Below are 112,452 nucleotides of genomic sequence, written 5' to 3'. Positions count from 1 at the left end.
TTCACGTTGAAGCCGTCGGCCTTCTCGAGCTCGGCGTCGGAGGCGTTGAAGAGGCCGAGGAACGTCAGGATCACGCCGTAGATACCCAGGAGGGCACCGATGATCGTCCTGATGTCGAACGCCGACGCGACCTTGAAGCGACTCTTGCGCTCAGCCATGGCAGATCCTCTCACCAGAAGATGATGTTCAAGGCGATCACCAGGACCAGCGAGATCGAGGCGAGCACGGTCGGACGCTGGTACCACGGGAGCAGGTGGGCGAGCGGGTCGCGCAGCTGGTCCTTCGGTGTCAGCGAGTAGACGAAGCCGCGCAGCGCGGTCTCCGGCTTGGGCTGCGTCGCCAGGCTCACGACGTAGCTGACCACGATGTCGACGACGAACGCCGCGCTCGCCGCGACGAAGCTCGCCCCCTGGCCGGACAGCGGGATGACCCCGATGCTGGCCGTGCCGAAGGCGTCCTCGCTCAGGAAGGCGACGAGCACCGCCGCCGCCGTGCCGGAGACCAGGCCGACCCAGCCGGCCGTGGCCGTCATCCGCTTCCAGAACATGCCGAGGATGAACGTCGCGAAGAGCGGGGCGTTGAAGAACCCGAACAGCGTCTGGAGGTAGTCCATGAGGTTCGAGTAGCCCGACGCGATCAGGGCCGTGAAGATCGCGATGACCGTGGCGCCGACGGTCGCCCAGCGCCCGACCGTCGTGTAGTAGCCGTCCGGCCGGTCCTTGCGCACGTACTGCTGCCACAGGTCGACGCTGAAGACGGTGTTGAAGGCGGAGATGTTGGCGGCCATGCCGGCCATGAAGGACGCCAGCAGACCGGCGATGGCCAGGCCGAGCATGCCGTTGGGCAGGAGGTCACGCATCAGCAGCAGGATCGCGTCGTTGTACGCGACGCCGGACGAGTCGTCGCCGGCCTTGAGCTCGATCATCTCCGGGATGAGGACGGCACAGATCATGCCGGGCACCACGACGATGAAGGGCACGAACATCTTCGGGAAGGTGCCGATGATGGGGGCGCTGCGGGCGGCCGACATCGACTTCGACGCCATCGCGCGCTGGACCTCGACGAAGTTGGTCGTCCAGTACCCGAACGACAGCACGAAGCCGAGACCGAACACGATGCCCACGACCGACCAGAAGGGGTCCTCGATGCCGGTGAGCTCCGTACCGGGCCACGACGACAGCTGCTGCGAGCCCCCCGGGCCGTCGGCGACCTTGTCCGTCAGACCGCTGACACCGCCGACCTTGTGCAGCGCCACCAACGTCAGCGGGAGCAGGGCCGCCACGATCACGAAGAACTGGAGGACCTCGTTGTAGATCGCGGCCGAGAGCCCGCCGAGGGTCGTGTAGGTGAGCACCACGATCGCCGCGACGATCAGCGACACCCACAGGGGCCAGCCGAGGATGACGTTGACGATGCGGGCGAGCAGGTAGAGGTTGACGCCGGCGATCAACAGCTGGGCGACCGCGAAGCTCAGCGCGTTGACGAGGTGCGCACCCGTGCCGAACCGCATCCGCATGAACTCGGGGACGCTGCGCACCTTCGAGCCGTAGTAGAAGGGCATCATCACGATGCCGAGGAACAGCATCGCGGGGACGGCGCCGATCCAGAAGTAGTGCATCGTCGGCATGCCGTACTGGGCGCCGTTGGCCGACATGCCCATGATCTCGACCGCACCGAGGTTGGCGGAGATGAAGGCGAGGCCCGTCACCCAGGCGGGCAGCGACCGGCCCGAGAGGAAGAAGTCGATGCTCGAGGACACCTGGCGCTTCGCGAGGATCCCGATGCCGAGCACGAACGCGAAGTAGATCGCGATGATGAGGTAGTCCGAGAATCCGGCGTCCAACCGGAACGTCTCGTCGGCCGCCCAGACCACGTTGCCGTCCATCCGCCCTCCTGCGCCGGTCGTGTCGGGTCAGTGGCCTGGCCCCGCTCGGCACGTTACTCCCCCGTCGACAGGTCGGCAGCGCAAGACGCAGGGGCCCGTACCCGTGTCGCGCACGCCCTGTGCGCCGCTTCGGCCGTACGGAACACTTGGCCCATGACGCTGACTCGACGCGAGGTCCTCGTCGCGCTCGCCGCCGCCGGAGCGGGGTTGGCCACCGGCTGCAGCGGCGACGACGCCACCGACCCGGCACCGACGACCGAGCCGACGACCCCGCCGACCAGCCCGCCGACCAGCGCGACGGCGACGCGCCCGACGCCCGCCGACCCGACGCGGCTGCGCATCGACCGCGCCGTCGCCGAGGGCCTCACGGTCCCGTGGGGCCTGGCGTTCCTGCGCGGCGGGAGCGCGCTGGTCACCGAGCGCGACACCGCGCGCGTCGTCCGTGTCGCCGACGGCCGTACGACCACGGTCGGCGAGGTGCCCGGCGTCGACACCGACAGCGGCGAGGGCGGCCTGATGGGGATCGTCGTCCTGCCCGGCGAGGACGCAGTGATCGCGATGCTCACCTCGTCGGACGACAACCGGATCGTGCGCATGTCGTACGACGGCCGGCGCCTCGGGCGCCCGACGGTGCTCGTCGACGGCATCCCCCGCGCCTTCAACCACAACGGAGGTCGGCTCGCCCTCGGCCCCGACGGCCTGCTCTACGCCAGCACCGGCGACGCCGGCGAGCGGGACCGCGCCCAGGACGTCGACTCCCTCGCCGGGAAGATCCTGAGGATGACGCTCGAGGGCAAGGCCGCCGACGGCAACCCCTTCAAGAACCGTGTGTGGTCGTACGGTCACCGCAACGTGGAGGGTCTGGCGTTCGACGCGGACGGCCGGCTGTGGGCGACGGAGTTCGGCGACCAGCGGACCGACGAGCTCAACCTGATCGAGCGCGGCGCGAACTACGGCTGGCCGCAGACCGAGGGTCCGACCGACGCCGACGGCGTCACCGGCCCGAAGGCCTCATGGAGCACCGACGAGGCCTCCCCCGCCGGCGTCGGCATCGCGTACGGGACCGCCTTCGTCGCTGCCCTGCGTGGCCAGTGCGTCTGGGCGGTGCCGCTGTCGGGCAGCGACGCCGGTCGCCCGCGTCGGCGCCTGGCCGGTGAGGATCTCGGTCGCCTGCGCAGTGCGGTCGCGGCTCCCGACGGGTCGCTCTGGATCACGACGAGCAACACCGACGGGCGAGGCGAGCCCCGCGACGGTGACGACCAGATCCTGCGTGTCTCGCTCGGCTGACCTCGCCCCCGCCGAACGGTTAGGGTCGACGGCATGACCTGGCTCGTGACCGGCGGCGCCGGCTACATCGGCTCGCACGTCGTCCGCGCCTTCCTCGACGCCGGCATCGAGGTCGTCGTCCTCGACTCGCTGGAGTCGGGGTTCCGGGAGTTCGTCCCCGGCGGCGTGCCGTTCGTCGAGGCCAACGTGACCGACACCGACGCCGTCCGTACGACCCTGCGCACATACGACGTGAGCGGGGTCGTCCACGTCGCGGGCTACAAGTACGCCGGGGTCTCCGTGCAGCGGCCCCTCCACACGTACGAGCAGAACGTCACCGGCACCGTCCACCTGCTCGAGGCGATGGCCGACGTCGGGGTCGAGGCGGTCGTGTTCTCGTCGTCGGCCGCCGTGTACGGCACCCCGCGCACGGAGCTCGTCACGGAGGAGACGCCGACCTCACCGGAGTCCCCGTACGGGGAGAGCAAGCTGGTCGACGAGTGGGTGCTGCGGGCCCAGGCGGTCGCCACCGGCCTGCGGCAGACCTCGCTGCGCTACTTCAACGTCGTCGGCTCCGGATACGACGACCTCTACGACGCGAGCCCGCACAACCTCTTCCCGAAGGTGTTCAAGACGCTCACCGACGGCGGCGTCCCGCAGATCAACGGGGCCGACTACCCCACCCCCGACGGCACGTGCGTGCGCGACTACGTCCACGTCACCGACCTGGCGCACAGCCACGTCGTCGCGGCGCAGGCGCTCGCGCGCGAGGCCGCGCTCGAACCCGTCTACAACCTGGGCAGCGGTGATGGCGTGTCCGTACGCCAGATCATGGACACCATCGCCGCCGTGACCGGGATCGACTTCACCCCCGTCGTCGGCCCCCGTCGCCCCGGCGACCCGGCGCGGATCGTGGCGTCGGGTGACCTGGCGGCGCGTGACCTCGAGTGGGCCATGCGTCACGACCTCACCGACATGGTGCGCTCGGCGTGGGGTGCGTGGATGCACGTCGTGGGGCGCGAGCGCCTCCCGGAGTGAGACCGGAGCTCAGACGAGCCCGGAGAACCGCTCGACCTTCTTGGTCGCCCCCGAGACGATCAGCTCGTCGAACTCGCCGACCAGCGTCTCCGGGCGCGCGTACGTGAAGTCGGCGCCGGGGCGCTTCACCCCCACGACGGTGATGCCGTACTGGCTGCGCAGCGCGGACTCGGCGAGGGTGCGTCCGACCGCCGCCGAGGGTGCCGCCGTGCGGGCGATCGCGAACCCGTCGTCGAACTCGATGAAGTCGATCATCGTGCCGGTGACGGTGTGCGCGACGCGCTCGCCCATCGCCGACTCGGGGTACACGACGTGGCGCGCCCCGACCCGCTCGAGGATCTTGCCGTGCTTCTTGTTGATGGCCTTCGCCCACACCTCGCGGACGCCGAGCTCGTTCAGCGTGAGGACGGTGAGCACGCTCGCCTCGATGTCGGTGCCGATCCCCACCACCGCACGGTCGAACTGGTCGGCCCCGATCTGCCGCAACGCCTCCTCGTCGGTCGAGTCGGCCTGCACCACGTGTGTGAACTCGGCGGCCCACTTCTGCACGAGCTCCATGCTCTCGTCGATCGCGAGGACCTCGTGCCCGAGCCGGGTCAGCGACGCCGCGACCGCCGTGCCGAACCGGCCGAGGCCGATCACCAGGACCGGTGCGTCCGCCGGGACGTCCTGCTTCACCACTGCTCGTCTCCTTCGTAGGTCAACCGTGCGCGACATCGGGTCAGCGACCCTGAGCGCTCACCCGATGATCGGTCGTTCCTCGGGCAGGTGGAAGCGACGCGGCCGGGCGCGCAGCGCGAGAGCGGACGCCGTCGCGACCGTACCGACACGTCCGATCAGCATCAAGACCATCAGCACCACCTGCGCGCCGCCGGGCAGCGAGCCGGTGATCCCCATCGACAGACCGGTGGTACCGAAGGCCGACGTCGCCTCGAAGAGCGCCTCCTCGAGGCTCACCTCGGCCAGCGCCAGGAGGGCGAGCGTGCCGACGACGACGAGCATCACCGCGATCAGCGCCACCGTCAGCGCCTGGCGCAACGTGCTCGCGCCGATCCGCCTCGCGCCGATCGTGACGTCGGGGTCACCGCGGACCTCAGCCAGGATCACGTACCCGAGGAGGAAGAAGGTGGTGATCTTGATGCCGCCGGCGGTGCTCGCGGAGCCGCCGCCGATGAACATCATGATCGTGGAGATCAGCGTCGTCTCGGACGTGGCGTCGGCGTAGTCGATCGAGTTGAAGCCTCCCGAGCGCGGCATCACGCCACCCTCGACGGACGTCACCAGCTTTTCGCCGAGCGACATCGGCCCCAGCGTCGCCGGGTTCGTCCACTCGATCAGGCCGAAGAGGAGCGTGCCCGCACCGAGCAGGATGAACGACCCCCACACTGTGAGGCGGGTGTGGATCGACCAACGCTCGGGCCGGCGCCAGCGCTTCGAGAGCTCGGCGAGCACCGGGAACCCCATCGCCCCGACGAAGACCGCGAACGAGATCGGCAGGATCAGGGCAGCGTCGCCCGCGTACCCGACCAGGCTGTCGGGCGCGAGCGCGAACCCGGCGTTGTTGAACGCCATCACCGAGTAGAAGAGGCCGTGCCAGGCCGCCTCGCCCCACCCCTCGCCGTGCCGCGACTCGAAGCCGACCGTCAGCACGACAGCGACAGCCGCCTCGAAGGCGAGCATCGTGAACAGGATCCGCCGGACGAGCGGGATGACCTCCCCCAGGTTCACGAGGTGGAGGTCGGCCTGCGCGGCCAGGCGTGAGCGCAGCCCGATGCGACCGCCGACGACCACACCGAGGATCGTTGCCAGCGTGACGAAGCCGAAGCCGCCGATCTGGACGAGCACGAGGACGACGACCTGACCGAGCGGCGTCCAGTACGACGACACGTCTACGGTGCTCAGACCGGTCACCGTGACGGCAGAGACCGACGTGAACGACGCCTCGAGCAGCCCGCTGCCGCGGTGACCCTCGGACCGCATCCCCGGCAGCAGCAGGATCAGGGTGCCGACGATGCTGCCGACGACGAACGTCACCGGCAGGATGCGGACGGGGTGCGCCAGCGCCGTCAGCACGTTCGACCAGCGCGACCGCCGTGAGGAGAAGGCCACCTGCCAGACGCTACCGGCTGGGAGGTCTGTCCGGGTTCGGCACCATCGTGCTCCCCCGCACGACGAGGTCCACCTCCAGCTGCGACTGCACCGGCTCCCGGTCGCCGGGCTCGGCGTCGACCAGCTCCAGGAGCAGCGTCGCCGCCTGCGTCGCCTGCGCGCGTACGTGCTGGTCGACGGTGGTCAACCCGAAGACGGGACCGAGGTCGTGCCCGTCGATGCCCACGACCGAGACGTCCCGGGGCACGTCGAGACCGAGGTCGCGCGCAGCCATGATCGCACCGATCGCCATCTCGTCGGACGCCGCGAAGATCGCCGTGGGGCGCAGGCGCGGGTCGGAGAGCAGCCGCTTGGCCGAGGCGTACCCCTCGGCCATCGTGAAGTCGCCGAGGACGAGCAGCTCCGGAGCGAGGGCGATCCCGGCCTCGGCGAGCGCGTGCGCGTAGCCGCCCTGGCGGGTGTTCGCGAGGTCGAAGTCGCCCGAGCCCTCCCACCCCAGGTGGGCGATCCGCTCGTGCCCGAGGGCGATGAGGTGCTCGGTCGCCAGCCGGGCCGTCGCGAAGTCGTCGATGCTCACCGTCGAGACCCCCGGCAGGACGCCGCCGATGCCGACCAGAGGGGTCCCCACGCGAAGCAGGTCGGCACGCTCAGAGTCGTCGAGCTCGAGCGACACGGCCAGCAGACCGTCGACCCGCTTGCGGAGGAGGAAGTCGCTGAACACGAGGTCGCGCTCACGCCTGCCGCCGCCAAGGTAGTAGAGCGTGAGGTCGTACCCCTCGGCGGCCAGCACGGTCGACGCGGTCTCGATGATCGTGCTGAAGAACCAGCGGTTGACCCACGGGACGACGAGACCGATGTTCTTGCTGCGACCAGAGGCCAGGCCGGCGGCGTTGTACGACGCGACGTAACCGAGCTCGCGCGCCGCCTGCTCACTGAGGGTGCGCGCCGTCGTCGACACGTGGCCGCGCCCGCTCAGCGCACGGGAGACGGTGGCGACGGACAGACCCGCACGCTCGGCGACCTCCTTGATCGTCACCGCCTTGACGGACACCTCGTCACGCCCCCTCGGAGCCGTCGGCGCGCCGGGCACGCACCCAGACCGTGGCGTCGGCCGTCAGGCGGCCGTCCACCACCGCGTCGGGCGCGCTGGCGAGCAGCACCTCCTGGCCGTCGAGCGGGACCGGGGCTCCTGCGAAGCAGGTCAGCACGAGCACCTCCCCGTTGACGAGTCCGAGCACCGCGTCGTCGGTGCGGACCCACGCTAGCGAACCCGCGCCCAGGCCGAGCGACTTTCTCAGCTGCAGCGCGGCGGTGTAGAGGGACAACGTCGAGGCCGGGTCCTGGCGCTGCACGTCACGGGCGTACGAGGCCCACTGCGGCGGCTGCGGGAGCCAGCTCTGCCCGGTCGCGTTGAACCCGTACGCCGGCGCGTCGGCCTCCCACGGGAGCGGGACGCGGCAACCGTCACGACCGACGACCGCGCCCCCACTGCGCAGGAAGTAGGGGTCGCGACGCTGGTCGGCCGGGATGTCGAGCACCTCCGGCAGACCGAGCTCCTCACCCTGGTAGACGTACGCCGCCCCGGGCAGCGCGAGCATCAGCAGCGCCGCGGCCCGAGCACGGCGTTCCCCGAGCGCGGGGTCGAGTCCTGTCCCCTCGGCGATGCCGTGCCCCATCTCGACGGGACGGTCCAGCAGCGCGAAGCGGGTCGCGGGGCGGACCACGTCGTGGTTGGAGAGGACCCACGTGCTGGCCGCGCCGACACCTCCGAAGGCGGCGAGGGACTCGTCGATCACCGCGCGGAGCGCCGAGGCGTCCCACGGCGCGTGGAGGTAGGGGAAGTTGAACGCCTGGTGCATCTCGCGCGGCCGGACCCACTTCGCGGCACGGCTCAGCGGCGCGACGTTCGCCTCGGCGCACAGGATCCGGTCCGGACCCCACGACTCGAGCCGCTCCCGCCAGCGCTCGAAGATCCGGTGGACGCCCGGCTGGTCGAACATCGGCGCGTCCTCCCCAGGGAAGCCCGGGATGCTCGCCCCGTCGGCCCGCCCTCCCCAGTCCGGCAGGCCGGGAGCTTTGACGAGGGCGTGCGCGACGTCCACGCGGAAGCCGTCGACCCCGCGGCCGAGCCAGAAGTCGAGCACGTCGTCGAAGAGCGCCAGCACCTCCTCGTTGTCCCAGTCGAAGTCGGGCTGGGTCGGGTCGAAGAGGTGGAGGTACCACTGGCCGGGGCGTCCGTCGGACTCGGTGACCCGCGTCCAGGCCGGGCCGCCGAAGTGCGACTGCCAGTTGTTCGGTGGGAGCTCACCCGTCTCGCCCCTGCCGTCGCGGAAGACGAAGCGGGCACGCTCGGCGCTGCCCGGGCCCGCCGCAAGGGCGGCGGCGAACAACGGGTGCTCGCTCGAGGCGTGGTTCGGGACGAGGTCCACGATCACCCGGAGGCCGAGCCCGTGCGCCCGGGCGACGAGGCCGTCGAAGTCGTCGAGCGTCCCGAACATCGGGTCGACGTCGCAGTAGTCGCTGACGTCGTAGCCGCCGTCGCGCTGCGGCGAGGGGTAGAACGGCGAGAGCCAGACGGCGTCCACCCCCAGCTCGGCGAGCGCGGGCAGGCGCCCGGTGATGCCCCGCAGGTCGCCCGTCCCGTCACCGTCGGCGTCGGCGAACGCGCGCGGGTAGACCTGGTAGACGACCGCGTCGCGCCACCAGCGGGCCTGGTCGGTCGGGCGCTCGTCGGGCGCGGTCCCCTCGGTCCGAGGGGCGACCTCGATCGTCATGGCTCTCTCCTCCGTGGCTGAGTCCCTCAAAGTGGAAGCGATTACAGCACACGTCATCGGCACCGCTCCACTCGATATTGGCCACACAACCCCGGAATCCCGCGATCTCGGCGGCCGGAAGACGCGCCCGTTACGGAAACGTTGCGAGCCGGTTTCGCTGCGGCTCTTGCCGTAGGTCAGACTCGTCGCTTAGAAATGGAAGCGATTCCAGACCTTGAAGGGAGCATCATGCTGGTGAACTCGAGGGGCGCATTGACCGCGGGCGTGCTCGCCGCGGCCTCCGCCCTCCTGCTGAGCGCGTGCGGCGGCTCGGCAGAGGACGACGACACGTCCAAGGGCGACAAGGGCGCCTCCACGACCCTCTCCATGTGGGTCGACGCTGAGCGCGCCCCCGCACTCGAGGACGCCGTCGCGTCCTTCAAGAAGGACAAGGGTGTCGAGGTCAAGCTCGTCATCAAGGACTTCCAGGCCGCGCGCGACGACTTCATCACGCAGGTCTCCGCCGGCGAAGGCCCCGACCTGATCGTCGGGCCGCACGACTGGGTCGGCAAGTTCGTCCAGAACGGCGTCGTCGCTCCGCTCGAGCTCGGCGACAAGGCCTCGCAGTTCGAGGACGCGGCCGTCCAGGCCATGACGTTCGAGGGCAAGACGTACGGCCTGCCGTACGCCATCGAGAACGTCGCGCTGGTGCGCAACACCGCGCTGCTCCCCGAGCCGTCGGCGACGATGGACGAGGTCGTGGCTGCCGGCAAGAAGGTCGTGGACGCCGGAAAGGCGAAGTTCCCGTTCCTCGTCGGGCTGGACCCCAAGCAGGGCGACCCGTACCACCTCTACGGCATCCAGACGTCGTACGGCGTCCCGGTGTTCGAGCGCAACGCCGAGGGCGACTACGACCCGAGCAAGCTCGGTCTGGGCAACCCCGGCGGCGTGGAGTTCGCCAAGGACCTCGCCGCATGGGCGAAGGCCGGTGCGCTCAACCCCAACATCACCGGCGACATCGCCAAGGACTCCTTCAACAAGGGCGAGTCCCCCTACTTCCTGACCGGCCCGTGGAACATCCCGGACATGGAGAAGGCCGGTCTCAAGATCGCGATCGACCCGATCCCGACCGGCGGTGACCAGCCGGCGAGCCCGTTCATCGGCGTCAACGGCTTCTTCATCAGCGCCAAGGCGAAGAACGCGCTCGCGGCGAGCGAGTTCGTGCTCAACTACCTCAGCACCGAGGACGCGCAGGACGCGCTCTTCGCCCAGGGCGGTCGTCCGCCGGCCCTGAAGGCGTCGTTCGAGAAGGCCGCCTCCGACCCGGTCGTCGCCGCGTTCGGCGAGATCGGCAAGACCGGCTCCCCCATGCCCGCGATCCCGCAGATGGACGCGGTCTGGGCCGACTGGGGCGCGACCGAGCTCGACATCATCAAGGGCAAGGCCGATCCGGCGCAGGCCTGGCCGAAGATGGTCACCAGCGTCCAGGCGAAGGTCGCCGGCTGACGCGAGAACCCGTCCCGGCCGGGGAGCCTCACCCGCTCCCCGGCCGGCACTCCGTCACCGCCCTGCTGCCGAATCCGACCCTCTCGAGGAGGGCACCCCATGACGTTGACCGACGACACCCGGACCGAGGACGGCCCCGACGCGGCACCACGCCGCCGCGGGCTGCGCGCGCGTCTGACCCGCCCTGGTGAGACCGACAGCCTGGCTGGGATCCTCGTCAAGATCGTGGTCCTCGCGGTCGTCGACGCCTTCGCGCTCTACGCCGTCTTCCTGCTCGCCGCCCAGGAGGAGTGGCTCGTCCTGGCGCTCGGCGTGGTCCTCACCGTCGCCGTGAACGTGATCTACCTGCGTCGCGACGGGTTGCCGGCGAAGTACCTGGCGCCCGGCGTCCTCCTCCTCCTGGTCTTCCAGGTGTTCGTGATGGTCTACACCGGTTTCATCGCGTTCACCAACGCCGGCGACGGCCACCTCGGGAACAAGGACGACGCGATCACCGCGATCTCCACCAAGGGCCAGGAGCGCGTCCCCGACTCGCCGCAGTACCAGCTCTCCGTGCTCGAGCGGCGCGGCGAGCTCGCCTTCCTCCTCACCGCTCCCGACGGCGACGTCACGGTCGGGACCTCCGACCAGCCGCAGGAGCCGGCCGACGACGCCCAGACCGACGGGTCCGGCAAGGCCGTCGGCCTCGACGGCTACACCCCTCTGTCGTTCGAGGAGCTGCTCCAGCGCCAGGACGAGATCCTCGCCGTCGCCGTCCCGGTCTCCGACGACCCGGCCGACGGCAGCCTGCGCACCGCCGACGGCAGCAGCGCCTACGAGTACCGCTCGAACCTCGCGTACGACGCCGAGACCGACACCGTGACCGACAGCACGACCGGCACGGTCTACCGCGACGAGGGCAACGGTGAGTTCGTCTCCCCCGACGGCGACGCGCTCGTACCCGGCTGGCAGATCAACGTCGGGATCGACAACTTCCGCCGCGCGGTGGAGACGCCGCAGCTGCGCGACTCTCTCGTGTCCGTGATCGCGTGGACGTTCGCCTTCTCGACGCTCTCGGTGCTGCTCTGCTTCGGTCTCGGCCTCTTCCTGGCCACCGTCTTCAACGTGCCCCGCATGCGCGGCAAGAAGCTCTACCGCGTCATCCTGATCCTCCCGTACGCGTTCCCGGCGTTCCTCTCCGGACTCGTCTGGTCGGGCATGCTCAACGCGGAGTTCGGCTTCATCAACCAGGTGTTCTTCGGCGGTGCCCAGATCGAGTGGCTCACCGACCCCTGGCTGGCGCGCTTCAGCGTCCTTTTCGTGAACCTCTGGCTCGGGTTCCCGTACATGTTCCTCGTCTGCACCGGCGCGCTCCAGTCGATCCCCGACGAGATGAGCGAGGCCGCCCGCATGGACGGCGCGTCACCGTGGAAGGCGTTCCGCGCGGTCAAGCTGCCCCTGCTGCTGGTCTCGGTGGCGCCGCTGCTGATCACGACGTTCGCCTACAACTTCAACAACTTCAACGTGATCTACATGCTCACCCGTGGCGGCCCGCGCTTCGACGACACCGCCAACGACGTCGGAGCGACCGACCTGCTGATCACGATGGTCTACAAGGTGGCGTTCGGAACCGGGACCGGACGCGACTACGGGCTCGCGAGCGCGTTGGCGATCATCATCTTCGTCGTGATCGGCGTCATCTCGGCGGTGCTGTTCCGGCGCACGAAGGCACTGGAGGACATCCACTGATGAGCACCGCTCCCGCTCCCCGCCGTCGCAGCTTCCGTCGCTGGTTCACCACGCTCGGATGGCGCCACCTCGTCGGTCTGGTCGTCACCGTGTACGCCGCCTTCCCGCTGCTGTACGTGCTCTCGGCGTCGCTCGATCCCTCCGGCACGCTGGCCGGCAGCAGCCGCCTGTTCGGCACCTTCGACCTGACGAACTACCGCGAGCTGTTCGACGACCCGTCCCGGCCGTACGGCAAGTGGTTCCTCAACACGCTGGTCGTCGGTGGCGTCACGGCCGTCGGCACGGTGTTCCTCGGAGCGCTCGCCGCCTACGCGTTCTCCCGGATGCGCTTCACCGGCCGCCGCTTCGGTCTGCTCTCGCTGATGCTGATCCAGATGTTCCCGCAGATGCTGGCCGTCGTCGCGATCTTCATCCTCATGTCGACGATCGGGGACGTCTTCCCCGCGCTCGGCATCGGCACGCACGCCGGCCTGATCATGGTCTACCTCGGCGGCGCGCTCGGGGTGAACACGTACCTCATGTACGGGTTCTTCAACACCGTGCCGGTCTCGATCGACGAGGCGGCGCGCCTGGACGGGGCGAGCCATGTCCAGATCTTCTTCGGGATCATCCTGCGGCTCGTCACGCCGATCCTCGCGGTCGTGGGACTGCTCGCCTTCATCACCGCCACGAGCGAGTTCATGATCGCGAGCGTGTTCCTCACCGACCCGGACCAGCAGACGCTGGCGGTCGGTCTCTTCGGCTACGTCTCGGAGCAGACCTCGACGAACTGGACGATCTTCGCCGCCGGCGCCGTCCTCGCCGCGCTCCCTGTGATGGTCGTCTTCCTCGCGCTGCAGCGCTACATCGTCAACGGACTCGTCTCCGGCTCGGTGAAGTAGCCGCCCGCTCGGGGGCGGGGGTGCGGGGTGCCAGGACGAGGTGGGCCACCACCCCGGCGACGAGCGCCCAGAAGGCGGCGCCGATCCCCAGCACCGTGACCCCGCTGGCGGCGACGACGAACGTGACCACCGCGGGCTCGCGGCCGCCGGGTGCGGTGAGCGCCGCGTGCAGCGACGCGCCCAGCGTGCCGACGAGCGCGAGGCCGGCGACCGCCTCGACGACGCCGGACGGCGCCGCGGCCACGACGGTCGCGAGTGCGGTCGAGAGCAGGGCGATGACGAGGTACGCCCAGCCGGCGGTGTGCGCGGCGAGCCACCTCCGGCGCGGGTCCGGGCCTGCCTCCGGCCCGGCGGCGAGCGCCGCGGTGATCGCCGCCAGGTTGACCGCGTGGCCACCGGCCGCGGCACCTGCGAGCGTGCCGACCCCGGTCGTCGCCATCGTCGCGCGCCACGGGACGGCGTACCCGTACGACGCCATCACGGCCACGCCCGGGACGTTCTGCGCGGCCATCGTCACCACGTACAAGGGCAGCGCGATCCCCACGACGGCCTGCCACTCCAGCGCCGGCGTCGTCCAGGCCAGGTGCGGCAGGAGCGGCCCGTCGAGGGCGTCGCCGTACCGGGCGAGCCAGGTGCCGACCACCGCCATCGTGACGACGAACGCCGCCGGGACCGCCCAGCGCGGCGCGACGCGCAGCAGCACGAGCCAGGTGAGCACGACCGGCGCGACCATCCACGGGCTCGTGACCAGCCCGTGGACCGGTGCGAGGCAGAGCGGCAGCAGCACCCCGGCGAGCATCGCGTGCGCGACCGGGGCCGGGATGCGGGCGACCAGACGGCCGAGCACCGGCCAGGCCGCGGTCGCCACGATCAGCAGCCCGGTCACGGCGAACGCGCCGACGGCGGCCGGCCAGCCTCCGTCGGTCGTGGCGGCACCGGCGAGCATCGCCGCTCCCGGCGTCGACCACGCCAGCGTGAGCGGCATCCGGTAGCGCCACGAGAGCACGATCATGCCGACCGCCTGCGCGACGCACAGGACGAGGAGCCCGGACGCGGCCTCGGGCCCCGAGGCACCGACCGCGCGCAGGCCGGCGAGCACGACGGCGAACGAGCTGGTGAACCCGACCAGCGCCGCGACCACTCCCGCGAGGACCGCGCGGCGGCTCGCCTCGGACGTCCCCATGGGTCTCCCTCGATCTCGGCACAACCGTTCTGTATACGGAACGATAGACGCTAGGGTGGCGGCCATGTCCAGTCCCGACGCCTCTGCCCGGATCGGTGGACGGGTCCGCGACCTGCGGGTGGCGCGCGGGCTCAGCCAGTCGGCGCTCGCGCGTGCGGCAGGGGTCGGCAAGGGCTCCCTGTCCGAGCTGGAGTCGGGCCAGCGCAACCCGACGCTCGCCACCCTGTACGCCCTCGCCGGTCCGCTCCACGTCCCGCTGGCCGCGCTGCTCGACGACGCCGTCGGCGCCGAGGTCTCCGGAGGGGGCCTCACGGCCCACCTGGTCGACGTCCGCACGAGCGAGGGCACGACGGTCGAGACGTACGCGATGCGCTTCGCGCCCGGCAGCATCCGGCGCTCTCCGGCGCACGGGGACGGCGTCGTCGAGCACCTCGTCGTGACCCGCGGGAGGCTGCGCTTCGGCACACCCGGCGAGCTCCGGACGGCGGCCGGGGGCGAGCACGGCCGCTTCGGCGCCGATCGCCCCCACACGTACGAGGTCCTCGGCGACGAGCCCGCCGAGGCCGTCCTCGTGATCCTCACCCCGCACGAGAACTCCGTCGCCGCAGAGGGCGGGGCTCCCTAGACTGACCGGATGAGATCAGGCATCGACAGCAGCGGGATCGACCACGACGTCCGGGTCCAGGACGACCTGTTCCGACACGTGAACGGGGCGTGGCTCTCGACCGCCGAGATCCCGGCCGACCGCGCCGTCGCCGGCTCCTTCGTCACGCTCGTCGACGAGGCCGAGAAGCACGTCCGCGCGATCGTCGAGGAGTGCCAGCAGGCGTCGGGCGACCCCGCAGGATCCGCCGTGGAGGACGAGCCCGCCAAGATCGGCGCGCTCTACACCAGCTTCATGGACACCGACCGCGTCGAGGCCCTCGGCGCAGCACCGCTCGCGGACGACCTCGCCGCGATCGACGCGATCACCGACCTCCACGACGTCGTGGAGGCGCTCGGCGGGCTCGAGCGCAAGGCGGCGTCGAGCGTCTTCGGCATGTACGTCGGCCCGGACAGCGGCAACCCCGACCGTTACGTCGTGACGATGCTCCAGGGTGGCCTCGGCCTGCCCGACGAGGCCTACTACCGCGAGGACCAGTTCGAGGCCGTCCGCACGGCGTACCGCGAGCACGTGGCCACGATGCTCACCCTCGCCGGGTTCGACGGCGGCCAGGAACGCGCCACCCGGGTGTACGGGCTGGAGTCGAGGCTCGCCGCCGGGCACTGGGACCGCGTTGCGAGCCGCGACGCCGTCAAGACGTACAACCTCACGACGCTCGACGAGCTGCAGCTCCTCACCCCGTCGCTCGACTGGCGCGCGTGGGCACGGGCCGCGCGCTTCGACCTCGACGTGCTCGCCGAGGTCGTCGTGTCGCAGCCCTCGGCGTTCGAGACGCTCTCCGAGGCCCTGCGCGAAGAGGACGTCGACACGTGGAAGGACTGGCTGCGGTTCCGTCTCGTCAGCGCTGCCGCCCCCTACCTCTCCAGCGCCTTCGTCGACGAGAACTTCGCGTTCTACGGCCGGACGCTCTCCGGCACGACCGAGCTGCGCGCACGCTGGAAGCGCGCGGTCGCGTTCGTCGAGGGCGCCATCGGCGAGGGCGTCGGACGCCTGTACGTCGAGCGCCACTTCCCGCCGGTCGCGGCGGCGCGCATGGACGAGCTCGTCGCGAACCTCGTGCGGGCGTACGAGCAGAGCATCCGCGAGCTGCCGTGGATGAGCGAGGTCACCAAGGAGCGCGCGCTCGAGAAGCTTGCCGCGTTCACGCCGAAGGTCGGCTACCCGAAGAAGTGGCGTGACTACGGGGCCCTGGTCGCGGACCCGCGCGACCTCCTCGGCAACGTCCGTCGCGCCTCCGACGTGGCGACCGACCGCGAGCTGGCCAAGATCGGTCAGCCGATCGACCGCGACGAGTGGCTGATGACCCCCCAGACGGTCAACGCCTACTACAACCCGACGATGAACGAGATCGTCTTCCCGGCTGCCATCCTGCAGCCCCCGTTCTTCGACGCCGACGCCGACGACGCGGTCAACTACGGCGGGATCGGCGGCGTGATCGGCCACGAGATCGGGCACGGCTTCGACGACCAGGGCTCGCAGTACGACGGCACCGGCGCGCTGCGCAACTGGTGGAGCGACGACGACCGTGCTGCGTTCGACAAGCTGACCGGCACGCTGATCGCGCAGTACGACGCCCTCTCGCCGGACGGCGCCGACGGGCAGACGGTCAACGGGGCGCTCACGATCGGCGAGAACATCGGTGACCTCGGTGGGCTCGGGATCGCGCTCAAGGCGTACCTCCTCTCGCTCGACGGGGCCGAGCCGCCGGTCCTCGACGGCCTCACCGGGATCCAACGGTTCTTCGTGTCGTGGGCGCAGGTCTGGCGCGGCAAGGTCCGTCCGACCGAGGTCGTCCGTCGTCTCACGATCGACCCGCACTCGCCGCCGGAGTTCCGGTGCAACCAGGTCGTCCGCAACATCGACGCCTTCTACGACGCGTTCGGGCTCGCCGAGACCGACGACCTGTGGCTGGACGTCGACCAGCGCGTGACGATCTGGTGAGCACGTCCGTCCCCTCCCCCGAGGGCGTCGCCCACGTCCAGCGCCGTACGGTCGGCGTCCTGTCGGCCGTGCAGGTGGTGGGCGGCCTCGGGGCGGGGGCTGCGCTCTCGGTGGGCGCGCTCCTGGTCAAGGAGGTGTCGGGGTCGTCGGCCTGGGCCGGGCTCGCCACGACGATGCTCACGCTCGGCTCCGCCCTGATCGCGCTCCCGCTGGCGGCGCTGGCCTCGGCCCGGGGGCGGCGACCGGCGCTCACGGTCGGTTGGGTGCTGGCGGCCGTGGGGGCGCTCGTCGTGGTCGCCGGCGCCGAGCTCGACGCCGCGTGGCTGCTGCTCGCGGGCCTGTTCGTCGTCGGCGCCAGCACCGCGACCAACCTCCAGTCCCGCTACGCCGCGACCGACCTCGCCGAGCCGCAGCACGTCGGGCGAGCCCTCTCGCTGGTGGTCTGGGCCACGACGATCGGCTCCGTGATCGGTCCGAACCTCACCGCCCTCGGCGCGCGCACCGCCGAGGCCCTGGGCATCCCGGACCTCGCGGGGCCGTTCGCCCTCGCCGCCGTCGGGTTCGCGCTCACCGCGGTGCTCACCGGCGTCGCCCTCGTCCCCGACCCGCTGCGCGTCGCCGACAGCCTGCGACCGCGTGTGGACGAGGGTGCCGCGACCCGACCGCGGATGCGCGACGCCTGGCCGGTGCTGCGCACCAACGCGGCCGCGCGTACGGGCGTCGTCACGATCGTGGGGGCGCACGCGCTGATGGTCGCCGTGATGGCGATGACCCCCGTCCACATGGCCGACCACGGCTCGACGCTCACGATCATCGGCCTGACGATCAGCCTGCACATCGCCGGGATGTTCGCGCTGGCGCCGGTGATGGGCATCCTCGCCGACCGCTGGGGCCGTGGACGCACGATCGTCCTGGGGCAGGCGCTGCTCCTGCTCGCCGCGCTGGTCGCCGGCACGGCGGGCGAGTCCGAGACCCGCATGATCGTCGGCCTCACCTTGCTGGGGCTGGGGTGGTCGGCCTCGACCATCGCCGGGTCGTCGCTGGTCGCGCAGGCGGTCCCCGCCCCGGTACGCCCGACGGTGCAGGGCACGTCGGACTTCCTGATGAGCCTCGGCGGCGCCGTGGGAGGTCTCCTCGCGGGCGTGATCATCAACGCGTGGGGCTTCGGTCCCCTCAACCTCGTCGCGGCCTTCCTCACGGTCCCAGCGATCCGGATGGTCCTGGCCGGGAGACACCGGCTGGGCCGGCGGGGCAGACTGGTCACGTGACCTCGACCACCGAAGACCCGCACTCCACCAAGGGCGCCTACGTGCAGAGCGGCGAGGACTACAGCCGCGACATGCGCTACCTGACGACACGGATCACCCGCGACGGCCGTGACGGCTACCCCGTCGAGCCCGGCCGCTACCGCCTGATCGCGGCTCGAGCGTGCCCCTGGGCCAACCGCGCCGTGATCGTCCGTCGCCTCCTCGGCCTCGAGGACGTCCTCTCGATGGGCCTCTGCGGGCCGGTGCACGACGTCCGCAGCTGGACGTTCGACCTCGACCCCGGCGGCGTCGACCCCGTCCTCGGGTACGAGCGGCTCCAGCAGGCGTACTTCGCCCGCGACCCCGAGTACCCCCTCGGCATCACCGTCCCCGCGATGGTCGACGTCCCGACGAAGGCCGTGGCGACCAACGACTTCGACCAGATCACGCGCGACCTCTTCTTCGAGTGGCGCGACTACCACCGCGACGGCGCACCGGACCTCTGGCCCGAGCACCTGCGCGACGAGATGGAGACCGTGATGAAGCGGGTCTTCACCGAGGTCAACAACGGGGTCTACCGGTGCGGCTTCGCCGGCTCGCAGGAGGCGTACGACGCGGCGTACGACCGGCTCTGGACCGCGCTCGACTGGCTGGAGGAGCGTCTCGCGACCCGGCGCTACCTCATGGGCGACACCCTCACCGAGGCCGACGTGCGCCTGTTCACCACGCTCGCGCGCTTCGACGCCGTCTACCACGGGCACTTCAAGTGCAACCGCCAGAAGCTCACCGAGATGCCCGTGCTCTGGGCGTACGCGCGCGACCTCTTCCAGACGCCAGGCTTCGGCGACACCACGGACTTCGACCAGATCAAGGCGCACTACTACGTCGTGCACGCCGACATCAACCCCACGCAGATCGTGCCGAAGGGTCCGGACCTGTCGGGGTGGCACACCCCGCACGGACGCGAAGAGCTGGGCGGCTCGCCCTTCGGTGACGGCACCGCTCCCGCTGCGCTCCCCCCGGGCACGCTTGCCACCTGAGGGGTGAATTGCGGCTGCAACGTGGCCGCAACCCTTGTCAGGGCGGCCTCTCGGCGCCTACGGTCGTGCCTCAGGCCGCTGGGGGGCGGCCGCGAACGCGGGGGAGCGCGTATGAAGCACGACATGCCGTGGGGGCCATCGCCCGCACTCGGCCACTTCACGTACCGGCCACGCACGGAGGCGTGGGACTTCTCCGAGGAGCTTCGTGGGATCTTCGGTTTCCCGGAGACGTTGCCGATCACCACGGGGGTCGTCCTCGACCACCAGCACCCGGACGACGTCGGCCGCACGCGTGCACTGCTGGCGACGCGGGGGCGCGGTGACTGCCGTGGGTTCAGCTACCAGCACCGGATCGTCGACACCCGTGGCTTCGTCCACGAAGTCGTGGCCGTCGGCAGCGACCGCCAGGCGGCGGACGGTGAGGAACTGATCACCGAAGGCTTCCTCGTGGACCTCAGCCAGGCCGGCGGCCACCCGGAAGGCAGCAGCCCGATGGTCTCGGTGGAGTTCGACCCGGTCGACCTCGTGATCACCGACTGCCCGCACTGCCCGAAGTGGTGGGCCGAGGTCGTGCCGACCGCCGAGGGCACGGTGGTCCGTGAGTGGCACGAGCCGTTCTGCCCAGAGGTCCTGCGGTGGACGGCCCCGGACCCCGCTCTGCTCACCTCCAAGGGCGCGGGGGTCCGGCTGCTACGGTAGCCGCCGTGCCCGCCTCCGCAGCCTCACGTCCCAGCCGCCCGACCCTCGCGGAGTACCGGGCGATCGCCCAGCCTCCGGAGGTGCGGGCACGCCGCAGCGCGGAGCACTGGGTCGCAGACCTCTACCTCCGCGACATCTCGCCGTACGTGAGCCGCCCGCTGGTCAGGCTGGGCCTGAGCGCCAACGCGGTCACGGGTCTGATGATCCTGAGCGGGTGGCTGGCGGCGGGGTCGCTCCTGGTGCCGGGCCTGGTGGGGGTCCTCCTGGCCGTCTTCTTCGGGCAGCTGCAGATGCTGCTCGACTGTGCGGACGGCGAGGTCGCGCGCTGGCGCGGGACGCTGTCGCCTGCGGGGACGTTCCTCGACAAGATCGGTCACTACACGACCGAGTCGCTGATCCCGATCGCGCTCGGCGTCCGTGCTGCCGGCGGGCTCCCGGACATGTCCGACCACTACGGCTGGACGACGCTCGGCGCCCTGCTGGCCGTGGTGATCCTGCTCAACAAGTCCCTGAACGACTTCGTCCACGTCTCGCGCGCCTTCTCGGGCCTCCCCCGCGTCGCCGACAGCGCCGAGGCCGCCGCGCCCCGGCCCGGCCTGGTCGCGACCCTGCGACGGATGGCACGGTTCGTCCCCTTCCACCGGCTCTACCACTCCGTCGAGCTCACGCTGTTCGCGCTCGTCGCCGCCGTCATCGACCTCGTCGCCGGAGACGCCTGGGGTGGCCTCGCCGGCACGCGTACGCTCGTCGTCGCGCTGCTGCCGCTCGCCCTGCTGGCCGTCGTCGGCCACTTCCTGTCGATCATGGCGTCGTCGCGGCTGCGCGCGCCGACTCCCTGAGGAGAGCGCCGGCACGACGGAGGACGACGGTAGGCTGTCCGGCGTGCACCGGATCCGTCGCCTCGGCCAGGTCGCGCGCCGAGGAGGCGCCCTCGTCCGCAACCGGCTCGACCGCCGCTCGTTCGCCGCACGGTGCAACAGCAACCCGGCCGCGCTGGACGCTCCGCTGGCGCTCTACTTCGCCGACGGCCCTGAGAACCTCTACCAGCTCCACCAGTGGGACCGCGTCCTCGCCGCGCTCCCCTGGCCGGTGGTCGTGATCGTCTCGCGTCCGGACACCGGGCGCCGGGTGCTCGACGAGACGCCGCTGCCGGTCTTCTTCGCCCCCGGCTCGTCCTTCCTGGAGACGCTCGTGGGCCACGGCGCCCTCCGCGTCGTCACCTACGTCAACCACCTCCCCCTCAACTTCCGCATGCTGCGGTTCGCGAGCCCGGTCCACGTGCACCTCGGCCACGGGGAGAGCGACAAGGACTCCAGCGTCACCAACCAGAACAAGGCGTACGACCGGGTGCTCGTCGCAGGCCCCGCCGCGCGGCAGCGCATGGCCGGCGCGCTGCGCGAGTTCGACGACGCCGCGCACGTGCGCGAGATCGGGCGGCCCCAGCTCGACCTCGACTACCCCGGAGCGCCGGACTGGCCCGACGACGGGCGCACGCGCGTCCTCTACGCGCCGACGTGGGAGGGCGACCGGCGGAGCATGGCGTACGGCTCGGTCGCCTCGCACGGTCTGGCGCTGGTCCGGTCTCTCGTCGGCGACCCTCGCTACCGCGTCATCTACCGCCCGCACCCCCGTACGGGCGTCCAGGACCCGGCGTACGCGGCCGCGGACCGTCGGATCCGTGCGCTGCTGGCCGAGCACGGGCGCGACCACCTGGTCGACACCGGCCCGTACGGGTGGCAGTGGGCCTTCGCCGATGTGTGCGTCACCGATCTCTCGTCGGTGGCCTACGACTGGCTCGCGACCACCAAGCCGATGCTCGTGACGGTGCCCACCGAGCCCAGGGCGGCCCTGCCTCCGTCGCTCTTCCTCGACGAGGTGCCACGCCTCGAGGCGGCCGACGCACCGCGGGCCGCCGAGGTCCTCGACCGGCCGTGGCCGCGCGAGCGGATGCGCGAGCTGGCGGCCGCGTACTTCGGCGACACCACCCCGGGCTCGAGCACCGTGCGTCTCGTCGCGGCCCTCAAGGAGGCGGTCAGCCTCGCGTCCGTGCCCCTTGGACGAGCTTCTTCAGACGGCCCCGGAGCCGCCCGCTGACGCTACGGACGTGGACCGCAGATGCCTCGTCCGGTGCACCCACCAGGGGGGCGAAGGACTTGCGGGCGATCCGGCGGTCGAACTTGTCCGCAGACTCCCCCGGCTCGAACACGTGCTTCAACGCGTGCCGGCCCAGGAAGGCGGAGTAGCGCCGGAAGCGCTCGGCGTGGCCGTTGACCGTCGGAGTCCAGTCGGCCTCGGCGTAGAGCGCGAGGGCATCCACCCCGTCGACGTCACGGTCGATGCGGCGGTGCGGGATCTCGTGGTAGCGCGCGAGCTCGAGCGTGCGGGCGTCGTGCGCGAGCACGTACGCGGGGGTCCCCGCGAGCAGCGCTGCGATGTTGCCGTGGATGCGGGTGCCGAACGAGAACGGGAAGCGCGAGAGCGCCTCCATCCACGTCGTGGCGTCGAGCGGGAAGCGCGTGCGCCCCTCGGCGATCAGCGGGTGGTCGGGGTGCACCGGAAGGCGCCGGTCGCTCCCGGGGCGCGCGTCGGTGCCCTCGAGCAGGAGCGCGAGCGTCCGGATGTCCTGCGCGAAGTAGACCAGGCCGGGGTAGCGCGCCGCCTGCTCCTCGACGACGGGGGCCATCTGGTCGAGGTACGGCGAGAGGTTGAAGGCGATCGGCCCCTTGGGAGCGAGGCGACGCGCGGGCTCGCGCAGCGGGAGCGTGTCACCGTGCAGGAACATCGACGGGCACCCGATCACGTCGACGTGGTCCTCGCCGAAGCCGAGTCCGCGGAGGTACTCCGCCGTCCACTCCCCACGGACGCCGACCGACGGCGAGTGGTCGAGGACCGCACGCATGAAGCGCGTGACCGAGTCGCCGACCTGCCGCGGCGCGCGTACGCCCTCTCCGACCGCCGACTGCACCCCGACGCCGACGACGGTCACGGGGATCGAGAGCTTCTCGATCGTCTCGCTGATCGCGTCGAGGTTCGGGAGGAACCGCTTGCGGAACGCGTTGGCGAGCGGGATGACGACGTGGTCGAAGCGCTCGTCGATCTCCTCCGGCCGCAGGGTCCGGGCGTGGTTGAGCCGCGCGACCTGGATCGTCGTGTCGGCCGTCGCCAACGTCCGCTGCACCGCGTAGCTGAACACGAGGTTGCCGACGTTGTCGCCGATGAGGTTGCGTGCGAGCACCCTGTCGGCCGACGGCGTCGTGAACGGGTTGCGGTGGGCCCGGAGGAGGACCTGCGTCACAAAAGTCTCCTAGAACGATTGACTAACTCAGGAGAAAGCCTAGCCCCCACGCGAAGTGCATCGTCACCATGGCCACCGGGAGGCGGACACGCGCCGCTGCATCGAGGTCACGGCCCTCCCACAGCGAGGCGGCCGTCACCCCGACAAGGTACGCGACAGGAGCAAGGAGGCCCAGCAGCAGCCACGGCGTCGTGAAGAGACCGAGGATGCCGGCGACCAGCCCGAGGGCAGAGGCCACCACCACCGTGGGCGGAGCGAGGTAGCGCACGGACGCCGTCTCCGGGTGCCGCCGGATGACGCGTCTGCGCCACCCGCCCGTCCGGTACTGCTGGGTGGCGAACGCCTTCCACGTCTCCCGCGGGTGGTACGTGACGGCGAGGTCAGGGAGGAACCAGATGGTCTCCCCCGCCTCGCGCAGGCGGTGGTTCAGCTCCCAGTCCTGGGCCCGGACGAAGTGCTCGTCGTAGCCGCCGACCTTCTCCAGCGCGCTGCGCCGGAAGGCACCGAGGTAGACCGTCAGCTGCGGACCCGGGGCGCCGCCGGTGTGGAACGCGGCGCCGCCGATGCCGAACCGCGACGACATCGTCCGCGCCACAGCACGTCCGAAGGGCGTCGTCCCGTGAGGCGCCATGCACCCGCCGACGTTCGCGGCGCCCGTCTCCATCAGCGCCGTCACCACCGCGGTCAGGTAGTGCGACGGGAAGAGGGCGTGCCCGTCGGCACGGACGAGGAAGTCGTGGCGGGCGGCCGCGATCGCGGCGTTGAGCCCGTGCGGGGTGAGGCCCGTCGGGTTGTCGACCACCGTGACCGTCGGGTGCTCCGCCGCGAGCGCGTCGGCGATCTCGCGCGTGCGGTCCTCCGACGGACCGACAGCGACGACGACCTCGAGCTCGCCGGCGTAGTCCTGGTCCAGGATGCGCTCGACGCAGTCGGCGAGGTCGCGCTCCTCGTTGCGCACGGTCATGAAGACCGACACCGGCGGCATCCCAGTGACCGGCATCGTGCTCTCCTCGCTCATCAACGCAGCCCTTCGTCCAGCGGGCCGGCGTCGATGAGGCGACGTCCGGCGGTCAGGAACCCGTCGGCGTACGAACCGGCGGGGAAGTCACCCAGGTAGTACACACGCGTCTGCGCCCGCTCGTGGGCCAGCGGGTCCTCTCCGAGCATCGCGTCGAGCGCCGGCTCGAGGTCGCTCACCGCGCCGTCGACGACGTACGCCGCACGGGCGGCAGGCGCCTCCTCACGGAGTGCCTCCGGCGTGCGACCGACGGCGATCATCGCGAACGGCTTCTGCGACTGGAGGTAGTCGGACACGACCGCCGACACGTCCGCGACCATCGCGTCGGACGCGTTGAAGCAGTCGACCACCGACATGCGGACCTCGGCGGCGTCGCCCCACAGGTGCTGGCGCCCGGTCCGCGCACGGTCGGCATCGAGCAGGGCCCCGATCCGGGCGACCATCCGGGTCGCGTCCGGGAAGCGGTAGTTGAACGGGTGCGACCGGAAGATGACCCGCACCTCCCGCTTGAGCAGCGCCTTCACGATCTCCTCGCCGCGCGGCAGCGAGTACACCTCCGAGTCCGCGTACGGCCCTCGCCACGTCGGCGCGTACAGCACCGTGCGGTCGGTCAGGTCGCCGATCGGACCCCGTGCCGGCGTGATGTCCTCCACCTGCGGGCGGCCGACGACCTCGAACTTCTCCCGCGGGATCTCGACGCCGTGCCGTGCGTAGCGGTCGATGCCGGCCTGGCCGGCGGCGAAGATCCGGTCGTAGATCGCGTGGACGGGGTTGAAGCAGGCCGGCTTCTCGGAGTCGCCGTGGTTGAGCCAGACGTGGACCATCTGGCGACGCTCGATGAAGTGCGTGTTGTTCGGCGCGTTGTTGACGTAGAACGCCGCGCGCATGCTCGGCACCACGACCTCTTGGAGACTGCGGATCGACGGACGGTGGATCACCGGGGCCGACGTCATGCCCTCGATCGAGCGGAACATCGTGAGGTTGCGCGTCACCACGACGAACGGGCGTCCGAGCCGCTCGAAGTACGGCATCCACATGCCCAGCTGGTAGCGCGCACCGACGTTCGACCCGAAGTAGACGGTGAACTCCGGGGCGTGCTCCTCCAGCGTCGCGTAGAGCCGGTCCTCTGCGTCGACGCAGCGGTACACCCGTCGCAGCCCGTACGTGAGCGCCACCGCGCTCGCCACGAGGCACGCCGCCGCCACGAGGACGAGCACGGGCGTGAGCCCGGCCAGCGCCGCCAGCCACGCGGCGACGACCGCTCCCGCGTTGAGGACGCCGACCGTGCCGCGCGACACCACCTCGCGGACGTCGACGTTCAACGACGGCAGGTTGCGCGCCTCGAGACCGACCCGCTCCCAGCTGTCGAAGACCGTCGTCTCCGCAGCGGTCGAGGCAGCCAGCACCGCGAGGGCCGCAGCGACCACCCAGGAGCTCCCGTGCCAGTCGAACCACGCCACGACGAGCGCCAGCACCAGCAGCAGGCGCGCCATCTGGAGCGTCCCGGCGATCTGGTGGAACTTGCGGTTGCCCGGGCGCGCGCGCCGGTGGAGGACGGCGAACAGCGCCATCGTCAGCAGCGCGCCGCCCAGCGTCAGCCCGCGAGGGGCGCCGAGGAGCGCGGCCACGAACGTCAGCAGCGCAAGACCACCGGTCGTGACGTCGCGCGCGGCGACCGCCAGCTGGCGACGCACGGCGCCGAGGGTCAGCTTCACACCGCCGTCGTCGGTCTCCGCCGCAGCGGTCTCCTTCACGAGTGCCCCGGTGGGACGCTGGTCGATGATCTCGCGTGCACGGTCGACGAAGACGTCGGCGTACCCCTCGGCCGGGAAGTCGCCCAGGTAGTCGTTGCGGACCGCGCGCCGCTCGAGCGCGAGAGGGTCGCTGCCGAGCATCGAGTCGAGCGCGGCCGAGAGGTTGGAGGCGTCGCCCTCGATCACGTACGAGGCCGCCGCGATCGGGTAGTGCCCGACGAAGTCGCGCCCGTTCTCGGTCATCGCGGTCATCGCGAACGGCTTGCCGGAGAACAGCCAGTCGACGACGACGCTCGAGACGTCCGAAACCATCGCGTCCGCGGCGTTGATGCAGTCGAAGATCGACATCACGCGCTCGGCCTGCTCGCCGAAGACGTGCGCCCGTCCGGTCCGCGCGGCGTCCTCGCGCAGCATCTGGTGGATGGTGCGGATGGTGTCGGTGTCGGTCTCGAACTGGTAGCTGAACGGGTGCGGCCGGAAGACGACCGTCGCGCCCCGCTCGAGGAGCGCGCCGACGATCGCGGTGCCGATGGGCAGCGAGTGGTACGCCGTCTCGTCGACGTGGCCGCGCCACGTCGGCGCGTACAGCACCGTCGGCTCTGCGGGGACCGGGCCGTCGACGCGTGCGACGCCCTCGACCTGCGGGCGGCCGACGATGTCGAACTTCTCCCGCGGGATCGCGACGCCGTGGGCCGCGTAGCGCCGGACGGCCGCCTCCCCCGCCGCGAAGATCCGGTCGTACATCGCGTGCGTCGGGTTGTACGACGTCGGCTTGTCGGAGTCTCCGTGGCCCAAGAAGACGTGGGTCAGCTGGTTGTGGCGGACGAAGATGCTGTTGCCCGACGAGGCGTTGACGTAGAACGCGGTCGTCAACGACGGAGCGACCACGTCGTCGAGGTCGCGCGACCCGTGACGCATCACGATCGGGAGGTCCGTGCGCTCGGCGAGCAGCTCGGCCGGGTAGTTGTGGCGGGTGACGAGGAGGAGCTGGCGTCCGGTCCGCTCGAGGTACGGGAGCCACATCGTGACCTGGTGCGTGCCGTCCTCGGGCCACGCCGTGTAGACGAGGGCGTCGGGAGCGAGGGCCGCCACGGCGCCGGGGAGGTCGGCCTCGATCTTGCGGCCGGCACGCATCCGGGCGACGGCGTTGAGGCCCATCACGATGTCGGGCCCCGCGGCGACGACCGTGACGGCGGCCCACCACCACGGCGACAGCCCGACCCCTGCGGTGACGGCGCCGAAGGCGAGCGCCCCCAGGTGCGCGCCGGTCGCCGCAGCCTCGAGGTCGACCTGCTTCGGCGCCGGGGTCAGGCCGGGGACGTTGGACACGAAGGTCACGCGGTACTGGCGCGCCTGGCCGAGCACCGGCTCGAGCACCACCACACCGATGCTCATCAGCGCGGCCAGCGCCGCGACCCACGCGGACGCGTCGCTCCACGCGACGAAGCAGACGGTGACGGCCGCGCCGACCATGCCGCGCAGCGCCCCGCCGTGCCCGAGGAGCACACGGTCGACGCTCACCGGGAGGTCGTCACGGTGGACGAAGCGCCACCCGTCGTAGGCCAGCGCGGCGATGACGACGAGGAGGACGGTGACGACGACCGGCTCGACGACGCCCGCAAGCGCCGCGGCGGCCGCCAGGGCGACGGCTGCGGCGGCACCGAGGGCCGTCACCGCGTCGCCAGCACGGGCCGCCATCACGCGGGCGGCCTCCGGGGGTGCCAGGCCTGGATCAGCCATTCGTGATCGCAGCCGGGCCGTTCTCTCGCCGGATGTCGATGACGTGTCCCGTCTGCGAGGACAGGAGCACGTCGAGCGACTGGCGCGCGACCTCCTCCGAGGACAGCAGGGTACCCGCCGGCTCCTCACCGAACGCCTTGGTGCGCATCGGCGTACCGGTGCGCTCGGGGTTGACGCAGTTCACCCGGACGGAGCCGGCCCACTCGTCGGCGAGCGCCTGCGTGAGGTTGACGACGGCCGCCTTCGCCGAGGAGTACAGCGAGTAGCCCGAACGGCCGCGCGTGTACGACGACGAGGTGAAGAGCAGGAGCGAGCCGGAGGTCGCCGCGAGGTGCGGGTAGAACTCCTGGGCGATGAAGATCGGCCCGAGGTAGTTCACCTCGGTCGCGTTGTAGATCGTCTCTTCGCTGGTCTCCGACAGCGGCGCGATCGGGAGGACTCCCGCCGTGTTGACGACGTAGTCCACGCGGCCGGTCTTCGCGAGGACGGTCTCTGCCGCGGCACGGACGTCGGCACGCCGCTCGACGTGCGTCCCGGTGCTCGAGCGCGCGAACGTGAAGACGGTCGCCCCTGCACGCTCGGCGAGGGCCGCGATGTCGCCGCCGATCCCGTACGAGCCGCCGAAGACGACGACGGTCTTGCCCTCGAGCACGGCCGCGTGCTGCGTGTCGGACATCGCCTCGGGGCGCTCCGCGGAGGCCAGCTGGAAGAGCTTGTCGGCGATGTAGACGTCGATGGGCTCGGTGACCTTCATGTTGCGCTCGTGCCCGTCGACCACCGTGATGGGGACCTCGGGCGTGTAGCGCAGGACGACGGTGCAGTCGTCGGTCGCCACGAAGTCGGGGTCCTCGGCGGCCTTGGCGTACGCGGCGCGGATGACCGACAGCCGGAACGCCTGCGGGGTCTGCCCGCGGCGCAGCAGGTGGCGCGGGAGCACGTCCGCGATGGTCTCGGAGTCCTCGTGGACGGCGACGATCGTGTCGGCCGACGGGATGACCGTGTCCACGGCCTCGTACGTGCCGAGCGCGGCGACGACGTCCTCGATGATCGTCTGGGAGACCAGCGGGCGTACGGCGTCGTGGAGGAGGACGTTGCACTCCTCGTCACCGAGAGCGTCCAGCGCCCGCTGGGTGGTGGCGTTGCGGGTGTCGGCGCCCTCGAGGATCTGGGTGACCTTGTCGTAGCCGCCGTTGCGGACGATGCTGCGGACGGGGTCGAGGTGGCCCGGCGTCATCATCACGACGATCTCGTCGATGAGCGGTGAGGCCTGCATGACCGCGATCGTGTGCTCGATGATCGGCTTGCCTGCGATCTTGATCAGCTGCTTCGGGATCGACAGGCCGACCCGGGTGCCGGTGCCGCCGGCCAGCACCACGGCCACGTTTCTTATCGTAGTCACGACCTAGAGAGTAACTTGTGCCACGAGCCCCGAGCCGGAGGGTAGGCGTGGGTTCCAGGAGCGGCGCACGTAGAGTAGGCCTGCTGTGCCGGGGGTCGTCCCCGCGGGGACGCGACACCTGACGAGAGGGATCGATGGTCGACTCGAGCTACACCCGCTCGCCCTGGGCGCGTGTCCGCGCCATCTGGGGCGCGCGGCGGATCTTCCTCCTGCTGGTCCGCAGGGACCTGAAGGTCCGGTATGCCAACTCCGTCCTCGGCTATGTGTGGACGGTCCTCGACCCGCTCCTGATGAGCCTCGTCTACTGGGCCGTGTTCACGATGCTCTTCGCCAGGGACGTCCCCGGCGACGATCCGTACATCGTCTTCCTCCTGGCCGGCATGCTCCCCTGGCAGTGGTTCAACTCGACCGTCTCGCAGAGCGCGAAGGCGCTGCGCAGCTCGTCGCGGCTGATCCGCTCGACGAACCTGCCCCGAGAGATCTGGGTCCTCCGGGTGGTGGCCTCCAACGCCGTCGAGTACCTCTTCGCGCTGCCCGTGCTGGCCGGCTTCCTGATCGCGTTCCAGGTCCCGCTCCACTGGAACATGCTGTACACGCTGCCGCTGGCCTTCGTGATCATGGCCGTGCTGCTCTGCGGCATCGGCCTCGCGCTGAGCGTCCTCACCGTCCTGGTGCCCGACCTCAACAGGGTCGTCGCGATCTTCCTCCGACTCTTCTTCTACGCTTCGCCGGTGCTGTACTCGACGACGCGCCTGCCCGAGGAGATCCGCTGGGTGTACGTCGCGAACCCGGTCTCCGACATCCTCCAGCTGTTCCGTTCGGGGATCTTCCCGCACTACCTCAACTGGCTCCACGTCGGCTACGCCGCAGCCGTCTCCGTGGTCGTCCTCGCCCTCGGGTGGTGGATCTTCGCCCGCCTCGAGCGCACGGTCCTCAAGGAGCTCTAGACCCATGTCCGAACCCATCATCTCCGTCCAGGACGTCTCGGTCCGGTTCCACCGGTCACGACGCCACCGCAGCATCCGCGACCTCGTCTTCCGGGGTCAGGGCGGCGTCCGGGCGGGCGAGTTCTGGGGTCTGCGGCACATCTCCTTCGACGTCCAGCCGGGCGAGGCGATCGGCGTCGTGGGCCGCAACGGCCAGGGCAAATCGACGCTGCTGAAGACGATCGCCGGCGTGCTCATCCCCGACGAGGGCCGTGCCGTGGTGAACGGCGGGGTCGCCCCGCTCATCGAGATCACGGGCGGTTTCGTCGGGGACCTGACGGTGCGGGACAACATCTACCTCGCCGCCGGCCTCCACGGCATGTCCAAGAAGCAGATCGCGGCGTCGTTCGACGAGATCGTCGAGTTCGCCGAGATCGAGGACTTCGTCGACACCCCGTACAAGCACCTCTCGTCCGGGATGAAGGTCCGTGTCGCCTTCAGCGTCGTGTCGCGGCTCAACGAGCCGATCATGCTCGTCGACGAGGTGCTGGCCGTCGGCGACCGGGCGTTCCGCGACAAGTGCTTCGAGCGGATCGACGAGATGCTCAGCGAGGGCCGGACGCTGTTCATGGTCTCCCACAGCGAGGCGAACCTGACGCGCTTCTGCACCCGCGGCCTCTACCTGCGCGAGGGTCAGCTCGTCCACGACGGCCCGATCGCCGAGGTCGTCGAGAAGTACTTCAGCGAGTCGGGCGACGAGGCTGCGCTGCGTCGCCGTCACGAGCGCCGGATGCGGCGCATGCGCCGCCGTGGGCTCCTCGGTGACGAGGACGACGACGAGGACGACGAGGACGACGACACCGACGGCCTCCGCTCCGTCGTCTGACCCGGCGTCAGACGACGGGAGGGCGCCCTCGCCGCGTCATGGCGAGGACCGTGCGCCACTTCAGCGGACGCCGCTCCCCCGGGCCTGTACGCCAGCCCTCGCGCCATCCCGCGAACCACGGCCGCAGCGCGCGGCGTCCCGCCGACGAGCGCACTCCCCGCAGCAGGGCCACCAGCGTCCAGGTCGCCACGTACGCCCAGGAGAACGGCCAGCGGAGGTTGCGGCGAGCCAGCCACACCCGGTTCCGTGCGTTGAGCCGGTAGTAGAAGTCGTGCCGAGCGGGGTCGATCGCCGGGTGGAGGCACGCGAGGTCGCCGCGGTACCAGACCTCGTACCCCGCGTCCCACACCCGCCACGCCAGCTCGATGCCCTCGTGCGCGTAGAAGAACTCGTCACCCCAGCCGCCGGCCGCGTCGAAGGCGGCCCGGCGCGCGACGAGCACGCCCTCCCACAGCGAGAAGGCCGGAGACGAACGCCGGGGATCGCCCTTGCGCATCCGCGGGATCCAGCGCGTCGGGGCGGTCTCGCCGGGGCTCTCGACACGCGGCTGCACGACGCCGAGGTCGGTGTCGGCGGCGAAGAGGGCGGCGGCGCGGGAGAGGAAGTCCTCCCCCTCCAGCCGGGCGTCGTCGTCGACGAAGAGCAGCAGGTCCCCCCGTACGTGCGGGACGCCCGCGTTGCGTCCGGCGGGGATGCCGAGGTTCTCGGGCAGCGCCAGCGGACGGACGCCCTCGGGCAGCCCCGTCGGCTCCCACCCGTTGCCGACGCAGACGACGTCCACGTCGACGGCGCGCTGCGCGAGGACCGAGCGGAGGGCGGCGTCGAGGTCGTCGGGACGGGTGCCCTGGGTGAGCACGACGACACCGACCTGGGGGCGAGCGGGTGGGATCACAGGGGTCACCGTACCGAGCCCGACCGGCGCCAGGAGCGAGCGGCTAGGACGCGAGCGCGGCGGCGCGGATGCTATCGGGGACGGCGACCGGGACGACGTCGACGACCAGTCCCGAGGCACGGACGGCGAGGCGTCCGGTGGTGTGCAGCAACCGGTACCCGCCGAGCCGGCCCCGTACGAGCTCGACGACCTCGGGCACGGCAGACGTACGGGAACGTCCGAGCCGCGCGCGCCAGCCGGACCGAAGGGTCCGCAGACGCGCGTCGTCGAAGGTCAGGAGGACCTGCAGAGGGGTGCCGTCCAGGGGTGAGGCATCCCCCGGCAGCGCGAGGGACACGACGAGCCGAGCCTCGTCATAGCGGTGCGTCACGTGCTCGACGTGCGCGCCAGGGAGGCGGGCGAGAAGGTCGCCGGGCCACAGCCCGTACCCCCTCGCCCGCTCCGTCAACGTCACGGGCGTTCGCATGACCGCATCACAGCACACCGCGGTGGGCGGACCTCGAAGGCACGCGGATCAGGACCCCGAGAGCAGGTCTTCGAACGAGGTCGTCAACGCGAACGGGTCCGCAGGCCGGTCGCTCGCGCGCGCCGCGACGAGCGTGCCCAGCTCGCCGGCCGCACGCTCGACCCGCGACTGGAGCGCACCGCTGACGCCGTCGACGCCTCCCCAGTCCTCCGACGCAGCGAAGACCGCGGTGGGCACGACGACCACCCGCAGGTAGGCGAACATCGGCCGCAGCGCGTGCTCGAGCGCCAGGGAGTGGCGTGCCGTTCCCGCCGTCGCGGCGATCAGCACCGGCTTGCCGGCGAGCGCGTCCTTCTCCAGCACGTCGAAGAACGACTTGAACAACCCCGAGTACGAGGCGGTGAAGATCGGCGTCACGACGATCAGGCCGTCGGCGGCGACGACGTCGTCGACGACCTCCTGCAGACCCTCTGGGGCGAAGCCCGTGAGCATCGCGTTGGTGATGTCGTGGGCGTGCTGCCGCAGCTCGTGGACGCTGACCTGCGCCTCGACACCACGGGTGAGGAGGTCGTCGCCGACGGCTTGGGCCAGCCGGTCGGCGAGCAGGCGCGTCGAGGACGGCTGGCTCAGCCCCGCGCTGACGACCGCGATCTTGCGGGCCGTGCTCATGCGCTCACCTCGTTCGTGGTCTCGCGGTCGGAGGTGCCGGTGACGGCGTCGCCGGCTGCGTGGACGGTGGTGTCCCGGGCGCCGCCGGCGGCGGCGACCAGGGACGCGTGGGTCGGGGCCTCGGGGACGTGGGCGGGCTTGAGCGCCGCGAACTCCTTGCGCAGCACGGGGACGACCTCTTCACCGAGGAGGTCGAGCTGCTCGAGCACCGTCTTCAGGGGGAGCCCCGCATGGTCCATCAGCCAGAGCTGACGCTGGTAGTCGCCGACGTAGTCCCGGAAGCCCAGCGTCCGCTCGATGACCTGCTGCGGGCTGCCGACCGTCAGCGGGGTCTCCCGCGCGAAGTCCTCGAGGCTCGGACCGTGGCCGTAGACCGGCGCGTTGTCGAAGTACGGACGGAACTCGTTCACGGCGTCCTGGCTGTTCTTGCGCATGAAGACCTGACCGCCGAGCCCGACGATGGCCTGGTCGGCGGCGCCATGGCCGTAGTGCTCGAAGCGCTGGCGGTAGAAGGCGACCATCCGCTGCGTGTGGCTCGCGGGCCAGAAGATGTGGTTCGAGAAGAACCCGTCTCCGTAGTAGGCCGCCTGCTCGGCGATCTCGGGGCTGCGGATCGACCCGTGCCAGACGAACGGCGGCACGCCGTCCAGCGGGCGCGGTGTCGACGTGAACCCCTGCAGGGGCGTACGGAACTTGCCCTCCCAGTCGACGACGTCCTCGGTCCAGAGGCGGCGCAGCAGGTGGTAGTTCTCGATCGCCAGCTCGATGCCCTGACGGATGTCCTTGCCGAACCACGGGTAGACCGGGCCGGTGTTGCCGCGACCCATCATCAGGTCGTTGCGGCCGTCCGACAGGTGCTGGAGTGTCGCGTAGTCCTCTGCGATGCGCACGGGGTCGGTGGTCGTGATGAGCGTCGTCGAGGTCGAGAGGATGATCCGCTCGGTCTGGGCGGCGATGTAGGCCAACGTGGTGGTCGGCGCCGAGGGGATGAACGGCGGGTTGTGGTGCTGCCCGGTCGCGAAGACGTCGAGGCCCACCTCCTCCGCCTTCTTCGCGATCGCGATCGTGGCCTTGATCCGCTCGTGCTCGGTCGGCGTGCGGCCCGTCGTCGGGTCGGTCGTGACGTCACCGACGGTGAAGATCCCGAACTGCATCTGCTCGTCCCCTTGTCTGACCGCTCCCGCGGTCGCTCTGGAACCAATCTAGTACAGCCTTCAACTATCTTGCTACCCCGCGTATTCCTCTCGCACTAACGTGGCTTCCCATGAGCAATGACTCCGCTGCCCTCGACGCCCTGCGAGCGATGCTCCTCGACCAGCTCGACCGCATCGACGAGCTCGTCGACGACCTCACCCGTGACCTCCCCCTGCCGATCGGCACGTTCCGCCCCGACGCCGAGTCCAACAGCATCTGCTGGCTCGTGTGGCACCAGTCCCGCGTGCTCGACGACCACGGCGCCGACCTCCTCGGGTCGCTCCAGGCATGGACGGACGGCGGCTGGTACGACGAGCTCGGCCTTCCCTTCCCGAAGTCCGCGACCGGCTACGGCCAGTCCGCCGACGACGTCGCAGCGGTGGCGGTCAGCGGCGAAAAGCTCGCCGGCTACCACCACGACGTGACCGGCCGGCTCCGCTCGTACCTGCACGGCGTGGACGTCCCCGAGCTCGCTCGCGTCGTCGACGAACGCTGGGACCCGCCCGTGACCGCCGCGGTGCGGCTCGTGAGCATGTTCGGTGACAGCCTCCAGCACCTCGGCCAGGCGGCGTACGTCCGCGGCATCGCCGAGCGCGCGGGCCTGGGGTGAGGCTCAGGACGTCCTGAGCGTCACGATGGGGTCGCTGGTCGGCTCCTCGGAGCCGCCGGCGGGCTCGACGCTGATCGCGACCGCCGTCACCCCCGAGACGTCGTCCATCAGGTGCGCACCCCGCGATCCCTGCTCGTCTCGCGGCAGGACGCCGGCACTGTGCATCGTGCCGTCGGACTCGGTCCACATCTGGTAGTCGCGGTCGTCGCTGAGCCGCGGCAGGTCGGACACGACCATGACGGCCTTGCCGAGCTCGGCCGACTGGACGACGCGCACCGTCCCACCGCCTTCGACAGGGGCCGTGGCCATCGCCGCGTCGGGCGCTGACAGCACGGCGGTGATGCCCGACTGCTGAGCCTCGTAACGATCAGCACGGTCGCGCTGCGCCAACCCGAAGCCGACGGCGCCGACGACGAGGGCGAGCGCCGCCGCGGCGAGCATGATCCGTGCCGGCCAACCCCTGCGCCACGACCGGGCGCTGGTGATGTCGGTGACGACGGGATGCTCCTGGGGGGTGCGCGCCACCGCGTCCAGGACCGCGCGACGCAGGCGAGGCGGCGGCTCGCTCTCCTCCGCGTCGCCGAGCCGCGCGGCCGTCGCGCGGAAGCCGACGACCTCGGCCGCGCAGTCGGTGCACTCGGCCAGATGGGCCTCGTACGAGGCGCGCTCGTCGCTGTCGAGGGCGTCGAGGGCGTACGCGCCGGCGAGCATGTGGGGATCGATGGTCATGCCGTCACCCCCAGGCAGTCACGCAGACGGATCAGCCCGTCGCGCAGCCGGGTCTTGACCGTCGCCGGGTTGGCCTCGAGGATCACGGCGACCTCCGCGTAGGTGTGCCCCTGGTAGTACGCCAGACCGACCGCCTCGCGCTGCAGGTCGGTGAGCGTGCCCAGGCATCGGCGTACCTGCTCGTGCTCGAGGCGTACGGTCACCTCGTCGCTGACCTGGTCGTACGCGGGTCCCCCGGACCAGTCGTAGCGCGCGTCGCGGTTCGCCGCCGCCTGGTCGTGACGGACCGCGTCGACGGCACGGCGGTGCGCCAGCGTGAGCACCCACGTCTTCGCACGCCCACGCCGCGCATCGAAGCGCGGAGCCGTCTGCCACACCTGCAGGAACACCTCCTGCGTCACCTCCTCCGAACGCACCGGATCACGCAGCACCCTCCGTACCAGACCGAAGACAGCACCGGCCAACGCGTCGTACACCTCGGCGAACGCCTGCTCGTCGCCGCGTGCGACCCGACCCATCAGCGTCTCGACCGCGTCCTCCGCGAAGGGAGGACTCTCGTCGCGGGCGGCCCGGCTGCGCTCGGCGTCTGGCATCGGCTCTCCTGGTACGAGGGACTGTCATCAGGTCTTCGACACAGCCTGCCCCGCGGATGGGTAGGAACTCCCGTCCGACGATTGTCTCCTGAGCGACCCATCCGTGTCGCCCCTCGCCGCGAAACAGGGACATGACCGCGAACCGTGTCCGTCTCCTCGCCGCCGGTTGCGGCGTGCTCGCCGCGGGCACCGGCGTCGTGGTCGGCACCGCCGTCGCGGCCGTCGTCGGGGGCCCGTCACCCCTGGTCGCCGTCGGCAACGCCGTGGTCTCCGTGACGCCGGGGTACGTGAAGGACGTCGCGGTACGGACCTTCGGCGAGGCCGACAAGGCGGTGCTGCTGGGTGGGATGACGGTGGTGCTCGTGGCGCTCGCCGCGGCGGCGGGTGCGGTCGGCGTGACGCACCGCCGGGCCGCGGTCGCCCTCGTCGTGGCCGTGGGGGCGGTCGCGGCGGGAGCGACCGCGGTGGACACCTCGACGCCTGCCCGGCCCGCGGTCGCCCTCTTCGCACCCGTCGTGGCGACCGCCGTCGCGGTCGGTGCGCTCCTCGCCCTCCTGCGGGTGCTTCCCGGGCCCGCCCGCAGCGAGCCTGCACGTCGCCCCGGTGACGACCTGCCCTCGGGGTTCGACCGCCGTCGCTTCCTCGTCGCCGTGCTCGGCACCACTGCCGTCGCCGCCGCGGGCGGTGCGGTGACGCGGGTCGCGGGCGGCTCCGAGGCGGCGGTGTCCCGCTCGCGCCTGCGCATCCCGACGCCGATCAGTCCCGCGCCCGCCCTTCCGACCGGGCTCGACCCGCTGCCCGGCGTCACCTCGTACGTGACCCCGAACCGTGACTTCTACCGCGTCGACACCGCGCTGATCGTGCCAGACGTCCCTGCCGACACCTGGCGGCTACGGATCCACGGCGACGTGGAGGAGGAGCTCGAGCTGACCTTCGCCGACCTGCTCGACATGCGCCTGGTCGAACGCCGCATCACGCTCACCTGCGTCTCCAACGAGGTCGGCGGCCCGTACGCGGGCAACGCCACCTGGATCGGCGTCCCGCTCGCCGACCTGCTCCGGCGAGCGGGCGTCCGCGACGGCGCGGACGCGCTCAAGTCGACGAGCGCCGACGGGATGGTGATCGGCACCCCGCTCGACGCCGTGCTCGACGGGCGGGACGCGCTCGTCGCGGTCGCGATGAACGGGGAGCCGCTGCCGCTGGACCACGGGTTCCCTGCGCGGATGGTCGTCCCGGGCCTGTACGGGTACGTGTCGGCGACCAAGTGGCTGGTGGACCTGGAGGTCACGCGGTTCTCCGAGCTCGACGCGTACTGGACCGAGCGCGGGTGGGCCGAGCAGGCTCCGATCAAGCTCGCGTCGCGCATCGACGTCCCTCGGTCGTTCCAGTCGTTCGACCAGGACGCCGTGCGCGTCGGCGGAGTCGCGTGGGCCCAGCACGTCGGCGTACGCAGCGTCGAGGTCCGGGTCGACGACAGGACGTGGGAGACCGCGACCCTCGCCCCCCAGGACGGCCTCGACACCTGGCGGCAGTGGACCTGGCACTGGCGCGACGCCACGCCGGGCGACCACACGCTCACCGTCCGCGCGATCGACGCGGACGGCACCCCACAGACCTCCGACCGGGCCGAACCGCGCCCGGACGGTGCCACCGGCTGGCACAGCGTCAGGTTCTCGGTGGACTGACCGACGACAGGAAGGCACGATCATGCGTACGACCCTTCGCAAGACTCACCTCGCTGCGGCCGCGATGCTGGCGTCACTGGCACTCGTCACCTCGGCGTGCGGCGGCGACGACTCCGACTCGGGCTCGAGCTCGGACGACTCGACGCCGAGCGCCTCGGAGATGACCTCGGAGATGACCGACGACGCGATGTCCGACGCGTCCTCCGACCTCGTCGGCCCGGGCTGCGCCGCGTATGCCGAGCAGGTCCCCGACGGGCCCGGCTCGATCGAGGGCATGGCGCAGGAGCCGGTGGCGACCGCGGCGAGCAACAACCCGTTGCTCAAGACCCTGACGGCGGCGGTGAGCGGTCAGCTCAACCCGGACGTGAACCTCGTCGACACCCTCAACGGTGACGAGTTCACGGTGTTCGCCCCGGTCGACGAGGCGTTCGCCAAGCTGCCGAAGGCGACGGTCACCGAGCTGTCGAAGCCGGCCGGCGCGGAGACGCTGACGTCGGTGCTCACCTACCACGTCGTGCCGGGACAGCTCGCCCCGAACGAGGTCGTCGGCACCCACAAGACCGTGAACGGCGCCGACCTCGAGGTCAAGGGCGACCCTGATGCGCTGACCGTCGGCGCCGAGAACGCCGCGGTGATCTGCGGCGGCGTGAAGACGGAGAACGCGACCGTCTACCTCATCGACTCGGTGCTGATGCCGCCGGCAGCCTGAGCCACGGCATCGTCCGGACCCGGCCTGCTCCGCCCGCGTACGACGCGGGTGGGGCAGGCCGACCAGCGTCGGGTCAGCCCTTGGCCTTGGCCGCCTTCGCCGCTGCCTTCTGCTCCTTCTTGAAGGTCCGCACCTCCTGGAGGGTCTGGGCGTCGACCACGTCGGCGATCGAACGGCGAGAGCCGTCCTCGCCGTACGCACCGGCTGCATCGCGCCATCCGCGGGGCTCGATGCCGCGCTGCTTGCCGAGGAGCGCGAGGAAGATGCGTGCCTTCTGCTCGCCGTACCCCGGCAGGGCCTTGAGGCGCTTGAGCACGGTCTTGCCGTCCGGGTCGCCGTCGGTCCAGAGCCGCGTGGGATCGCCGTCGTACTCGCTCATCAGGTACGACGCGAGCTCCTGGATGCGCTTGGCCATCGAACCCGGGTAGCGGTGCACCGCGGGCGGGGTCGCGCAGAGCGCGGCGAACGCCTCCGGGTCGTACTCGGCGATCGTCGCGACGTCGAGGGTGCCGACGCGCTGCACGATCTTGAGCGGGCCGGCGAACGCCGCCTCCATCGGGTACTGCTGGTCGAGCAGCATCCCGACGAGAAGTGCGAACGGGTCGGAGTCGAGGAGCTGGTCGGCGTCAGCATCACCGGTGAGGTTGAGGCTCATGCTCCGATCATCCCAAGGCCGACCCGATGTGCGTCATACGGTGAGGCATGGTGCCCGATCGTGTCGCCGCTGCCGTGGACGCGCTGCCTCTGACGCCGTCGAGCGCCGTGCTCGAGATCGGCGGCGGTTCGGGGGCCGCCGCGCAGCTCGTGCTCGCTCGCCTTGGCGCCGGCGGATCGTACGTGAGCGTCGACCGCTCTGAGGTGGCCGAGCGTCGTACCCGGCAGAGGTGCACCGACGTCGGGTCCGCGGCGCGCTGGGAGGTCGTACGGGGAGCGATCGAGGACGTCGTCGCCGAGCTCCCCGACCACGCGTACGACGTCGTCTTCGCCGTGAACGTCAACGTCTTCTGGACCACCGACGCCTCTGCCCTGTCTGCTCAGCTGCGTCGCGTGTTGCGCCGGGGAGGGAGCCTGTGGCTGTTCTACGAGACGCCGTCAGGCTCGGTCGGCCCGAAGGCGGCCGACGGCGTCGTCCGGTCGCTCTCGGGTGGGGGTTTCTCCACCATGACGACCCTTGCCCCGAGGGCGCGCCTCGCGGCGTTCGCGGCTGCGGTCGACGACAGCCCGATCACGAAGCAATAACAAAGGCCTACGCCGATCGTCCCTGCTCAGCGAGGGCCCGCGCGCGTTGCACACGCCCCGTAAGGCCCACCCAGCGCCCCTGCCGTTACCTTCCGTGACCTTGACCAGGCAAGATGCACAAGCGCGACGTCCCACCGCACGGCGCGCCCGCCACCAGCGGGTCCCGGTCAGCGCATCCACGACGATGCCGACGTCGCGACCAGACAGCGAGGCTGCACCCCTACGCCTCTCGCGTCGACCCCGACGTGACGCGCGCAGCGATCGACCGAAAGGTGGCGAACAAGTCCGTCATGACGTCCCCCACTGCAGATCCGGTAACCGATGCCGAGCTCGTGCCGCCTCCGGAGGCTGCTGCGGCCACCGTCGGCGAAGCGCCGGTCGCCCTGCGCGTCGAGAACGTCTCCAAAGTCTTCGGACGCCGCCCCGCCGAGGCGCTGCGCCGCCTCGAGGCAGGGGCGAGCCGCGACGAGGTCAAGCCGTACGGGACCGCTGCCGTCATCGATGCCAGCCTCGAGATCCGCGCCGGAGAGATCTTCGTCGTCATGGGCCTGTCGGGCTCGGGCAAGTCGACGCTCATCCGCATGCTCAACGGTCTGTGGAGTCCGAGCGCAGGACGCGTCCTGATCGGCGACGACGATCTCTCGGCGGTGGACGCGAAGGAGCTGCGCGCCCTGCGACGGGCTCGCCTCAGCATGGTCTTCCAGCACTTCGCGCTGCTCCCCCATCGCACGGTCCTCGACAACGCCGCGTACCCGCTGGAGATCCAGGGGATGCGCAAGAAGGAACGACGGGCGAAGGCGGCCGAGGCCCTCGCGATGGTCGGGCTCGACGGCTGGGAGACCTCGCTGCCGTCGCAGCTGTCGGGCGGCATGCGCCAACGAGTGGGACTGGCGCGTGCCCTGGCGGCCGACACCGACATCCTCCTGATGGACGAGGCGTTCTCGGCGCTCGACCCGTTGATCCGGCGGGAGATGCAAGAGCAGCTGCTCGACCTGCAGCGCCGCCTCGGCAAGACGATCGTCTTCATCACCCACGATCTGAACGAGGCGATGTACCTCGGCGACCGGATCGCGGTCATGCGCGACGGGCGGATCGCCCAGGTCGGCACCGCCGAGCAGATCCTGTCCGACCCCGCGAACGACTACGTCGCGCAGTTCGTCGCCGACGTCGACCGCAGCCGTGTCCTGACCGCGTCCTCGGTGATGGTCAGACCCGCCGCCGTCGTCCCCGCCTCCGGTGGGCCTCGCCAGGCCAGCCGCACGATGCGCGAGGCGCAGGTGAGCGCTGCCTACGTCGTCGACCGTCAACGCGTGCTCCGCGGTGTCGTGCACGACGTCGACGCGGTCGCCGCGCTCCGTGACGGCAAGAGCACCATCGCCAGCGCGATCCGCGAGGGCGTCACTGCGGTGCGGACGACGACCCTGCTCGCGGACGTGTTCGCGCCAGCCGCCGAGGACGCGCTCCCGGTCCCGGTGACCGACGAGGACGGGAGGCTCGTGGGCGTCGTGCCACGAGTGACCTTGCTGGCCGCGATGGCGCCGGTGGACAAGACGATGGGAGACGGCGATGAGTGACAGCACTGTCCCCCGGATGCCGCTCGGCGAGTGGGTCGAGACCGGTGTCGACTGGGTGACCGAGACCTTCCGCCCGTTGTTCGGGTTCGTCAAGGACGTGCTCTCCGGTGCGTACGACGTGCTGAGCGAGCTGCTCCTGGCCCCACCGTTCTGGGTCGTCACCGCCCTGCTGGCCGTGATCGCGCTCGTCGCGAAGGGTTGGAAGCTTGCTCTGGTCACCGTGGCCGGGTTCACGCTCGTCGCCAGCGTCGACCAGTGGGACAACGCGATGAAGACTCTCGCGCTGGTCATCCTCGCCTCCTTGATCGCGCTCGCGATCGCGGTGCCGCTCGGGATCTGGAGCGCCCGCAGCGACACCGTCTCCACGGTCGTCAAGCCGGTGCTGGACTTCATGCAGACGATGCCTGCCTTCGTCTACCTGATCCCGACGGTCGTCATCTTCCTCACCGGTGTCGTGCCGGGCATCGTCGCGACCGTGATCTTCGCCCTCGCCCCGGGCGTCCGCTTCACCGAGCTCGGCATCCGCCAGGTGGACGCCGAGGTCGTCGAGGCGGGCCAGGCGTTCGGTGCGACTCCGGGCCGCATCCTTCGACAGGTCCAGCTGCCCCTGGCGATGCCGACGATCATGGCCGGCGTCAACCAGGTCATCATGCTGGCGCTGTCGATGGTCGTGATCTCGGGCATGGTCGGCGCCGACGGGCTCGGCCGCGACGTCGTGGCCGCCCTCAGCAGCGTGGATGTCGGCAAGGGATTCGAAGCCGGCATCTCCGTCGTGATCCTCGCGATCTTCCTCGATCGCGTCACTGCGGGCCTGTCCGCCCGCACCCCGGTCGCGAAGTCTCTGGCCACCGGCCTGGTCTGAGCGACCACCACCCCAACCCAGGTGGTCCCCCGGGTCCGCCGAAGGAAGGAACACATGTCACGCGTACGCACCTCTCGACTCCTCCGAGGCGTCACCGCTGCCTCCTCAGCGCTCGTGCTGAGCATGGGGCTCGCCGCCTGCGGCGGGTCCGACTCGGCCAGCGGCGACGAGGAGAAGACGATCTCGATCGGCATCCCCTCAGGGTGGGACGAGGGCATCGCTGTCTCTCACCTGTGGAAGGCGATCCTCGAGGACGAGGGCTACGAGGTCGAGACCGAGACGGCTGACATCGGGATCATCTTCACCGGCCTGGCCGGCGGGGACTTCGACGTCACGTTCGACACCTGGCTGCCGCTCACGCACGCCTCGTACCTCGAGAAGTTCGGTGACGACATCACCGACCTCGGCACCTGGTACGACAACGCCAAGCTGACGATCGCGGTCAACGAGAGCTCGCCGGCGAAGTCCCTCGAGGATCTCGCCGGCATGGCCGACGCCTACGGCAACCGCCTCGTCGGCATCGAGGCGGGCGCGGGCCTCACCAAGGTCACGCAGGAGGAGGTCGTCCCGACCTACGGCCTGGAGAAGATGGACTACGTCATCTCCTCGACGCCGGCGATGCTGGCCGAGCTGAAGAGCGCGACCGCCTCGGGCGACAACATCGCCGTCACGCTGTGGCGTCCGCACTGGGCGTACGACGAGTTCCCGATCCGCGACCTCGAGGACCCCGAGGGCAAGCTCGGAGCGGCTGAGGAGATCCACGCCTACGGCGCGAAGGACTTCGGCGAGCGCTTCGGCGACCTCGAGGAGCTGATCGGCGCGTTCACCCTGGACGACGAGCAGCTGTTCTCGCTGGAGAACCTGATGTTCAACTCGGGCGACGACGTCGACGAGGAGGACGCGGTCGAGCAGTGGCTCGAGGACAACTCGACGTTCGTCGAGGACCTCAAGAAGAAGGCCGGCGTCAGCTGACCTGAGGAACAGCACGACGGCCGGTCCCTGCGGGACCGGCCGTCGTCGTGTGAGTGCCTACTCGTGGACCGGGCGCGGGATGCTCCGGTTGGCGATGCGGTTCTCCGACTCCACCATCCACGCCAGCTGCTCGATCCGCTCGAGGATGGTGTGCAGCAGGTCTGCCGTGGTCGGGTCCTCCTCGTCCACGTCGTCGTGGATCCGACGCGCCGTCGCCGCGACCGCGTGCAGCGCGCTCGCGACGAGGTCGACCGTCTCGGCGGTGTCGACCTCGTCGGCCGGGTACTCCGGCAGGCTGCTGTGCTTCGCGACGGTCGCCGCGCGCCCGTCGGGCGTGATGTAGACGGCGCGCATCCGCTCGGCGACGTCGTCGCTGAACTGACGTGCCGCGTCGACGATCTCGTCGAGCTGGAGGTGGAGGTCGCGGAAGTTCTTGCCGACGACGTTCCAGTGGGCCTGCTTGCCGATGAGGTGGAGGTCGATCAGGTCCACGTGGATCTGCTGAAGGTGGTCGGCCATCTGCTGCGAGGCCCGGAACGGCGCCTCGACCGTACGGCGCTTGTCACTCGTCGTCTTGCTCATGAAAGCTCCTCCTTCTTCGACTCAAGGACTCGGTGCCCGAGCACTTTCGGATCAATCACCCGAGCGATGTGCGTCCCAGCACACCGTCGGGGTCGTAGGTGGCCTTCACCTCGCGCAGGCGCGAGAGCGTCGCAGGCGGGAAAGCCTTCGCGACCGTCTCCGGCGTCGTGACGGTCTCGAAGTTGCCGTAGAGCGCGTCGACGACGGGGTCCCACTCGTCGTCGACCCCCGGATCGTCGCCCGGCATGACGAGGACGCTGTACGCGCGGTCGCGGTGCGCGAATGCCGTCTCGGCAGGATCCACCTCGCCGGCGGCCCCAGGGAAGGCACGCACCTGGATCAGCTGCAGCCGGCCGGTGTCCATCAGCCGGCCGGCCGTGCGTACGGGCTCGTCGGTGAGGTGCGCGACCAGCGCAGACCGGGTGGCGGGCTGGGCATGGCCGGCGCTGGGGTCGCCGGTGGACCGGATGATCCCCTTGTACGGCGCGACCTGCGCCTGCTGCTGGAGCACCGGCGCGAGGTGGAGGAACCGCTCGATCGCGCCCACCGCTGCTTCGGTGTCGTCGCCCGCCCAGACCAGCATGACCCGCGCGAACGTCTGCCCGTCGCCGGAGGGGAACACCGTGGTGAACGGCGTGAGCGCACGCGGGCTCTGCTCGACCAGCTCGCCCAGCCGGGCGAGGTAACCGGCTGTGTCGTCGACCTGGTGCACGATCACCGCGAGGACGATGTCCCCGAGCTCCATCGCCTCGATGTCGAGGCTGGTCACGATCCCGACGTACTCCCCTCCCCCGCGCACCGCCCAGAAGAGGTCCGGGTGGTGCGCGGCGTCGGCACGGACGACCGTCCCGTCGGCGAGCACGACCTCCGCGCCGACCACGTGGTCGACTGTCAGCCCGTAGCTGCGGGCGAGGAGACCGATGCCTCCGGACGTGCCCAGCCCGCCGACCCCGACGTCGCCGGAGTCGCCCGAGCTGACCGCCAGGCCGTGCGGAGCGAGCGCGGCGGCGACCTCGCGCCACCGCAGTCCTGCCCCGAGCCGGACGATTCTGCGGTCGCGGTCCAGGACCTCGACGGTCTTGAGGCGGCCGAGGTCGACGACGATCCCGCCGTCGTTCGTCGAGCGTCCGCCGATGCCGTGCCCCCCACTGCGGGCCACGAACGGGACGTCCTGCCGGCGGGCGTACGCGACCGCCTCGGCGACCTGCGCGGTGTCGGCCGGGCGCAGCACGAGACCCGGGCTGCCGCGGTGCACGTAGCTGTGCCGGACCCGTGCGTACGTGGGGTCTCCGGGCTCGACCGCGTCGGCGGCGAGCGAGGCGGGAACGGCGTCGTAGTCGATGCCCGACACGCGGCGGGACAGGGCGCGTGCGCTACGCCCTGTCCCCGCGGAAGGGAAATCGGCGCGTTCGGCGGCCACCTCCTCGCGCAGCGCCGGGATCACCTCCTCGGCGAACGCGCGCATCGTCTCCGGATCGTCGGCCGGGAGGATGAGCGTGCTGACGCCGTCGGCCAGCACCAGCGGCAGGAGCTGGTCGACCCAGGCCCGCGGGTCCGTGCCACCGCCCGTGATGTTCAGCAGCCGGCGGATCTCGCGCGGGTCGCGTCCGGCGGCCTGCGCCGCCTGGTCGATCACGGCGTTGCCGCGCTCGAGGTCCCCCGGCTGGAGGTAGCTCAGGCTCGGCAGCCAGCCGTCGGCCTTCTGGCCGATCAGCCGCTGCATCCGCGGCTTGTACGCACCCAGCCAGATCGGCACGTCGTGGGCCGGCGCCGGGCCGCGCTTGGCACCGTGGGCGGAGTGGAACTCACCCTGGACGAACACGCCGCCGCGCTCGTCTGCCGCCCAGATCCCCCGGATGACGTCGAGGGCTTCGCTCAACGCCTGGACGCTCTGCCCCGGCGTCAGCCGGGGTCCGCCCATGGCCTCGATGGCCTCCCAGAACGCGCCTGCCCCCAGACCCAGGTCGATGCGACCGCCGGAGAGGAGGTCGAGGCTCGCCACCGAGCGGGCGGTGACGGCGGGGTTGCGCAGCGGGAGGTTGAGGACGTTCGGCGCCAAGTGCACGCGCTGGGTGCGCGCGGCGACGAAGCTGAGCAGCGTCCAGGTGTCGAGGAACGCCGGCTGGTACGGATGGTCCTGGAAGGTCACCAGGTCGAACCCGAGATCTTCGCTCAGCCGGGCGAGCGCGACGACCTGGTCGGGCGCGGTGTTCTGCGGGGTGATGAACGTGCCGAATCTCAGCTCGTGGCCGTAGTCGGGCATGGGGTCCTCCGGTTTTGGTTGATAGGTCAACCGTAGCGCGCAGTGGATGACACATCAACCTCCGAGGTACCGTGGACGTGTGACCGCAACCCCGACGACCGAGACGCCGCTCGACGCGTGGCGCGCGTACGCCTCTGCGCACGAGCGGCTGGTGCGGCACCTCGCCCGTGAGATCACGCGCGAGACCGGCTTGTCGGACGCCGACTACTGCGTCCTCGAGGCCCTCTCGGACGCCCCGGCCGGGCGGCGACGCTCGCGCGACCTCCGAGTCGCGCTGGAGTGGGAGAAGAGCCGCCTCTCGCACCAGATCCGCCGCATGGAGCAGCGCGGCCTCGTCGCACGGGAGACCTGCGTCGCGGACGGGCGCAGCGCCGACGTCGTGGTCACGCCGGAGGGGCGTACGGCAGCCGCGCGGGCGCGCGCGGTCCGAGAAGCATCCTTGCGCGCGCTCGTCCTCGAGACGCTCGGCCCGGACCGCGTGGAGCAGCTGGCCGAGACCGGCGCCCTCCTCGGGGCACGGCTGACGCGTGCCGCCGAGGACGACCCTCAGTGCCGAGAGGCGCTGGCCGCGGACGACTGATCCGCTGCCCGCGACCTCAGACCCCGGCCACCTGGCTCCACGTCCGGTAGCCGCCGTCGAGGTTCGCGACGTCGCCCCGCCCGAGCTGCCGCAGCAGCCGGGAGGCGGTGTGCCCGCGCTGCCCCACGGCGCACGTCACGACGAGGCGGCCGTCGGGCAGCTCCTCGTGACGCTCGCGCAGCTCGTCGAGCGGCACGTTCAGCGCACCGGGCAGCGACCCCGACGCGTACTCGCCCGGCGTCCGGACGTCCACCACGGTGGCGCCGTCTCGCGTCGCCGCCTCGACCTCGTGCCACTGCACGGTCTCCGTGAGACCGGCAGCGAGGTTGTCGGCGACCATCCCGAGCATGTTGACCGGGTCCTTCGCGGAGCCGTACTGGGGGGCGTACGCCAGCTCGAGGTCGGCCAGGTCACTCGCTCGCAGGCAACCGCGCATCGCCGTGGCGATCACATCGATCCGCTTGTCGACCCCGGCCTCCCCCACGCCCTGCGCGCCGAGGATCGCGTCCGTCGTCGGATCGACGAGGAGCTTGAGCGCCATCGCCCGCGCACCCGGGTAGTAGCCGGCGTGGTCGCTCGGGTGCGTGTGGATCACCCGTACCGGCCGACCGGCGGCACGCAGCCGCTTCTCGCTCCAGCCGACCATCGCCGCCGTCAGCCCGAACGCGCCGACCACGGCCGTGCCGAGCACCGGGGGCGCCACGACGTCGCGCCCGGCGATGACGTCGGCGACCAGACGACCCTGCCGGTTGGCGGTCTGCGCGAGCGGCACGAGGGTCCCTTCACCGGTCATCGCGTCCCGCTTCACGGCCACGTCGCCCACGGCGAAGATCGCCGGGTCGTTCGTCCGTTGCTGGCTGTCCACCTCGACGCCACCTCGCTCGCTCACCGCGAGCCCTGCCCGCGCGGCGAGCCCGGACTCGGGCACCACGCCGACGGCGGTCACCACGAGGTCGGCAGGCAGCACGGTCTCGTCGTCGAGCCTGACGCTCGCGTCGTCGATCCGCGTCACCGCCGCGCTCGTCCGGACGTCGATGCCGTTCTCGCGCAGTCGCTGGCCCACGAGCAGGGCCATCTCGACGTCGAGAGGTGGCAGCACCTGCGCCTCGCGCTCGACGAGGGCGACGTCGAGACCACGGTGGGCGAGGTTCTCCGCGAGCTCGAGCCCGATGAAGCCGGCGCCGACCACGGCCGCCGTACGGGCTCGCGCGCCGGACGACCCGTCGAGCTGCGCCAGGATGGCGTCCATGTCGTCGAGGTCGCGCAGGGTGTGCGCGCGGTCGATGCCCGGGAGCGGCGGCCGGACGGCACGCGCGCCGGTCGCGAGCACCAGCTCGTCGTACGACTCCTCGTAGGTCTCACCGCTCTCGAGGTCCCGTACGGACACCACGCGCCGCTCGCGGTCGATCGCGGCGACCTCGTGGCGCGTGCGCACGTCGAGTCCGAAGCGTGCCGCCAGCGAGGCGGGTGTCTGGAGCAGGAGCTCGTCGCGCTCCTCGATCACGCCTCCGACGTGGTACGGCAGGCCACAGTTGGCGAACGAGACGTGAGGACCCCGCTCGAGCACGACGATGTGGCGGTGCTCGTCGTTGCGGCGCAGGCGGGTCGCGGCGGACATGCCCGCGGCGACACCTCCGACGATGACGGTGCGTCGTTGCTGCGACACGGGCCTCACCGCCGCCCGAAGGGCAGCCAGTCCGCGAGCGAGCGGGGCTTGACGGCCGTACGGTCGCAGGTGCAGCGCTGGTCCTTCGGCACCGGGCCCATCACGTTCGCCACGTGCTGGCCGCACCCGGCCCACGTCGTCTTGCTGCACGTCTTGCACACGACTGGTCGGCACATTTTTGTTCTCCTTCATGTATACCCAGGGGGGTATCGGTCGATCCCGGCCGAGCCTACACCCCGGGGGGTATTCTTCAAGGCATGCAGCTCTCGACCGACACCACCCAGCCCGTCCTCAACCGGCTCCGGCGCGCCCAGGGCCAGCTCGCCGGGGTCGTCCGCATGCTCGAGGAGGAGCGTGACTGCGAGGACGTCGTCACGCAGCTCGCCGCCGTGAGCAAGGCGCTCGACCGCGCTGGCTTCGCCCTCATCGCCTCGGGCCTCAAGGAGTGCGTCGTCGCGGGCGAGGACGCCGACGCCGACAAGCTCGAGCGGGTGTTCCTCTCGCTCGCGTGAGCGGGCGAGTCCTCAGCTCAAGACGCCGAGCACGGTGAGCACGAGCGCGCCGGCCACCACCACGTACGCCGTCGCCAGCAGCCCAGGCCCGATCCGGATGCTCTGAGGCGGGCCCTCGCCACGTGCGATCCGCGCCTCTCCCGACCATCTGACGCCGAGGAACAGCAGCGCCCCCACCGCGAGGAGCAGCGCCAGCAGGTCCCACGCGAGCCCACGCCCGTCGCGCACGGCGACGAACGGGAGGATCGCGTCGAGCCAGGCGAACGGCGCCCTGGCGCCTGACCCGCTGGGGCTCGCGGCCGCCGCCACGACGAGCAGGATCGCGAGCATCGCCGCGAAGCCGCCCGCCTTGTCGAGCCACCAGCCGCGCCGGATGAGCGCACGCTCCTTGGCCCACCCTTCGTCGGTGTCGGCGAAGCGGCGACGCGACGCGTGCTGGCCGTCGTACCACCCGCGAGCCCGCCACACGGTCGCCTTGACGCGGGCGGGGTCGAGCGCCTTCACCGCCCGGCGGTGCGAGCGCCGCTGGGCACGGGCGACGATCCCGACCGCCGCGAGGTCGTAGCCGCGCTCGTGCGCGGCCCTCAGCGACGCCGTGACCCGGGGGTTGTCGGCCAGCCGCCGCACGGCGTCCTCGGCGCCGGTCGGCGCCGGTTGCGGCCGAGACACGGGCGCAGGCTGCGTGGGCGCGGTGTCCGAGGCAGACGGCATCGCTGGAGCGGGCGGAGCGGGCGGGGCAGGTCGCGGCGCCGGCGGGACGGGCGGCGGGACCGGCACAGGGCGGGGTGAAGCCTCGCTCCGTGCCGCCGACGGCGTCCTCGGCGCCTCACGCGCCAGGTCGACCAGCGCAGACGCCACGCGAGGCATCTCCGGCCGGTCGGCGGGATCGAGGGCGGTCATCTCGACGACGAGGTCGCGCAGCGGGTCGGGAACGCCCGAGAGGTCGAGTCGCCCGTCGACGACGGCGGCCACCGTGCGGGCGTCGTCACCGCTGGGAAGCGGACGCTGGCCGGCGGAGGCGTACGCGACCAGCAGACCGAGCCCGTACACGTCGCTGGCCGCGGTCGCCCGGTCACCCAGCAGACGCTCGGGCGCCGCCCACGCGGCCGAGCCGATCATCTCTCCGGTCCTGGTGAGGTCGAGGCCGTGCTCCCCCTTGGCGATGCCGACGTCGATGAGCGTGGCGCGGCGGCCGGCGAGGACGGCGTTGGCGGGCTTGATGTCGCGGTGGACGAAGCCGAGCCCGTGCAGCCGGTGGAGGGACCGCCCGATGTCGAGCGCGACCGCTGCGACCGTCGGGACCGCGATCGGGCCCGCGTGACAGACGGCCTCGTCGACCGTGATGCCCTCGAGCAGCTCCATCGCGAACCAGGGGCGCGCCGCGTCGAGGTCCCCGGTGACGTACGCCGGGAACCCGCGGCCGCCGAGCTCGTCCAGCAGCCGGGCCTCGGCAGCGAAGCGCTCGCGCGCCCCGCGACCCTCGAACGTGAGGACCTTGACCGCGACGCGCGGGCCCCCGCGCGTGCTCGCGACGTAGACGGCCCCGAATCCCCCGGATCCCAGCAGCGTGTGCAACGTGTACGGCCCCACGCGAGGGATGTCCGGGCGCGCGAGCGGGAGCGCACGCGTCGGCGATGCGCCGTCTGATGCCGCCACGGAGGCCCCTTCCGGGAGAACTGGTCGTCCGGGAAGCCTAACAACGAGGGGCCCGCGACACCGGCGACGCGGCCCGCGCTCACCCGCCGAGCGTGAGCCGCACCGCAAGGGCGAGCATCACCACCGCGACCGCGGCGTCGAGCACCCGCCATGCCGCGGGCCGCGCGAAGACCGGCCGCAGGGCGCGCGCCCCGTAGCCCAACCCGGCGAACCAGATCCAGCTCCCGACGACAGCACCGACCGCGAACGCCCCGCGCGCGTCGCCGTACGAGGTCGCCACCGAGCCGAGCAGCAGCACCGTGTCGAGGTAGACGTGCGGGTTGAGCCACGTCAGCGCGAGCGCCGTGGCGACCACCGGCCAGACCGACGTCCGTCCCCCGCGCTCGTCGACGTCGAGCCGCCCACCGACCACGGCCCTCCGTGCGGCCAGCAGCCCGTAGACCGCCAGGAACAACGCGCCTGCCCACCGCACCACCTCGACCAGCACAGGCGCACGCGCGAGAAGGGCCCCGACGCCTCCGACCCCCGCCAGGATCAGGACGGTGTCGGAGAGCGCACAGACGAGCACGACCGGACCGACGGCCTCCCTGCGCAGGCCTTGGCGCAGGACGAAGGCGTTCTGCGCCCCGATCGCCACGATCAGGGACAGCCCCGTCCCGAGCCCTGCCAGAAGGGCGGCCACCACCTGCGAGTCGCTCACACCGACGACGGTAAGCGGATCGCAGGCATGAATCCAGCTAAAGTTTCTTCAGCAGATGAAGGAGTGCTTCATGAAGGGTGACCTAGCTCTCGACCAGCTCCGCACGCTCGTCGCCGTGGTGACCGAGGGCAGCTTCGAAGCGGCCGCAGCCCGGCTCCAGGTGACGCCGTCCGCGGTCAGCCAGCGCATGAAGGCGCTCGAGGCCACGACCGGCCGCGTCCTCGTACGACGGACCCGCCCGGTGACGGTCACCGGCCACGGCGCCGAGATCCTGCGCCTCGCTCGTCAGGTCGACCTCCTCGTCCGCGACCTCGCCCCGTCCGACGGGGACGTCGCACGGGTCGTCGTCCCGGTCGTCGTCAACGCCGACTCCCTGGCGACCTGGTTCCTGCCCTCGGTCGCCGGCGTGACCGACCGCGTGCTCCTCGACGTGCAGCGTGAGGACGAGCGCCAAGCCCTCGCGCGCCTGCGTGACGGCTCGGCGCTGGCTGCGGTCAGCGCCGTGGCGGACCGGGTTCCCGGCTGCTCGGTGAGCACCCTCGGCGTGATGCGCTACCGGGCGATGGCCGCCCCGGCCTTCGCGGCGCGCTGGTTCCGTGGCGGCCTGACCGCCCAGGCGCTCGCCGAGGCGCCGGTCGTCGACTTCGACCGCGACGACGAGCTCCAGCGGCAGCTCCTCGCCCGCCTCGGCGCTCCGCACGCCGACCCCCCTCGCCACTACGTGCCCGGCTCGGAGGCGTTCCGCGAGGCGATCCGTCTCGGACTCGGCTGGGGCATGCTCCCCGACCTGCAGTCGACGTCGCTCGCCGCCTCGGGCGAGGTGCGCGAGATCGGGGACCGCGCGCGCATCGACGTACGGCTCCACTGGCACCAGTACCAGCTCGACTCCCCCGCGCTGGCGCTCCTGTCGGACGCGGTACGCGAGGGCGCACGGCGCCACCTGCGCTGAACCCTCACCCTTCGACGACGGTGTTGCCCTTGCCCTCGTCGTCGACCTGCGGCGTCAACGTCGTGCCGTGGGTGATGACGTTGTCCGCGCCCTCGAGGTCGACCGCGCGCAGCTGCTTGACCGTGATCTCGTTGCGATCGCCGCCGACGTCGAGCTCGAGGACCCGGACGCCCGTGACGGTGTTGTCGGAGCCGTCGACGCCCAGGTCACGGGCAGTCTCGAAAGTGACCGTGGCGCCGCTGCCGTCGACGTCGACGTCGTCGCAGGGGCCGGACACCGTCACGGTCGCCGCCGCCTCGACGGTCACGTCGCCTCCGCTCTCGCACACGACGACAGCCGTCCCCGCCTCGGTCACGCGGTGCTCCTGCCCCTTGCCGACCGTCACCGGTCCCGGGCTCGCGGTGCCGGTGCCGCCGTCGGTCGGCGTGGCGGAGCCGTCCGTCCCCGGAGAGATCTCGCCGGTGGTCGACACCGTGGGCTCGGGATCGACGTCGCCTGCCTCTCCGCAGGCGGCAAGGACGGCAGCGCACGCCAGGAGAGCCGCACCTGCCCCGCGACTCAGTGGTGTCAGTCGATGCATGCAGACCTCCCGCGCTCGGCGCCCCCCGTGACCGGTCTCCCTGCACGCTAACCGCCCTCGCGCGCGCTCGCGCGCCATCATGGGGAGATGGCCGACGATCTCGAGATCCTGGAGCGCTGGATACGTGCGGGAGGGACGTGGAACGTGGTCAGCCGCTCGCAGGCCCGTGTCACAGTCGCGCTGTGCCGCTGCGACGGTGGCGAGGAGGTAGATCGGGTGACGTCCACCGATCCGGCGTTCGTCGCCCACGTTGAGGAGCAGTCCGCGGCCCAGACCGCTTGGCCGTGCCCCTCGGACCCCCCAGGATGAACCCATGAGATGCCCCAACGACGACACCACCCTCGTGATGAGCGAGCGCAGCGGGATCGAGATCGACTACTGCCCCGAGTGCCGCGGAGTCTGGCTCGACCGTGGCGAGCTGGACAAGATCATCGACCGCGCGGGGACGCAGGCGACCCCGGCGCCGACCTACCAGGATCGCCCCCAGCAGCGCTACGACGACCGCCGCTACGACGACCGCTCCTCCAAGCGCAAGAAGAAGGAGAGCTGGCTCTCGGACCTCTTCGACTGAGTCCGCCCCGGCTCGTGCCACACACCGATGCAGGAGGAACGATGACCGACGACCGCATCCGCATCACGCTCGACGAGTCCGAGATGCCGACCCACTGGTACAACGTCGTCGCGGACCTCCCGACGCCGCCCCCTCCGCCGCTGCACCCGGCCACGCACGAGCCGGTGGGACCTGACGACCTCGCGCCGCTCTTCCCCCCAGAGCTCATCGCCCAGGAGGTCACGACCGAGCGGTACGTCGAGATCCCCGAGGCGGTCCGTGACGTCTACCGCCAGTACCGTCCCTCGCCGCTGGTACGCGCGCGGCGCTGGGAGAAGAAGCTCGGCACGTCCGCGCGGATCTACTACAAGTACGAGGGCGTCTCGCCGGCCGGCTCCCACAAGACCAACACCTCGGTGCCTCAGGTCTACTACAACGCGCAGAACGGCATCACGCGGCTGACGACCGAGACCGGCGCCGGGCAGTGGGGCACCGCGCTGGCGTACGCGTGCGCGCTCTTCGGGCTCGAGTGCGAGGTGTGGCAGGTCGGTGCCTCGTACGACACCAAGCCGCAGCGCCGCACGCTCATCGAGGTGTTCGGCGGCAAGGTCCACCGCTCGCCCAGCACGCTGACGGAGTTCGGCAAGGGGTTCGACGCCGACCACCCGGGCTCGCTCGGCATCGCGATCACCGAGGCCGTCGAGCTCGCCGCCCAGGACGAGACGACGAAGTACGCCCTCGGCTCGGTCCTCAACCACGTCCTCCTGCACCAGACGGTGATCGGCGAGGAGTCGCTCCTCCAGCTCGCGAAGGCCGGCGAGTCCGGTGCCGACCTGGTCGTGGGCTGCGCCGGTGGCGGCTCCAACTTCGCCGGGCTGGCGTTCCCCTTCCTGCGTGAGAAGCTCGCGGGGCGCCAGCAGCCGCGGATCGTCGCCGTCGAGCCGTCGTCGTGCCCGACGCTGACCCGCGGCGAGTACCGGTACGACTTCGGCGACACCGGCGGCATGACGCCGCTGATGAAGATGTACACCCTCGGACACGACTTCGTACCCTCGACGATCCACGCGGGCGGTCTGCGCTACCACGCGATGGCGCCGCTGGTCTCCCACGTCGCGCACGAGGGGTTGATCGAGGCGGTCGCCCTCCACCAGAGCGAGTGCTTCGAGACGGCGACGGAGTTCGCGCGTACGGAGGGCATCGTCGCCGCGCCGGAGTCCTCGCACGCGTTGGCGCAGGCCCGGCGCGCCGCGGTGGAGGCGGCGCGGACGGGTGACGCGCCCGTCATCGTCATCGGCCTGTCGGGTCACGGGCTCCTCGAGCTCGGCGCGTACGACTCGTACCTGCACGGGCGGTTGGAGGACGACCCCCTCAGCGACGAGGCGCTCACCCGCTCGCTGGCGGCGGTGCCGACGGTCCGATGATCGAGGTCGCCCCTGGCGTCCTCGTCGCGACGCACCCGTTCTGCGCCACCACGACGACCGTGGTCGTCGGCGCGGACGGGCGCGAGTGCCTGGTCGTCGACCCCGCAGTGACGGCAGCCGAGATCGACGCGCTCGCCGCTGACCTGGCGTCGCGCGGCCTGACGGTGACGGGAGCGTTCTCGACCCATCCGCACTGGGACCACCTGCTGTGGCGGCCGGCGTTGGGGGACGCCCCGCGGTGGGCGACCGCCGCCGCGGCCCAGCGCGCCCGGGTCGTCGCTGACGACAACGCTCGCAAAGCGCGCGAGGCGCTCCCCGGCGTCGACGGCAGGTGGCTCGACCGCGTCACCGCGCTCCCGCCGGGCACGCACACGCTTCCCTGGCCCGGCCGCTCCTGCCGCGTGCTGGAGCACCGCGCGCACGCCGTCGGCCACGCCGCGCTGCTCGTCGACGACGTCGGCGTGCTCGTGGCGGGCGACATGCTGTCGGACGTTGAGCCACCCTTGCTCGACCTCGACGCGGACACCCCGTGGGACGACTACTCCGACGCGCTCGCGCTGTTCGAGACCGTCGCACCCGAGGTGTCGGTCCTCGTCCCCGGGCACGGACGCGTCGGCGACCACGACGAGCTCGTCCGCAGGCTCGCGGCCGATCGGGCCTACCTCGGCGGCCTGCGCGACGGGACGGCCTCTGGCGACCCGCGTCTCACCGACGCCGAGGACTGGCTGCGAGACGAGCACGAGGCTGCCGTCCGCAGGATCGAGCCCGGCCTCAGCTGACGAGCTCGATCCGCCGACCAGGATCGGCGAGGACCCCGCGTACGTCGTCGCTCTCGACGGCGTCGAGGAAGCGCTCGCCAGGCGTCTCGAGCAGGTGGTGCCGCACCCCCGGCGCAACCCGTCCCATGCCGAGCGGCCAGAACGTGCCCCAGTGCACGGGAACCGCCCAGCGCGCCCCCACCCGGCGTACGAGGGCGGCCGCCTCGCCAGGCCCGAGGTGGTCGTCGCCGAGCGTCGGCCCCCAGCCGCCGACCGGGACGAGGGCGAGGTCGACCGGCCCCACCCCTGAGACGTCGGCGGCCGGTCCGGTGTCGCCGGGGTACCAGAAGGAGGCGCCGTCCCCGACGACGCGGAAGCCGAGCGGCTGCGCCTCTCGGCGCGACCAGCGGTGGCGCGTCGCAGGATGGTCTGCGGCCAGCACCTCGACGGTGACGTGGGCGACACTGAGCCGCTCCCCTGGGTTCGCCTCGTGCACCTCGAGGTCGGCGCGTGCCAGCAGGTCCCGGCTGCCGGCAGGCACGACCACGTGGGTCCCGCGCGGGAGGCGACGCAGCGACGGGAGGTGGAAGTGGTCCATGTGCAGGTGGGAGACCAGCACGAGATCGGCGTTCGCCGCCTCCGCCGTCGGTGACGTCGCGTGCCGACGGAGATGGACGAACCGGTCGACGAGCACGGGATCAGTGAGCACGCGCGTGGGTCCCAGCTCGACGGTCGCGGTCGAGTGGCCCCACCACGTGACCGCCAGGGTGCTCACGCCAGCACCCTACGGCTCATCCGCCTTCGGAGAACGGTGACGGATCGAGGTCGGAGACGGCGCCGATGTCGACGACGAGGCCCACGACGCCCGCGATCGCGACGGCGAGGAAGCCAGCGCGTACGAGGGTCGTCGCGGCAGCCGATCCCCTGACCACGGGGTACCACGGCCTCAGCGCCACGACCACGGCCGCCACCACGGCGACGACGGCGAAGAAGGCGACGCCCAGGGTCAACGAGCCGAGGGCGAGGACCGGGAGGACCCACCTCCACCACCCGCGCCGGGTCCACGAGCCGGGCGCGGCGACGCGGTCGGCGACGACACCCACGACGTACGCGAAGGTGGCGCCCAGAGCCACGCAGAGCGCGACGGCCAGCCAACGCGGCTCCAGGAGCCGGAAGTCGTTACCGTCGGGTTGCACGAGCAGCGCTCCGCCGATCGCCCCGCCGGCGAGCGTGACCGTGGCCCTGCGGAGCCAGACCGGCCCGATCAGCCATGGTCGGACGAGGAGGTACGCGCCAGCGCCGATCACGCCGGCCGTGGCGCCGATCGTGACCAGTCCGAGCGTGTCGAGGAACGAGAACTCGCCGATCCTGAACCCGTCGTCGGTCAGGAGCCCGCGGATGCCGTCGGGCGAGGTCAGGCGCAGCACGAACATGATCAGCCGGCCACCGACACCGGCGACCACGACGCCGCTGAAGGCCCCGGCGAGCAGGATCACGCGGAGGGTCTCCCCCAGCGCAGCACCGTACGAGGGCGGGGCCGCCGGGAGGCTCGATCGCGGAGGGACAGCGGTGGTCACGGCAGCGGACTCGGACATGCGTCCGACGCTAGTGGCGCCCGGGACCGCGGCGACGGAGTTTGTCGAGACACGAGCCGTTGACGGAGCTCGCACGCTCCCGTACGTTTAACGAGTTCGTTAAATATAGGAAGGTGGCCATGGCCGGCACGGATCAGCTCAGCGTCGTCTTCTCGGCACTCGCCGACCCCACACGGCGCGCGATCCTGGCCGACCTGGCAGAGGGCGACGCCACCGTGACCGCACTCGCCGAGCCCCTCCCCGTGTCGATGCCGGCGGTGTCGCGACACCTGAAGGTGCTCGAACGCGCCGGGCTCATCTCGAGGGCGCGCTCAGGCAAGTGGCGGGCGAGCCACCTCGAGGCTGCCCCGTTGCGCGAGGCCGCCGACTGGATCGCCCGCTACCGAGAGTTCTGGGACGCCTCCCTCACGCGCCTCGACACCCACCTCGCCGCGGTGCAGGCCGCTGCCACCGACGACAAGGAGCCCTGATGCAGGCAGAAGCCCCGCAGATCGAGATCTCGCGCGTGGTCGACGCGCCACGGGCGCTCGTCTACCGCGCCTTCACCGATCCGGACCACTTCGTGGCCTGGTGGGGCCCGGTCGGCAGCTCGCTGCCGCGGACCGAGATCGAGTTCGACGTCCGACCGGGCGGACACCAGCGATGGACCGAGGTCTCCGCGGCGGATCCCGACGTACAGGTCCAGGTCGACGTCGACCTCACCGACGTGACCGAGGGCGAGCTCATCGACGGCCTCATGCACGTCACCGGCCGCCTCCCGCTCGGCATCGCGCCGTTCCGGACGCGGCTGCGGGTCGAGTTCTTCGACGAGGCCGACGGGCGGACGAGGCTCGAGATCCGCCAGTGGCTCCCGCCGGAGCAGACGGGCAACGCCGAGCAGGGGTGGCACGAGGCGTTGACCGCCCTGAGCAAGGAGGTGGAGTGAGATGGCCGCGCTGATCTACGTCACGAACATGTCCCTCGACGGCTACATCGAGGACGAGAACGGTGACTTCGCCCTCTACCCGCACGACGACGAGGTCTTCATGACCTACACCGACCTCGTCGGGTCGGTGGGCACGTTCCTGTACGGGCGGCGCCTGTACGAGACGATGGCGCCGTGGGAGACCGACGCCTCCCTCGCCGCGCAGTCACCTCTCACCGCCGAGTTCGCGACCGTCTGGCAGGACACGGACAAGGTCGTGTACTCCACGACCCTGTCCGAGGTGGCCACCGCCCGGACACGGGTCGAACGACGCTTCGACGCGGCGTCCGTACGCGAGATCGTGGCCTCCGCGACCAACGACCTGACCGTCGGTGGGGCCGACCTGGCCGCACAGGCGTTCGCAGCCGGGCTGGTCGACGAGTGCCACCTGTTCGTCTGGCCCTGGATCATCGGCGGCGGCAAGTCGGCGCTGCCCAGCGGCCTGCGCACCGAGCTCACGCTCCTCGAGGAGCGCAGGTTCGCGAACGGCGTCCTCCAGCTCCGCTACCGCATCGGCGCCTGACCATCGGAAGACGACAAAACCCCGCTCCCAGGTGGGAGCAGGGTTTTGAGCGGGTCTTCGGTGGAGCTACGGGGATTCGAACCCCGGACCTCTTCCATGCCATGGAAGCGCGCTACCAACTGCGCCATAGCCCCGTGCTGAGCAGTTCCTCACTCAGCGAGCAGACTCGATCTTAGCGGGTCGCTCCACGGGAGCCGAAATCGGGGTCCCCTTCGCGCGTCCGAGCCCCGTCGTCCGAGGCGTCGGCGTCGTCGCTCATCTCCGGGACCGGCAGGTTGCCGGCGTTCCACTCGGTGACCTGCCACCGCCCGAAGCCCTCCTGCAGCACCGCCCAGCAGCCGTTGCTGAAGCCGCCGAACGAGCGCCAGTGCTCCGGAGGCAGGCCGATGAAGGCACAGATGCCGACCCGGATCACGGCGCCGTGCGCCACGAGGACGGCAGTCTCGTCCTTGTCCATGACCGCCACGACCTCCCGAAGGACGGCACAGAAGCGCTCGGCAGCGTCGACGTGCGTCTCACCACCCGGCGAGACGACCTCCTCGCCCCGGCGGAAGCGCGCCTCCAGGTCGGGGTAGCGCTCGCGGATCTCGTGGCGGGTCAGCCCCTCGCGCTCCCCGAACGCGACCTCCCGCAGGCGTACGTCGGTCTCCACGGGCACGTCGACGATGCGCGACAACGCTCCCGCGGTCGCGCTGGCCCTCTGGAGGTCGGAGCTGACGATGCGCGTCGGGTTGAGCACGGCGAGCCGGGAAGCCATCTCGGCGGCCTGTGCACGCCCCGTCGCGTTGAGCATGGTGTCCGTCTGACCCTGCAGACGCCCCGCCACGTTCCAGTCGGTCTGGCCGTGGCGCCAGACGATGACGCGCCGACTCATGCGTCGGCGACCGGCGGCTCGCCGGCCAGCGGCACCTCGTCGGTGTCCTCACCCTCCCGTACGCTCTGCGAGGTCGCAGGTGCCTTGCCGGCGGCGTCCCCGATCCCGTCCAGCGGGATGACCGGGCAGTCGCCCCACAGCCGCTCGAGCGCGTAGAAAGAACGGTCCTCGTCGTGCTGGACGTGGACGACGATGTCGGCGTAGTCGAGCAGGACCCACCGGCCCTCTCGCTCGCCCTCGCGGCGCACGACCTTGGCGCCCTGCTCGAGGAGCTTCTCCTGGACGGCGTCGACGACCGCGCGTACCTGGCGGTCGTTGGACGCCGACGCGATCACGAACACGTCGGTGATGACGAGGTGCTCGGAGACGTCGAAGGCGATGATCTGGTGCGCGAGCTTGTCGGCGGCGGCCGTGGCGGCCACCTGCGTCAGCTCCAGCGCCCGCGGCGATGCGGTCACGGCAGTCTCCCGTTCGGGTGGTGTGGCTTGCGAGATGAGGTCGAGCCGGACGCCTCCACGTAGAGGCGGTGCTTGCCGATGTACTGGACGACCCCGTCCGGGACGAGGTACCAGACGGGCTCCCCCGCGCTGACGCGCTCGCGGCAGTCTGTCGAGGAGATCGCCAGAGCGGGGATCTCGACGATGGTGACGCGGTCCTTCGGCAGGGCGTCGAGCGTCTGCATGTCGATGTCGTGCCCCGGTCGGGTGCAGCCCACGAACTGGGCGAGCTCGAACATCTCCTCGGCGTTGCGCCAGGTGAGGATCTGCGCGAGCGCGTCGGCTCCGGTGATGAAGAAGAGGTCGACGTCGCCGCCGTAGTGCGCACGGAGGTCGCGCAGGGTGTCGATCGTGTACGTCGGCCCGGAGCGGTCCAGATCGACCCGGCTCACCCAGAACTTCGGGTTCGACGCGGTGGCGATGACCGTCATGAGGTAGCGGTCCTCGCCCGGCGAGACCTTCCGGTCGGCCTTCTGCCACGGCTCACCCGTGGGGACGAACACGACCTCGTCGAGGTCGAACCACGACTGAACCTCCGAGCCCGCCACGAGGTGACCGTGATGGATCGGGTCGAACGTCCCGCCCATCACCCCCACACGGGGGCGCCGGCCGACCTCGAGCGGCAGGCTCATCAGGAGTGCTCGCGCCCCTTGCCGAAGGCGAAGAGCCCGATGAGGAGAAGCATGAACACGAGAAGCACCGCGCCGGCGACGACGTACGGCGACAGGGCTTCCTCGTTCTCGGCGGTCTGCGCGAGAACCTCGGTGAAGACGGATCCAGTCAACGACATGGGGGCCAATCTACCGTCCGATCCTCATCGCGGTGCGCACGACCCCGGCTCAACGCACGTGGCCGTCGCCGGTGACGACGAAGGTGGTCGTCGTCATCTCGGGCAAGCCCATCGGCCCCCTGGCGTGGAGCTTCTGGGTGGAGATGCCGATCTCAGCACCCATGCCGAGCTCGCCACCGTCGGTGAAGCGTGTCGAGGCGTTGATCATCACCGCGGCTGCGTCGACGGATGCGACGAAGCGCTGGGCGGTCGGGAGGGACCGGGTCACGATCGCCTCGGTGTGCCCCGACGAGTACGTCCGGATGTGCGCGACGGCGTCCTCGAAGGAGTCGACGACCCGCGCGGCGATGTCGAGCGAGAGGTACTCGGTCGAGTAGTCCTCCTCCGTCGCGGCGACGACCTCGGCATCGGTCGCGCGGAACGCGTCGTCACCGTGGATCGTCACCTCCCGCTCACGCAGCGCGGCCACGACGCGCGGCAGGAAGTCGTCGGCGACCGCCTTGTGGACCAGCAGCGACTCGGCCGCGTTGCAGACGCTCGTGCGCTGCGTCTTCGCGTTGACGACGATGTCGAGCGCCATGTCGAGGTCGGCGTCGGCGTCGACGTACACGTGGACGTTGCCCGTGCCCGTCTCGATCACCGGCACGAGCGCGTCGCGGACGACCGCCTGGATCAGACCCGCTCCCCCGCGCGGGATCACGAGGTCGACCAGGCCGCGGGCCCGCAGGAGCGCGGTGGAGCTCGACCGGTCGGAGGGGTCGATCGCCTGGACCGCGTCCGCCGGCAGCCCTGTGGACGCGACCGCGTCGCGCAGCACCGCGGCGATCGCCGCGTTGGAGGCGCTCGCCGACCGGGAGCCGCGCAGGAGGACCGCGTTGCCCGCCTTGAGGCAGATCGCGGCCGCGTCGGCCGTCACGTTGGGGCGCCCCTCGTAGATCATCCCGATCACGCCGATCGGCACGCGCACCTGACGCAGCTCGAGCCCGTTGGCCAGCGTCGACCCGCGGACCACCTCGCCGACGGGATCCGGGAGCGCGGCCACGTCACGGATCCCCTGCGCCATCGCCGCGACGCGGTCCGCGTCCAGGCGCAACCGGTCGATGATGTGGTCGCCGAGCCCGGCGGCGCGCCCGTCCTCCACGTCGCGTGCGTTGGCGTCGAGGATCTCGTCGGTGTGCGCGACGAGGGCGTCGGCCATCGCATGGAGCGCCGCGTCCTTCGCCGCGCGCGGTGCCGCCCGCAGGTCGAGGGCTGCCGAACGGGCCGCACGGGCCGCGTCGTGGACGTGGGGTTCGAGGTCGTGGGTCACGACTCCAGGATAGTGACTCAGAAGGGGACCGGAGTCGGGACGACCATGCTCGAAACGGGGTCGAAGGAGGAGGGGTCGGCCGCGGGCGTACGGAGGTGGTACGTCGGCTGGTCCAGGACCTCGAGGCCGACGACCTCCCAGCGTGGCAGCCCGGCCGAGCAGCGGTGCTCCGCCCAGACCCGCATCGCCATCGCCGCCGCGTCGAGCATCTCCGGCGCCTGCTCCCAGTAGCAGATCTCCGCGCGGTCGGTTGCGTACCGCAAGGAGTGCAGGAAGGCGTGCTCGTCGCGCAGGCGCATCATCGCCGTACGGACGGCCTCGTCGTCGTGGGGTGCCCCCGCCACGGTCAGTGCGACGTGCCACAGCTTCTGCTGGCCTACCACGGAGCCCTCCCTCGGCACTGTGTGTCCGCGCCTCACCCTATCCGCCGCGACCCTGCCGCGTGGGCGAGTTCCGCGGATCGGATCAGAGGACCACGAGGTCGTCGCGGTGCACCAGCTCGCGCTCGTACTCGGCACCGAGCTCGGCCGCGAGGTCGTGGGTCGAGCGCCCGATCATCCGCGGCAGCTCAGAGGCGTCGTAGTTCACCAGACCCCGCGCCACGACTGTCCCGTCCTCGGCGGCGAGGTCGACCGGGTCTCCGGACTCGAAGATGCCCTCGACCCCGACGACACCCGCCGGGAGAAGCGATGCACGCCGCTCGACCAGGGCACGCACAGCCCCGGGGTCGAGCACGAGCGTCCCCTTTCCGGTGGTCGCGTGCGCGAGCCACAGCAGACGCGTGGGCCGCCGTCGACCCGTCGGGTGGAAGGTCGTGCCGACCGGCTGCCCCTCCAGTGCCTCTCGGACCTGCGCCGCGCTCGTCAGCAGGACGGGGATCCCGGCGCCGGTGGCGATCCGGGCCGCCTCGACCTTGGTCACCATCCCGCCCGTGCCGACCTTGGAGGCGCTCGGCTTCGCGAGGTCGAGTCCTTCGAGGTCGGCGTCGCCGTGGACGTCCGGGATCAGCGACGTGCCCGGAAGCATCGGGTTGCCGTCGTACAACCCGTCGACGTCCGACAGCAGCACCAGCCGGTCGGCGTGCACGAGGTGGGCGACGAGAGCCGCGAGCCGGTCGTTGTCGCCGAAGCGGATCTCCCCCGTCGCGACGGTGTCGTTCTCGTTGACGACAGGGACGACACCGAGGTCGAGGAGGCGGGCGAGGGTCCGGTACGCGTTGCGGTACTGGGTGCGGCGGACCACGTCGTCCACGGTCAGCAGCACCTGGCCGACCACGAGGTCGTGGCGTGCGAACCGCTCGGTGTAGCGCGCCACGAGGAGGCCCTGCCCCACGCTGGCCGCCGCCTGCTGGGTCGCCAGGTCGCGCGGGCGGGCGGGGAGCCCCAGAGGAGAGAGCCCGGTGGCGATCGCCCCGGAGCTCACGAGGACGACCTCGTCGCCCCGGTCGCGCACGTCGGCCAGCGCGTCGACCAGCATGTGCAGACGGGACAGGTTCAGCCCGCCGTCGGCCGAGCTGAGCGACGACGAGCCGACCTTGACGACGATCCTCACTCCTCGTCGTCCTCCGACCACAGGCTCTCGGGCGCGACCCTGCCTTCGGCGCGTGCCTCCCGTGCCGTCCGCTCGTACTCCCGCTTGCGAGCGAGGTCGTCGCGGCGCTGCTTGTTCGTACGGCGGTGGTTCTCGATGAGCCGGTCGTCCTCGCCGCGGCGGGACCCGAGGAGCTCGGCGCCGGCCTGGACCTGCGGGTCGAAGTCGAAGACCACCGCGTCGTCGACGCTGCCGATGACCACGTCGTCCCCGGCCTCGGCACCCATCGCGAGCAGCCGGTTCTCGACTCCCAGCCGGTTGAGGCGGTCGGCGAGGAAGCCGACGGCCTCGTCGTTGGTGAAGTCGGTCTGGCGCACCCAGCGCTCGGGCTTCTCGCCGCGCACGACCCACTGACCTCCGGTACGGGTGACGGTGAAGTCGTCGCCGCCGTCGACCGAGCGCGGCGACAGCACGATCCGGGTCGCCGGGGCAGGCGCAGCTGCCTTGCGCGAGGAGGCCACGACCTCCGCCATCGCGTACGACAGCGCCTTCAGGCCCTCGTGGCTGGCCGCCGAGATCTCGAAGACCTCGAGGCCGCGCTCCTCGAGCTCACCGCGGACGAACTCCGCGATCGTCTTGGCGTCCGGCACATCGACCTTGTTGAGGGCCACCAGCCGGGGGCGGTCCTCCAGACCGCCGTACGCGCTGAGCTCGCCCTCGATCACGTCGAGGTCGGTGAGGGGGTCGCGACCGGGCTCGATGGTCGCGCAGTCGATGACGTGCACCAGCGCGGCGCACCGCTCCACGTGCCGCAGGAAGTCGTGACCGAGCCCGCGACCGTCAGCGGCACCCTCGATGAGCCCGGGCACGTCCGCGACCGTGTACGTGGTGTCGCCGGCGACGACCACGCCGAGATTGGGGACCAGCGTGGTGAAGGGGTAGTCAGCGATCTTGGGCCTGGCTCGCGACAGCGCCGCGATCAGGCTGGACTTGCCTGCACTGGGGAAGCCGACGAGGCCGATGTCGGCCACGACCTTGAGCTCGAGCGTGATCGAGCGCTCGTCGCCCGGCTCACCCTTGAGCGCGAAGCCGGGGGCCTTCCGCTTGCTCGAGGCCAGCGCCGCGTTGCCGAGCCCGCCACGGCCGCCCTGGGCGACGACGAGCTCGGTGCCGGGTCCGACAAGGTCGGCGAGCAGCTCACCGTCGGCGTCGCGCACGACGGTGCCTTCGGGCACCGGGAGCACGAGGTCGGCACCCTGGGAACCGTTGCGGTTGCCGCCGCTGCCGTGGGCGCCCTTGCCGCCGCGCCGGTGCGGCTCGTGGTAGTAGTCGACCAGCGTCGTCACGTCCGGAGCGACCCTCAGGACGACGTCGCCGCCGCGACCTCCGTTGCCGCCGTCCGGCCCGCCGAGCGGCTTGAACTTCTCTCGGTGCACCGAGGCGATGCCGTTGCCGCCGTCACCGCCCTTGACGTGCAGGGTCACCTTGTCGACGAACGTCGGGACTGCCATCCGTGCCACCTCCTCAGGATTGTCTCTCGTACGGGTGCGCGCGCACCCTCACGAGACGGAACGAGGGGCGGGTCCGCGTGCTGCGGACCCGCCCCTCGTCGTCGTCGAAGTCCGTCAGATCACTCCGACGGGACGATGTTGACCACACGACGACCACGGCGCGTGCCGAACTCGACCGCACCGGCGGCGAGAGCGAACAGCGTGTCGTCGCCACCACGGCCGACGTTGGTCCCGGGGTGGAAGTGGGTGCCACGCTGGCGGACGATGATCTCGCCGGCGCTCACCTGCTGACCACCGAAGCGCTTCACACCGAGGCGCTGTGCGTTGGAGTCACGGCCGTTCTTGGTAGAAGCGGCGCCCTTCTTGTGTGCCATGTGCTCGAGCCTACTTTCGCGTCACTTCGAGATGCCGGTGATCTTGACCTGCGTGTAGTGCTGGCGGTGACCCTGGCGCTTCTTGTATCCGGTCTTGTTCTTGTACTTCTGGATGATGATCTTCGGACCCTTGGTCGCACCGACGACCTCGGCGGTCACGGAGACCTTCGCGAGCGAGTCGGCGTCCGCCGTCACGGCGTCGCCGTCGACGAGCAGCACGGCGGGGAGCTCGACCGACTCACCGACCGCGCTCTTGACCTTGTCGATCTCGATGACGTCGCCGACCGCGACCTTCTGCTGCTGGCCGCCACTGCGCACGATCGCGTACACCGCCGACTCACATCCTCACTCGTTGCTGCTCCGTTGTCGGAGCCTGGGCTGTCCAAAACTCTGGGGTGGTGCCACCGGCAGGCACGAAGCACGTGCCCGGGCACACAGACCGGCACGCACAGAGGCGTGCCGACCATCTAGTCTACGGAGTCTCCCCGTCGCCGGTCAAAGCGGGGTCGGGGACTCCGCCGTCAAGCGTACCGGGCGCCTCCACACCGGCCTGCGAGGCGGTGTCGGAGGACTCCGGCGACGGCTGGTCCGCTGCCTTGTCGCCCCCGCTCGAGCGCCGGCGGCGGCGCTTGCGGGGGCCGCTCGCCTCCGCCTCGGTCGCGTCGGTCGTCGGCTCGGTCGTCGCCGCCTCGGTCGTCGCCGCCTCGGTCGGGGCGGCCTCGGCCGGGGCCGTGTCACCGCCCTCGGTGCCGTCGTCGGCCGCCGGCTTGTCGTCCTTCGCCTTCTGGCCGGAGCGGTTCCGGGACTCGCCGCCCTTGCCGGACTTCTGCTGGTCCGCGTCGCTGCGCTTGCCTCGCCCGCCGCGCCCGCGCCGGCCCTCGTCCGAGGACTTCTTCGGCTCGACCGGGTGCTCGTGGAGGACCAGACCGCGGCCGGAGCAGTGCTCGCAGGGCTCGCTGAACGCCTCGAGGAGCCCGGTGCCGATGCGCTTGCGGGTCATCTGCACGAGGCCGAGCGAGGTCACCTCGGCGACCTGGTGGCGCGTACGGTCGCGACCGAGGCACTCGACCAGACGGCGCAGGACGAGGTCACGGTTGCTCTCGAGCACCATGTCGATGAAGTCGATGACGATGATGCCGCCGATGTCGCGCAGCCGGAGCTGGCGCACGATCTCCTCGGCCGCCTCGAGGTTGTTCTTGGTGACGGTCTCCTCGAGGTTGCCGCCCGAACCGGTGAACTTGCCGGTGTTCACGTCGACGACCGTCATCGCTTCCGTACGGTCGATGATGAGCGAGCCACCCGAAGGCAGCCAGACCTTGCGGTCGAGGGCCTTCGCGATCTGCTCGTCGATCCGGAAGGCGGAGAAGACGTCGCCGGACTCCGAGCCCTTCCACGTCTCGACGCGGTCCTTGAGGTCGGGGGCGACGTGGCTCACGTAGCCCTCGATCAGCTCCGACGCGTCGGCGCCCTCGACGACCAGGCGCGAGAAGTCCTCGTTGAACAGGTCGCGAACGACCTTGATCGTGAGGTCCGGCTCGCCGTACAGCAGCTGCGGCGCGGTCCCCGACGACGCCTTCTTCTCGATGTCCTTCCAGCGCGCGTCGAGGGCCTCGACGTCACGGGTGAGCTGGTCCTCGGTCGCGCCCTCGGCCGCGGTGCGGATGATGACGCTCGCGTCCTCGGGCAGGATGCCCTTGAGCAGGTTCTTGAGGCGGTTGCGCTCGGTGTCGGGCAGCTTGCGGGAGATCCCGCTGCTCTGACCGCCGGGCACGTACACGAGGAAGCGGCCCGGCAGGCTGATCTGGCTGGTCAGGCGGGCGCCCTTGTGGCCGACCGGGTCCTTCGTCACCTGCACGAGGACGGTCTGGCCCGACTTGAGCACCTCTTCGATCTTGCGGGGCTTGCCGTCGCCCAGCTTGCTCCAGTCGACCTCGCCGGCGTACAGCACCGCGTTGCGGCCCTTGCCGATGTCGACGAACGCCGCCTCCATCGAGGGCAGCACGTTCTGGACGCGGCCGATGTAGACGTTGCCGATCATCGAGTTCTGGGACTCGCGCGACACGTAGTGCTCGACCAGGACGTCGTCCTCGAGCACCGCGATCTGGGTCAGCTCGTCGCGCTGGCGGATCACCATCTCGCGCTTGACCGACTCCCGGCGCGCCAGGAACTCGGCCTCGGAGACGATCGGCGTACGCCGCCGGCCGGCCTCGCGGCCCTCGCGACGGCGCTGCTTCTTGGCCTCGAGACGGGTCGAGCCGGAGACGCTCGTGATCTCGTCCTCGGGGCTGCGGCGCTCGCGCACCCGCACGACCGTGTTCTCGGGGTCGTCGGCGGCGGTGTCGCTGTCCTCGCCACGGCGGCGACGGCGACGGCGACGACGGCTCGACCCGCTGGTCGAATCGGTGTCGTCGTCGGCGTCCTCGGTGTCCTCGGCGGGCGCGGCTGCGTCGTCGGTGTCCTCGGCGTCCGTGGTGGCCTGCACCGCGTCGCGCGTGTCGTCCTCGTCGTCGGTCTCGACGTCGTCACCGGCGCTCGGCTTGCGGCGACGGCGGCCTCCGCGCCGACGGCGGCGGCGCGTCGGGGCGCCGCTCTCGTCGGTGTCGTCGTCGCGCTCGTCGCGCTCGTCGGAGTCGTCGCGCTGCTCGGCGTCGTCCCGCTCGTCGGCGTCGCTGCGGGCACGCTGGCCGCGCGGGCTCTCGTCCCCCGACTCCGCAGCGTCCTCCTGCTCGTCGTCCTCGACGTCGACCTCCGGCTCGGGCAGGCGCCTGCGGCGCTGGGCCGTCGTGGGCTCGGGGGCCTGGAAGAGCGGGGTGGCGATCGGGGCGCGACGGGCGCGGGCCGGGGCGGTGTCGGCGACAGCCTGGGCGTCGTCCTCGTCCGCCTCGGGCGTCACGGCGTCGGTCGAAGCCTCGGCCTCGGGCGCCACCTCGTCGGTCGGGGTCGCCTCCGGAGCGGGCTCGACGGCCTCGGCCGGCGCCGCGTCCTCGGCGGGCTCGGTGACCGGCGTGGCCGGCGTGGCCGGCCCGGCCGAGCGCGAGGCCGCCTTCTTGCGGGTACGGGTGGTCTTCGTCACCGTCGGGGCGGCGGGCGCGCTCTCGGCCGGGGTCGCGGGCGGGGTCTCGGTCGCCTCGTCGGCCTTCGCCGTACGCGTGGTCGCCTTGCGGGTACGGGTGGCGCGGGCCGGCTTGGTCGGCTCGGCCTGCGCGGCCTCGGAGAAGACGGCGGCGGTCGGCGGGCCGGCGGGCCTGGAGGCGGCGCGGCGTCGACGGGTGGTGACCGTCGCAGCGCCGTCGTCGGACTCGGGGCTGGATTCAGCGTCTGATGAGGATGCCGAGGGGTTCTGCTCGTCGAGCATGGTGCGCTCCTTCGGCCTCGCGGCCGCCGAAGCTGGCGCGAGGCGATGTCGTCGCCGCGTGCAACCATCGGTCGCACCGCGGACGCAAGCCTGCGGTCGGCCCGGGTGACCGGGCTACGACGGCGCCCTCCGTTGCTGTCGGCCTGTCACTGGCGCCCCGTCCGCCGCCGCGGTCGCCGCCGCAGGTCTGGTGGACCTACGACGCGTCGCGGTCGGGCGCGAACGGATCGCCGACCGTGCCGGCCTGCGCATCAAGTGGACCCTGCGCCATCCGGGTGGCCACAGGGGCTCCCGACGGCGCGAGACCCGCGATGGCGCGGAGTCCGGCGAGGACATCGTCGGGTCGTACGGACGGGGTGCCGTGACGTACGACCAGGTCCAGTATCGCACACGACGCCTGAACATCCGGTGACATCCGGCTCTCCAGGCGGACGACGGCGCTCCTGGTGTCGAACGTACGGAGCCCCTTCTTGGTCATCCGCTCCACCTGGACCTCGTCGGCGGCGAGGAACGCCTCGACCGCGCGCTGGGCCTCCTCCAGCGTCACGCCGGGCAGCTCGAGGCGCCAACGGCTGGCCTCCAGCCGGTCGGCGAACGACCCGCTCCCCTCGCGGACGGCGACCACCTCGAGGATGTCCAGACCTGGCGGGAGCGCGGCGTCGAGGACGGCGGCGACCTTCTGCGGCTCGAGCGGACGCACGACCCCGATCTCCAGGTACTCGGCCTCGCTCGCGGCCCCCGTCGGAGAGGCGCCGGCGTAGGAGATCTTCGGGTGCGGCGTGAATCCGGAGGAATGGGCGATCGGGACCCCCGCCCGGCGTACGGCGCGCTCGAAGGCCCGGCCGAAGTCCCGGTGGCTGGTGAAGCGCAGCCGGCCCCGCTTCGCGTACCGGATCCGGAGCTTCTGGACCGTCGGGAGCTGCGGGTTGGGCGCCTCGGGATTCGCCGGCGCGGGGTCGGGGATCGTCACCCTTCGAGCCTAACCGAGGCGCTCAGCCGCCTCGTCAGCACCGGACGGGTGGTGGCAGCGCACGACCACGCTGCCCACCGCGCGAGCGGCGGGCGCCTCCTCACGGCACACCGCGGTCGCCGAGGCGCACCGGGACGCGAACGCGCAGCCCGCCAGACGCTCTGTGGGGCTCGGTGGGTCACCCAGGACCGTCCGCCGCACGGTCCGTTGCCCCGGCGCGAAGGCGGGGACGGAGGCGATCAGCATCTGCGTGTACGGGTGGCGGGGGCGTGTGACGATCTCCTCGGCCGGCCCCTCCTCCACGATCCGGCCGAGGTACATGACCCCGATCCGGTCGGCCACGCTGCTGACCACCGCGAGGTCGTGGGCGATCAGGAGGTACGCCAGGCCGTGCGCCTCCTGCAGGTCGGCGAGGAGGTTCAGGACCTGGGCCTGGACGGAGACGTCGAGCGACGCGACCGGCTCGTCGAGGACCAGGAGCTTCGGGTCGAGCGCCAGCGCCCGCGCGACGACGACCCGCTGGCGCTGCCCGCCGCTCAGCTCACGGGGGTAGCGGGCGCCCATCGACGCGTCGAGCCCGACGGCGTCGAGGAGCTCGGCCACGGACCGCGACCCCGTACGGCCACGGATGTGCAGAGGCTCCTCGATCGCCTGCGTGACCGTCAGTCGCGGCGAGAGCGCGGCAGCGGGGTCCTGAAAGACGATCTGCGTGTGGTCGCGCACCTTGCGCAGGGCGCGACGGCTCATCCCCGAGACGGGCTGTCCCGACCACCTCACCTCCCCGGAGTCGCGCGCGACGAGCATCGCCGCCATCCGCGCCAGGGTCGACTTCCCGCAGCCGCTCTCGCCGACCAGGGCGTACGTCTCGCCGGCGCCGACGCTCAGACTGACCCCGTCCACCGCAGTCAGGCGGCCGGCGCCGCCAGGGAGGGCGTACTGCTTGGCCAGCTCGGAGAGCTCGATCACGGGAGTCATCCAGCACGCTCCTGAGGCTCGACCGGGTCACGGCCCGGGTCGTCGGTCGGCGGGTACCAGCACCGGGACCAGCCGTCGTCACCGCGGCGCACGGGCGGCGGCTCGGCACACGCGGTCTGGGCGTCCGGGCACCGTGCCGCGAAGGCGCACCCTCCGGGCCACGCACCGGGGAGCGGCGGCCGCCCGGCCATCGCGCTGAGCCGCCGGCGTCCAGGTGCCAGAAGCGGACGGCTGGCGAGCAGGCCCCGCGTGTACGGGTGCTGGGGCGCGGCGAAGACGGAGCCCACCGCACCCTCTTCGACGATCTCCCCGGCGTACATGACGGCGACGCGGTCAGCGACCTCCGCGACGAGCCCGAGGTCGTGGGTCACGATCAGCGCGGCTCTGCCCTCGTCGCGCGTGGCGGCGCGGATGACGTCGAGCACCTGTGCCTGGACGGTGACGTCGAGGGCGGTCGTGGGCTCGTCCGCCACCAGGACCGCCGGGTCGTTGGCCAGCGCCATCGCGATCGCCACCCGCTGCCGCAGACCGCCCGAGAGCTCGTGCGGGTAGGCTCGCGCCCGCTGCTCAGGCGCCGGGATGCCGACCCGGGCGAGCAGGGTGACGACGCGCTCGCGGTGTGCACGACGTCGTCCGCCACGGTGCAGGACGAGCGCCTCGGCAACCTGGTCACCGATGCGCTGGAGCGGGTTCAGCGCGCTGAGCGGATCCTGGAAGACGGTGCCGACCACCCCACCGCGGACCCGCCGCATGGTGGCCTCGTCGGCTCCGACCAGCTCCGTGCCCTGAGCACGGACCGAGCCTCGTGTGATACGCACCCCCGCGCCCGCGAGGCCGAGCGCGGACATGCACGTGACGGTCTTGCCCGATCCCGACTCCCCGACGAGACCGACGACCGTCCCCGGCTCGACGGACAGGTCGACGCCGCGGACCAGGACGAGTGGGTCGTCCACCGGCCCCGCCTCGATCCAGAGGTTCTCGATCTGGAGTGCCGCAGTCATGGAGCCACCCTCGTGTCGAGCGCCGTGGACGTGTCGAGGACGCCGGAGCCGGTCTGCCACCGGCGGCGCAGCGCGGTGCCGAGGGCGTTGGCGCACATGACCGTGACGACGATCATCAGCGCGGGCCACGCGACGACCCACCACGCGGTCTCCAGGAAAGGGGTGCCGTCGGAGATGATGTTGCCCCACGACGGCGTCGGCGGCTTCACCCCGAGCCCCAGGAACGACAGCGCGCCCTCGATCACGACCAGCGCGCCGACCGTGAAGGACCACACGACGAGGTTCGCCGGGAGCACCTGCGGCAGCACGTGCCGCCGTACGAGGTAGAGGTCGCTCGCGCCTGCCCCCGCGGCGGCGACGACGTAGTCCTCGCTGCGTACCCGCTGGACGATCGTGCGCGTCACGCGCGTCGGGAGGACCCAGCCGCCGAGCGTCAGCAGGGCCACGAGGACTGGGATGTCGGAGCCGACGACGGCGACCGCCGCCAGGGCGATCACGAGGAACGGGAAGGCGAGCCACACGTCGGCGACGGTCATGATCGCCCGGTCCCACCAGCCGCCCCGGTAGCCGGCGACGAGTCCGAGGACCAGGCCGATGACGACGGCACCCGTCGCGGCCCCGAACCCGACCTGGAGGGACACGCGGCCACCCTCGAGCGTACGGCTGAGCATGTCGCGCCCGAAGGCGTCGGTCCCGAGCGGTTTGCCGTCGACGGCCCCCGACAGCCACGCCGGTGGCGCGAGCCGCTCCCCCAGGGCCTGCTGCGCACCCTCCGGGCCGAGCAGGCCCGGCCCGGCGAAGCAGGCGACCACGACGACGAGGAGCACCCCGAGCGGGGCCCAGAGGCGCAGGTCGAGACGGCGGCGCCTCATGCGCGGTCCCTCGCGGTCCGAGGGTCCAGCACGGCGAGGAGCGCGTCGCCGAGGATGTTGACGGTCACGACGAAGACTCCGATGACGAAGACGGCGGCCTGGACGAGCGGGTAGTCGCGGGCGAAGATCGCGTCGACGAGCTCCTTGCCGATGCCGTCGTAGGCGAACAGGACCTCGACGACGACGGCTCCCGAGATCAGGAAGGACATCTCGACGACGAGCGCCGCGGCGACCGCAGGGAACGCGTTGGGGAGCGCGTGGCGCCACAGGACCCGCCGCGAGGACGCGCCCTTCGCCGACGCCGTACGCAGGAAGTCCTGGTCCTCGACCTGCTCCAGCTCGGCGGCGACCATGCGCGCCGTCCGCGCGACGGCGAACGACGCGAGCGCCAAGGTCGGCATCACCAACGTCGCCGGGGTGCCGCTGCCGAATGCCGGAAGCACGCCGAGCCGGACGGCGAAGAGGTAGCTCAGGAGGACCCCCAGGACGAAGGTCGGGACGGCCTGCGCCAGCGTCATCGTCGACCCGATCAGGGCGCGGGTCACGCGGCTGCCGCGGTCGAGGAGCACGCCGCACGGGACGCCGACCAGGATCGAGGTGAGCATGGTGCTCACGATCAGGAGCAGGGTCGCCGGGAGGGCACCGAGCGCTGTGCCGAGTGCCGACTCGCCGGTGAACACCGACGTCCCGAAGTCGAGCCGGACGACGTCGCCGAGGAACTGCGCGTACTGGACGGGCAGCGGCTCGTCGAGCCCCAGCCCCGCGCGTACGGCGTCGAGCTGCGCAGGTGTCGCGGACGGTCCGGCGAGGACGCCGGCCGGGTCGCCGCTGAGCCGGACGAGGAAGAAGAGCAGCGTCAGCAGGCCCAGGAGCGTCAAGACCAGCCGCGCCAGGGTGCCCGCGATCCGTCGAGCCCGGCGGCCTCGGCGGCCGGTGCGAGGGGGTGGGGTGGCGACGGCCGGAGCCGTCGCCACCCCTTGACCGTGCGTGCTCACTCGGTGACGACGATCGCCTCGGCCTGGATCAGGCTGTCACCGGACAGCGGGAGATCCGAGATCCGGGGCGCGACCGTGTAGAGGTTGTCGGGCCACGCGAGGAAGAGGATGCCCGCCTCCTCGTTGAGGATCTTCGCCATCTGCTTGATGTCCGCCTCACGGGCCGACTCGTCGAGCTGGCCGGCCTGCTGCACGAACAGCTTCTGGTAGTCGTTCACCGGGATGTGGGCCTGCTGACCCGGCGCCGTGGGCCCGAAGCGGCTGACGGCCGAGATGTCGCGCAGGTCGTAGTAGTCGGTCTGCCAGTAGAGCAGCGGGTACTCGCTCTTCTGGAGCAGCGTCGGGATGAACGCGGAGATGTCCTGGACGACGACCTCGCTCTCGAGGCCGATCGTGTTCAGGTATCCCGCGACCGCCTCTGCCTGCGACTTGAACATCGCCGTGGTCGCGATCGGGAGCTTCAGACCCTCGGCACCCGCCTCGGCGATGAGCGACTTCGCGCGGTCGAGGTCGAAGTCGTACGAGGGCAGGGACTCGTCGTAGCCGAGGTAGCCCTCCTGGAGCAGCTGGCTGCCGTTCGGCGCGCCGAACCCCCCGAGGGCGGCCTCGACGAACTCCTCGCGGTTGATCGCGAGGTTGATCGCCTGGCGCACGCGGACGTCGGCGAGCTTCGGCTCCACGTCGGCGATGAGGCTCGTGATGGCCGACGAGCCGGCGGGCTCGTGGACGTTCGTGAAGCCGCTGCCCCCGAGCTGCTTGGCGATGTCGGACGGCAACCCGAAGACCACGTCGGCCTCACCCGTGCGCAGCGCGCTCGCGAGCGTGGTCGGGTTGGGGATGGCCTGGATCGTGATGTCCTTGACGGTCTCCGTCGCCCGCCACGAGTCGTCGTTGCGGGTGAGCTCGATCTTGGTGCCCGGCTCGTACGCGGTCACCTCGAACGGTCCGGTCCCGGACGGGCGGTCGTCGCCGAAGGTCGCGGGGTCGACGATGTCGAGCAGCGTCATCCGGTTGAGCAGGACGGCGTCGGGCCCGGAGGTGATGATGCGAACGACCTGCGGCGAGACGGCCTTCGCTTCCTTGACGGTCCCGATGCGCCCGGCCACGGTCGCGTACGCGGGGTCGCCGGACAGGACGCGCTCGACGTTGGCGACGACCGCCTCGGCGTCGAGCGCGGCTCCGCTGCTGAAGGTCACGTCCTCGCGGAGGGTGAAGTCGACCGACGTGTCGTCGACGCGCTTCCACTCGGTGGCCAGACCGGGCTGGAGCGCGCCGTCGGCGTCGAACGTCACCAGCTGGTCGAAGACCTGCTTGGTGTACGTGCGGCCGACCGAGGAGAGCGCCGCCGCCGGGTCGAGGCTGTTGCTGATCGCCGAGCTTGCAAGCGTGAGGTGCGCGTCGTCGACGGCCTCTCCGCTGGCCGGCTCGTCACCGCCGCCGCACGCGGTGAGCGCGAGGGCGGCGACGGCGGCCCCGACCAGCGCAGTCCTCCTTCGCCGTCGGATCCCGCTCGCTGCCCGGGAGACGTCGACCTTGGGGAAGAGGCGCATGGGGTACCACCGTTCCGTGACGAAGCCGCCACGACCCAGCGGTCCGAAGCGGCTAACCTATACGATATAGGGACGCTAGCCAGGTGGCCCGTTCCCGGTCAAGGCCTCGTTCAGACCTGGCACGCTCCCGTCACCCGCGACCGTCCTGCGGTGACGTGCGTGAAACATTGGGCGGGTGACGTCCCCCTCCCTCGAGTCCGCCGGCAAGCGCGCGTTCGTCCTCGCGTGCCTCGTCCTGCTCGCGCTCAATCTCCGCGCCTCGGTCGGGAGCATCGGCGTGGTCCTCTCCCCCGTGCGCGAGGACCTCGGGATGTCCGCGACGGCGGCCGGCGTGCTCACGACACTTCCCGTCGTGTGCTTCGCCGTGGTCGGCTCCCTGGCCAACACGATCGTGCGCGCGATCGGCCTGCACACCACCGCCGTGGTGTCGATGGCGGCTGTCGCCGCAGGGCTGGGGGTGCGCGCCTTCGTCGACGACGCGACGCTCTTCCTGGTCGCCTCCGCGGTCTCCCTCGCCGGCTGCGCGGTCGGGAACGTCATCCTGCCGCCGCTGGTGAAGGTCCACTTCCCCGACCGGATCGCCTTCGTCTCGTCGATCGCCGGCGCCGCCATCGTCGGCGGGGCGACGCTCTCCTCCGCGCTGACCGTCCCGCTCTCAGAGGCGGCCGGTGACTGGCGGTGGGGACTGTTCGCGTGGTCGCTGCTGGCGGTCGTCACCGTCGTGCCGTGGCTACGCCTCCTGCGCCACGACGTCCGTACGACCGACGACGCGAGTCGGGTCGGGATCCGCAGGCTGGTCCGGGCGCCGCTGGCGTGGACCATGGCGGTGTGCTTCGGCGCTCAGGCGGCCCAGGCGTACGCGCAGTTCGGCTGGTTCCCGGCGATCCTCGAAGATGCCGGTCTCAGCAGCGGCTACGCCGGCAGCATGCTCGCGATCATCACCGGGATCGGGATCCCCCCCGCGCTCCTGCTGCCGCTGCTCATCGCGCGGACCGGCGACCGCGCCTGGCTGCCGTGGGGCTTCGCCGTCGTCACCGTCGCCGGATGGCTCGGGCTGCTGTGGTGGCCCGTGCAGGCGCCGTGGCTCTGGGCGATCCTTCTCGGCGTCGGCGGCGCCGCGTTCCCGTGGGTCCTCATGATGATCGCGAAGCGCTCACGCACCCACGAGGGCACCGTGGCCCTCTCGGGCTTCGTCCAGGGGTTCGGCTACCTCGTCGCCGCGTTGGGCCCGTTCGGCACCGGCGCCCTCCACGACATCACGGGCGGCTGGGGAGCGCCGATCGTGATGCTCGTCGTGCTCGCGACGCTGATCGGCGTGCTCGGCGCCTCCCTCGTCCGCCCGATCATGCTGGAGGACCAGCTGGACGGCGGAGCAGCAGGTCGTGGTCCCCGGTGAACCCCGCCCGCTCGTAGAACGGGACGGACCGTTCGGTCGGGCTCAGCACCAGCCTGACGAGGCCGGCCTCGTCCGCGTACGACGTCAGCGCCTCCATCAGCCGGCTCCCGACACCGGCGTCGCGGCACTCGGGGACCACGTAGACGTTGGCGACGTACCCCCACCGGCTCGGCGAGGCACCGGGCCGCGGCATCCGCTCGAACAGCATCGCGTTGAGCATGCCGACCGGGGCGCCGTCGTCGGTCTCCGCGAGCCAGGCGACACGCTGCGCCGACTCCCGCGCGAACCACTCCGCGAAACGGTCGTCGAAGGTCGGGTCGTCGACCGGACCGCGCAGCTCCTCGGTCCACCGCACCCGCAGGGCTGCCAGCGCCCGCGTGTCCGCGGCCTCCGCACGGCGTACGTGCATCACACGACGGAGAGCGGCAGCAGCTTCTGGCCGGTGGGGCCGATCTGGATCTCGGTGTCCATCTGAGGGCAGACGCCGCAGTCGAAGCAGGGCGTCCAGCGGCAGTCCTCGACCTCGATCGCGCCGTCGGGGTCGATCGCGTCCTGCCAGTCCTCCCAGAGCCAGTCACGGTCGAGGCCGGAGTCGAGGTGGTCCCACGGGAGGACCTCGGCGTACTCGCGCTCGCGGGTGGTGTACCAGTCGAGGTCGACGGGCTCGTCCGCGAGGGCTTCGGCGGTGCAGCGCTCCCACCGGTCGTACGAGAAGTGCTCGCTCCAGCCGTCGAAGCGGCCGCCGTCGCGCCAGACCGCCTCGATGACGCGCCCGACCCGGCGGTCGCCGCGCGAGAGCAGGCCCTCGATCGTGCCGGGCTTGCCGTCGTGGTAGCGGAAGCCGATCGCGCGTCCGAAACGCTTGTCCGACTGCACCGACTCGCGGAGCTTGCGCAGCCGGTCGTCGGTGGTCTCGTGGTCGAGCTGCGCCGCCCACTGGAACGGCGTGTGCGGCTTGGGCACGAACCCGCCGATCGACACCGTGCAGCGGATGTCCTTGCGGCCGGACACCTCGCGACCGGTCTCGATGACGCGCTTGGCGAGCTCGCCGATCTGGAGGACGTCCTCGTCGGTCTCCGTCGGGAGGCCGCACATGAAGTAGAGCTTCACCTGGCGCCAGCCGTGCGAGTACGCGGTCGAGACCGTACGGATCAGGTCCTCCTCGGTGACCATCTTGTTGATCACCTTGCGGAGCCGCTCTGAGCCGCCCTCCGGCGCGAAGGTGAGGCCTGAACGACGGCCGTTGCGGCTGAACTCGTTCGCCAACGTGATGTTGAAGGCGTCCACACGGGTGCTCGGCAGCGACAGCGAGGTGTTGGAGCCCTCGTACCGGTCGCCGAGCTGCTTGGCGACCTCGCCGATCTCGGTGTGGTCGGCGCTCGACAGCGAGAGGAGGCCGACCTCCTCGAAGCCGGACTTCTTCAGGCCGTTGTCGACCATCTCGCCGATCGTCTGCAGGCTGCGCTCACGGACGGGACGGGTGATCATGCCCGCCTGGCAGAACCGGCAGCCGCGGGTGCAGCCACGGAAGATCTCGACCGAGTAGCGCTCGTGGACGGTCTCGGCGAGCGGGACGAGCGGGTTCTTCGGGTACGGCCACTGGTCGAGGTCCATCAGCGTGTGCTTCGTGACCCGCCACGGGACGCCCGGACGGTTCGGCGCGACGCGCTGGATGCGGCCGTCGGGCAGGTAGGCGACGTCGTAGAACTTCGGCACGTAGACGCTGCCCGAGCGGGCGAGACGCATCAGCACCTCGTCGCGGCCGCCGGGACGCCCCTCGGCCTTCCACTCGCGGACCACGTCGCTGATCTTGAGGACGATCTCCTCGCCGTCGCCGAGGACGGCGGCGTCGACGAAGTCGGCGATCGGCTCGGGGTTGAAGGCCGCGTGCCCGCCGGCGAGGACGATCGGATCGGCGTCGGTCCGGTCGACGGCGTGCAGCGGGATGCCGGCCAGGTCGAGGGCGGTGAGCAGGTTGGTGTAGCCGAGCTCGGTCGAGAACGAGATGCCGAAGAGGTCGAACGCCCGCACCGGGCGGTGGCTGTCGACGGTGAACTGCGGGATGTCGTGCTCGCGCATCAGGGCTTCCATGTCTGGGAAGACCGCGTACGTCCGCTCGGCCAGGAGCCAGTCACGCTCGTTGAGGACCTCGTACAGGATCTGGACGCCCTGGTTGGGGAGCCCGACCTCGTACGCGTCGGGGTACATCAGTGCCCAGCGCACGTCGACGGCGTCCCAGTCCTTCACGACCGAGTTCAGCTCACCGCCGACGTACTGGATCGGCTTGCTGATGGTCGGGAGGAGGGGCTCGAGGCGGTCGAAGACCGACGCGACGCTGCTCTCGTCGAGGTGCTGCACGGACATGCTCCCCAGGGTAACGAGCCGCTCCCCACCAGCCGAATCCGTCACCGCTCCCTGCGCGGTTTGCCACGCCAGCGTGGGGAGTCGTGGTTGGCGCGGCAAGCACGCCACGCCAACCCGCGTACGCCCAGTCAGCGTGGCAAACTCAAGCGCCCCGCGTCGACCCGACCACGGCTTCCCACCGCCTCCCACGTACCGCCCTGGGGTTTCCCACGCCAACGCAGCAAACCCCGGTTGGCGCGGCAAGCACGCCACGCCAACCCGCGTATGCCACGCCAGCGTGGCAAACCGTCAGCGGGAGCGGGCGGAGCGGGAGCGGACGACGACGGCGGGCGTGCCGCTGCGGCGGTCGATCGCGACGAGGAGCCCGACGGCCATCGCCGAGGCGAACATCGCCGTCCCCCCGTACGAGACGAAGGGCAGCGGCACCCCGGTCACCGGCATGATGCCGAGCGACATGCCGATGTTCTGGAACGCCTGGAACCCGAACCAGCACGCGATCCCCGCCGCGGCCAGCCGGTCGAACAGGTCGTCGGCACGCTGGGCGATCCTCAGGCACCGCCACACGACCACCCCGAGGAGGACGACGACCAGGCCGGCGCCCAGGAGACCCAGCTCCTCCCCTGCCACCGTGAACACGAAGTCGGTGTGCTGCTCTGGGACGAACCCCGCCTGGGTCTGGGTGCCGTCGAAGAGCCCTTGCCCCCAGATCCCGCCGTTGCCGATCGCGATCCTGGCCTGGACGGTGTTGTAGCCGGCGCCGCGCGGGTCGAGGTCGGGGTTCGTGAACGCCTCGAAGCGCAGGACCTGGTACTCCTCGATGACGCCCATCGCCACCGCCAGCACGACCGCGGCGAGCCCGGCGGCGACGAGCCCGACCAGCCACGAGAGCCTGACCCCGGCGACCGCCAGGACGCCGAGCACGATCGCGACCATCACCATCAGCGTGCCGAGGTCGGGCTGCGCGAGGATCAGCGCGGCAGGGACCGCCGCGCACGCGAGCGCGAGCACGACGTCGGACGAGCGGACCACCCGCCGCATCGCCCCCTCGGTCCGCTCGGCGAAGAGCAGCGCCATCACGAGGACCACGCCGAGCTTCGCGAGCTCCGCGGGCTGGAACGAGAGCCCGCCGACCTGGAGCCACGAGCGGGACCCGTTGACGACCGCCCCCACCCCGGGGACGAGGACGAGGACGAGCCCGATGACCGCTGCCCCGTACACGACCGGTGCCCACAGCCGGATCCACCGCCGGTCGGTCACGGCGATCACCGCACCGAGCCCGAGGGCGATGAGGACGTTGGTGCCCTGCTTGACGAGGTACGCGGTCGGGTCGCCACCGGTCAGGTCGTCGCGCGAGGCGGTCGCCGACCAGACGAGCAGCATGCCGATCACCCCGAGCGCGAGCGCGGAGCCGACGAGCGCGAGGTCCACGTCTCCCCACCAGCGGCGGACGGGCGCACCTGGCGGTCGGGCAGGGCGGACGGTCGGACGCATGCTCATCGGCCGTCGCCCTTCTTTTCCTTCTCGGCACTGCGCGGCGGCAGGACCCGACCGTCGGCGGCGACGCGGGGCAGGTCCTTCGGCGGACGCGCGTGCGGCAGCAGGGCCTTGTCCCGGCGAACCTCCCCGCCCTTCACCCCGTACAGGCCCTCCCAGATCGCCCGCACGGCGTCGCCTGAAGAGCCGGACCCGGTGCCGCCCTGCTCCATCATCATCACGACCACGTAGTTCTCGTCGTACGAGGCGACCCAGCCCGTGGTCTGGCGGCCCGTGACCTCGGCCGTGCCGGTCTTGGAGCGGATCTTCACCTCGTCGAGCGGGAACCCGCCCATCTTCCAGGCCATCGTCCCGGTCCTGGCGGTCTCCAGGAGTGCCTTGTCGATGTAGCGCAGGTGGGCCTTCGAGACGGGGACGCGGCCAGCCTCCTTCGGCGCGATCTTCCGGACGACCTTGCCGTCGGCGTCCAGCACGGCCTTGCCGGCGCGCGGCTCGTAGAGGGTCCCTCCGTTCGCGAGCGCCCCGTACGCGACGGCGAGCTGCAAGGGCGTCACGAGCGTCTCGCCCTGACCGATCGAGAAGTTCACCGCGTCACCGGCGCGGTAGACGTACCCGTCGGCGCAGAACTCCCGGGCGAACAGCCGCAGGTACGCGCCGTCGACCTTCTCGGGCTTCTCGGCGATCTTGCAGTAGCGGTCCTTGTTCGCTTCCCAGTAGTCGCGGCGCCACGGACGGTCGCCGAGACGGCCGGCCGCTTCCCCGGGCACATCGAATCCGGTCCGCGCGCCGAACCCGAACGCGCGCGCCATCTCCACGAGCGGGTCGTGCACGTCCTCGTCGGCGTCTGCGCCGCCCTGAGCGCTCCAGGCCGCGTACGCGATCCGGTAGAAGAACGTGTCGCAGGAGACGGACAGCGCGCGGTCGAACCCGATCGGCCCGTACGAGGCGGACTCGTAGTTCTTGAACCAGCGGTTGCCGACCTGCAGGCCCGACGAGCAGTCGAGCCGCGTCCCGGTGTCCCAGCGGTCCTCGAGCGCACCGGCGGCGACGAACGGCTTCCAGGTCGAGCCGGGAGCCAGCTGCGCCTGCGTCGCCCGCGAGAGCAGCGGGGTGCCCGCCGCGTCGTCGTACAGCTCCTTGAGCCGGCGGTCCGAGATGCCGTCGACCCAGACCTCCGGGTCGTACGTCGGGTAGCTCGCCGATGCGATCACGCGCCCGTCGTCCGGGTCGAGGACGACGACGGCGCCCGCCGTGGCCTCGTACGTGCGCCCCGTCACGTCGTCGTGCGTCGTGCGAGCCTTCTTGATCGCCTTCTCGAGCTGGGTCTCGGCCAGGGCCTGGACGCGCGCGTCGATGCTGGTCACCAGCGTCTTGCCTGCCTGAGGGTCGACCGCGGTGCCCTCGGCGATCACGCGTCCTCGCGAGTCCACCGCCTTGCCCGTGGTCCCCGGGACGCCCCTCAGGTCGGCGTCGTATCCGCGCTCGATCCCCGCGCGGCCGACCATCGACGCGGCGCTGCGGGTGTCGTCGTCGGACTCGCGGGCGGCCGCGTACTCGTCCGCGGTGATCGGGCTGACGTAGCCGAGGAGCGCGGCGGCGTTGACCCCCTCCGGGGCGGGGTACGCGCGGAGGTAGCGCTGCTGCGCCGCGACGGCGGGGAACTCTTCCGCGCGCTCGGAGATCGTCAGGGCGACGTCGCGGGGGACGTCCTGCGCGACCGGGACCGGCTCGTACGGCGAGCCGTTCCAGCAGGCGGGCGGCTCGGGCGCCCCGTCCTCCCCGCACAGCTTGATGCGGTCGAGCAGCGCGTCGTAGTCGAGGTCGACCAGACGGGCGAGGCGACCCAGGACGTCGGCCTGCTCCGCGGCGTCCAGCCGCGTCAGCCGGGACCGGTCGACGGTCACCATCCACGTCGAGCGGTTGGCGACCAGGGGTCGGCCCATCGCGTCGAGCACGAGGCCGCGCTGCGGCTGGACGACGACCTGACGCGTGGCGTTGTCCGCGGCGCGTGCCTGGTACTCCTCGCCGCCGACCACCTGGACGTACCAGAGGCGGGCGACGAGCGTCGCGAACAGGGCGACCACGAGCACCTGTACGACGACGAGCCTGGCGTGGCTGCGCTTCATCGTCACCACCTCACCCGAGGCGTGGGCTCGAGGCGTGCCAGCAGGGCCCGGACCGCCGGGACCACGGCGAGCCCGAGCACGACGTCGTAGACGGTCGCCAGCGCCACCACGCCGAGCACCGACGAGGCTGCGACGCCCGGCTGGTCGAGCGCCAGTCCCGACAGCGCGAAGAGCGAGGTACCGACGAACGCGCTGGCCGCGACCGTCACCGCGTCGCTGAACCACGAGGGCCTGCTCCCGCGGTCCACCGTGCCGGCGAGGAAGCCGACCACCGTCAACGCCAGCGCCCACTGTCCGAGGAGGTGGTCGGAAGGCGGTGCGGCGTCGAGCAGCAGCCCACCGACGAACCCCGCCACGGCCCCGTCGGCCGCTCCGGCGCACAGCCCCACCGCGACGACGACCACGAGGACGACGTCGGGAGCGACGCCGGTCGGGACCAGCGGCGTGAGCACGCTGACCTGGACGACCACCGCCGCGACCAGCAGCGCGCCGACCAGCGCCGCGCGTCCGACGCTCACGTCACGACCCCGTCCGCGCGCCGACCACGACGGACACCGCGTCGAGCGCCGAGAAGTCGACGAACGGCGCGACGGTCACTTCGGCGGTCTCGTCGCGCGGGGACTCCACGACCTTCTCCACGCGCCCGATCGGGACGCCGGCGATGTACGGGACGCCGTCGCGCGAGCCCCACGAGACGATGGTGTCGCCCTCTTTCGGGACGGCCTCGCGGTCGAGCACGTCGAGCGTCAGCCGACCCGACCCGGACAAGCTGCCGTCGCCGCGGACCATGCCGAGCTCGTGGTCACCTCCGACCCGGGCGCCGACGACGGAGTCGGCGTCGACGAGCAGGAGGACCACGGCGTTCGTCCGCGTCGCGCTGAGGACGCGGCCGACGAGGCCGTCGGGCCCGAGCACCGTCATGTCCTGGCGAACCCCTCGCGCGGTCCCGGCGTCGAGCGTGACCGTCCGGCGGAACGACTGGGCAGAGCCGACGGCCACGACGTGCGCGTCCACCGTCTCCAGCCCGGCCGCCTGCGCGTACTGCGCGAGCGCGTCGTACTCCGCGAGCCGCTTCCGGTCGACACCGCTGGACGCGACGAGGCCGCGCAGCCGCGCGTTCTCCTCCTCGAGGGCCGCGTTCTCGTCACGGAGCCGGTCGCGGGTCGCGAATGTGTCGACACCGAACGGGCTCAGCAGACGGTTGGCGCCAGACTCCAGCGGTCCGAGAACGGTGGACGCGACCGTACGGGCGGGGGATCCCGCACCGGACAGGTCGACGGTGATCAGGGCGACGGCGGCGAGCAGGAGGACGAGCAGGACCGTGCGCGGTCGGCGGGGCTCGGGGTCGGGACGGGTACGGGTCCGGGCCACGCGGTCACCTCCGCGGCTCGGAGGTCAGGACCTGCTGAAGGGCGTCGAACTCCTCGACGCACTTCCCGGCGCCGAGCGCGACCGAGTGCAACGGGTCCTCGACGACGTGGACGGGGATCTCGGTCTCGTGCCGGATGCGGTCGTCCAGCCCCCGCAGCAGCGCTCCCCCACCGGTGAGGACGATGCCGCGGTCCATGATGTCGCCGGCCAGCTCCGGCGGCGTGAGGTCGAGCGTGGTGCGGACAGCGTCGACGATCTGGGCGACGGGCTCCTCGAGCGCGCGGCGGACCTCGGCTGCGGTGACCTCGACCGTACGAGGGAGTCCGCCCACCATGTCGCGACCGCGGACCTGGACCGTGCGCTCGTCGGGCATCGGGAACGCCGAGCCGGCCTCGGCCTTGAGGTCCTCGGCCGTACGGTCGCCCAGCAGGAGCGCGTGCTCCTTCTTGAACCACGCGACGATCGCCTCGTCCATGTCGTCGCCGGCGGTGCGGATGGACCGGCTCGCGACGATCCCGCCGAGCGCGATCACCGCGACCTCGGTGGTGCCGCCGCCGACGTCCACGATCATGTTGCCGGTCGGCTCGTGCACCGGCAGCCCTGCGCCGAGCGCAGCCGCCATCGGCTCCTCGACGATGAACACCTGCCGTGCGCCGGCCTGGTACCCGGCCTCGCGCACCGCGCGCTGCTCGACCGACGTGATCGCGCTCGGGACGCAGACGACGAGGCGCGGCTTCGTGAAGTAACGGCGTCGGTGGACCTGCTGGATGAACAGCCGGAGCATGTGCTCGCACGCCTCGAAGTCGGCGATCACCCCGTCCTTCATCGGCCGGATCACCGAGATCGCGTCCGGCGTACGGCCGTGCATGCGCTTGGCCTCGGTCCCCACCGCGAGGATCTCGTGGGTCTGCGCGGCCAGGGCGACGACCGATGGCTCGTCGAGCAGGACGCCCTTGCCTCGCACGTAGACGAGGGTGTTGGCTGTACCCAGGTCGACCGCCATGTCGCGCCCGAGCAGGCTGCGCAAGGGGAAGGACATGCGCTCAGGCTAGGTGGAGTGGGCCCTGCTCCCCGGCAGGACACGCCAGAGCGCGGCGCCGCCCGGACGTTCGATGATTCTGTCGGCGGGACGTGCCACGTTGTCCGGATGACTCCCCGCACCGCGCTGGTCGAGCTGCGCCGTTACGACCTCCACCCCGGTCAGCGCGAGGTGCTGATCTCGTTGTTCGACGCCGAGCTCGTCGAGACGCAGGAGGCGGTCGGCATCTCGGTGCTCGGCCAGTTCCGCGACCTCGACCGGCCCGACCAGTTCGTGTGGATGCGGGGTTTCGAGGACGCCGAGAGCCGCGGGAGGGCGCTGCAGGCGTTCTACGGGGGCCCGGCGTGGGCGCAGCACCGTGACGCGGCGAACGCCACGATGACCGCCTTCGACGACGTCCTCCTGCTGCGGCCGGCGCCGGACGGCGCGCTCGCCCTCCCCGACGGCGGCCCGCCGTCGGGAGGCCTGGTCGCGGCGACCGTCTACCAGCCGGACGACCTCGACGCGTTCACCGCACTGATGGCCGAGGCCGGCGAGGAGGCACTCACGGAGCTGGGAGCGCGGCGCACCGCGGCGTACGTGTCTGCCGACGTCGTCAACACGTTCCCCGTGCTGCCCGTGCGAGACGACGCCGCCGTCTACGTCCGGATCGCGCGGTTCGCGTCGGCGCAGGAGCACGCCGCCCACCGGCGCCGCCTGGAAGCGGCGGCGGCGTCCGACGAGCTCCTCGCCACCCTGCGGGCGAGCGTTCGCGACGAGCTCCGGCTCGTGCCGACCGACCGCTCGCTGCTGCGCTGAGCGCAGCCGGGCCCTCAGGTGACGGCGCGGCGGATCTCGTCCCGGTGCTCGGCGAGCCATGCCTGGCGACGCTCGATGGCTTCGCCCACTCCGTCGTCCCACATCCGGGCCCAGCCGCCTCCGAGCCGTTCGGCCCGCGCGCGCATGAGGAACCACGCCCGGGCGGCGGTGTTCTCGGCGACCTCGACCAGCCGTGCCCGGTCGGTGGCGCCGAGGCCGTAGGCGTCGACGAGCAGCCGCGCCCGCGCGAAGACGTCGACGTCGCGGACCACGTCGGGCCGGTCGGCGGGCGGGACGAGCGGCGCCCACCACAGAAGGAGGTTCTGGACCTCCTCCGTACGGGTCGCCGGGCGGGCCAGGTCGAAGTCGATCAGCGCACGCGCCTGCCCGTCGACGAACACGACGTTGTCGGGCGTGACGTCGAGGTGCCCGATCAGCTCCGGCGCCCCGGCGACACGCGCCGGGCACCCGTCCGGCTCCGGCTGCGCGATCACCGACGGAGGAACGCCGAGCGGGGCCACCGCGTCGTCGTACGCCCGCAGGAGCCGCGCGACGCCGACGATCCGGTCATCGTCGGCCATCCAGGCCGGGCGGGGACGCGAGGCGACCTCCCCGCGGACGTACGAGAGGACCTGCCGGCCGGCGGCGTCGACGCCGAGGTACCGCGGTGCCCCGGTGAATCCGACGGCCTCGAGATGCCGCAGCACGTCGGCGACCAGCGCGCTGTGCGGACCGGTCGGCCGGCGGACGGTCTCACCGACGCGGACGAGCCCCTCCGTCACGTCCCCACCGGCCAGCGGCGTCTCGGGGAGCGAAGGATCGGGCTCGTCGTACGTCACGGGAGCGGGGCACTCAGCCCAGGTCGGGGAACCAGAGCGCGATCTCGCGTGCGGCCGACTCGGGCGAGTCCGACCCGTGCACGAGGTTCTCCCGGTTGGAGAGCGACAGGTCACCACGGATGGTGCCCGGCGCGGCGATCCGGCCGTCGGTGGCGCCGTTGAGCAGCCGCACCACGTCGATCGCGGCGTCGCCCTCGAGCACCAGCGCCATCATCGGACCGGAGGTCACGAAGGCGCGCAGCGGCGGGTAGAAGTCGCGCTCGACGTGCTCGGCGTAGTGCGCGTCGGCCTGGGCAGCGTCGATCGTGCCGAACCAGGTCGCGACGATCGAGAGGCCCTTGGCCTCGTAACGACCGAGGATCTCACCGACCAGTCCACGGCGGACGGCGTCGGGCTTGAGCAGGACCAGAGTGCGTTCGGACATGAGCCGAAGCCTAGCGAGAGGCCTGCGCACCCCCGCTCAGCGGGCGTAGAACTCCGGGTTGGCCGCGCGGTCGGCCTCGATCTTGCGTCCGAGGAAGTACGCCGCCGCCCACAGGACGGCGAACATCCCGCCGACGAAGAACGCGATCGGCAGCAGGAACCCGAGCGCGACCGCCCCGACCTGGACGAGCCATCCGACCGTGTAGGCCCAGGAGTGCCGCAGCAGGCCCGACGTCACGAGGGCCACGAACGCGAGCCCGAGGCCGGCGACCAGCGCGAGCGCCGGCGACACGTCCTCGACCTGGATCATCACCGGCGTCGCCAGCCCGAGCACGATCGCCTCGAGGAACAGCACCCCGGCACACATGCCACGCATCAGTCCACCGACTCCTCACGCGCGAGCAGCACCCGCGCCTCACCTGCCGTCACGACCGATCCGGTGACGAGCACACCTCCGCCGCCGACGCCTTCGCCGTAGCGGTCGCTCTCCGACAGCGCGACGGCCTTCTCGAGGGCGTCGGGGAGGCTACGGGCGACGTGCACCCGGTCCGCTCCGAAGATGCCCTCGGCGACGTCGGCCAGCTCCTCGGCCGGCATGGCACGGTCGCTCGCGTTCTGGGTGCAGACGATCTCGGCCATCACCGGCTCGAAGGCCAGCAGGATCTCGTCGACGTCCTTGTCGGCCATGACACCCACGACGCCGATGAGCGGCGTGAACGCGAAGGCCTCCTGCACCGCCTCCGCCGTCGCGCGGGCGCCTGCAGGGTTGTGCGCGGCGTCGAGGACGACGGTGGGGCTGCGGCGTACGACCTCGAGCCGACCGGGCGAGGTCACCGACGCGAACGCCGTACGCACGATCTCGGCGTCCAGCTCGCGCTTGCCCGTGAACGCCTCGACGGCCGCCAGCGCGTACGAGGCGTTGCGCGCCTGGTGCTCACCGAACAGCGGGAGGAAGACCTCGTCGTACCGCGCGCTGAGCCCCTGCAGGGTCAGGAGCTGGCCTCCCATCGCGGGCGTCCGCTCGACGACCCCGAAGTCGACACCCTCGCGGTGGAGCGTGGCGCCGACCTCCGCCGCGCGCGCGGCGATCTCGGCCGCGGCGTCCTCGGGCTGGGCCGCAGTGACGACCTGCGCTCCGCTCTTGATGATCCCGGCCTTCTCGACGGCGATCTCGCCCGGTGTGTCTCCGAGGTAGCGGGAGTGGTCGACGTCGATCGGGGTGAGGACCGCGACGGCGGCGTCCACCACGTTGGTGGCGTCCCAGGCGCCTCCCATCCCGACCTCGACGACGGCGACGTCGACCGGGGCGTCGGCGAACGCGGCGTAGGCGAGACCGACCATCATCTCGAAGTACGACAGCGGGACGGGCTGGGTGTCGTCGACGACCTGCGCGTACGCGGCGACGTCGGCGTACGCCTCGACGAAGAGCTCCTCGCTCAACGGCGCTCCGTCGATGCTGACCCGCTCCGTCATCGAGACGAGGTGCGGGCTCGTGAACCGTCCGGTCCGTACGGCCAGCTCGCGCAGCAGGGCGTCGATCATCCGCGCGGTCGAGCTCTTGCCGTTGGTGCCGGTCAGCTGGATCACCGGGTAGGCGTTCTGGGGGTCGCCCATCAGCCGGCACAGCGCACGGATGCGGTCCAGCGACGGCTCGAGCTTCGTCTCGGGCCAGCGGGCCAGCAGGGCACGCTCGACCTCGACGTACGTGGGATTCGTCATCGCTGTCCAGTATTCCAGGGATGCAAGCGATGACTTCGCGACGCCCTCGCGGTCGTACGGTCGAAGAACGCTCGCAGGGAGACTGTCATGCACCGATCGATCGCCGGCTGGATCAACCACCGCTTCATGCCCGTCCTCACCATCGTCTTCTGGGTGGTCGTCATCGGGCTGCTCGGCTCGACGGCCGGGCAGCTGACGGACGTCCAGGAGAACGAGGCCGAGAACTGGCTCCCCAGCAGCGCGGAGTCGACGAAGGCGCTGGAGGCGGCCGAGACGTTCTCGTCTCCCAACATGCTCCCCGCCGTGGTCGTGTACGAGCGCGACGGCGGGCTGCGGCCCGCGGACATGACCGCGGCCCAGGAGGATGTGGCGACGTTCGGTCAGCGTGACGACATCGAGGGCGAGGTCGTCGGCCCGATCCCCTCCGAGGACGGCGAGGCGCTCGAGGTCATCGTCCCGCTCAACCTCGGCGAAGACGGCTGGAACAAGGCGCCGGACGTCGTGGAGGAGATCCAGGACCAGGCGGGCGACGGTCCCGACGGGCTCGAGGCGTTCGTCACCGGACCAGCCGGACAGGCGGCGGACTCGGCGTCCGTCTTCGAAGGCATCGACAGCACCCTGCTCCTCGCAGCCGCCGGCGTGGTCACGGTGCTGCTGCTCTTCACCTACCGCAGTCCGCTCCTGTGGCTTCTGCCGGTGATCTCGGCGGGCGTCGCGCTCACGGTCGCACAGGCGGTCGTGGTGCTGCTCGCCAAGCACGCCAACCTCACGGTCGACGGCCAGAGCGCGAGCATCCTCACCGTCCTGGTCTTCGGCGCGGGCACGGACTACGCGCTGCTGCTGGTCGCCCGCTACCGGGAAGAGCTACGGCGCCACCAACGCCGACCGGAGGCGATGGCGGTCGCCCTCCACCGGGCGGGCCCCGCGATCATCGCCAGCGGCGCCACGGTCGCGATCGGCATGCTCTGCCTGCTCCTCGCCCAGATGACCTCCACCCGCGGCCTCGGCCCCGTCGCTGCGATCGGCATCGTGGCGGGCCTCGCCGTCATGCTGACGCTGCTCCCGGCGCTCCTGGTCGTCCTCGGACGCTGGATCTTCTGGCCGCGCATCCCGCACTACGGCGACGAGGACCCGGCCACGCACGGCCTGTGGGCCGGGGTCGGGCGCCGTATCGCCCGCGCGCCGCGGCGCGTCTGGGTCACGACGTCGCTCATCTTGGCGATCGCCAGCATCGGCATCGTCCAGCTGAACGCGACCGGCCTGACCACAGAGGAGGCGTTCCTCGGCACACCCGACTCGGTCAAGGGCGAGCAGGTCCTGTCGGAGCACTTCCCCGGCGGCGCAGGGGCACCGGTCGTGGTGCTCGCCCGTCCGGACAATGCCGACGCGGTGCGTACGACGTTCCAGGCGAACGACGGCATCGCCCCGCAGAGCGTCACCGAGCCCCGCGTCAAGGGTGACTGGGCCTACCTCGAGGGCACGCTCGAGAGCGAGCCCGACAGCGACGCCGCGTACGCGACGATCGAGGACCTCCGCGGCGAGCTCGACGCCGCCGACCCCGACGCTCTCGTCGGAGGCACGACCGCGGTCACGCTCGACATCCAGGACGCCTCTGCGCGCGACAACCGCGTCATCATCCCGGCGGTGCTCGTGGTCGTGCTGCTGATCCTCATGGTGCTGCTGCGCGCCGTCGCCGCACCGTTGATCCTCCTCGGCACGGTCGTGCTGTCGTTCGGAGCCGCGCTGGGCGTGAGCGCCCTGGTGTTCCGGCACGTCTTCGGCTTCGCCGGGACGGACACGTCGTTCCCGCTGTTCGTGTTCGTGTTCCTCGTCGCCCTCGGGATCGACTACAACATCTTCCTCATGACCCGTGTGCGCGAGGAGGCGCAGCGCTTCGGCACGCGCCGTGGCGCGCTCATCGGCCTCGCCGCGACCGGCGGGGTGATCACCTCCGCCGGGCTGGTCCTGGCCGGCACGTTCGCGGTGCTGGGCACGCTGCCGCTGGTGTTCTTCGCCGAGATCGGGTTCGCGGTGGCGTTCGGTGTGCTCCTCGACACCCTGGTCGTACGGTCGGTGCTCGTCACCGCGCTGAACCTCGACGTCGGACGCCACATGTGGTGGCCGAGCGCGCTCGGGCGCAAAGAGGACGTCGACGTCGGATCCGGTCCTCGCGACCCGTACGAGGAGGTCGTCCCGGCCGGGGCGGACGCGGGCCCGCCCGGCCCGTGAGGACAGGCGATAACCGGGTCACGGCACGAGGGCGGCCCCTCCTAGACTGGACGCATGAGCAACGTGCCGGAGAAGCCTGCCCTGGAAGGGCTCGAGCAGAAGTGGTCCGCGCTGTGGCAAGAGCGTGGCACCTACGCGTTCGACCGTTCCAAGACGCGCGCCCAGGTGTACTCGATCGACACCCCGCCGCCGACCGTCTCAGGCTCCCTGCACGTAGGCCACGTCTTCTCCTACACGCACTGCGACCTCATCGCCCGCTTCCAGCGGATGCGCGGCATGGAGGTCTTCTACCCGATGGGCTGGGACGACAACGGCCTGCCCACCGAGCGTCGCGTCCAGAACTACTTCGGCGTGCGCTGCGACCCGTCCCTGCCGTACGACCCTGACTTCACTCCTCCGGAGAAGCCGGACCCGAAGAAGCAGATCGCGATCAGCCGCCGCAACTTCATCGAGCTGTGCGAGCAGCTGGTGGCGCTCGACGAGAAGGCCTTCGAGGACCTCTGGCGCACGCTCGGCCTGTCGGTGGACTGGGAGCAGACCTACACGACCATCGGCGAGGTCTCCCGGACGGCCTCGCAGCGCGCGTTCCTGCGCAACCTCGCCCGCGGCGAGGCGTACACCTCCGATGCGCCGACCCTCTGGGACGTCACGTTCCAGACCGCGGTCGCCCAGGCCGAGCTCGAGGCTCGCGACTACCCCGGCCACTACTACCGCGTGGGCTACACGCTCGCCGACGGCACGAAGGTGCACGTCGAGACGACGCGGCCCGAGCTGACGCCCGCGGCGGTCGCGCTCATCGCGCACCCCGACGACCCGCGCTACCAGCACCTGTTCGGCACGACGGCCACCTCTCCCCTCTTCGGGGTCGAGCTGCCGGTCCTCGCCGACACCGCCGCCGATCCCGAGAAGGGCTCCGGCATCGTCCACTGCTGCACGTTCGGTGATCTCACCGACGTCCAGTGGTGGCGCGAGTACAACCTGCCGACCCGTACGGTCGTCGGCCGCGACGGCCGGATCCTGCGCGAGACCCCGGAGTGGATCACCTCCGACGAGGGGCGCGCGGCGTACGAGGCGCTGGCCGGCAAGACCGTGTTCTCCGCCCGAGAGGCGATCGTCGAGGCGCTGCGTGACTCCGGCGACCTCGACGGCGACCCGAAGCCGACGACCCGTGTCGCGAACTTCTACGAGAAGGGCGACAAGCCCCTCGAGATCGTGTCCACGCGCCAGTGGTACCTCACCAACGGCGGCAAGGAGCCCGAGCTGCGCGGCCAGCTCGTCGCCCGCGGCCACGAGATCTCCTGGTACCCGCCCTACATGCAGTCGCGCTACACCAACTGGATCGACGGGCTCAACAGCGACTGGCTCGTGAGCCGCCAGCGCTTCTTCGGCGTGCCGATCCCCGTGTGGTTCCCGCTCGACGCCGAGGGCGAGCCCGACTACGACAACCCGATCCTGCCCGACGAGGCCGATCTGCCGGTCGACCCGCAGGCGCAGGCGCCCAAGGGCTTCGACGAGAGCCAGCGCGGGGAGCCGGGCGGCTTCATGGGCGACCCCGACATCTTCGACACCTGGGCGACCTCGTCGCTGACGCCGCAGATCGTGTGCGGCTGGGAGCGCGACCCGGAGCTCTTCGAGAAGACGTTCCCCATGGATCTGCGCCCGCAGGCCCACGACATCATCCGTACCTGGCTGTTCTCGAGCGTCGTGCGCGCCCACCTCGAGAACCACGCGGCGCCGTGGTCTCACGCCCTGATCTCGGGCTTCGTCGTCGACCCCGATCGCAAGAAGATGTCGAAGTCCAAGGGCAACGTCGTCGTCCCGACCGAGATCCTCGAGAAGTTCGGCGCCGACGCCGTGCGGTGGCGCGCAGCCGGCGCCCGTCCCGGTGCCGACTCCCCGTTCGACGAGGCGCAGATGAAGGTCGGCCGCCGCCTCGCCATGAAGGTGCTCAACGCGTCGAAGTTCGTCCTCGCCGCGCCCGACGCGTACGGGCTGGGCGTCGACGCCTCGTACGTCGAGCCGCACCGCGTGACCGAGCTCCTGGACCTGTCGATGCTGCGCCGTCTGCGCCAGGTCACCAACGAGGCCACCGAGGCGTTCGAGGCGTACGACTACACGACCGCCCTCGAGGTCACCGAGCGGTTCTTCTGGGGCTTCTGTGACGACTACCTCGAGCTCGTCAAGGACCGTGCGCGTGGCGAGGGCGAGGCCGCCGAGTCGGCCAAGGCAGCGTTCGCGATCGCGCTGTCGGTGCAGCTGCGGCTGCTCGCGCCGTTCCTCCCCTACGTCACCGAAGAGGTCTGGTCGTGGTGGCAGGAGGGTTCGATCCACCGTGCGGAGTGGCCGAGCGCCGAGCTCGAGATCACGACGACGCCTCAGGACCCGGCCGTGCTCGTCGCCGCTGGTCAGGCGCTCGCCGGGATCCGCGGCGCCAAGTCCACCGCGAAGGTGAGCCAGCGCACGGCCGTCACCGGTCTGGTGCTGCGCGGCTCGGAGAAGCGGCTCGAGATCGTCAAGCGCGCGCTCGGCGACATCCGTGCGGCCGGCAACGTCACGGGCGAGGTCGAGTTCGTGGTCGACCCGTCGCAGGACGGCGAGATCGCGGTCGAGGCCGAGCTCGCGGAGCCGGAGCCCAAGAAGCCCGCGGCGGAGAAGCCAGCAGAGACCGTCTCCGAGTGAGCGGCCTCGCCGTCCGCGACGTCACCGCGGAGGACGTCCCGGCGATCGTCGCGATGCTCGTCGACGATCCGCTGGGCGTCACGCGCGAGTCGCCGGACGACCTCACGCCGTACCGCGAGGCCGTCGAGGCGATCTCGGCCGACCCGCACAACCGCGTGCTGGTCGCCGAGCGCGACGGTGAGGTCGTCGCGACGATGCAGCTCACGTACATCCGCGGGCTCGGGCGTCGCGGAGCGTCGCGCGCGCAGATCGAGGCCGTACGGGTCCGCTCGGACCTGCGCGGCGACGGGCTCGGCTCGGAGCTGATCCGTTGGGCCGTCGAGGAGGCGCGCCGCCAGGGCTGCTCGCTGGTCCAGCTCACGTCCGACGCGAGCCGCGAGGGTGCGCACCGCTTCTACGAGCGCCTCGGCTTCACGGCGAGCCACGTCGGCTTCAAGCTCGCCCTCTGACGTTCGTCGCGTACGTCAGAGCGTGCGGAAGTACGGGAGGCGGGCCAGCAGCGCGTCGCCCATCGCGACAGCCGTGGTGACCTGCCCCGCGGTGTCGGGAAGGTCGTCGTACGCAAGCGCGAGCGTCGACTCGCCGAGCATCCGCGCCGTCTCCGTGTATCCCGGATCGCCACCCGCCGCCTCGGTGACCAGCCGCCTCCCGTCGGCCTCGGCCTCGAAGCGCACGCGGAACCACGACCGTGCCCGCTTGGCCTCGCTCGGCCCCTCCCCTGCCGTCTTCACCCGCAGCAGCGCCTTCCGTACGGGCGGCACCTGGGCGCCGGCGACGAGCGCACCGACGCCGATCGCGGCGCCGACCGCCACCGGGAGCCGAGTGAACTGCACGTAGTGGCCGTACGAGAAGTCGGGCCCGTACGACGGCAGCGCCCGCGCGGAGCGGAGCACGACCTGCGGGTCGAGCGTCGGCAACGGCAGGGCCCAGCCGGTCCCCGACTCACCGCGCCCGGGTCGCTGCGAGAGCCCGCGGACGCGCCTGCCCGCTGGACGTCCCTCGCGGCGGCGTCGCTCCTTCGCCGCCGTCTGCGAGGACCGGAACTGGGCGAATGCGCCCAGCGCGGAGTGGTAGGTGCCTGCCGAGACGTCCGCGCTCGCCTGCACATAGCCACGGACGGTGATCGGCACGTCCGACGGCAGCTGCCGCACCGTGTGCAGGACTCCGATGTCGTGCGGGATCGAGTCGAACCCGCACGCGTGGACGAGCCGCGCGCCCGTACGCTCGGCCGTCTCGTGGTGCTCGAGCCACATCCGGTCGACGAACTCCGGCTCCCCGGTGAGGTCGCAGTACGCCGTGCCGGCCTCGGCGCAGGCCGCGACGACCGGCGCGCCGTGCTGTGCGTACGGCCCGACGGTGGTCGCCAGGACCTTCGTGGACTCGGCGACCTTCCGCAACGCGGCAGCGTCGGTGACGTCGACGACCTCGATCGCAGGCGCCGATCCGCCCGAGTCGGCGAGCCTCGAGGCGACCGTCTCCAGCTTGGCGCGGTCGCGTCCCGCGATCGCCCACCGGCCACCGGCCGGTGCGTGCGTCGAGAGGTGCGCGGCGGTCAGCCCACCGGTGAATCCCGTGGCACCCAGGAGGACGAAGTCATAGCTCATCCGAGGGAGTCTAGGCGTGAGGCCTCCGTGGCGATCAGCACCAGGTCCGACGCCGCATCAGGGAGGCGTCGGCCCCTCCTCCAGATCGCCGTCAGCGGCCTGCGCATGTCGAGCGCAGCCGGGACGATCACGAGACGTCCCTGCTCGACGTCGGCCGCGACCGCCCGCCGTGAGACGACCGCAGGGCCCACTCCGGCGGCGGCGGCGCCGACGAGTGCGCTCGTCGAGCTCGCCTCGAGGACGACCCGCGGCTGCTGCCGCAGAGCCGCCTCGAAGGTGCTGCGGGTCCCGCTCCCGGGCTCTCGCAGGACGTACGCCCCCGCCTGCAGCTCCGCGCGGGTCAGCGGCGTGCGCCGGCGGGCCCACGGGTGGCCGGGCGCGACGACGACGGCGAGCGTGTCGTGCCCCACGACCTGCCGTGCGAGGTCCCCCGGCACGTCGGTGGTCTCCACGAAACCGAGGTCGACCTCGTCGCCGCGGACCTTCGCCGCCACCGTGTCGCTGTTCACGACGAACAGTCGCGGACTGACCTGCGGGCGGCGCGCACGCAGCTCCGCCAACCACCGCGGCAGGATCAGCTCGGCGATCGTGAGGCTCGCCGCCACCGAGACCCCGGCGCGTCGCTCTTCACCGAGCGCGAGCAGGCTCGAACGTACGGTGTCGATCTCGTGGAGCAGAGTCCGCGCCCACGACACGACCGCCTCTCCGTCCTCGGTCAGGCGCGACCCACCGGGCGAGCGGTCCAGAACGGAGATCCTCCAGCGGGCTTCGAACTCCCGCAGCCGCGCACTGGCCGCGGGCTGGGTCATCTCGTTCTCGCGCGCCGCCGCCCCGATGCTGCCGCGCTCCGCCACCGCGACGAGGAGCCGGAGCGTCTGCACATCGACGTCTCGGGTCATCACCTCACCTTATGACCTGCCTCGGTTCTGTGGTCTACCCGGGACAGCGGTCGCGTCGGACGCTGGAGACGTGGAAGCTTCACCCGTCCGGCCGCTCGTCGTGGCAGCGCCCCTGCTCGCGGCGCTCGTGGCCACCACTCTCAGCGACATCGTCCCGCTCCTCGGGCCGCTCCTCCTCGCGCTGGTGCTGGGAGCGGTCCTGGCGAACCTCCCCGTGCTCGCAGCGGAGACCACCGCGGCACTCGCCGACGTCTCCCGTACCTGCCTCCGTCTGGGAATCGTCCTGCTCGGCCTGCGCCTCTCGGTGAGCGACCTGCTCGCCGTCGGCTGGGACGCCGCGCTCGTCGTCATCGCCACCGTCGCCGTCACGTACGCGGCGACGTGCCGGATCGGTGACGCGATGGGTCTCGACCGCAGCCTCGTCACGCTGATCGCGGCCGGGTTCTCGGTGTGCGGGGCCGCAGCGATCGCCGCGGTGCAGGACGGCGTACGCGCGGGTCGGCGCAACGTCGCCCTCGCCGTCGCCCTCGTCACGCTGTACGGGACGGCGATGATCGTCCTCCTCCCTCCTGCCGCCGACCTCCTCGGCCTGACGAAGGAGCAGGCAGCGGTGTGGGCGGGCGCGAGCATCCACGAGGTCGCTCAGGTCGTCGCGGCGGCCTCGCTCATCGGCGGACCGGTCGTCGTCGCGCTGGCGACGACGGTCAAGCTCGGGCGGGTCGTGAGCCTCGCCGGGGTGTACGTGGCGGCCGGCCGACGCGACGGAGCCGACGACGTCGCCCCGAAGGGCGCTCCGCTCGTGCCGTGGTTCGTGGTGGGGTTCCTCCTGGCCGTGCTTCTGCGCTCTTCCGGAGTGCTCGGTGGAAGCGTCCTTGGTGTCGGCGACCAGCTCGCGACGCTGCTCCTGGCGGCCGGCATGTTCGGCCTGGGACTCGGCCTGCGGGTGCGGGAGCTGTGGCCCGTCCCCGTACGAGCGGTCGCGCTGGCGACGGCGTCCACGCTCGTGGCGGCGACGACCTCGCTGGCGCTGATCCTCACCACCGCCCTGGTCGTCTGACGCAGCCAGCCAACCCTCCGCTGGTCGAGTAGGGGGCGAGGCGCTAGCCGAGACCCCGTATCGAGACCAAGCCGGTCTCGATACGCCCTCGCCTAGCGGCTCGGACTACTCGACCACCGTGAACCTGGCTGGTCGAGTAGGGCGGAGCGCCAGCGGAGCCCGTATCGAGACCCCTTCGGCCTACTCGACCACCTGTGCCTGCGTGAGTCAGGAGGCCTTGTCGCGGCGCTCTTCGTCACGGTGCGGGACCAGCGTCGGGTTGACGTTGTCGAGGACCGTCTCCTTGGTCACGACGACCTTGGCGACGTCGTCGCGGCTCGGCACCTCGTACATGACGTTGAGCAGGACCTCTTCGATGATCGCGCGGAGGCCGCGAGCCCCGGTGCCGCGGAGCAGCGCGAGGTCGGCCATCGCCTCGATCGCGTCGTCGGTGAACTCCAGCTCGACGTGGTCGATCTCGAAGAGCTTGGCGTACTGCTTTGTCAAGGCGTTCTTCGGTTGCGTGAGAATCTCGACGAGGGCTTCCTTGTCGAGGTTCTCGACGGTCGCAATGACCGGCAGGCGGCCGATGAACTCGGGGATAAGACCGAACTTGAGCAGGTCCTCGGGCATCAGCTGCGTAAAGACGTGACCGGCCGTCCGCTCATCGCTGAGCTCCTCGCGCTGGGTGTTGAACCCGAGCGACATCTTGCCGTTGCGGCTCTCGATGATCTGCTCGATGCCGGCGAACGCACCACCCACGATGAAGAGGATGTTGGTGGTGTCGATCTGGATGAACTCCTGGTGGGGGTGCTTGCGCCCGCCCTGCGGCGGCACCGACGCGGTGGTCCCCTCGAGGATCTTCAGCAGCGCCTGCTGCACGCCCTCGCCGGAGACGTCTCGCGTGATCGACGGGTTCTCGCTCTTGCGGGCGATCTTGTCGACCTCGTCGATGTAGATGATGCCGGTCTCGGCCTTCTTGACGTCATAGTCGGCGGCCTGGATGAGCTTGAGGAGGATGTTCTCGACGTCCTCGCCGACGTAGCCGGCCTCGGTCAGCGCCGTCGCGTCGGCGATCGCGAAGGGGACGTTGAGCATCCGGGCGAGCGTCTGGGCGAGATAGGTCTTGCCGCATCCGGTCGGCCCGACCAGCAGGATGTTCGACTTGGCCAGCTCGACCAGGTCGTCCTTGTGGCGACCGGCGGCAGCGCCCGCCTGGACCCGCTTGTAGTGGTTGTAGACGGCGACGGCCAACGACTTCTTGGCGGCGTCCTGACCGATGACGTACTGGTTGAGGAACTCGTAGATCTCGCGCGGCTTCGGGAGCTCTTCGAGCGAGACCTCCGAGGTCTCCTGGAGCTCGTCCTCGATGATCTCGTTGCAGAGCTCGATGCACTCGTCACAGATGTAGACACCTGGACCCGCGATCAGCTTCTTGACCTGCTTCTGGCTCTTTCCGCAGAACGAGCACTTGAGAAGGTCGCCGCCGTCGATGCGTGCCACCGATTCCTCACCCTCCGCCGTCTCGGGTCTCGCCCGGCTCGATGTTTCCCTCGACCGTACCCTGTGCCGGGCCGCCGTGCGGCCGACCCGGCACCGGGCGTGTCAAAGCTGGTCAGACCGCCGGGGTCTTCAAGGTCTCCAGGATCTGGTCGACCAGGCCGTACTCGACGGCCTGCTCAGCCGTCAGGATCTTGTCGCGCTCGACGTCGCGGCTGACCTCTTCCTTGGGCTTGCCGGACGCCTCCGAGATCATCGTCTCCAGCAGGTCGCGCATGCGGAGGATCTCGTTCGCGGTGATCTCCAGGTCGGAGCTCTGCCCGTACGTGCCCTCGGTGTACGGCTGGTGGATGAGGATGCGGCTGTTGGGGAGCGCGAGGCGCTTGCCCGGTGTCCCGGCCGCCAGCAGCACCGCCGCAGCCGAGGCCGCCTGACCGAGGCACACCGTCTGCACGTCCGGCTTCAGGTAGCGCATCGTGTCGTAGATCGCCGTGAGTGCCGTGAACGAGCCACCGGGCGAGTTGATGTAGAGCGAGATGTCGCGGTCGGGATCCATCGACTGCAGGCACAGCATCTGGGCCATGACCGCGTTGGCGACGTCGTCAGAGATCGGCGTGCCGAGAAAGATGATCCGGTCCTCGAAGAGCTTCGCGTACGGGTCGATGCGGCGGAAGCCGTACGACGTCCGCTCCTCCCACTGGGGGATGTAGTAGTTCATCGAGGGCGCGAACTGCTGGTGGGGCATGGTCATGTCGGCTCCTTGGGTCGGGCCGCCCAGCGGCGTACGGGACAGCGGCAGCGGGGTCGCGGTCACGACGCCTCGCCTCGCGTCACGTCGTTCTCACGGGCGATCACGTGGTCGATGAAGCCGTACTCCTTGGCCTGCTCGGCGGTGAACCAGCGGTCACGGTCGGAGTCGCGCTCGATGGCCTCGAGCGGCTGACCGGTGTGGAACGCCTGGAGCTCGTTGAGCTGCTGCTTGAGGAGCAGGCTCTGCTCGGCCTGGATGCGGATGTCGGAGGCGGAGCCACCGAGACCGCCCGAGGGCTGGTGCATCATGATCCGCGCGTGCGGGAGGGCGTACCGCTTGCCCTTGGTGCCGGCGGCGAGCAGGAACTGACCCATCGATGCCGCGAGGCCCATGCCGACCGTGACGACGTCGTTGGAGATGAACTGCATCGTGTCGTAGATCGCCATGCCCGAGTCCACCGACCCGCCGGGCGAGTTGATGTAGAGCCGGATGTCGGCCTTCGGGTCCTCGGCGTTGAGGAGCAGCATCTGCGCGCAGATCGCGTTGGCGTTCTGGTCGCGCACCTCGGAGCCGAGGAAGACGATGCGCTCACGCAGGAGCCGCTGGTAGATGTGGCCGTCGAGATCGTTAGGGCCGACGTCGCCGCCCGCCATACGAGGAGTCATCTCTGTGTTCACGTCCTCGACCCTAGCGGGGCGTGCGGACGAACCGGAGGGGAACCCGGCCGATTTCGCTACGGGCGCACAAGGCCGCCGCGAGTCAGCCGGTGCGCTCCACGAGCGCCTTCATGCGCGCCAGCGTGGACACCATGTCGCGCTCGATCTGCTCGGAGAACTCGTCGATGCCGCCGAGGAACGTCTTGACGAGCAGGCGCGAGAACGGGGTCGACCCGCGCGGCGACTCACGACGCTCGATCAGACGCGTACGACCGTCGCCGAGGTCCTCGAGCTCGTACGTCCACACCATGCCGTTCTCGGGGACACGGAACGCGATCGCGCGCTGCGGCTCGTACCGCTCGACGACCGACGTCGTCGGCCACACCTTCCAGCCGTACTTGTTGAGGTTGAGCGACCTCGTCCCGACGCCGATCGGACCGCGGACGATCATCTTGCGGGTCTGCGGGCTCCACTCCGGCATCCGGCGCAGGTCTGAGACGAGCTGCCACACCTCGGGCGGCGGGGCGTCGATCTCGGTGCTGACCTCGAGAAGGTACGGGTCGGTGGCGGCTGTCGTCATCACGGTTCCTTCGGGGGACGGGGTGGGGTCGGGGACGGGCGACCTCCACATACTGACGGTATCCGGCGCGTCGACGCCACCCCCGGCGGCCCCGTACGACGAAGACCCCCGCTCGCCGCAGCGAGCAGGGGCCTCCGTACGGGATCAGGCAGGTCAGGACTCGGTGGACTCGGCCTCGGTGGCCTCGTCGCCCTCGGCGATGCTGCCGTCACCACGCAGGTTCTTGAGGTCGAGGACGTTGCCCGACTCGTCCTTGACGGTGGCCTCCTCGACGAGCGACGCCAGCGCCTTGCCGCGCACGACCTCCGCGACCAGCTCGGGGATGTGGTTGTGCTCGACCATGTGCTGCATGAACGACTGCGGGTCCTCGCCGGACTGCTGAGCGCGGCGCAGCATGTGCTCGGTCAGCTCGTCCTGCTCGATCCCGACCTCAGAGTCGGTCGCGATCTGGTCGAGGAGGAACTGCGCGACGAGGGAGTCGCGGACACGCTTCTCAAGGTCGGCCTCGAACTCGTCGATGGTCTGCTCCTCGCTGTCGAGGTAGGCGTCCATCGTCATGCCGGCGTACGCGAGCTGCTGCTCGATCTGCTGGCGACGGTTCGCGATCTCGGCCTCGACGACCGTCTCGGGGAGCGGCACGTCGAGCTTCTCGATGGCGGCCTCGAGCACGGAGTCGCGCGCGTCGGCGGCCTGCTCCAGCCGCTTGCCGCGGGTCAGCTTCTCGGCGATGTCGGCGCGCAGCTCGTCGACGGTGTCGAACTCCGACGCGGTCTGCGCGAAGTCGTCGTCGAGCTCGGGAAGCTCCTGCTCCTTGACCGTGGTCACGGTGACCTCGACGTCGACATCCTCGCCCTTGAGCTCACCGCCGGCGAGCTGGGTCTGGAACGTCTTGGACTCGCCGGCGGACATGCCGGTGACGGCGTCGTCGAGACCGTCGAGCATCGAGTCCTTGCCGACCTGGTAGACGATGCCGGTGGCCTGCGCGACGTCGAGCTTCTCGCCGTCCTTGCTGGCGGACAGGTCGATCGTCACGAAGTCGCCGTCGGCAGCCGGGCGCTCGACCTCGGTGAGGGTGGCGAAGCGCTCGCGCAGCGCCTGGATCTGCTCGTCGACGTCGGAGTCCTCGACCTTGACGTCGGGGACCGTGACCTCGATGTCGCTGAGGTCGGGCGTCTCGAACTGCGGCCGGACGTCCACCTCGACGCTGAACTCGACGAGGTCACCGTCCTCGAGGCGGGTCACGTCGACCTCGGGCTGGCCGAGCGGCTGGATCTCGGCCTCGGCGACCGCCTGCGAGTAGATGCCCGGAAGCGCGTCGTTGATGGCCTGGTCGAGGATCGTCCCGCGCCCCACGCGCTGGTCGACGACCTTCGCGGGGACCTTGCCGCGGCGGAAGCCCGGCACGGAGATCTGCGCCCCCACGGTCTTGTACGCCTTGTCGAGAGCCGGCTTCAGCTCATCGAAGGGCACCTCGATGGTCAGCTTGACCCGGGTCGGGCTCAGTGTCTCCTGGGCACTCTTCACGAGTACGTTCTCCTTGGTCGTCGTGCAAAGATCGTCGCCGCTGCGGCGACGTGTCGTCGGCAGTCGGGATGACAGGATTTGAACCTGCGACCCTCCGCTCCCAAAGCGGATGCGCTACCAAGCTGCGCTACATCCCGGTACGCACCGTTTCAGGCGGTGCGGGCGCCCGAACCACTGTAGTAGACAAGCGCGTACGACCCCGAATCGCGGCCGTCGTGACCGTCGACCCCACGCTGTCGCCCCCTTCGTGGACGGGTGGGGCGGGTGTGGCATCATGGTCGCGGTTGACCGCAGGGCGTACGGCCAGGCGGTGCAGCGCGCGGACGTAGCTCAATGGTAGAGCCTCAGTCTTCCAAACTGATTACGCGGGTTCGATTCCCGTCGTCCGCTCCACGACCATCACCGCCGGTCAGCAAGTGTTTTCGTCACCTGCTGACGTTGGGAGAGCGGCGCGGTCCTGGGCAGTTTCGTGCCCAACCGTGCCCAATCGCATCGGCTCCGGCCGCTGCGACGGATCCGTAAGGACACCTCCCGATGCCAGACCAGCACCCCACGCCGACCACCGGCCGAGCCGCGACGCACGCCGAACTACGCACGTTGCCCGACGCCGAGGTCCCCGCAGCGCGGCCCACGAAACCTCCCCGAGCAGCTACCCGAGCGCGCCGAGCTCGCAAGCGCGCCCACGGTTCGATTCGGCGCACAGGGTCCGGACGGTTCCAGGTCCGCTACACCGACCCCACGACCGGTCAGCGCCGGACCGCACCGCAGACCTTCGACACCCGCGCCGAGGCTCAGGACTGGCTGGCGGGCAACCGCACCGACATCGTGCGCGGCGCGTGGCGCAGCCCCGAGGCAGGCGCCGAATCGCTGGGCGACTACCTCGCGGCGTGGCTGGACTCGCGTGTAGATCTGGCGCCGCGCACGGTCGACCTGTACGGGCAGGTGACTGCGCGGTGGCTGAGCCGACCGCTGACCCGACGCGACGGCACGCGGGGAGGGTCCACGATCACGCTCGCCCAGGTCGAGCTGCGCCACCTGACGACGACGCTGGTGCGCGACTGGTACAGCGCGGCCGTCCACACCGGGCGAACCGAAGCCGCTGAGCGCGCCGAGCGCGGCAACGAGCGACGCCGCCGCCGAGCCGTGCACGCAGCCCGCACGTGGGCGCGGGAGAACGGGCTGCACGTCGCCCCCACCGGCCGTCTCAGCCCCGCCGTGCTGGCCGCGTGGCAGGCCCACGGCAGCCCGGTGCCCCCGGCGCCCGAGCCGGGCCCAGAGGCCCCCCACCACGCGCCCGGCGTGCCGACCCCGGTGACGCAGGCGTACCGGCTGCTGCGCACAGTCATGCAGGCAGCCGTGCGCGAGGGCCAGGTGGCGGCCAACCCGTGCCAGATCCCGCGCGCAGGCGTGCACCGCGCCCCTGAGCGAATCCCCGCCACGGCCGAGCAGGTGGCACAAATCGCTGACGCGATGCCCGCCCGCTACGCCGCTGCCGTGCACGTGGCCGCGTGGTCGGGGCTACGCGCGGGAGAGCTGTTCGCGCTCGCACGTCGTCACGTCGACCTGGACACCGGCCGGGTGAGAGTCGAGCGGGCGGTGCTGGAGCGCCGGGGTCGCCCGGCAGGTTTCGGGCCGCCCAAGACTCAGGCATCGCTGCGCACGGTGACGCTGCCGCCGCACGTGACCGCGATCATGCGAGCCCACGCCGACACCTACGCCGGCCCAGACCACCGATGGGCGCTGAGTTGGTGTCCGCTGCGGTCGCCCATGCCTTTCCCTACCTTGGGCGTCACCATGCGTCTCGCGCCGCGTTAACCGTCATGTGTCTGACCGCGCTCGATAAGGACACGCCGCCCCGGTGGTTTGGGGGACATGCCGCCTTGGCCACCGCACTGGGCCATGAGCTGACAACCGCCACTGGGGAACGGCGCGACGATCACCGCAGCGTCGACCGCGCGCTGCGACTGCTGCACGAGCTGGCATTTATCGTGCGGGATCCGGAACCGCCCCCCGGCCGAGGTCGGGGCAGGGGCGCTACGTACATGGTGGTCCTTCGCGAGTCCGACGAGGAGCATGTACGCAAGCACTTGCGATCGGTCGGCGACTCCGCCGGGTACATCGCGTTCGAGGAGGCTCTGGTGCGTCGCGCCGAGCTGGTGACCCGACGGTAATCGTCCGGCGTGATTCCGACGGTATCGGTCGGGGTCATCGGCCGGTAAGCGTCGCCCATGACCGGACGCTTGGCGTCGGGTTGGCCCGGCGGTAACCGTCGTCCCTATAGAAGAGGAGGGAGTAAGGAGTCAATTGAGGACAAATTGATGACACATCTGCTTGACGTTGGCGCCCCCGGCTGGGGACCCGCGCGCGCGAGGCCGCGACGGTGGACCGCAACGGCTCAAGGAGCCTGACGACGCCGAAGCCCAGCGTGTGGTTGAGGTCTTTTTTTGACAAATGCCTGGTGGGGCAGCCCTGCACCTCCCCGTTTTCTCCCCGGGCAAGACCACAAGTTCCGGACCGTCTGGCCGGTACAGTTTCGCGGACGGTGAATGTACACCCCGTCGATGCACTGGGCATTTGACCTACGGCGGTCATGGGGTGAAGGCAGATATTCCGGGCGCCGCGCGAATTCGGTGGCGAGAAGGTGAAACCGCGACGGCCCGACAGCACGGAGTCCGTACATGTCGGGGCGCACAGGACATTCGGTCGAGCTTCGGCGCTGGCTTGACTTGCGCGAACACGCCCGCCGAATCCGTCATCCGAGCCAAAACGCGCACTCTCAGATGCCACATCCGAATAATCAACTAGTCCCCATTCGACTCGTCGCGAACTGTTTCCAGAAGGCGCTTCGCCGCCTTTGATGCCTTCTTGTACGCGTCGGGCGGGATGTCGTTGATTCGATTGGCGTAGGTCGTGTATCGCTCGGGGTAGGCGATGCCCTGGGCAAGTAGCGGGAACGAGACCAACTCCTTCCACTTGTCGCTGAGTGACATCTGCGCGTCAATGCGGACGGCAACCTTTCGCCCCACCAGGACTACGCCTGGCAAGGGCGCACCGAACTGAACGATGATGCGCTGCGCCGAGAACCCGTCCACGACGATGGGCACCGGGTGGTCCACGACGTCGGCTTGGTCTGCGGAAAGTGTCGAGTGGACGCTCATCCATGGGAGAGGAAGAACGGTCTGTTCGTCACTGGGGAACGAGAGTTGCAGGTCCTGGATCACGACGGGACGTGGACCAGTGTTCTCCAGCACCAACGGAAAGCGGAGTCTGGCAACCGCTTCGTTGACCATCGCGGTGAACCTGTGCGGCTCGGTACAGATGAGTCGCCCACGGCGGGCATGTAGCCACCAGAACGACGCGATTGTGAAGGTCAGGGCGGCGATGGCGATGACGATGGCGGCCATGGTTCAGTCAACCGGCATCAGACAGTACGTCTGATCGGTGAGCTCGGTCTTCTTGGTCATGTAGAAGTCGGACGACGCCCCAGCGACAGAGTTGCATTCGTCTGAGCTGTCGACCTGGTCGCCGACCTTGAAGTCTGCGCGGGGGTCCTCGCACTCCACGGTCGTCATGCTGCTCGTTGCGCTGGTCGGCTGATCATTCATGACGCACTCGTCGGTGCTGGAACTGGGTGTGGATTCCACCAGCTGGTTGACGACGCCAGCGAGCGCGGCGAGGCCGAGCACGGACGCGAGGATGAGCGCGAAGATGTTCGGTTTGCGCTTCCGCGGTTCCGGTGGCGGCAGGGCGCGGGTGTACTCCGTCCAACTGTCGCCGTCCCAGTACCGTTGCGCGGTCGGGTTCTGCGGGTCTGGATACCAACCCTGGTCCGCCATGACGGGAGCGTAGATCGGGTCAGGTGCCGGATGCTGCGGTTTGTCCGGCGTCGTGGTTGCGGTTTCCTGGGTGGCGAACACGCCGCCCGGCGCTTGCACTGGACCATATGACCCGAACACTGACAGCACTGACCGTGGCCGCGCTCTTCGTCGTGTCGGGCTGCGGGGACGATGACGATGATGGCGGGGACAAATCGCCGGCCGCAACTGAGACGACCGAATGGACCACCGCGACCACGCCGACGACTCCACCGACGCCGGAAGAACCCGACCTGGCACAGCAGGTGCAGAAGGCATTCTCAGACAGTTACGGCTGGCCGAAGGACCCGACCTGGGAACACATCACAAAGTTCACCAACGACAACGGGTCAAGGGTGACAGTAGTGACCGACCTCGCCGACAAGGCCGAGAATCAGGCTGAGGCGCAGGGCTATTGCAACGCTGTTGTGTCGGTGTCATCGTCGGTGAGCGCGCGCATGATCGGTGCAGTAGTCACAGCGGGTGAGGGCGGCCCGTTCCTGGCCGAGTGCGACGTGTCGGCGTATTGATCCCGCCGCCGAACATGGAGCCGCGTCGACAGCGCCGAGTCAATGGCGCGCCGAGCCGTGGTGGACGGGCACAATCGTCGACCATGCGTTGGGTGGCTCAACGAGTTCGACAACCTCGCGCCGAGCATTCCGGCTGCTGTCACGACGTGCGGGCTTGGTTCGGCAACCCGCTGCGCTCCGCGCGCGTCGTGACGGCACCAACCGGCGTGTTGACCGACGACTCACTCTGACCGACCCTGACCTCGGGTTGAATGCGGAGCATGGATGTGTGGCTACCCGTCGTGACCCTGATACTCGGACTCGGACTCGGCGAGGGCGCCGCGTACCTCCGCGAGCGCCGCACCGACCGGAAAGCGACTCGCGCGGAGTGGCGCGCATGGCGCCGTGCGTATCTGACGGACGCCCTGACCGCCCTCGACGAGGTCTACAACGCTGCCGCCGATATTTCCCTCAACACCGACGCGCTCGCCACAGACGGCACGCACGAGAGCGAAGAGAATCGGTGGTCCCAGCGGGAGCCTTACGTGCGAACCCTCGGTGCGGCCACGTTTCGAGTGCGCCGACTCGCGGTGCTCGAAGCGCCCGGTTCGCCGGTCAAGGACGCTCTACAACGGGTTGCGGACCTTGGCGCTGAGATGAACGGCGACAACACCGAACGGGAGGTGCTCGCGACGTGGAAACGGGTCAAGCAACCAATGATCGACGCGCGAGAGCTTCTCGGTGTTGAGGTCCGCGCGATGTACGAGACCGGCACTTGATGTCAGGTCGAGTGCTCGAACTTGATCCGGTGGCGCGCCGCTTGCGGTGGGCGCGAACTCATCTGATGACGTTGCAGGAGATGCTCGACGATTACGAGGAACGTGCACCGTGGGAGGTCAACTACGACCACCACGACGGCCGCTATTGGTTCAGCCGTCACGTTCTCGAAGAGCCACCGCAGGATGCCGCGCTTGTTCTTGGCGACGCGTTGCACAACACCCGGTCCGCGCTCGACCTGTTGGTCGTCGCGCTCGCAGACTATTCGCAGGGAAGGCGCCTCAGCGACGAGGAGACAGAGCGCCTCGGTTTTCCCATTCCCAAGAAGCCGACATCGCTCGAAACCTTCCTCGGCAGGTTGGCGAAACCGGGCGAAGCGCTCAGCAGTGTCGGCCCCGCGCTCATTGAACGAATCTGGAACGTGCAAGCAACCTCCCAATGGCTCCCGAATCTGCGCGACCTCTCGAACCGTGACAAGCACCGCCGCCTGAACGTCATAATCGTCACGGACAAGTCTCCGACCGTAGCGATCTGGAACGGCCCAGAGGCCGACCTAAACTTCGAGTTTGACCATGAGGAGTACGTAGCTAGCGTCTCCGACGCCTGCGCCCCCGAGCGCGTGTCTCTCTCCTTCGCGTGCAGGCTCGACATACCTGCGCTGAGACATGTGAGCATCGGTGGCTTCATGGGCCTCCTGCTGAACGAGACGCGTGAGGCAGTCCGCGACATCACACGTGATATCGCCGCCGACGTCGATCCGAGTTCGATCTAGAACCTCTGCACGTCCGTCGCGTCGACCCACACGTACGACACCTGCAACCGCGCGTCGGCGACTGCCACGCACACATGCCGCCCGTGCCACCGCACCGCCCGCGCCGGGAGCCAACACACCCCGTCGCGCTCGAAGTCGAGCCACACCATGACACGCACAGGCTCAGACTCGGACGGGATGCCCCGGGCGTGCCCGTTGCCGTCCCGATCCTCGAACGGCCATGACACGTTTCGCACTTGCTGCCAATGCGATCGGTCGGGCGGGGGGTCCGGCGCCGAGTGGTAAGGGGCAGGTGCACGCGTCGTCACGGGGTCAGCGTACGAGCGTCGCGACGGGAGCGGATTCACGGGCGGGGATAGCCTCGCTGCCGAGTTCGCCGCACCGCACGGACCGTCGGTGATTGTGCAGGTGGTGACGGGGCGGGCCGTGCCCAATCGTGCCCAATCGTCGGGCACGAGCAGTCCCCAGCGACAGTCAGCAACGCCGGGTAGCCTCCTCACCCTGCTAGCATCGTCGCAGGTCAGAGCCCAGAACCTGGCACCTGACCTGCATGAACTGCAAACGCGGGCACGGAGTCTTCCAAACTGATTACGCGGGTTCGATTCCCGTCGTCCGCTCCACGTGCCCCTCGGTGGGCTTCTCCCAGACCGACACGTGCCGTCTGCTCTCGTGGGTGAACGGCCTCTCGTCCCAGTCCTCCCAGCGGCTGCGCAGCCGAAGACCCGCCAGCCGCGCCATCAAGTCCAGCTCCGCCGGCCACACGTACCGGAACGGGATCGAGCGGAACGTCGCGTGTCCGTCGTCGATCCTGACGTAGTTCGACGACAGCGCCTGCGTCGCCGTGTCGTACACGTCGTACGACCACACCGGCGGCCCCTCGCCCCACATCACGGTGGTCTCCCCGTACGGCAGCCTCCGGAGCTCGGGCACGCCGACCTCGACGACGAAGCGGCCACCGGGCGCGAGGTGCTCCGCCGTCGTACGGAAGCACGCGACCTGGTCGTCCTGCGAGGTCAGGTTGTTGATCGTGTTGAACACCAGGTACGCCAGCCCGAACCCGCCCGGGGGTGCGTCGACGCGGGTCGTGGCGAAGTCGCCGACGGTGACGGGGATCGCCTCGCCACCCGGCTTCGCACGCAGCTGGTCGACCATCGCCTGCGAGAGCTCGATCCCGTGGACGCTCACTCCTCGCTCCGCGAGCGGGAGGGCGATGCGGCCGGTCCCGATCCCGAGCTCCAGCACGGCGGAGTCCCCCGCCAGCCGCGCGAGGACGTCGACGGTCGCGGTCACGGTCGTGAGCTCGAACATCGGTGAGTGGACGTCGTCGTAGCGGGCCGCCACCTCGGCACCGAAGTATCCGTCGCTGTCGCTCACGGAGTCGACGCTACGGCCGACGGCGGGGTGGCTGCGACCGAATATTGCCGTTCACGCCGCGTGAAACCGTTGGCCCGCGATGTCCGGATTGACACCGTTAACCCACATGTCATGTGAGGCTAACCCGTCGGATTCGTCGGCTGCCTAACGTGAGCAGCGTCGGTCGGTGATCACGCATCGCTGGGCCGCACTCACAACGCGGCGCCTGGCCCGTCTGGGTACGGAAGGCGGACCAGGCGCCGCGTCGGCACACCTAGGGGGTTCGATGAGACCGCTCAGCATCGCGTGGCAGGTCGCTGCCACCGGCCTGGCCCGCCTCGCCTCGAGCGACGTGTCGTGCGCCAACGCCCTCCACTCCGTGAACGAGATGACCGCCGCCCGTCGCGAGCGCGAGGAGATCAGCGCGATGCTCGCCGCGCGTGCGCTGCCCGAGCTGACCTGACGCTCAGCCGCGCACCGGCGTGCGGCGCCGGCTGCGCGGCTGGCACCGAGGGCACCAGAAGAGGTTGCGTCCCGCGAGCACCTCCGTACGGACCGGCGTCCCGCACACGAGACAGGGCATGTGCGTCCGTCGGTAGACGTACACCTCTCCCCCGTGGTCGTCCTTGCGCGGCGCCCGCCCCATCGCCTCCGGCTCGTGCTCCGGCCGGACCGTGTCGATCCGGTTGTGCGTCACCCCGTACGCCATGAGGCCGACGAGGTCGCCCCAGATCGCGTCCCACTCGGCACGGCGGAGGAAGCGTCCCTCCATGAACGGGTCGAGGTTGTGCCGGAACAGGACCTCCGCGCGGTACACGTTGCCCACCCCGGCGAGCACCGCCTGGTCCATGAGGAGGGCGGCGATCGTGATCCGGGAGCGGTTGATCCGGCGCCAGGCCCGCTCGGGGTCGGCGTCGTCGCGCAACGGGTCCGGCCCCAGCTTGGCGAGGTAGTCGACCTTCTCGTCCGGCGTGATGAGCGTGCACACCGTCGCACCCCGCAGGTCGGCCCACGCCCGTACGGACTCCAGGCGCCAGCGCACCTGGCCCACCACCGGCCGCGCGTCGAGGTCACCGACCGCGTCGGGCGCGGCGGGCCCGGTGTGGATCGCGAGCCCGCCGATCAGCCCGAGGTGGATCCGTACCTGCTCCTCCAGCCCGGCGAACCGGACGAAGAGCTGCTTGCCGTACGCCTCCGCGCCCTCCATGACCCGCGAGCCGATCCGCGCGGCGCCCTCGGAGAAGCGGCCCTGCGGGCTCGACGACCAGGTCCTGTCGCCACCGAAGGCCGCGTCGAGGTCGAGCGCGAGCCGGTGGAGGGTGTGTCCCTCGGGCACGCCTCAGAAGTCCTCGCGTCGCTCGGCGAGGTCGGTGCCGCGTGACTCCTCGTACGCGGTGAGCAGCGAGATCCGGCGGGCGTGGCGCTCGACGCCGCTGAACTGAGTCGCGAGGAACGCCTCGGCGATCGCGGTCGCCTCCTCGGCGGAGTGCATCCGGGCGCCGATGCCGACGACGTTGGCGTTGTTGTGCTCGCGCGCGAGCTGCGCGGTCTCGAGCGACCACGCGAGGGCGGCGCGGACGCCATCGACCTTGTTGGCCGCGATCTGCTCGCCGTTGCCCGAGCCCCCGATCACGATGCCGAGGCTGCCCGGCTCGGCGACCACGGCCTCACCGGTCGCGAAGCAGAACGGCGGGTAGTCGTCCTCGGCGTCGTACTCCGACGGCCCGTGGTCGACGACGTCGTGGCCCTGCTCGCGCAGGTGGTTCAGGAGGTGGTTCTTGAGCTCGAATCCGGCGTGGTCGCAACCGATGTGAACGCGCATGGGCTCATTCTCCCAGCACTCCTTCGCTCGGTGTGGCGGCGAGGTCGCGCAGGGTGCCGGCAACCAGCCGTACGGCCGAGCGCGACTCGGCGTAGTCCCACGGCCGTCGCCAGAAGCCGTGCTCCATCCCGAGCGCCCGCCACGCGACCGCCGACACGCCGGCCTCGGCGAGCCGCACCGCGTACGCCTCGCCTTCGTCGCGCAGCAGGTCGTGCTCGGCGGTGATCACCAGCGTGGGCGGGAGGCCGCTGAGGTCGGGCGCCCTCAGCGGCGACACCTCGGGGAGCCGCTTCGCCTCCTCCGTGGGGGCGTACTGGTCCCAGTACCAGTCCATGTCCGCCACGACGAAGTCGTACGCCCCGCCACCCTCGGTGCGGCGCGACTCCGTATCGGCGAGCGCGTCCGTCGGCGGGTAGACGAGGACCTGGTATGCCAACGCGTCCGGCTCGCGCACGGACAGGGCGGCCACCAGGTTGGCGCCGGAGGAGTCACCGATGCCCGCGATCAACGAGGTGTCGAGGGCGTGCTCGTCGCCGTGCTCTCGCAGCCACGCGGCGGCGGTCGCGACGTCGTCGAGCGGCGCCGGGTAGGGGTCTTCCGGGGCGCGACGGTAGTCGACCGACAGCAACGCCCAGCCGGTCGCGTGGGCGAGGTAGCGGCAGAACGCGTCGTGGGTCTCGACGTCGTGGAACACCCAGCCGCCACCGTGGACGTACAGGAGGACCGGAACGTCCTCGTCCGGGCGGTAGAGGCGTACGGGCACGCCGTCGGCGTCGAGGTCGGCGACGTGCGCGACGTCGATGCGGACACCCTCGGCCAGTGCCTCGGCCCGGTCGGCGGCACGCTCTGCGGCGATGTCACGTTCCATGCCAGGACCCTAGCCCGCTGGTCGAGCAGCCGGACCTGGCTGGCCGAGCAGCGCGGAGCGCCAGCGGAGCCCGTATCGAGACCGAGCGGTCTACTCGACGCCAGTTCGCACCTCTCGGCGACGCTTCGCCGCGTCGCTGAGTGTGTCGAAGTGGCGCTGAGTGGTCTCGATACGCCCTCGCCTAGCGGCTCGGGCTACTCGACCACCCGGACCTGGCTGGTCGAGTAGGGCGGAGCGCCAGCGGAGCCCGTATCGAGACCGAGCGGGTCTCGATACGCCCTCGCCTAGCTGTAGTTCCCCGTGAGGTTGTGAACGCGGTCGGCGGGGACTTGGCCTCCGATGCCGGTGTGGGGTCGGTGGTGATTGTAGTGATGGAGCCAGGTGTCGTAGGTCGCCGCGCGAGCATCGTTTGAGTG

110 protein-coding genes and 3 tRNA genes (1 of these 113 only partly in view) are annotated in these 112,452 nt (G+C 71.0%); 42 read left to right on the top strand and 71 right to left on the bottom strand.

All coding sequences use genetic code 11. The annotated features are described in order from the left end of the window. Positions 1-158, bottom strand: the 5' portion of a protein-coding gene (locus tag NYZ95_RS12715; protein ID WP_262851688.1) for a hypothetical protein. 127 nt of this gene lie to the left of the window's left edge; the window shows 158 of its 285 coding nt (coding positions 1-158); its start codon is at positions 156-158; its stop codon lies beyond the left edge, outside the window. 11 nt (positions 159-169) lie between these two features. After that, a complete protein-coding gene (locus tag NYZ95_RS12710) occupies positions 170-1,885 on the bottom strand; it encodes a sodium:solute symporter family protein (protein ID WP_262851687.1) in 1,716 nt (571 codons plus the stop codon). Positions 1,886-2,038: 153 nt separating this feature from the next. Between NYZ95_RS12710 and NYZ95_RS12705 the strand changes: the two genes are divergently transcribed. Both NYZ95_RS12705 and galE read left to right on the top strand, forming a co-directional pair. Beyond that, positions 2,039-3,172 (top strand): PQQ-dependent sugar dehydrogenase, encoded by a 1,134-nt coding sequence (locus NYZ95_RS12705; RefSeq protein WP_262851686.1) that lies wholly within the window; start codon positions 2,039-2,041, stop codon positions 3,170-3,172. A 33-nt stretch (positions 3,173-3,205) separates the two neighbouring features. Then, positions 3,206-4,189, top strand: a complete 984-nt coding sequence (gene galE / locus NYZ95_RS12700; RefSeq protein ID WP_262851685.1) for a UDP-glucose 4-epimerase GalE — start codon at positions 3,206-3,208, stop codon at positions 4,187-4,189. 9 nt (positions 4,190-4,198) lie between these two features. Here galE and NYZ95_RS12695 read toward each other — a convergent pair whose 3' ends face one another. The 4 genes from NYZ95_RS12695 to NYZ95_RS12680 are packed head-to-tail and all read right to left on the bottom strand — an operon-like array spanning position 4,199 to position 9,072. After that, the gene (locus tag NYZ95_RS12695; RefSeq protein ID WP_262851684.1) at positions 4,199-4,867 is read right to left on the bottom strand and encodes a potassium channel family protein; all 669 of its coding nucleotides are present in this window, start codon (positions 4,865-4,867) and stop codon (positions 4,199-4,201) included. A gap of 60 nt (positions 4,868-4,927) precedes the next feature. Next, positions 4,928-6,298 (bottom strand): TrkH family potassium uptake protein, encoded by a 1,371-nt coding sequence (locus tag NYZ95_RS12690; RefSeq protein WP_262851683.1) that lies wholly within the window; start codon positions 6,296-6,298, stop codon positions 4,928-4,930. Between the two features lie 10 nt (positions 6,299-6,308). Then, positions 6,309-7,349, bottom strand: a complete 1,041-nt coding sequence (locus tag NYZ95_RS12685; RefSeq protein WP_262851682.1) for a LacI family DNA-binding transcriptional regulator — start codon at positions 7,347-7,349, stop codon at positions 6,309-6,311. 4 nt (positions 7,350-7,353) lie between these two features. Then, positions 7,354-9,072, bottom strand: a complete 1,719-nt coding sequence (locus tag NYZ95_RS12680) for a glycoside hydrolase family 13 protein (RefSeq protein ID WP_262851681.1) — start codon at positions 9,070-9,072, stop codon at positions 7,354-7,356. A 228-nt stretch (positions 9,073-9,300) separates the two neighbouring features. Between NYZ95_RS12680 and NYZ95_RS12675 the strand changes: the two genes are divergently transcribed. The 3 genes from NYZ95_RS12675 to NYZ95_RS12665 all read left to right on the top strand — a co-directional run bounded on the left by NYZ95_RS12675 (position 9,301) and on the right by NYZ95_RS12665 (position 13,166). Beyond that, complete coding sequence (locus NYZ95_RS12675) at positions 9,301-10,557, top strand: sugar ABC transporter substrate-binding protein (RefSeq protein ID WP_262851680.1); 1,257 nt, start codon at positions 9,301-9,303, stop codon at positions 10,555-10,557. A 99-nt stretch (positions 10,558-10,656) separates the two neighbouring features. After that, on the top strand, positions 10,657-12,285 hold the full coding sequence (locus tag NYZ95_RS12670; RefSeq protein WP_262851679.1) for an ABC transporter permease subunit: 1,629 nt from the start codon (positions 10,657-10,659) through the stop codon (positions 12,283-12,285). Beyond that, the gene (locus NYZ95_RS12665) at positions 12,285-13,166 is read left to right on the top strand and encodes a sugar ABC transporter permease (protein WP_308212241.1); all 882 of its coding nucleotides are present in this window, start codon (positions 12,285-12,287) and stop codon (positions 13,164-13,166) included. Before NYZ95_RS12670 ends, NYZ95_RS12665 begins: the two co-directional genes overlap by 1 nt. Here the strand turns inward: NYZ95_RS12665 and NYZ95_RS12660 are convergent. Further along, the gene (locus NYZ95_RS12660) at positions 13,135-14,349 is read right to left on the bottom strand and encodes a benzoate/H(+) symporter BenE family transporter (protein WP_262851678.1); all 1,215 of its coding nucleotides are present in this window, start codon (positions 14,347-14,349) and stop codon (positions 13,135-13,137) included. The genes NYZ95_RS12665 and NYZ95_RS12660 overlap by 32 nt on opposite strands. 64 nt (positions 14,350-14,413) lie before the next feature. Here NYZ95_RS12660 and NYZ95_RS12655 point away from each other — a divergent pair, with 64 nt between their 5' ends. From NYZ95_RS12655 to NYZ95_RS12625, 7 genes are all read left to right on the top strand, one after another. Continuing rightward, positions 14,414-14,974, top strand: coding sequence for a helix-turn-helix domain-containing protein (locus tag NYZ95_RS12655; protein ID WP_262851677.1), 561 nt, complete (start codon positions 14,414-14,416; stop codon positions 14,972-14,974). A 9-nt stretch (positions 14,975-14,983) separates the two neighbouring features. Next, positions 14,984-16,954 (top strand): M13 family metallopeptidase, encoded by a 1,971-nt coding sequence (locus tag NYZ95_RS12650; protein WP_262851676.1) that lies wholly within the window; start codon positions 14,984-14,986, stop codon positions 16,952-16,954. Next, positions 16,951-18,222 carry an MFS transporter gene (locus NYZ95_RS12645; protein WP_262851675.1) on the top strand — a complete coding sequence of 424 codons (1,272 nt, stop codon included), beginning with the start codon at positions 16,951-16,953 and terminating at the stop codon, positions 18,220-18,222. The genes NYZ95_RS12650 and NYZ95_RS12645 overlap by 4 nt, the downstream gene beginning before the upstream one ends. Positions 18,223-18,293: 71 nt before the next feature. Beyond that, the gene (locus tag NYZ95_RS12640) at positions 18,294-19,241 is read left to right on the top strand and encodes a glutathione S-transferase family protein (protein ID WP_262852037.1); all 948 of its coding nucleotides are present in this window, start codon (positions 18,294-18,296) and stop codon (positions 19,239-19,241) included. Between the two features lie 111 nt (positions 19,242-19,352). Next, positions 19,353-19,940: a hypothetical protein gene (locus NYZ95_RS12635; protein WP_262851674.1), complete on the top strand. Its 588-nt coding sequence runs from the start codon at positions 19,353-19,355 to the stop codon at positions 19,938-19,940. Positions 19,941-19,945: 5 nt separating this feature from the next. Further along, positions 19,946-20,779: a CDP-alcohol phosphatidyltransferase family protein gene (locus NYZ95_RS12630; protein WP_262851673.1), complete on the top strand. Its 834-nt coding sequence runs from the start codon at positions 19,946-19,948 to the stop codon at positions 20,777-20,779. 43 nt (positions 20,780-20,822) lie between these two features. After that, a complete protein-coding gene (locus NYZ95_RS12625; protein ID WP_262851672.1) occupies positions 20,823-22,034 on the top strand; it encodes a CDP-glycerol glycerophosphotransferase family protein in 1,212 nt (403 codons plus the stop codon). Here the strand turns inward: NYZ95_RS12625 and NYZ95_RS12620 are convergent. The 4 genes from NYZ95_RS12620 to NYZ95_RS12605 are packed head-to-tail and all read right to left on the bottom strand — an operon-like array spanning position 21,973 to position 29,128. After that, positions 21,973-23,235, bottom strand: a complete 1,263-nt coding sequence (locus tag NYZ95_RS12620) for a polysaccharide pyruvyl transferase family protein (protein ID WP_262851671.1) — start codon at positions 23,233-23,235, stop codon at positions 21,973-21,975. The two genes, NYZ95_RS12625 and NYZ95_RS12620, sit on opposite strands and share 62 nt — an antisense overlap. Positions 23,236-23,257: 22 nt before the next feature. After that, complete coding sequence (locus NYZ95_RS12615) at positions 23,258-24,253, bottom strand: glycosyltransferase family 2 protein (protein WP_262851670.1); 996 nt, start codon at positions 24,251-24,253, stop codon at positions 23,258-23,260. Then, entirely contained in the window at positions 24,253-27,747 is a 3,495-nt protein-coding gene (locus tag NYZ95_RS12610; protein WP_262851669.1) for a CDP-glycerol glycerophosphotransferase family protein, read from the bottom strand. Before NYZ95_RS12610 ends, NYZ95_RS12615 begins: the two co-directional genes overlap by 1 nt. Beyond that, on the bottom strand, positions 27,740-29,128 hold the full coding sequence (locus tag NYZ95_RS12605; protein ID WP_262851668.1) for a bifunctional cytidylyltransferase/SDR family oxidoreductase: 1,389 nt from the start codon (positions 29,126-29,128) through the stop codon (positions 27,740-27,742). Before NYZ95_RS12605 ends, NYZ95_RS12610 begins: the two co-directional genes overlap by 8 nt. 152 nt (positions 29,129-29,280) lie before the next feature. Here NYZ95_RS12605 and NYZ95_RS12600 point away from each other — a divergent pair, with 152 nt between their 5' ends. Together NYZ95_RS12600 and NYZ95_RS12595 are read left to right on the top strand one after the other, a co-directional pair. Beyond that, positions 29,281-30,093 carry an ABC transporter permease gene (locus NYZ95_RS12600; RefSeq protein WP_262851667.1) on the top strand — a complete coding sequence of 271 codons (813 nt, stop codon included), beginning with the start codon at positions 29,281-29,283 and terminating at the stop codon, positions 30,091-30,093. Positions 30,094-30,097: 4 nt separating this feature from the next. After that, a complete protein-coding gene (locus tag NYZ95_RS12595; protein WP_262851666.1) occupies positions 30,098-30,958 on the top strand; it encodes an ABC transporter ATP-binding protein in 861 nt (286 codons plus the stop codon). 7 nt (positions 30,959-30,965) lie between these two features. Here the strand turns inward: NYZ95_RS12595 and NYZ95_RS12590 are convergent, their stop codons facing one another. From NYZ95_RS12590 to NYZ95_RS12575, 4 genes are read right to left on the bottom strand one after another with little or no spacing between them, the layout of a single operon-like run. After that, positions 30,966-31,850: a glycosyltransferase family 2 protein gene (locus tag NYZ95_RS12590; protein WP_262851665.1), complete on the bottom strand. Its 885-nt coding sequence runs from the start codon at positions 31,848-31,850 to the stop codon at positions 30,966-30,968. A gap of 43 nt (positions 31,851-31,893) precedes the next feature. Then, positions 31,894-32,316: a hypothetical protein gene (locus tag NYZ95_RS12585; protein ID WP_262851664.1), complete on the bottom strand. Its 423-nt coding sequence runs from the start codon at positions 32,314-32,316 to the stop codon at positions 31,894-31,896. 48 nt (positions 32,317-32,364) lie between these two features. Then, the gene (locus tag NYZ95_RS12580; RefSeq protein ID WP_262851663.1) at positions 32,365-32,985 is read right to left on the bottom strand and encodes an FMN reductase; all 621 of its coding nucleotides are present in this window, start codon (positions 32,983-32,985) and stop codon (positions 32,365-32,367) included. Continuing rightward, positions 32,982-34,139, bottom strand: a complete 1,158-nt coding sequence (locus NYZ95_RS12575) for an LLM class flavin-dependent oxidoreductase (protein WP_262851662.1) — start codon at positions 34,137-34,139, stop codon at positions 32,982-32,984. Before NYZ95_RS12575 ends, NYZ95_RS12580 begins: the two co-directional genes overlap by 4 nt. 110 nt (positions 34,140-34,249) lie before the next feature. Here NYZ95_RS12575 and NYZ95_RS12570 point away from each other — a divergent pair, with 110 nt between their 5' ends. After that, entirely contained in the window at positions 34,250-34,789 is a 540-nt protein-coding gene (locus NYZ95_RS12570; RefSeq protein ID WP_262851661.1) for a mycothiol transferase, read from the top strand. 3 nt (positions 34,790-34,792) lie between these two features. Here the strand turns inward: NYZ95_RS12570 and NYZ95_RS12565 are convergent, their stop codons facing one another. After that, entirely contained in the window at positions 34,793-35,518 is a 726-nt protein-coding gene (locus tag NYZ95_RS12565; protein ID WP_262851660.1) for an anti-sigma factor, read from the bottom strand. Further along, positions 35,515-36,111: an ECF RNA polymerase sigma factor SigK gene (gene sigK / locus NYZ95_RS12560; RefSeq protein ID WP_262851659.1), complete on the bottom strand. Its 597-nt coding sequence runs from the start codon at positions 36,109-36,111 to the stop codon at positions 35,515-35,517. The genes NYZ95_RS12565 and sigK overlap by 4 nt, the downstream gene beginning before the upstream one ends. Positions 36,112-36,242: 131 nt before the next feature. On the opposite strand from sigK, the gene NYZ95_RS12555 reads away from it, so the two are divergent. Both NYZ95_RS12555 and NYZ95_RS12550 read left to right on the top strand, forming a co-directional pair. Further along, positions 36,243-37,796 (top strand): molybdopterin-dependent oxidoreductase, encoded by a 1,554-nt coding sequence (locus tag NYZ95_RS12555; protein WP_262851658.1) that lies wholly within the window; start codon positions 36,243-36,245, stop codon positions 37,794-37,796. Positions 37,797-37,818: 22 nt separating this feature from the next. After that, a complete protein-coding gene (locus NYZ95_RS12550) occupies positions 37,819-38,505 on the top strand; it encodes a fasciclin domain-containing protein (RefSeq protein WP_262851657.1) in 687 nt (228 codons plus the stop codon). 73 nt (positions 38,506-38,578) lie between these two features. Here NYZ95_RS12550 and NYZ95_RS12545 read toward each other — a convergent pair whose 3' ends face one another. Then, positions 38,579-39,160, bottom strand: coding sequence for an HhH-GPD-type base excision DNA repair protein (locus NYZ95_RS12545; protein ID WP_262851656.1), 582 nt, complete (start codon positions 39,158-39,160; stop codon positions 38,579-38,581). Positions 39,161-39,207: 47 nt separating this feature from the next. On the opposite strand from NYZ95_RS12545, the gene NYZ95_RS12540 reads away from it, so the two are divergent. The 4 genes from NYZ95_RS12540 to NYZ95_RS12525 all read left to right on the top strand — a co-directional run bounded on the left by NYZ95_RS12540 (position 39,208) and on the right by NYZ95_RS12525 (position 43,152). After that, complete coding sequence (locus NYZ95_RS12540; protein ID WP_262851655.1) at positions 39,208-39,744, top strand: class I SAM-dependent methyltransferase; 537 nt, start codon at positions 39,208-39,210, stop codon at positions 39,742-39,744. Positions 39,745-40,034: 290 nt separating this feature from the next. Next, positions 40,035-41,318 (top strand): quaternary amine ABC transporter ATP-binding protein, encoded by a 1,284-nt coding sequence (locus NYZ95_RS12535; RefSeq protein WP_262851654.1) that lies wholly within the window; start codon positions 40,035-40,037, stop codon positions 41,316-41,318. Further along, positions 41,311-42,180, top strand: a complete 870-nt coding sequence (locus NYZ95_RS12530) for an ABC transporter permease (protein WP_262851653.1) — start codon at positions 41,311-41,313, stop codon at positions 42,178-42,180. Before NYZ95_RS12535 ends, NYZ95_RS12530 begins: the two co-directional genes overlap by 8 nt. A gap of 54 nt (positions 42,181-42,234) precedes the next feature. Beyond that, positions 42,235-43,152: a glycine betaine ABC transporter substrate-binding protein gene (locus NYZ95_RS12525; protein ID WP_262851652.1), complete on the top strand. Its 918-nt coding sequence runs from the start codon at positions 42,235-42,237 to the stop codon at positions 43,150-43,152. A gap of 57 nt (positions 43,153-43,209) precedes the next feature. On the opposite strand, the gene NYZ95_RS12520 is transcribed toward NYZ95_RS12525, so the two are convergent. Next, positions 43,210-43,734, bottom strand: coding sequence for a Dps family protein (locus NYZ95_RS12520; RefSeq protein WP_262851651.1), 525 nt, complete (start codon positions 43,732-43,734; stop codon positions 43,210-43,212). Between the two features lie 55 nt (positions 43,735-43,789). Further along, a complete protein-coding gene (locus tag NYZ95_RS12515; RefSeq protein WP_262851650.1) occupies positions 43,790-45,997 on the bottom strand; it encodes an LLM class flavin-dependent oxidoreductase in 2,208 nt (735 codons plus the stop codon). Between the two features lie 79 nt (positions 45,998-46,076). On the opposite strand from NYZ95_RS12515, the gene NYZ95_RS12510 reads away from it, so the two are divergent. After that, positions 46,077-46,577, top strand: a complete 501-nt coding sequence (locus NYZ95_RS12510; RefSeq protein ID WP_262851649.1) for a MarR family winged helix-turn-helix transcriptional regulator — start codon at positions 46,077-46,079, stop codon at positions 46,575-46,577. A 16-nt stretch (positions 46,578-46,593) separates the two neighbouring features. On the opposite strand, the gene NYZ95_RS12505 is transcribed toward NYZ95_RS12510, so the two are convergent. Together NYZ95_RS12505 and NYZ95_RS12500 are read right to left on the bottom strand one after the other, a co-directional pair. Continuing rightward, a complete protein-coding gene (locus NYZ95_RS12505; protein WP_262851648.1) occupies positions 46,594-48,243 on the bottom strand; it encodes an FAD-dependent oxidoreductase in 1,650 nt (549 codons plus the stop codon). A 5-nt stretch (positions 48,244-48,248) separates the two neighbouring features. After that, positions 48,249-48,419: a DUF8730 family Cys-rich protein gene (locus NYZ95_RS12500; RefSeq protein ID WP_262851647.1), complete on the bottom strand. Its 171-nt coding sequence runs from the start codon at positions 48,417-48,419 to the stop codon at positions 48,249-48,251. An 81-nt stretch (positions 48,420-48,500) separates the two neighbouring features. Between NYZ95_RS12500 and NYZ95_RS12495 the strand changes: the two genes are divergently transcribed. Continuing rightward, complete coding sequence (locus NYZ95_RS12495; protein ID WP_262851646.1) at positions 48,501-48,755, top strand: metal-sensitive transcriptional regulator; 255 nt, start codon at positions 48,501-48,503, stop codon at positions 48,753-48,755. Positions 48,756-48,767: 12 nt separating this feature from the next. Here the strand turns inward: NYZ95_RS12495 and NYZ95_RS12490 are convergent, their stop codons facing one another. Next, positions 48,768-50,411 carry a serine/threonine-protein kinase gene (locus NYZ95_RS12490; RefSeq protein WP_262851645.1) on the bottom strand — a complete coding sequence of 548 codons (1,644 nt, stop codon included), beginning with the start codon at positions 50,409-50,411 and terminating at the stop codon, positions 48,768-48,770. A gap of 79 nt (positions 50,412-50,490) precedes the next feature. Further along, complete coding sequence (locus tag NYZ95_RS12485; protein WP_262851644.1) at positions 50,491-51,111, bottom strand: LysE/ArgO family amino acid transporter; 621 nt, start codon at positions 51,109-51,111, stop codon at positions 50,491-50,493. Positions 51,112-51,181: 70 nt separating this feature from the next. Here NYZ95_RS12485 and NYZ95_RS12480 point away from each other — a divergent pair, with 70 nt between their 5' ends. After that, positions 51,182-52,060 (top strand): ArgP/LysG family DNA-binding transcriptional regulator, encoded by an 879-nt coding sequence (locus tag NYZ95_RS12480; RefSeq protein WP_262851643.1) that lies wholly within the window; start codon positions 51,182-51,184, stop codon positions 52,058-52,060. Positions 52,061-52,064: 4 nt separating this feature from the next. On the opposite strand, the gene NYZ95_RS12475 is transcribed toward NYZ95_RS12480, so the two are convergent. Then, positions 52,065-52,640, bottom strand: coding sequence for a DUF3060 domain-containing protein (locus tag NYZ95_RS12475; RefSeq protein ID WP_262851642.1), 576 nt, complete (start codon positions 52,638-52,640; stop codon positions 52,065-52,067). A 313-nt stretch (positions 52,641-52,953) separates the two neighbouring features. Between NYZ95_RS12475 and NYZ95_RS12470 the strand changes: the two genes are divergently transcribed. From NYZ95_RS12470 to NYZ95_RS12460, 3 genes are read left to right on the top strand one after another with little or no spacing between them, the layout of a single operon-like run. Continuing rightward, a complete protein-coding gene (locus tag NYZ95_RS12470) occupies positions 52,954-53,211 on the top strand; it encodes a TFIIB-type zinc ribbon-containing protein (protein ID WP_262851641.1) in 258 nt (85 codons plus the stop codon). 41 nt (positions 53,212-53,252) lie between these two features. After that, entirely contained in the window at positions 53,253-54,611 is a 1,359-nt protein-coding gene (locus NYZ95_RS12465; RefSeq protein WP_262851640.1) for a TrpB-like pyridoxal phosphate-dependent enzyme, read from the top strand. After that, complete coding sequence (locus NYZ95_RS12460; protein WP_262851639.1) at positions 54,608-55,390, top strand: MBL fold metallo-hydrolase; 783 nt, start codon at positions 54,608-54,610, stop codon at positions 55,388-55,390. Before NYZ95_RS12465 ends, NYZ95_RS12460 begins: the two co-directional genes overlap by 4 nt. On the opposite strand, the gene NYZ95_RS12455 is transcribed toward NYZ95_RS12460, so the two are convergent. Together NYZ95_RS12455 and NYZ95_RS12450 are read right to left on the bottom strand one after the other, a co-directional pair. Then, positions 55,383-56,144 carry an MBL fold metallo-hydrolase gene (locus NYZ95_RS12455; protein WP_262851638.1) on the bottom strand — a complete coding sequence of 254 codons (762 nt, stop codon included), beginning with the start codon at positions 56,142-56,144 and terminating at the stop codon, positions 55,383-55,385. The genes NYZ95_RS12460 and NYZ95_RS12455 overlap by 8 nt on opposite strands. Positions 56,145-56,160: 16 nt before the next feature. Further along, positions 56,161-56,964: a hypothetical protein gene (locus NYZ95_RS12450; RefSeq protein ID WP_262851637.1), complete on the bottom strand. Its 804-nt coding sequence runs from the start codon at positions 56,962-56,964 to the stop codon at positions 56,161-56,163. A gap of 119 nt (positions 56,965-57,083) precedes the next feature. On the opposite strand from NYZ95_RS12450, the gene NYZ95_RS12445 reads away from it, so the two are divergent. Genes NYZ95_RS12445 through NYZ95_RS12435 form a run of 3 tightly spaced genes read left to right on the top strand, consistent with a single transcriptional unit; the run spans position 57,084 to position 58,451 of the window. After that, positions 57,084-57,434, top strand: coding sequence for an ArsR/SmtB family transcription factor (locus tag NYZ95_RS12445; RefSeq protein WP_262851636.1), 351 nt, complete (start codon positions 57,084-57,086; stop codon positions 57,432-57,434). Then, the gene (locus NYZ95_RS12440; protein WP_262851635.1) at positions 57,434-57,889 is read left to right on the top strand and encodes an SRPBCC family protein; all 456 of its coding nucleotides are present in this window, start codon (positions 57,434-57,436) and stop codon (positions 57,887-57,889) included. The genes NYZ95_RS12445 and NYZ95_RS12440 overlap by 1 nt, the downstream gene beginning before the upstream one ends. A gap of 1 nt (position 57,890) precedes the next feature. After that, positions 57,891-58,451, top strand: a complete 561-nt coding sequence (locus tag NYZ95_RS12435) for a dihydrofolate reductase family protein (protein WP_262851634.1) — start codon at positions 57,891-57,893, stop codon at positions 58,449-58,451. A 61-nt stretch (positions 58,452-58,512) separates the two neighbouring features. On the opposite strand, the gene NYZ95_RS12430 is transcribed toward NYZ95_RS12435, so the two are convergent. The 18 genes from NYZ95_RS12430 to NYZ95_RS12345 form a co-directional block, all read right to left on the bottom strand. Continuing rightward, positions 58,513-58,585 (bottom strand) — tRNA-Ala (locus tag NYZ95_RS12430). Between the two features lie 38 nt (positions 58,586-58,623). Next, a complete protein-coding gene (locus tag NYZ95_RS12425; RefSeq protein WP_262851633.1) occupies positions 58,624-59,325 on the bottom strand; it encodes a histidine phosphatase family protein in 702 nt (233 codons plus the stop codon). Continuing rightward, positions 59,322-59,783, bottom strand: coding sequence for a ribosome silencing factor (rsfS, locus tag NYZ95_RS12420; protein ID WP_262851632.1), 462 nt, complete (start codon positions 59,781-59,783; stop codon positions 59,322-59,324). The genes NYZ95_RS12425 and rsfS overlap by 4 nt, the downstream gene beginning before the upstream one ends. After that, positions 59,780-60,454 carry a nicotinate-nucleotide adenylyltransferase gene (nadD, locus tag NYZ95_RS12415; protein ID WP_262851631.1) on the bottom strand — a complete coding sequence of 225 codons (675 nt, stop codon included), beginning with the start codon at positions 60,452-60,454 and terminating at the stop codon, positions 59,780-59,782. Before nadD ends, rsfS begins: the two co-directional genes overlap by 4 nt. After that, complete coding sequence (locus tag NYZ95_RS12410) at positions 60,454-60,612, bottom strand: hypothetical protein (RefSeq protein WP_262851630.1); 159 nt, start codon at positions 60,610-60,612, stop codon at positions 60,454-60,456. Before NYZ95_RS12410 ends, nadD begins: the two co-directional genes overlap by 1 nt. A 49-nt stretch (positions 60,613-60,661) precedes the next feature. Next, a complete protein-coding gene (locus NYZ95_RS12405) occupies positions 60,662-61,921 on the bottom strand; it encodes a glutamate-5-semialdehyde dehydrogenase (protein ID WP_262851629.1) in 1,260 nt (419 codons plus the stop codon). Between the two features lie 17 nt (positions 61,922-61,938). Continuing rightward, on the bottom strand, positions 61,939-62,304 hold the full coding sequence (locus NYZ95_RS12400) for a DUF8830 family protein (protein ID WP_262851628.1): 366 nt from the start codon (positions 62,302-62,304) through the stop codon (positions 61,939-61,941). A gap of 82 nt (positions 62,305-62,386) precedes the next feature. Continuing rightward, entirely contained in the window at positions 62,387-63,472 is a 1,086-nt protein-coding gene (proB, locus tag NYZ95_RS12395) for a glutamate 5-kinase (RefSeq protein WP_262851627.1), read from the bottom strand. Then, complete coding sequence (obgE, locus tag NYZ95_RS12390; RefSeq protein ID WP_262851626.1) at positions 63,469-64,962, bottom strand: GTPase ObgE; 1,494 nt, start codon at positions 64,960-64,962, stop codon at positions 63,469-63,471. Before obgE ends, proB begins: the two co-directional genes overlap by 4 nt. Before the next feature lie 119 nt (positions 64,963-65,081). Next, positions 65,082-65,336, bottom strand: coding sequence for a 50S ribosomal protein L27 (gene rpmA / locus NYZ95_RS12385; RefSeq protein ID WP_262851625.1), 255 nt, complete (start codon positions 65,334-65,336; stop codon positions 65,082-65,084). A 21-nt stretch (positions 65,337-65,357) separates the two neighbouring features. After that, entirely contained in the window at positions 65,358-65,666 is a 309-nt protein-coding gene (gene rplU / locus NYZ95_RS12380) for a 50S ribosomal protein L21 (RefSeq protein ID WP_262851624.1), read from the bottom strand. Positions 65,667-65,808: 142 nt separating this feature from the next. After that, the gene (locus tag NYZ95_RS12375) at positions 65,809-68,691 is read right to left on the bottom strand and encodes an Rne/Rng family ribonuclease (RefSeq protein ID WP_262851623.1); all 2,883 of its coding nucleotides are present in this window, start codon (positions 68,689-68,691) and stop codon (positions 65,809-65,811) included. 196 nt (positions 68,692-68,887) lie between these two features. Then, positions 68,888-69,661, bottom strand: coding sequence for a TIGR03936 family radical SAM-associated protein (locus NYZ95_RS12370; RefSeq protein ID WP_372500472.1), 774 nt, complete (start codon positions 69,659-69,661; stop codon positions 68,888-68,890). 9 nt (positions 69,662-69,670) lie between these two features. Then, positions 69,671-70,636 (bottom strand): oligopeptide/dipeptide ABC transporter ATP-binding protein, encoded by a 966-nt coding sequence (locus NYZ95_RS12365; protein ID WP_262851622.1) that lies wholly within the window; start codon positions 70,634-70,636, stop codon positions 69,671-69,673. Beyond that, the gene (locus NYZ95_RS12360) at positions 70,633-71,637 is read right to left on the bottom strand and encodes an ABC transporter ATP-binding protein (RefSeq protein ID WP_262851621.1); all 1,005 of its coding nucleotides are present in this window, start codon (positions 71,635-71,637) and stop codon (positions 70,633-70,635) included. The genes NYZ95_RS12365 and NYZ95_RS12360 overlap by 4 nt, the downstream gene beginning before the upstream one ends. Beyond that, the gene (locus NYZ95_RS12355) at positions 71,634-72,509 is read right to left on the bottom strand and encodes an ABC transporter permease (protein ID WP_262851620.1); all 876 of its coding nucleotides are present in this window, start codon (positions 72,507-72,509) and stop codon (positions 71,634-71,636) included. The genes NYZ95_RS12360 and NYZ95_RS12355 overlap by 4 nt, the downstream gene beginning before the upstream one ends. Beyond that, positions 72,506-73,483 (bottom strand): ABC transporter permease, encoded by a 978-nt coding sequence (locus tag NYZ95_RS20440; RefSeq protein WP_262851619.1) that lies wholly within the window; start codon positions 73,481-73,483, stop codon positions 72,506-72,508. The genes NYZ95_RS12355 and NYZ95_RS20440 overlap by 4 nt, the downstream gene beginning before the upstream one ends. A 17-nt stretch (positions 73,484-73,500) precedes the next feature. Continuing rightward, positions 73,501-75,054 (bottom strand): ABC transporter substrate-binding protein, encoded by a 1,554-nt coding sequence (locus tag NYZ95_RS12345; RefSeq protein WP_262851618.1) that lies wholly within the window; start codon positions 75,052-75,054, stop codon positions 73,501-73,503. A gap of 175 nt (positions 75,055-75,229) precedes the next feature. Between NYZ95_RS12345 and NYZ95_RS12340 the strand changes: the two genes are divergently transcribed. Further along, entirely contained in the window at positions 75,230-76,450 is a 1,221-nt protein-coding gene (locus NYZ95_RS12340) for an MFS transporter (protein WP_262851617.1), read from the top strand. On the opposite strand, the gene NYZ95_RS12335 is transcribed toward NYZ95_RS12340, so the two are convergent. The 7 genes from NYZ95_RS12335 to NYZ95_RS12305 all read right to left on the bottom strand — a co-directional run bounded on the left by NYZ95_RS12335 (position 76,398) and on the right by NYZ95_RS12305 (position 84,844). Further along, positions 76,398-76,859, bottom strand: coding sequence for a GNAT family N-acetyltransferase (locus tag NYZ95_RS12335; RefSeq protein WP_262851616.1), 462 nt, complete (start codon positions 76,857-76,859; stop codon positions 76,398-76,400). The two genes, NYZ95_RS12340 and NYZ95_RS12335, sit on opposite strands and share 53 nt — an antisense overlap. Beyond that, on the bottom strand, positions 76,859-78,814 hold the full coding sequence (locus tag NYZ95_RS12330) for a TIGR03960 family B12-binding radical SAM protein (protein ID WP_262851615.1): 1,956 nt from the start codon (positions 78,812-78,814) through the stop codon (positions 76,859-76,861). Before NYZ95_RS12330 ends, NYZ95_RS12335 begins: the two co-directional genes overlap by 1 nt. Positions 78,815-79,102: 288 nt before the next feature. Continuing rightward, the gene (gene rodA, locus NYZ95_RS12325) at positions 79,103-80,311 is read right to left on the bottom strand and encodes a rod shape-determining protein RodA (RefSeq protein ID WP_262851614.1); all 1,209 of its coding nucleotides are present in this window, start codon (positions 80,309-80,311) and stop codon (positions 79,103-79,105) included. Next, positions 80,308-82,434, bottom strand: coding sequence for a penicillin-binding protein 2 (mrdA, locus tag NYZ95_RS12320; RefSeq protein ID WP_262851613.1), 2,127 nt, complete (start codon positions 82,432-82,434; stop codon positions 80,308-80,310). The genes rodA and mrdA overlap by 4 nt, the downstream gene beginning before the upstream one ends. 2 nt (positions 82,435-82,436) lie before the next feature. Beyond that, positions 82,437-82,952: a rod shape-determining protein MreD gene (gene mreD, locus NYZ95_RS12315; RefSeq protein ID WP_262851612.1), complete on the bottom strand. Its 516-nt coding sequence runs from the start codon at positions 82,950-82,952 to the stop codon at positions 82,437-82,439. 1 nt (position 82,953) lies between these two features. Next, positions 82,954-83,805: a rod shape-determining protein MreC gene (gene mreC / locus NYZ95_RS12310; protein WP_262851611.1), complete on the bottom strand. Its 852-nt coding sequence runs from the start codon at positions 83,803-83,805 to the stop codon at positions 82,954-82,956. A gap of 4 nt (positions 83,806-83,809) precedes the next feature. Then, positions 83,810-84,844, bottom strand: a complete 1,035-nt coding sequence (locus NYZ95_RS12305) for a rod shape-determining protein (RefSeq protein ID WP_262851610.1) — start codon at positions 84,842-84,844, stop codon at positions 83,810-83,812. A 108-nt stretch (positions 84,845-84,952) separates the two neighbouring features. Here NYZ95_RS12305 and NYZ95_RS12300 point away from each other — a divergent pair, with 108 nt between their 5' ends. Continuing rightward, a complete protein-coding gene (locus NYZ95_RS12300; protein ID WP_262851609.1) occupies positions 84,953-85,642 on the top strand; it encodes an NIPSNAP family protein in 690 nt (229 codons plus the stop codon). A gap of 14 nt (positions 85,643-85,656) precedes the next feature. Here NYZ95_RS12300 and NYZ95_RS12295 read toward each other — a convergent pair whose 3' ends face one another. Genes NYZ95_RS12295 through NYZ95_RS12280 form a run of 4 tightly spaced genes read right to left on the bottom strand, consistent with a single transcriptional unit; the run spans position 85,657 to position 88,623 of the window. Continuing rightward, a complete protein-coding gene (locus tag NYZ95_RS12295; RefSeq protein ID WP_262851608.1) occupies positions 85,657-86,481 on the bottom strand; it encodes a protein kinase family protein in 825 nt (274 codons plus the stop codon). 13 nt (positions 86,482-86,494) lie between these two features. Further along, positions 86,495-86,905 carry a nucleoside-diphosphate kinase gene (ndk, locus tag NYZ95_RS12290; protein ID WP_262851607.1) on the bottom strand — a complete coding sequence of 137 codons (411 nt, stop codon included), beginning with the start codon at positions 86,903-86,905 and terminating at the stop codon, positions 86,495-86,497. Between the two features lie 36 nt (positions 86,906-86,941). Next, the gene (locus tag NYZ95_RS12285; protein ID WP_262851606.1) at positions 86,942-87,280 is read right to left on the bottom strand and encodes a DUF4233 domain-containing protein; all 339 of its coding nucleotides are present in this window, start codon (positions 87,278-87,280) and stop codon (positions 86,942-86,944) included. Then, complete coding sequence (locus NYZ95_RS12280) at positions 87,280-88,623, bottom strand: bifunctional folylpolyglutamate synthase/dihydrofolate synthase (RefSeq protein WP_262851605.1); 1,344 nt, start codon at positions 88,621-88,623, stop codon at positions 87,280-87,282. The genes NYZ95_RS12285 and NYZ95_RS12280 overlap by 1 nt, the downstream gene beginning before the upstream one ends. 87 nt (positions 88,624-88,710) lie before the next feature. Between NYZ95_RS12280 and NYZ95_RS12275 the strand changes: the two genes are divergently transcribed. The 3 genes from NYZ95_RS12275 to NYZ95_RS12265 are packed head-to-tail and all read left to right on the top strand — an operon-like array spanning position 88,711 to position 93,980. Further along, the gene (locus tag NYZ95_RS12275) at positions 88,711-90,852 is read left to right on the top strand and encodes an MMPL family transporter (protein ID WP_262851604.1); all 2,142 of its coding nucleotides are present in this window, start codon (positions 88,711-88,713) and stop codon (positions 90,850-90,852) included. Positions 90,853-90,906: 54 nt separating this feature from the next. Next, on the top strand, positions 90,907-93,531 hold the full coding sequence (valS, locus tag NYZ95_RS12270) for a valine--tRNA ligase (RefSeq protein ID WP_262851603.1): 2,625 nt from the start codon (positions 90,907-90,909) through the stop codon (positions 93,529-93,531). Further along, positions 93,528-93,980, top strand: coding sequence for a GNAT family N-acetyltransferase (locus NYZ95_RS12265; RefSeq protein ID WP_262851601.1), 453 nt, complete (start codon positions 93,528-93,530; stop codon positions 93,978-93,980). Before valS ends, NYZ95_RS12265 begins: the two co-directional genes overlap by 4 nt. A 15-nt stretch (positions 93,981-93,995) precedes the next feature. Here NYZ95_RS12265 and NYZ95_RS12260 read toward each other — a convergent pair whose 3' ends face one another. Both NYZ95_RS12260 and NYZ95_RS12255 read right to left on the bottom strand, forming a co-directional pair. Then, positions 93,996-95,135 carry a saccharopine dehydrogenase family protein gene (locus tag NYZ95_RS12260; RefSeq protein WP_262851599.1) on the bottom strand — a complete coding sequence of 380 codons (1,140 nt, stop codon included), beginning with the start codon at positions 95,133-95,135 and terminating at the stop codon, positions 93,996-93,998. Beyond that, on the bottom strand, positions 95,132-96,034 hold the full coding sequence (locus NYZ95_RS12255) for a LysR substrate-binding domain-containing protein (RefSeq protein WP_262851597.1): 903 nt from the start codon (positions 96,032-96,034) through the stop codon (positions 95,132-95,134). The genes NYZ95_RS12260 and NYZ95_RS12255 overlap by 4 nt, the downstream gene beginning before the upstream one ends. A 70-nt stretch (positions 96,035-96,104) precedes the next feature. Between NYZ95_RS12255 and NYZ95_RS12250 the strand changes: the two genes are divergently transcribed. Then, the gene (locus NYZ95_RS12250) at positions 96,105-97,091 is read left to right on the top strand and encodes a YeiH family protein (protein ID WP_262851595.1); all 987 of its coding nucleotides are present in this window, start codon (positions 96,105-96,107) and stop codon (positions 97,089-97,091) included. 207 nt (positions 97,092-97,298) lie between these two features. On the opposite strand, the gene clpX is transcribed toward NYZ95_RS12250, so the two are convergent. The 6 genes from clpX to NYZ95_RS12220 form a co-directional block, all read right to left on the bottom strand. Further along, positions 97,299-98,573: an ATP-dependent Clp protease ATP-binding subunit ClpX gene (gene clpX, locus NYZ95_RS12245; protein ID WP_262851593.1), complete on the bottom strand. Its 1,275-nt coding sequence runs from the start codon at positions 98,571-98,573 to the stop codon at positions 97,299-97,301. A 112-nt stretch (positions 98,574-98,685) separates the two neighbouring features. Beyond that, positions 98,686-99,321 (bottom strand): ATP-dependent Clp protease proteolytic subunit, encoded by a 636-nt coding sequence (locus NYZ95_RS12240; RefSeq protein WP_262851591.1) that lies wholly within the window; start codon positions 99,319-99,321, stop codon positions 98,686-98,688. 59 nt (positions 99,322-99,380) lie between these two features. After that, entirely contained in the window at positions 99,381-99,986 is a 606-nt protein-coding gene (locus tag NYZ95_RS12235) for an ATP-dependent Clp protease proteolytic subunit (protein WP_262852035.1), read from the bottom strand. Positions 99,987-100,080: 94 nt separating this feature from the next. Then, a complete protein-coding gene (locus tag NYZ95_RS12230; protein ID WP_262851589.1) occupies positions 100,081-100,557 on the bottom strand; it encodes an SRPBCC family protein in 477 nt (158 codons plus the stop codon). A 153-nt stretch (positions 100,558-100,710) separates the two neighbouring features. Continuing rightward, complete coding sequence (gene tig, locus NYZ95_RS12225; RefSeq protein WP_262851586.1) at positions 100,711-102,081, bottom strand: trigger factor; 1,371 nt, start codon at positions 102,079-102,081, stop codon at positions 100,711-100,713. A gap of 63 nt (positions 102,082-102,144) precedes the next feature. Next, positions 102,145-102,218, bottom strand: a tRNA-Pro gene (locus NYZ95_RS12220). 182 nt (positions 102,219-102,400) lie between these two features. Here NYZ95_RS12220 and NYZ95_RS12215 point away from each other — a divergent pair. Then, positions 102,401-102,474, top strand: a tRNA-Gly gene (locus NYZ95_RS12215). A gap of 141 nt (positions 102,475-102,615) precedes the next feature. Then, positions 102,616-103,896 (top strand): Lsr2 family DNA-binding protein, encoded by a 1,281-nt coding sequence (locus tag NYZ95_RS12210; RefSeq protein ID WP_262851585.1) that lies wholly within the window; start codon positions 102,616-102,618, stop codon positions 103,894-103,896. A gap of 986 nt (positions 103,897-104,882) precedes the next feature. Here the strand turns inward: NYZ95_RS12210 and NYZ95_RS12205 are convergent. Together NYZ95_RS12205 and NYZ95_RS12200 are read right to left on the bottom strand one after the other, a co-directional pair. Next, the gene (locus NYZ95_RS12205) at positions 104,883-105,485 is read right to left on the bottom strand and encodes a hypothetical protein (RefSeq protein WP_262851583.1); all 603 of its coding nucleotides are present in this window, start codon (positions 105,483-105,485) and stop codon (positions 104,883-104,885) included. A gap of 3 nt (positions 105,486-105,488) precedes the next feature. Next, positions 105,489-105,998, bottom strand: a complete 510-nt coding sequence (locus tag NYZ95_RS12200) for a DUF2510 domain-containing protein (protein ID WP_262851581.1) — start codon at positions 105,996-105,998, stop codon at positions 105,489-105,491. A gap of 26 nt (positions 105,999-106,024) precedes the next feature. Here NYZ95_RS12200 and NYZ95_RS12195 point away from each other — a divergent pair, with 26 nt between their 5' ends. The 3 genes from NYZ95_RS12195 to NYZ95_RS12185 all read left to right on the top strand — a co-directional run bounded on the left by NYZ95_RS12195 (position 106,025) and on the right by NYZ95_RS12185 (position 107,993). Next, positions 106,025-106,465 (top strand): hypothetical protein, encoded by a 441-nt coding sequence (locus tag NYZ95_RS12195; protein ID WP_262851579.1) that lies wholly within the window; start codon positions 106,025-106,027, stop codon positions 106,463-106,465. 260 nt (positions 106,466-106,725) lie between these two features. After that, a complete protein-coding gene (locus NYZ95_RS12190; protein WP_262851577.1) occupies positions 106,726-107,223 on the top strand; it encodes a hypothetical protein in 498 nt (165 codons plus the stop codon). Between the two features lie 65 nt (positions 107,224-107,288). Then, on the top strand, positions 107,289-107,993 hold the full coding sequence (locus NYZ95_RS12185) for a hypothetical protein (protein ID WP_262851575.1): 705 nt from the start codon (positions 107,289-107,291) through the stop codon (positions 107,991-107,993). A gap of 588 nt (positions 107,994-108,581) precedes the next feature. Here NYZ95_RS12185 and NYZ95_RS12180 read toward each other — a convergent pair. Next, positions 108,582-109,367, bottom strand: a complete 786-nt coding sequence (locus tag NYZ95_RS12180; RefSeq protein WP_262851573.1) for a class I SAM-dependent DNA methyltransferase — start codon at positions 109,365-109,367, stop codon at positions 108,582-108,584. A gap of 265 nt (positions 109,368-109,632) precedes the next feature. Between NYZ95_RS12180 and NYZ95_RS12175 the strand changes: the two genes are divergently transcribed. Further along, positions 109,633-109,809, top strand: coding sequence for a hypothetical protein (locus NYZ95_RS12175; protein ID WP_262851571.1), 177 nt, complete (start codon positions 109,633-109,635; stop codon positions 109,807-109,809). A 3-nt stretch (positions 109,810-109,812) separates the two neighbouring features. Here NYZ95_RS12175 and NYZ95_RS12170 read toward each other — a convergent pair whose 3' ends face one another. The 4 genes from NYZ95_RS12170 to NYZ95_RS12155 all read right to left on the bottom strand — a co-directional run. Continuing rightward, positions 109,813-110,682, bottom strand: a complete 870-nt coding sequence (locus NYZ95_RS12170) for an Fpg/Nei family DNA glycosylase (protein WP_262851569.1) — start codon at positions 110,680-110,682, stop codon at positions 109,813-109,815. Between the two features lie 3 nt (positions 110,683-110,685). Beyond that, on the bottom strand, positions 110,686-111,168 hold the full coding sequence (locus NYZ95_RS12165) for a ribose-5-phosphate isomerase (RefSeq protein ID WP_262851567.1): 483 nt from the start codon (positions 111,166-111,168) through the stop codon (positions 110,686-110,688). A 4-nt stretch (positions 111,169-111,172) separates the two neighbouring features. Then, on the bottom strand, positions 111,173-112,036 hold the full coding sequence (locus NYZ95_RS12160; protein ID WP_262851565.1) for an alpha/beta hydrolase: 864 nt from the start codon (positions 112,034-112,036) through the stop codon (positions 111,173-111,175). Between the two features lie 284 nt (positions 112,037-112,320). Next, the coding region (locus NYZ95_RS12155; protein WP_262852034.1) for an integrase core domain-containing protein at positions 112,321-112,452 on the bottom strand (132 nt) is incomplete at its 5' end.

The sequence above is a fragment of the Mumia quercus genome, assembly GCF_025506335.1.
Taxonomy (GTDB): domain Bacteria; phylum Actinomycetota; class Actinomycetes; order Propionibacteriales; family Nocardioidaceae; genus Mumia; species Mumia quercus.
Note: the sequence above shows the minus strand (reverse complement) of the source record. Positions and strands in the feature narration are given on the sequence as shown.

Bases quoted from the DNA above. Each gene is read 5' to 3' on its own strand.
- NYZ95_RS12710 (WP_262851687.1), bottom strand. From the start codon at position 1,885: ATGGACGGCAACGTGGTCTGGGCGGCCGACGAGACGTTCCGGTTGGAC.
- NYZ95_RS12705 (WP_262851686.1), top strand. From the start codon at position 2,039: ATGACGCTGACTCGACGCGAGGTCCTCGTCGCGCTCGCCGCCGCCGGA.
- galE (WP_262851685.1), top strand. From the start codon at position 3,206: ATGACCTGGCTCGTGACCGGCGGCGCCGGCTACATCGGCTCGCACGTC.
- NYZ95_RS12680 (WP_262851681.1), bottom strand. From the start codon at position 9,072: ATGACGATCGAGGTCGCCCCTCGGACCGAGGGGACCGCGCCCGACGAG.
- NYZ95_RS12675 (WP_262851680.1), top strand. From the start codon at position 9,301: ATGCTGGTGAACTCGAGGGGCGCATTGACCGCGGGCGTGCTCGCCGCG.
- NYZ95_RS12670 (WP_262851679.1), top strand. From the start codon at position 10,657: ATGACGTTGACCGACGACACCCGGACCGAGGACGGCCCCGACGCGGCA.
- NYZ95_RS12665 (WP_308212241.1), top strand. From the start codon at position 12,285: ATGAGCACCGCTCCCGCTCCCCGCCGTCGCAGCTTCCGTCGCTGGTTC.
- NYZ95_RS12660 (WP_262851678.1), bottom strand. From the start codon at position 14,349: ATGGGGACGTCCGAGGCGAGCCGCCGCGCGGTCCTCGCGGGAGTGGTC.
- NYZ95_RS12655 (WP_262851677.1), top strand. From the start codon at position 14,414: ATGTCCAGTCCCGACGCCTCTGCCCGGATCGGTGGACGGGTCCGCGAC.
- NYZ95_RS12650 (WP_262851676.1), top strand. From the start codon at position 14,984: ATGAGATCAGGCATCGACAGCAGCGGGATCGACCACGACGTCCGGGTC.
- NYZ95_RS12640 (WP_262852037.1), top strand. From the start codon at position 18,294: ATGCGCTACCTGACGACACGGATCACCCGCGACGGCCGTGACGGCTAC.
- NYZ95_RS12635 (WP_262851674.1), top strand. From the start codon at position 19,353: ATGAAGCACGACATGCCGTGGGGGCCATCGCCCGCACTCGGCCACTTC.
- NYZ95_RS12615 (WP_262851670.1), bottom strand. From the start codon at position 24,253: ATGAGCGAGGAGAGCACGATGCCGGTCACTGGGATGCCGCCGGTGTCG.
- NYZ95_RS12610 (WP_262851669.1), bottom strand. From the start codon at position 27,747: ATGGCTGATCCAGGCCTGGCACCCCCGGAGGCCGCCCGCGTGATGGCG.
- NYZ95_RS12600 (WP_262851667.1), top strand. From the start codon at position 29,281: ATGGTCGACTCGAGCTACACCCGCTCGCCCTGGGCGCGTGTCCGCGCC.
- NYZ95_RS12595 (WP_262851666.1), top strand. From the start codon at position 30,098: ATGTCCGAACCCATCATCTCCGTCCAGGACGTCTCGGTCCGGTTCCAC.
- NYZ95_RS12585 (WP_262851664.1), bottom strand. From the start codon at position 32,316: ATGCGAACGCCCGTGACGTTGACGGAGCGGGCGAGGGGGTACGGGCTG.
- NYZ95_RS12580 (WP_262851663.1), bottom strand. From the start codon at position 32,985: ATGAGCACGGCCCGCAAGATCGCGGTCGTCAGCGCGGGGCTGAGCCAG.
- NYZ95_RS12575 (WP_262851662.1), bottom strand. From the start codon at position 34,139: ATGCAGTTCGGGATCTTCACCGTCGGTGACGTCACGACCGACCCGACG.
- NYZ95_RS12570 (WP_262851661.1), top strand. From the start codon at position 34,250: ATGAGCAATGACTCCGCTGCCCTCGACGCCCTGCGAGCGATGCTCCTC.
- NYZ95_RS12565 (WP_262851660.1), bottom strand. From the start codon at position 35,518: ATGACCATCGATCCCCACATGCTCGCCGGCGCGTACGCCCTCGACGCC.
- sigK (WP_262851659.1), bottom strand. From the start codon at position 36,111: ATGCCAGACGCCGAGCGCAGCCGGGCCGCCCGCGACGAGAGTCCTCCC.
- NYZ95_RS12555 (WP_262851658.1), top strand. From the start codon at position 36,243: ATGACCGCGAACCGTGTCCGTCTCCTCGCCGCCGGTTGCGGCGTGCTC.
- NYZ95_RS12550 (WP_262851657.1), top strand. From the start codon at position 37,819: ATGCGTACGACCCTTCGCAAGACTCACCTCGCTGCGGCCGCGATGCTG.
- NYZ95_RS12545 (WP_262851656.1), bottom strand. From the start codon at position 39,160: ATGAGCCTCAACCTCACCGGTGATGCTGACGCCGACCAGCTCCTCGAC.
- NYZ95_RS12540 (WP_262851655.1), top strand. From the start codon at position 39,208: ATGGTGCCCGATCGTGTCGCCGCTGCCGTGGACGCGCTGCCTCTGACG.
- NYZ95_RS12535 (WP_262851654.1), top strand. From the start codon at position 40,035: ATGACGTCCCCCACTGCAGATCCGGTAACCGATGCCGAGCTCGTGCCG.
- NYZ95_RS12530 (WP_262851653.1), top strand. From the start codon at position 41,311: ATGAGTGACAGCACTGTCCCCCGGATGCCGCTCGGCGAGTGGGTCGAG.
- NYZ95_RS12525 (WP_262851652.1), top strand. From the start codon at position 42,235: ATGTCACGCGTACGCACCTCTCGACTCCTCCGAGGCGTCACCGCTGCC.
- NYZ95_RS12520 (WP_262851651.1), bottom strand. From the start codon at position 43,734: ATGAGCAAGACGACGAGTGACAAGCGCCGTACGGTCGAGGCGCCGTTC.
- NYZ95_RS12515 (WP_262851650.1), bottom strand. From the start codon at position 45,997: ATGCCCGACTACGGCCACGAGCTGAGATTCGGCACGTTCATCACCCCG.
- NYZ95_RS12500 (WP_262851647.1), bottom strand. From the start codon at position 48,419: ATGTGCCGACCAGTCGTGTGCAAGACGTGCAGCAAGACGACGTGGGCC.
- NYZ95_RS12495 (WP_262851646.1), top strand. From the start codon at position 48,501: ATGCAGCTCTCGACCGACACCACCCAGCCCGTCCTCAACCGGCTCCGG.
- NYZ95_RS12480 (WP_262851643.1), top strand. From the start codon at position 51,182: ATGAAGGGTGACCTAGCTCTCGACCAGCTCCGCACGCTCGTCGCCGTG.
- NYZ95_RS12475 (WP_262851642.1), bottom strand. From the start codon at position 52,640: ATGCATCGACTGACACCACTGAGTCGCGGGGCAGGTGCGGCTCTCCTG.
- NYZ95_RS12470 (WP_262851641.1), top strand. From the start codon at position 52,954: ATGAGATGCCCCAACGACGACACCACCCTCGTGATGAGCGAGCGCAGC.
- NYZ95_RS12465 (WP_262851640.1), top strand. From the start codon at position 53,253: ATGACCGACGACCGCATCCGCATCACGCTCGACGAGTCCGAGATGCCG.
- NYZ95_RS12460 (WP_262851639.1), top strand. From the start codon at position 54,608: ATGATCGAGGTCGCCCCTGGCGTCCTCGTCGCGACGCACCCGTTCTGC.
- NYZ95_RS12450 (WP_262851637.1), bottom strand. From the start codon at position 56,964: ATGTCCGAGTCCGCTGCCGTGACCACCGCTGTCCCTCCGCGATCGAGC.
- NYZ95_RS12445 (WP_262851636.1), top strand. From the start codon at position 57,084: ATGGCCGGCACGGATCAGCTCAGCGTCGTCTTCTCGGCACTCGCCGAC.
- NYZ95_RS12440 (WP_262851635.1), top strand. From the start codon at position 57,434: ATGCAGGCAGAAGCCCCGCAGATCGAGATCTCGCGCGTGGTCGACGCG.
- NYZ95_RS12435 (WP_262851634.1), top strand. From the start codon at position 57,891: ATGGCCGCGCTGATCTACGTCACGAACATGTCCCTCGACGGCTACATC.
- NYZ95_RS12425 (WP_262851633.1), bottom strand. From the start codon at position 59,325: ATGAGTCGGCGCGTCATCGTCTGGCGCCACGGCCAGACCGACTGGAAC.
- nadD (WP_262851631.1), bottom strand. From the start codon at position 60,454: ATGAGCCTGCCGCTCGAGGTCGGCCGGCGCCCCCGTGTGGGGGTGATG.
- NYZ95_RS12410 (WP_262851630.1), bottom strand. From the start codon at position 60,612: ATGTCGTTGACTGGATCCGTCTTCACCGAGGTTCTCGCGCAGACCGCC.
- obgE (WP_262851626.1), bottom strand. From the start codon at position 64,962: ATGGCAGTCCCGACGTTCGTCGACAAGGTGACCCTGCACGTCAAGGGC.
- rpmA (WP_262851625.1), bottom strand. From the start codon at position 65,336: ATGGCACACAAGAAGGGCGCCGCTTCTACCAAGAACGGCCGTGACTCC.
- NYZ95_RS12375 (WP_262851623.1), bottom strand. From the start codon at position 68,691: ATGCTCGACGAGCAGAACCCCTCGGCATCCTCATCAGACGCTGAATCC.
- NYZ95_RS12365 (WP_262851622.1), bottom strand. From the start codon at position 70,636: ATGACTCCCGTGATCGAGCTCTCCGAGCTGGCCAAGCAGTACGCCCTC.
- NYZ95_RS12360 (WP_262851621.1), bottom strand. From the start codon at position 71,637: ATGACTGCGGCACTCCAGATCGAGAACCTCTGGATCGAGGCGGGGCCG.
- NYZ95_RS12355 (WP_262851620.1), bottom strand. From the start codon at position 72,509: ATGAGGCGCCGCCGTCTCGACCTGCGCCTCTGGGCCCCGCTCGGGGTG.
- NYZ95_RS12345 (WP_262851618.1), bottom strand. From the start codon at position 75,054: ATGCGCCTCTTCCCCAAGGTCGACGTCTCCCGGGCAGCGAGCGGGATC.
- NYZ95_RS12335 (WP_262851616.1), bottom strand. From the start codon at position 76,859: ATGCACGTACGCCGTGCGGAGGCCGCGGACACGCGGGCGCTGGCAGCC.
- NYZ95_RS12330 (WP_262851615.1), bottom strand. From the start codon at position 78,814: ATGTCCGTGCAGCACCTCGACGAGAGCAGCGTCGCGTCGGTCTTCGAC.
- rodA (WP_262851614.1), bottom strand. From the start codon at position 80,311: ATGAGCATGCGTCCGACCGTCCGCCCTGCCCGACCGCCAGGTGCGCCC.
- mrdA (WP_262851613.1), bottom strand. From the start codon at position 82,434: ATGAAGCGCAGCCACGCCAGGCTCGTCGTCGTACAGGTGCTCGTGGTC.
- NYZ95_RS12305 (WP_262851610.1), bottom strand. From the start codon at position 84,844: ATGTCCTTCCCCTTGCGCAGCCTGCTCGGGCGCGACATGGCGGTCGAC.
- NYZ95_RS12300 (WP_262851609.1), top strand. From the start codon at position 84,953: ATGACTCCCCGCACCGCGCTGGTCGAGCTGCGCCGTTACGACCTCCAC.
- ndk (WP_262851607.1), bottom strand. From the start codon at position 86,905: ATGTCCGAACGCACTCTGGTCCTGCTCAAGCCCGACGCCGTCCGCCGT.
- NYZ95_RS12285 (WP_262851606.1), bottom strand. From the start codon at position 87,280: ATGCGTGGCATGTGTGCCGGGGTGCTGTTCCTCGAGGCGATCGTGCTC.
- NYZ95_RS12280 (WP_262851605.1), bottom strand. From the start codon at position 88,623: ATGACGAATCCCACGTACGTCGAGGTCGAGCGTGCCCTGCTGGCCCGC.
- NYZ95_RS12275 (WP_262851604.1), top strand. From the start codon at position 88,711: ATGCACCGATCGATCGCCGGCTGGATCAACCACCGCTTCATGCCCGTC.
- valS (WP_262851603.1), top strand. From the start codon at position 90,907: ATGAGCAACGTGCCGGAGAAGCCTGCCCTGGAAGGGCTCGAGCAGAAG.
- NYZ95_RS12260 (WP_262851599.1), bottom strand. From the start codon at position 95,135: ATGAGCTATGACTTCGTCCTCCTGGGTGCCACGGGATTCACCGGTGGG.
- NYZ95_RS12255 (WP_262851597.1), bottom strand. From the start codon at position 96,034: ATGACCCGAGACGTCGATGTGCAGACGCTCCGGCTCCTCGTCGCGGTG.
- NYZ95_RS12240 (WP_262851591.1), bottom strand. From the start codon at position 99,321: ATGACCATGCCCCACCAGCAGTTCGCGCCCTCGATGAACTACTACATC.
- NYZ95_RS12235 (WP_262852035.1), bottom strand. From the start codon at position 99,986: ATGACTCCTCGTATGGCGGGCGGCGACGTCGGCCCTAACGATCTCGAC.
- NYZ95_RS12230 (WP_262851589.1), bottom strand. From the start codon at position 100,557: ATGACGACAGCCGCCACCGACCCGTACCTTCTCGAGGTCAGCACCGAG.
- NYZ95_RS12210 (WP_262851585.1), top strand. From the start codon at position 102,616: ATGCCAGACCAGCACCCCACGCCGACCACCGGCCGAGCCGCGACGCAC.
- NYZ95_RS12205 (WP_262851583.1), bottom strand. From the start codon at position 105,485: ATGGCCGCCATCGTCATCGCCATCGCCGCCCTGACCTTCACAATCGCG.
- NYZ95_RS12195 (WP_262851579.1), top strand. From the start codon at position 106,025: ATGACCCGAACACTGACAGCACTGACCGTGGCCGCGCTCTTCGTCGTG.
- NYZ95_RS12190 (WP_262851577.1), top strand. From the start codon at position 106,726: ATGGATGTGTGGCTACCCGTCGTGACCCTGATACTCGGACTCGGACTC.
- NYZ95_RS12185 (WP_262851575.1), top strand. From the start codon at position 107,289: ATGACGTTGCAGGAGATGCTCGACGATTACGAGGAACGTGCACCGTGG.
- NYZ95_RS12175 (WP_262851571.1), top strand. From the start codon at position 109,633: ATGAGACCGCTCAGCATCGCGTGGCAGGTCGCTGCCACCGGCCTGGCC.
- NYZ95_RS12165 (WP_262851567.1), bottom strand. From the start codon at position 111,168: ATGCGCGTTCACATCGGTTGCGACCACGCCGGATTCGAGCTCAAGAAC.
- NYZ95_RS12160 (WP_262851565.1), bottom strand. From the start codon at position 112,036: ATGGAACGTGACATCGCCGCAGAGCGTGCCGCCGACCGGGCCGAGGCA.